Origin of the sequence: Mesorhizobium sp. M1423, assembly GCF_040317575.1 — a bacterium.
In the GTDB taxonomy this organism is placed as follows: Bacteria; Pseudomonadota; Alphaproteobacteria; order Rhizobiales; family Rhizobiaceae; genus Mesorhizobium.
In genome coordinates, this window is sequence record NZ_JAMYKU010000017.1 from 1 (window position 1) to 114,456 (window position 114,456).

The 114,456-nt window shown below is 61.2% G+C and carries 103 protein-coding genes and 13 pseudogenes (1 of these 116 only partly in view); 51 read left to right on the forward strand and 65 right to left on the reverse strand.

The window, feature by feature from the left end:
• Positions 1-35: 35 nt before the first annotated feature.
• The gene (locus tag NKG95_RS20735) at positions 36-650 is read right to left on the reverse strand and encodes a tyrosine-type recombinase/integrase (RefSeq protein ID WP_353042249.1); all 615 of its coding nucleotides are present in this window, start codon (positions 648-650) and stop codon (positions 36-38) included.
• 298 nt (positions 651-948) lie between these two features.
• Here NKG95_RS20735 and NKG95_RS20740 point away from each other — a divergent pair, with 298 nt between their 5' ends.
• From NKG95_RS20740 to NKG95_RS20760, 5 genes are read left to right on the forward strand one after another with little or no spacing between them, the layout of a single operon-like run.
• Positions 949-1,812: a class I SAM-dependent methyltransferase gene (locus NKG95_RS20740; protein ID WP_353042251.1), complete on the forward strand. Its 864-nt coding sequence runs from the start codon at positions 949-951 to the stop codon at positions 1,810-1,812.
• Positions 1,812-3,005, forward strand: a complete 1,194-nt coding sequence (locus NKG95_RS20745; protein WP_353042253.1) for a glycosyltransferase — start codon at positions 1,812-1,814, stop codon at positions 3,003-3,005. The genes NKG95_RS20740 and NKG95_RS20745 overlap by 1 nt, the downstream gene beginning before the upstream one ends.
• Entirely contained in the window at positions 3,002-3,919 is a 918-nt protein-coding gene (locus NKG95_RS20750) for a nucleotidyltransferase family protein (protein ID WP_353042255.1), read from the forward strand. Before NKG95_RS20745 ends, NKG95_RS20750 begins: the two co-directional genes overlap by 4 nt.
• The gene (locus NKG95_RS20755) at positions 3,916-4,794 is read left to right on the forward strand and encodes an NAD-dependent epimerase/dehydratase family protein (protein ID WP_353042257.1); all 879 of its coding nucleotides are present in this window, start codon (positions 3,916-3,918) and stop codon (positions 4,792-4,794) included. The genes NKG95_RS20750 and NKG95_RS20755 overlap by 4 nt, the downstream gene beginning before the upstream one ends.
• Positions 4,791-5,789, forward strand: coding sequence for an NAD-dependent epimerase/dehydratase family protein (locus tag NKG95_RS20760; RefSeq protein WP_353042259.1), 999 nt, complete (start codon positions 4,791-4,793; stop codon positions 5,787-5,789). The genes NKG95_RS20755 and NKG95_RS20760 overlap by 4 nt, the downstream gene beginning before the upstream one ends.
• A gap of 28 nt (positions 5,790-5,817) precedes the next feature.
• Here NKG95_RS20760 and NKG95_RS20765 read toward each other — a convergent pair whose 3' ends face one another.
• From NKG95_RS20765 to NKG95_RS20800, 8 genes are all read right to left on the reverse strand, one after another.
• The gene (locus NKG95_RS20765; RefSeq protein WP_353042261.1) at positions 5,818-6,846 is read right to left on the reverse strand and encodes a hypothetical protein; all 1,029 of its coding nucleotides are present in this window, start codon (positions 6,844-6,846) and stop codon (positions 5,818-5,820) included.
• A 15-nt stretch (positions 6,847-6,861) separates the two neighbouring features.
• Positions 6,862-7,812 (reverse strand): sugar phosphate isomerase/epimerase family protein, encoded by a 951-nt coding sequence (locus NKG95_RS20770; RefSeq protein WP_353042263.1) that lies wholly within the window; start codon positions 7,810-7,812, stop codon positions 6,862-6,864.
• A 2-nt stretch (positions 7,813-7,814) separates the two neighbouring features.
• On the reverse strand, positions 7,815-8,870 hold the full coding sequence (locus NKG95_RS20775; protein WP_353042265.1) for an alcohol dehydrogenase catalytic domain-containing protein: 1,056 nt from the start codon (positions 8,868-8,870) through the stop codon (positions 7,815-7,817).
• The gene (locus NKG95_RS20780; protein ID WP_353042267.1) at positions 8,857-9,933 is read right to left on the reverse strand and encodes an ROK family protein; all 1,077 of its coding nucleotides are present in this window, start codon (positions 9,931-9,933) and stop codon (positions 8,857-8,859) included. Before NKG95_RS20780 ends, NKG95_RS20775 begins: the two co-directional genes overlap by 14 nt.
• On the reverse strand, positions 9,923-11,158 hold the full coding sequence (locus tag NKG95_RS20785; RefSeq protein WP_353042269.1) for a family 4 glycosyl hydrolase: 1,236 nt from the start codon (positions 11,156-11,158) through the stop codon (positions 9,923-9,925). Before NKG95_RS20785 ends, NKG95_RS20780 begins: the two co-directional genes overlap by 11 nt.
• A 283-nt stretch (positions 11,159-11,441) precedes the next feature.
• On the reverse strand, positions 11,442-12,530 hold the full coding sequence (locus tag NKG95_RS20790) for a sedoheptulose 7-phosphate cyclase (protein WP_353042271.1): 1,089 nt from the start codon (positions 12,528-12,530) through the stop codon (positions 11,442-11,444).
• Positions 12,531-13,207: 677 nt separating this feature from the next.
• Positions 13,208-13,756: a dihydrofolate reductase family protein gene (locus tag NKG95_RS20795; RefSeq protein WP_353042273.1), complete on the reverse strand. Its 549-nt coding sequence runs from the start codon at positions 13,754-13,756 to the stop codon at positions 13,208-13,210.
• A 649-nt stretch (positions 13,757-14,405) separates the two neighbouring features.
• Complete coding sequence (locus tag NKG95_RS20800; protein WP_353042275.1) at positions 14,406-15,548, reverse strand: MFS transporter; 1,143 nt, start codon at positions 15,546-15,548, stop codon at positions 14,406-14,408.
• A gap of 329 nt (positions 15,549-15,877) precedes the next feature.
• Between NKG95_RS20800 and NKG95_RS20805 the strand changes: the two are divergent.
• The 10 genes and pseudogenes from NKG95_RS20805 to NKG95_RS20850 all read left to right on the forward strand — a co-directional run.
• Positions 15,878-16,394 (forward strand): annotated as a pseudogene (locus tag NKG95_RS20805) (IS91 family transposase); the annotation flags it as partial.
• A gap of 26 nt (positions 16,395-16,420) precedes the next feature.
• Positions 16,421-16,618 (forward strand): nuclear transport factor 2 family protein, encoded by a 198-nt coding sequence (locus NKG95_RS20810; protein ID WP_502913972.1) that lies wholly within the window; start codon positions 16,421-16,423, stop codon positions 16,616-16,618.
• A gap of 1,146 nt (positions 16,619-17,764) precedes the next feature.
• Positions 17,765-18,376: a cupin domain-containing protein gene (locus NKG95_RS20815; RefSeq protein ID WP_353042279.1), complete on the forward strand. Its 612-nt coding sequence runs from the start codon at positions 17,765-17,767 to the stop codon at positions 18,374-18,376.
• A gap of 116 nt (positions 18,377-18,492) precedes the next feature.
• The gene (locus NKG95_RS20820; protein WP_353042280.1) at positions 18,493-19,431 is read left to right on the forward strand and encodes an ABC transporter substrate-binding protein; all 939 of its coding nucleotides are present in this window, start codon (positions 18,493-18,495) and stop codon (positions 19,429-19,431) included.
• Positions 19,432-19,505: 74 nt separating this feature from the next.
• A complete protein-coding gene (locus NKG95_RS20825) occupies positions 19,506-20,303 on the forward strand; it encodes an ATP-binding cassette domain-containing protein (RefSeq protein ID WP_353042282.1) in 798 nt (265 codons plus the stop codon).
• A complete protein-coding gene (locus NKG95_RS20830) occupies positions 20,300-21,304 on the forward strand; it encodes an ABC transporter permease (RefSeq protein WP_353042284.1) in 1,005 nt (334 codons plus the stop codon). The genes NKG95_RS20825 and NKG95_RS20830 overlap by 4 nt, the downstream gene beginning before the upstream one ends.
• Positions 21,301-22,389 (forward strand): phosphotriesterase family protein, encoded by a 1,089-nt coding sequence (locus tag NKG95_RS20835; protein ID WP_353042285.1) that lies wholly within the window; start codon positions 21,301-21,303, stop codon positions 22,387-22,389. Before NKG95_RS20830 ends, NKG95_RS20835 begins: the two co-directional genes overlap by 4 nt.
• A gap of 28 nt (positions 22,390-22,417) precedes the next feature.
• Positions 22,418-23,188 carry a glutamine amidotransferase gene (locus NKG95_RS20840; RefSeq protein ID WP_353042287.1) on the forward strand — a complete coding sequence of 257 codons (771 nt, stop codon included), beginning with the start codon at positions 22,418-22,420 and terminating at the stop codon, positions 23,186-23,188.
• A 3-nt stretch (positions 23,189-23,191) separates the two neighbouring features.
• The gene (locus NKG95_RS20845; RefSeq protein ID WP_353042289.1) at positions 23,192-24,100 is read left to right on the forward strand and encodes a ribokinase; all 909 of its coding nucleotides are present in this window, start codon (positions 23,192-23,194) and stop codon (positions 24,098-24,100) included.
• Complete coding sequence (locus NKG95_RS20850) at positions 24,097-24,927, forward strand: BtpA/SgcQ family protein (protein WP_352483923.1); 831 nt, start codon at positions 24,097-24,099, stop codon at positions 24,925-24,927. The genes NKG95_RS20845 and NKG95_RS20850 overlap by 4 nt, the downstream gene beginning before the upstream one ends.
• Before the next feature lie 111 nt (positions 24,928-25,038).
• On the opposite strand, the gene NKG95_RS20855 is transcribed toward NKG95_RS20850, so the two are convergent.
• From NKG95_RS20855 to NKG95_RS20885, 7 genes are all read right to left on the reverse strand, one after another.
• Entirely contained in the window at positions 25,039-25,284 is a 246-nt protein-coding gene (locus tag NKG95_RS20855) for a type II toxin-antitoxin system Phd/YefM family antitoxin (RefSeq protein WP_353042290.1), read from the reverse strand.
• A 307-nt stretch (positions 25,285-25,591) separates the two neighbouring features.
• Positions 25,592-25,990 carry a type II toxin-antitoxin system VapC family toxin gene (locus NKG95_RS20860; protein ID WP_353042291.1) on the reverse strand — a complete coding sequence of 133 codons (399 nt, stop codon included), beginning with the start codon at positions 25,988-25,990 and terminating at the stop codon, positions 25,592-25,594.
• On the reverse strand, positions 25,987-26,253 hold the full coding sequence (locus NKG95_RS20865; RefSeq protein WP_352641993.1) for an AbrB/MazE/SpoVT family DNA-binding domain-containing protein: 267 nt from the start codon (positions 26,251-26,253) through the stop codon (positions 25,987-25,989). Before NKG95_RS20865 ends, NKG95_RS20860 begins: the two co-directional genes overlap by 4 nt.
• Positions 26,254-26,653: 400 nt before the next feature.
• Positions 26,654-27,031, reverse strand: coding sequence for a DsbA family protein (locus NKG95_RS20870; protein WP_353042293.1), 378 nt, complete (start codon positions 27,029-27,031; stop codon positions 26,654-26,656).
• Positions 27,032-27,962: 931 nt separating this feature from the next.
• On the reverse strand, positions 27,963-28,988 hold the full coding sequence (locus NKG95_RS20875; RefSeq protein ID WP_353042295.1) for an IS110 family RNA-guided transposase: 1,026 nt from the start codon (positions 28,986-28,988) through the stop codon (positions 27,963-27,965).
• A 390-nt stretch (positions 28,989-29,378) separates the two neighbouring features.
• The gene (locus NKG95_RS20880; RefSeq protein WP_353042297.1) at positions 29,379-30,458 is read right to left on the reverse strand and encodes an S-adenosylmethionine:tRNA ribosyltransferase-isomerase; all 1,080 of its coding nucleotides are present in this window, start codon (positions 30,456-30,458) and stop codon (positions 29,379-29,381) included.
• Positions 30,455-31,177 carry an SDR family NAD(P)-dependent oxidoreductase gene (locus NKG95_RS20885; protein WP_353042299.1) on the reverse strand — a complete coding sequence of 241 codons (723 nt, stop codon included), beginning with the start codon at positions 31,175-31,177 and terminating at the stop codon, positions 30,455-30,457. The genes NKG95_RS20880 and NKG95_RS20885 overlap by 4 nt, the downstream gene beginning before the upstream one ends.
• Positions 31,178-31,484: 307 nt before the next feature.
• On the opposite strand from NKG95_RS20885, the pseudogene NKG95_RS20890 reads away from it, so the two are divergent.
• Positions 31,485-31,694 (forward strand): annotated as a pseudogene (locus tag NKG95_RS20890) (LacI family transcriptional regulator); the annotation flags it as partial.
• Positions 31,695-32,024: 330 nt separating this feature from the next.
• On the forward strand, positions 32,025-32,174 hold the full coding sequence (locus NKG95_RS20895) for a hypothetical protein (RefSeq protein WP_352464145.1): 150 nt from the start codon (positions 32,025-32,027) through the stop codon (positions 32,172-32,174).
• Positions 32,175-32,353: 179 nt separating this feature from the next.
• Here NKG95_RS20895 and NKG95_RS34330 read toward each other — a convergent pair.
• The 10 genes and pseudogenes from NKG95_RS34330 to NKG95_RS20940 all read right to left on the reverse strand — a co-directional run.
• Positions 32,354-32,491 (reverse strand): annotated as a pseudogene (locus tag NKG95_RS34330) (integrase); the annotation flags it as partial.
• Between the two features lie 180 nt (positions 32,492-32,671).
• Positions 32,672-34,417: an adenylate/guanylate cyclase domain-containing protein gene (locus NKG95_RS20900; RefSeq protein WP_352818071.1), complete on the reverse strand. Its 1,746-nt coding sequence runs from the start codon at positions 34,415-34,417 to the stop codon at positions 32,672-32,674.
• A gap of 1,354 nt (positions 34,418-35,771) precedes the next feature.
• Positions 35,772-36,830: an adenylate/guanylate cyclase domain-containing protein gene (locus NKG95_RS20905; RefSeq protein WP_353042302.1), complete on the reverse strand. Its 1,059-nt coding sequence runs from the start codon at positions 36,828-36,830 to the stop codon at positions 35,772-35,774.
• A gap of 203 nt (positions 36,831-37,033) precedes the next feature.
• Entirely contained in the window at positions 37,034-37,489 is a 456-nt protein-coding gene (locus tag NKG95_RS20910; RefSeq protein ID WP_353042304.1) for an SRPBCC family protein, read from the reverse strand.
• A gap of 466 nt (positions 37,490-37,955) precedes the next feature.
• A complete protein-coding gene (locus NKG95_RS20915; RefSeq protein WP_353042306.1) occupies positions 37,956-38,672 on the reverse strand; it encodes an ABC transporter ATP-binding protein in 717 nt (238 codons plus the stop codon).
• Positions 38,669-39,415 (reverse strand): ABC transporter ATP-binding protein, encoded by a 747-nt coding sequence (locus NKG95_RS20920; protein WP_353042308.1) that lies wholly within the window; start codon positions 39,413-39,415, stop codon positions 38,669-38,671. Before NKG95_RS20920 ends, NKG95_RS20915 begins: the two co-directional genes overlap by 4 nt.
• Positions 39,412-40,398, reverse strand: a complete 987-nt coding sequence (locus NKG95_RS20925) for a branched-chain amino acid ABC transporter permease (protein ID WP_352642002.1) — start codon at positions 40,396-40,398, stop codon at positions 39,412-39,414. The genes NKG95_RS20920 and NKG95_RS20925 overlap by 4 nt, the downstream gene beginning before the upstream one ends.
• A gap of 8 nt (positions 40,399-40,406) precedes the next feature.
• Positions 40,407-41,279, reverse strand: a complete 873-nt coding sequence (locus NKG95_RS20930; RefSeq protein ID WP_353042310.1) for a branched-chain amino acid ABC transporter permease — start codon at positions 41,277-41,279, stop codon at positions 40,407-40,409.
• Positions 41,280-41,440: 161 nt separating this feature from the next.
• On the reverse strand, positions 41,441-42,709 hold the full coding sequence (locus NKG95_RS20935) for an amino acid ABC transporter substrate-binding protein (RefSeq protein ID WP_353042312.1): 1,269 nt from the start codon (positions 42,707-42,709) through the stop codon (positions 41,441-41,443).
• Between the two features lie 628 nt (positions 42,710-43,337).
• Positions 43,338-44,147: a class I SAM-dependent methyltransferase gene (locus NKG95_RS20940; RefSeq protein WP_084643179.1), complete on the reverse strand. Its 810-nt coding sequence runs from the start codon at positions 44,145-44,147 to the stop codon at positions 43,338-43,340.
• 270 nt (positions 44,148-44,417) lie between these two features.
• Here NKG95_RS20940 and NKG95_RS20945 point away from each other — a divergent pair.
• Positions 44,418-44,586, forward strand: a pseudogene (locus NKG95_RS20945) (integrase); the annotation flags it as partial.
• A 123-nt stretch (positions 44,587-44,709) separates the two neighbouring features.
• Here the strand turns inward: NKG95_RS20945 and NKG95_RS20950 are convergent.
• Both NKG95_RS20950 and NKG95_RS20955 read right to left on the reverse strand, forming a co-directional pair.
• Entirely contained in the window at positions 44,710-45,228 is a 519-nt protein-coding gene (locus NKG95_RS20950) for an RES family NAD+ phosphorylase (protein WP_352496553.1), read from the reverse strand.
• The gene (locus NKG95_RS20955; RefSeq protein ID WP_031195508.1) at positions 45,225-45,614 is read right to left on the reverse strand and encodes an antitoxin Xre/MbcA/ParS toxin-binding domain-containing protein; all 390 of its coding nucleotides are present in this window, start codon (positions 45,612-45,614) and stop codon (positions 45,225-45,227) included. Before NKG95_RS20955 ends, NKG95_RS20950 begins: the two co-directional genes overlap by 4 nt.
• Before the next feature lie 45 nt (positions 45,615-45,659).
• Between NKG95_RS20955 and NKG95_RS20960 the strand changes: the two genes are divergently transcribed.
• On the forward strand, positions 45,660-45,899 hold the full coding sequence (locus tag NKG95_RS20960; RefSeq protein WP_353042314.1) for a hypothetical protein: 240 nt from the start codon (positions 45,660-45,662) through the stop codon (positions 45,897-45,899).
• A 130-nt stretch (positions 45,900-46,029) separates the two neighbouring features.
• Here NKG95_RS20960 and NKG95_RS20965 read toward each other — a convergent pair whose 3' ends face one another.
• Positions 46,030-46,926 (reverse strand): aminoglycoside phosphotransferase family protein, encoded by an 897-nt coding sequence (locus NKG95_RS20965; RefSeq protein ID WP_353012879.1) that lies wholly within the window; start codon positions 46,924-46,926, stop codon positions 46,030-46,032.
• A 167-nt stretch (positions 46,927-47,093) separates the two neighbouring features.
• Here NKG95_RS20965 and NKG95_RS20970 point away from each other — a divergent pair, with 167 nt between their 5' ends.
• Positions 47,094-47,273 (forward strand): hypothetical protein, encoded by a 180-nt coding sequence (locus NKG95_RS20970; RefSeq protein WP_353042316.1) that lies wholly within the window; start codon positions 47,094-47,096, stop codon positions 47,271-47,273.
• Between the two features lie 87 nt (positions 47,274-47,360).
• On the opposite strand, the gene NKG95_RS20975 is transcribed toward NKG95_RS20970, so the two are convergent.
• Positions 47,361-47,927 (reverse strand): type II toxin-antitoxin system VapC family toxin, encoded by a 567-nt coding sequence (locus NKG95_RS20975; protein ID WP_352496462.1) that lies wholly within the window; start codon positions 47,925-47,927, stop codon positions 47,361-47,363.
• A 1-nt stretch (position 47,928) separates the two neighbouring features.
• Positions 47,929-48,348, reverse strand: a complete 420-nt coding sequence (locus NKG95_RS20980; protein ID WP_352484302.1) for a hypothetical protein — start codon at positions 48,346-48,348, stop codon at positions 47,929-47,931.
• Between the two features lie 728 nt (positions 48,349-49,076).
• Between NKG95_RS20980 and NKG95_RS20985 the strand changes: the two genes are divergently transcribed.
• On the forward strand, positions 49,077-50,123 hold the full coding sequence (locus NKG95_RS20985; RefSeq protein ID WP_023723149.1) for an NAD(P)-dependent alcohol dehydrogenase: 1,047 nt from the start codon (positions 49,077-49,079) through the stop codon (positions 50,121-50,123).
• 243 nt (positions 50,124-50,366) lie between these two features.
• Here the strand turns inward: NKG95_RS20985 and NKG95_RS20990 are convergent, their stop codons facing one another.
• From NKG95_RS20990 to NKG95_RS21005, 4 genes are all read right to left on the reverse strand, one after another.
• Complete coding sequence (locus NKG95_RS20990; protein ID WP_353042318.1) at positions 50,367-52,130, reverse strand: alpha/beta fold hydrolase; 1,764 nt, start codon at positions 52,128-52,130, stop codon at positions 50,367-50,369.
• A gap of 50 nt (positions 52,131-52,180) precedes the next feature.
• Positions 52,181-52,861 carry a hypothetical protein gene (locus NKG95_RS20995; protein ID WP_352817321.1) on the reverse strand — a complete coding sequence of 227 codons (681 nt, stop codon included), beginning with the start codon at positions 52,859-52,861 and terminating at the stop codon, positions 52,181-52,183.
• A gap of 202 nt (positions 52,862-53,063) precedes the next feature.
• Positions 53,064-54,737 carry a LuxR C-terminal-related transcriptional regulator gene (locus tag NKG95_RS21000; protein WP_353042320.1) on the reverse strand — a complete coding sequence of 558 codons (1,674 nt, stop codon included), beginning with the start codon at positions 54,735-54,737 and terminating at the stop codon, positions 53,064-53,066.
• 802 nt (positions 54,738-55,539) lie between these two features.
• Positions 55,540-56,610, reverse strand: coding sequence for an NAD/NADP octopine/nopaline dehydrogenase family protein (locus NKG95_RS21005; RefSeq protein ID WP_353042321.1), 1,071 nt, complete (start codon positions 56,608-56,610; stop codon positions 55,540-55,542).
• A gap of 230 nt (positions 56,611-56,840) precedes the next feature.
• Here NKG95_RS21005 and NKG95_RS21010 point away from each other — a divergent pair, with 230 nt between their 5' ends.
• The 16 genes from NKG95_RS21010 (at position 56,841) to NKG95_RS21085 (ending at position 73,875) form a co-directional block, all read left to right on the forward strand.
• A complete protein-coding gene (locus NKG95_RS21010; RefSeq protein ID WP_353042323.1) occupies positions 56,841-57,824 on the forward strand; it encodes a LysR family transcriptional regulator in 984 nt (327 codons plus the stop codon).
• Positions 57,821-59,290, forward strand: coding sequence for an NAD(P)-binding domain-containing protein (locus NKG95_RS21015; protein WP_353042325.1), 1,470 nt, complete (start codon positions 57,821-57,823; stop codon positions 59,288-59,290). The genes NKG95_RS21010 and NKG95_RS21015 overlap by 4 nt, the downstream gene beginning before the upstream one ends.
• The gene (locus NKG95_RS21020; protein ID WP_023723195.1) at positions 59,287-59,769 is read left to right on the forward strand and encodes a CMD domain-containing protein; all 483 of its coding nucleotides are present in this window, start codon (positions 59,287-59,289) and stop codon (positions 59,767-59,769) included. Before NKG95_RS21015 ends, NKG95_RS21020 begins: the two co-directional genes overlap by 4 nt.
• On the forward strand, positions 59,766-60,329 hold the full coding sequence (locus NKG95_RS21025; RefSeq protein WP_352817334.1) for a peroxidase-related enzyme: 564 nt from the start codon (positions 59,766-59,768) through the stop codon (positions 60,327-60,329). Before NKG95_RS21020 ends, NKG95_RS21025 begins: the two co-directional genes overlap by 4 nt.
• Positions 60,330-60,384: 55 nt before the next feature.
• Positions 60,385-61,125: an amino acid ABC transporter ATP-binding protein gene (locus NKG95_RS21030; RefSeq protein WP_031212966.1), complete on the forward strand. Its 741-nt coding sequence runs from the start codon at positions 60,385-60,387 to the stop codon at positions 61,123-61,125.
• A 24-nt stretch (positions 61,126-61,149) separates the two neighbouring features.
• On the forward strand, positions 61,150-61,977 hold the full coding sequence (locus NKG95_RS21035) for a transporter substrate-binding domain-containing protein (protein WP_353042327.1): 828 nt from the start codon (positions 61,150-61,152) through the stop codon (positions 61,975-61,977).
• Positions 61,978-62,046: 69 nt separating this feature from the next.
• Positions 62,047-62,763 (forward strand): amino acid ABC transporter permease, encoded by a 717-nt coding sequence (locus NKG95_RS21040; protein WP_352484294.1) that lies wholly within the window; start codon positions 62,047-62,049, stop codon positions 62,761-62,763.
• 19 nt (positions 62,764-62,782) lie between these two features.
• Positions 62,783-63,475 (forward strand): amino acid ABC transporter permease, encoded by a 693-nt coding sequence (locus NKG95_RS21045; RefSeq protein WP_352484293.1) that lies wholly within the window; start codon positions 62,783-62,785, stop codon positions 63,473-63,475.
• 786 nt (positions 63,476-64,261) lie between these two features.
• The gene (locus NKG95_RS21050) at positions 64,262-65,173 is read left to right on the forward strand and encodes a carbohydrate ABC transporter permease (protein WP_352484292.1); all 912 of its coding nucleotides are present in this window, start codon (positions 64,262-64,264) and stop codon (positions 65,171-65,173) included.
• Positions 65,173-66,072 (forward strand): carbohydrate ABC transporter permease, encoded by a 900-nt coding sequence (locus NKG95_RS21055; protein ID WP_352548604.1) that lies wholly within the window; start codon positions 65,173-65,175, stop codon positions 66,070-66,072. The genes NKG95_RS21050 and NKG95_RS21055 overlap by 1 nt, the downstream gene beginning before the upstream one ends.
• 47 nt (positions 66,073-66,119) lie before the next feature.
• Positions 66,120-67,649, forward strand: a complete 1,530-nt coding sequence (locus NKG95_RS21060) for an ABC transporter substrate-binding protein (RefSeq protein WP_023722150.1) — start codon at positions 66,120-66,122, stop codon at positions 67,647-67,649.
• Between the two features lie 65 nt (positions 67,650-67,714).
• On the forward strand, positions 67,715-69,244 hold the full coding sequence (locus NKG95_RS21065) for an FGGY-family carbohydrate kinase (RefSeq protein ID WP_353042329.1): 1,530 nt from the start codon (positions 67,715-67,717) through the stop codon (positions 69,242-69,244).
• The gene (locus tag NKG95_RS21070; protein WP_353042331.1) at positions 69,237-70,562 is read left to right on the forward strand and encodes an iron-containing alcohol dehydrogenase; all 1,326 of its coding nucleotides are present in this window, start codon (positions 69,237-69,239) and stop codon (positions 70,560-70,562) included. Before NKG95_RS21065 ends, NKG95_RS21070 begins: the two co-directional genes overlap by 8 nt.
• Positions 70,563-70,638: 76 nt before the next feature.
• Positions 70,639-71,721, forward strand: coding sequence for an ABC transporter ATP-binding protein (locus tag NKG95_RS21075; RefSeq protein ID WP_353042333.1), 1,083 nt, complete (start codon positions 70,639-70,641; stop codon positions 71,719-71,721).
• Positions 71,722-72,777 carry an NAD(P)H-dependent glycerol-3-phosphate dehydrogenase gene (locus NKG95_RS21080; protein ID WP_353042335.1) on the forward strand — a complete coding sequence of 352 codons (1,056 nt, stop codon included), beginning with the start codon at positions 71,722-71,724 and terminating at the stop codon, positions 72,775-72,777.
• A gap of 183 nt (positions 72,778-72,960) precedes the next feature.
• Entirely contained in the window at positions 72,961-73,875 is a 915-nt protein-coding gene (locus NKG95_RS21085) for a sugar-binding transcriptional regulator (protein WP_352484287.1), read from the forward strand.
• A 52-nt stretch (positions 73,876-73,927) separates the two neighbouring features.
• On the opposite strand, the gene NKG95_RS21090 is transcribed toward NKG95_RS21085, so the two are convergent.
• The 5 genes from NKG95_RS21090 to NKG95_RS21110 all read right to left on the reverse strand — a co-directional run bounded on the left by NKG95_RS21090 (position 73,928) and on the right by NKG95_RS21110 (position 78,807).
• A complete protein-coding gene (locus NKG95_RS21090; protein WP_352484286.1) occupies positions 73,928-74,659 on the reverse strand; it encodes an ATP-binding cassette domain-containing protein in 732 nt (243 codons plus the stop codon).
• A gap of 2 nt (positions 74,660-74,661) precedes the next feature.
• Positions 74,662-75,642: an ABC transporter permease gene (locus NKG95_RS21095; protein ID WP_031194994.1), complete on the reverse strand. Its 981-nt coding sequence runs from the start codon at positions 75,640-75,642 to the stop codon at positions 74,662-74,664.
• Positions 75,643-75,846: 204 nt separating this feature from the next.
• Entirely contained in the window at positions 75,847-76,827 is a 981-nt protein-coding gene (locus tag NKG95_RS21100) for a sugar ABC transporter substrate-binding protein (protein WP_353042337.1), read from the reverse strand.
• A gap of 39 nt (positions 76,828-76,866) precedes the next feature.
• The gene (locus NKG95_RS21105; protein ID WP_353042339.1) at positions 76,867-78,072 is read right to left on the reverse strand and encodes a mandelate racemase/muconate lactonizing enzyme family protein; all 1,206 of its coding nucleotides are present in this window, start codon (positions 78,070-78,072) and stop codon (positions 76,867-76,869) included.
• 15 nt (positions 78,073-78,087) lie between these two features.
• On the reverse strand, positions 78,088-78,807 hold the full coding sequence (locus NKG95_RS21110; RefSeq protein ID WP_353042341.1) for a FadR/GntR family transcriptional regulator: 720 nt from the start codon (positions 78,805-78,807) through the stop codon (positions 78,088-78,090).
• Between the two features lie 350 nt (positions 78,808-79,157).
• Between NKG95_RS21110 and NKG95_RS21115 the strand changes: the two genes are divergently transcribed.
• Positions 79,158-80,147: a Tim44 domain-containing protein gene (locus NKG95_RS21115; RefSeq protein ID WP_352496464.1), complete on the forward strand. Its 990-nt coding sequence runs from the start codon at positions 79,158-79,160 to the stop codon at positions 80,145-80,147.
• Positions 80,148-80,423: 276 nt separating this feature from the next.
• Here the strand turns inward: NKG95_RS21115 and NKG95_RS21120 are convergent, their stop codons facing one another.
• A complete protein-coding gene (locus NKG95_RS21120) occupies positions 80,424-81,563 on the reverse strand; it encodes a Fic family protein (RefSeq protein ID WP_353042343.1) in 1,140 nt (379 codons plus the stop codon).
• A gap of 215 nt (positions 81,564-81,778) precedes the next feature.
• A pseudogene (locus tag NKG95_RS21125) lies at positions 81,779-82,048 on the reverse strand (MarR family winged helix-turn-helix transcriptional regulator); the annotation flags it as partial.
• Between the two features lie 143 nt (positions 82,049-82,191).
• Between NKG95_RS21125 and NKG95_RS21130 the strand changes: the two are divergent.
• A pseudogene (locus NKG95_RS21130) lies at positions 82,192-82,646 on the forward strand (RES family NAD+ phosphorylase).
• A gap of 414 nt (positions 82,647-83,060) precedes the next feature.
• Here NKG95_RS21130 and istA read toward each other — a convergent pair.
• From istA to NKG95_RS34335, 6 genes and pseudogenes are all read right to left on the reverse strand, one after another.
• Positions 83,061-84,113 (reverse strand): annotated as a pseudogene (istA, locus tag NKG95_RS21135) (IS21 family transposase); the annotation flags it as partial.
• A 108-nt stretch (positions 84,114-84,221) separates the two neighbouring features.
• Positions 84,222-84,461: pseudogene (locus tag NKG95_RS21140) on the reverse strand (integrase); the annotation flags it as partial.
• A 621-nt stretch (positions 84,462-85,082) separates the two neighbouring features.
• On the reverse strand, positions 85,083-85,328 hold the full coding sequence (locus tag NKG95_RS21150; protein WP_352496211.1) for a DUF982 domain-containing protein: 246 nt from the start codon (positions 85,326-85,328) through the stop codon (positions 85,083-85,085).
• Positions 85,329-85,336: 8 nt separating this feature from the next.
• Positions 85,337-85,582 (reverse strand): DUF982 domain-containing protein, encoded by a 246-nt coding sequence (locus NKG95_RS21155; RefSeq protein WP_352496234.1) that lies wholly within the window; start codon positions 85,580-85,582, stop codon positions 85,337-85,339.
• 198 nt (positions 85,583-85,780) lie between these two features.
• Positions 85,781-86,032 carry a DUF982 domain-containing protein gene (locus tag NKG95_RS21160; protein WP_353042345.1) on the reverse strand — a complete coding sequence of 84 codons (252 nt, stop codon included), beginning with the start codon at positions 86,030-86,032 and terminating at the stop codon, positions 85,781-85,783.
• 349 nt (positions 86,033-86,381) lie between these two features.
• Positions 86,382-86,588: pseudogene (locus tag NKG95_RS34335) on the reverse strand (hypothetical protein); the annotation flags it as partial.
• A 66-nt stretch (positions 86,589-86,654) separates the two neighbouring features.
• Here NKG95_RS34335 and NKG95_RS21170 point away from each other — a divergent pair.
• Positions 86,655-86,903: pseudogene (locus NKG95_RS21170) on the forward strand (class I SAM-dependent methyltransferase); the annotation flags it as partial.
• A 124-nt stretch (positions 86,904-87,027) separates the two neighbouring features.
• Here the strand turns inward: NKG95_RS21170 and NKG95_RS21175 are convergent.
• The 12 genes and pseudogenes from NKG95_RS21175 to NKG95_RS21230 form a co-directional block, all read right to left on the reverse strand.
• Positions 87,028-87,528 (reverse strand): cupin domain-containing protein, encoded by a 501-nt coding sequence (locus tag NKG95_RS21175; RefSeq protein WP_353042348.1) that lies wholly within the window; start codon positions 87,526-87,528, stop codon positions 87,028-87,030.
• 496 nt (positions 87,529-88,024) lie between these two features.
• The gene (locus tag NKG95_RS21180; RefSeq protein ID WP_353042350.1) at positions 88,025-88,159 is read right to left on the reverse strand and encodes a YHYH domain-containing protein; all 135 of its coding nucleotides are present in this window, start codon (positions 88,157-88,159) and stop codon (positions 88,025-88,027) included.
• 124 nt (positions 88,160-88,283) lie between these two features.
• A complete protein-coding gene (locus NKG95_RS21185; RefSeq protein WP_023722175.1) occupies positions 88,284-88,511 on the reverse strand; it encodes a hypothetical protein in 228 nt (75 codons plus the stop codon).
• A gap of 444 nt (positions 88,512-88,955) precedes the next feature.
• A pseudogene (locus NKG95_RS21190) lies at positions 88,956-89,232 on the reverse strand (hypothetical protein); the annotation flags it as partial.
• Between the two features lie 4 nt (positions 89,233-89,236).
• Positions 89,237-89,518: a hypothetical protein gene (locus tag NKG95_RS21195; protein WP_353042351.1), complete on the reverse strand. Its 282-nt coding sequence runs from the start codon at positions 89,516-89,518 to the stop codon at positions 89,237-89,239.
• Between the two features lie 1,003 nt (positions 89,519-90,521).
• Positions 90,522-90,731: a hypothetical protein gene (locus NKG95_RS21200; protein ID WP_353019709.1), complete on the reverse strand. Its 210-nt coding sequence runs from the start codon at positions 90,729-90,731 to the stop codon at positions 90,522-90,524.
• A 271-nt stretch (positions 90,732-91,002) separates the two neighbouring features.
• A complete protein-coding gene (nadE, locus tag NKG95_RS21205; protein ID WP_353019708.1) occupies positions 91,003-91,851 on the reverse strand; it encodes an NAD(+) synthase in 849 nt (282 codons plus the stop codon).
• Between the two features lie 20 nt (positions 91,852-91,871).
• Positions 91,872-92,495, reverse strand: coding sequence for a cysteine hydrolase family protein (locus NKG95_RS21210; protein ID WP_352895999.1), 624 nt, complete (start codon positions 92,493-92,495; stop codon positions 91,872-91,874).
• On the reverse strand, positions 92,492-92,806 hold the full coding sequence (locus NKG95_RS21215; RefSeq protein ID WP_352496216.1) for a hypothetical protein: 315 nt from the start codon (positions 92,804-92,806) through the stop codon (positions 92,492-92,494). Before NKG95_RS21215 ends, NKG95_RS21210 begins: the two co-directional genes overlap by 4 nt.
• Complete coding sequence (locus NKG95_RS21220) at positions 92,803-93,033, reverse strand: hypothetical protein (RefSeq protein WP_353042353.1); 231 nt, start codon at positions 93,031-93,033, stop codon at positions 92,803-92,805. The genes NKG95_RS21215 and NKG95_RS21220 overlap by 4 nt, the downstream gene beginning before the upstream one ends.
• Before the next feature lie 16 nt (positions 93,034-93,049).
• Positions 93,050-93,826: an exodeoxyribonuclease III gene (gene xth / locus NKG95_RS21225; RefSeq protein ID WP_352717661.1), complete on the reverse strand. Its 777-nt coding sequence runs from the start codon at positions 93,824-93,826 to the stop codon at positions 93,050-93,052.
• A gap of 123 nt (positions 93,827-93,949) precedes the next feature.
• Positions 93,950-94,132, reverse strand: a complete 183-nt coding sequence (locus NKG95_RS21230) for a DUF3606 domain-containing protein (RefSeq protein ID WP_353042355.1) — start codon at positions 94,130-94,132, stop codon at positions 93,950-93,952.
• A gap of 365 nt (positions 94,133-94,497) precedes the next feature.
• On the opposite strand from NKG95_RS21230, the gene NKG95_RS21235 reads away from it, so the two are divergent.
• Positions 94,498-95,013, forward strand: a complete 516-nt coding sequence (locus NKG95_RS21235) for a hypothetical protein (RefSeq protein WP_352592161.1) — start codon at positions 94,498-94,500, stop codon at positions 95,011-95,013.
• 757 nt (positions 95,014-95,770) lie between these two features.
• Here NKG95_RS21235 and NKG95_RS21240 read toward each other — a convergent pair.
• Positions 95,771-96,654 (reverse strand): annotated as a pseudogene (locus tag NKG95_RS21240) (hypothetical protein).
• A 634-nt stretch (positions 96,655-97,288) separates the two neighbouring features.
• Positions 97,289-99,067, reverse strand: coding sequence for a DNA ligase D (gene ligD / locus NKG95_RS21245; protein ID WP_353042358.1), 1,779 nt, complete (start codon positions 99,065-99,067; stop codon positions 97,289-97,291).
• A gap of 157 nt (positions 99,068-99,224) precedes the next feature.
• Here ligD and NKG95_RS21250 point away from each other — a divergent pair, with 157 nt between their 5' ends.
• From NKG95_RS21250 to NKG95_RS21280, 7 genes are all read left to right on the forward strand, one after another.
• Complete coding sequence (locus tag NKG95_RS21250; RefSeq protein ID WP_352484268.1) at positions 99,225-99,467, forward strand: DUF982 domain-containing protein; 243 nt, start codon at positions 99,225-99,227, stop codon at positions 99,465-99,467.
• Positions 99,468-99,831: 364 nt separating this feature from the next.
• Positions 99,832-100,074, forward strand: coding sequence for a type II toxin-antitoxin system Phd/YefM family antitoxin (locus tag NKG95_RS21255; RefSeq protein WP_031195006.1), 243 nt, complete (start codon positions 99,832-99,834; stop codon positions 100,072-100,074).
• Positions 100,074-100,490 carry a type II toxin-antitoxin system VapC family toxin gene (locus NKG95_RS21260; RefSeq protein ID WP_353042360.1) on the forward strand — a complete coding sequence of 139 codons (417 nt, stop codon included), beginning with the start codon at positions 100,074-100,076 and terminating at the stop codon, positions 100,488-100,490. Before NKG95_RS21255 ends, NKG95_RS21260 begins: the two co-directional genes overlap by 1 nt.
• Positions 100,480-101,652 (forward strand): site-specific integrase, encoded by a 1,173-nt coding sequence (locus NKG95_RS21265; protein ID WP_352496221.1) that lies wholly within the window; start codon positions 100,480-100,482, stop codon positions 101,650-101,652. The genes NKG95_RS21260 and NKG95_RS21265 overlap by 11 nt, the downstream gene beginning before the upstream one ends.
• Before the next feature lie 192 nt (positions 101,653-101,844).
• On the forward strand, positions 101,845-102,519 hold the full coding sequence (locus tag NKG95_RS21270) for a protein-L-isoaspartate(D-aspartate) O-methyltransferase (protein ID WP_353042362.1): 675 nt from the start codon (positions 101,845-101,847) through the stop codon (positions 102,517-102,519).
• A gap of 591 nt (positions 102,520-103,110) precedes the next feature.
• Entirely contained in the window at positions 103,111-103,815 is a 705-nt protein-coding gene (locus tag NKG95_RS21275) for a Crp/Fnr family transcriptional regulator (protein ID WP_352496223.1), read from the forward strand.
• 927 nt (positions 103,816-104,742) lie between these two features.
• The gene (locus NKG95_RS21280) at positions 104,743-105,510 is read left to right on the forward strand and encodes a LuxR C-terminal-related transcriptional regulator (RefSeq protein ID WP_502913973.1); all 768 of its coding nucleotides are present in this window, start codon (positions 104,743-104,745) and stop codon (positions 105,508-105,510) included.
• A 648-nt stretch (positions 105,511-106,158) separates the two neighbouring features.
• Here the strand turns inward: NKG95_RS21280 and NKG95_RS21285 are convergent.
• From NKG95_RS21285 to NKG95_RS21295, 3 genes and pseudogenes are all read right to left on the reverse strand, one after another.
• Complete coding sequence (locus tag NKG95_RS21285) at positions 106,159-106,593, reverse strand: hypothetical protein (protein ID WP_353042364.1); 435 nt, start codon at positions 106,591-106,593, stop codon at positions 106,159-106,161.
• Between the two features lie 62 nt (positions 106,594-106,655).
• Positions 106,656-107,079 (reverse strand): annotated as a pseudogene (locus NKG95_RS21290) (PIG-L deacetylase family protein); the annotation flags it as partial.
• Positions 107,080-107,423: 344 nt separating this feature from the next.
• Positions 107,424-108,245, reverse strand: a complete 822-nt coding sequence (locus NKG95_RS21295) for a LuxR C-terminal-related transcriptional regulator (protein ID WP_352849045.1) — start codon at positions 108,243-108,245, stop codon at positions 107,424-107,426.
• A 1,231-nt stretch (positions 108,246-109,476) separates the two neighbouring features.
• Here NKG95_RS21295 and NKG95_RS21305 point away from each other — a divergent pair.
• The 3 genes from NKG95_RS21305 to NKG95_RS21315 all read left to right on the forward strand — a co-directional run.
• On the forward strand, positions 109,477-111,507 hold the full coding sequence (locus tag NKG95_RS21305) for a polysaccharide biosynthesis/export family protein (RefSeq protein ID WP_353042366.1): 2,031 nt from the start codon (positions 109,477-109,479) through the stop codon (positions 111,505-111,507).
• A 341-nt stretch (positions 111,508-111,848) separates the two neighbouring features.
• A complete protein-coding gene (locus NKG95_RS21310; protein ID WP_353042368.1) occupies positions 111,849-113,138 on the forward strand; it encodes a GNAT family N-acetyltransferase in 1,290 nt (429 codons plus the stop codon).
• A gap of 54 nt (positions 113,139-113,192) precedes the next feature.
• On the forward strand, positions 113,193-114,456 hold the 5' portion of the coding sequence (locus NKG95_RS21315) for an NAD(P)-binding domain-containing protein (RefSeq protein WP_353042370.1). It continues 11 nt past the right edge of the window; only the first 1,264 of its 1,275 coding nucleotides appear in the window; it begins with the start codon at positions 113,193-113,195; its stop codon lies beyond the right edge, outside the window.

The window sequence follows — 114,456 nt, forward strand, 5'->3', positions numbered from 1 at the left end:
CCGAACAGCCAGATCGACGACCTGCTGCCTTGGGCCTACATCCGGGCGCCCGAGCTAAAGGCCGTGGCCTGAGAACAGCGCTTACTCTCAATCTTGGTGTGGCCGAGCAGAATTTGAATTGCGCGGAGATTCCCGGTGGCCTTATAAATGATGGAGGCCTTCGTACGACGAAGCGAATGGGTGCCATAATCCTCAGAGCGAAGGCCTATCGCCGAAACCCATTCTTCGACCAGGCGCGCATACTGCCTTGTACTCAAATGGCCGGCATGATCGACCCGGCTGGGAAAGGCAAAATCGTCGACCGTTCCACCTCTACGTTCGAGCCATGCAAGTAGGCTTGCTCGAGTGTCTGCCATCAGTTCGAATTGGACTGGCCTGCCAGTCTTTTGTTGCACAACCATGGCCCGGGTCCGAATCTCAGGGCCACTCACCAACGTGCCGATCTTAAGCTTCACTAGGTCGCAACCACGCAACTTGCTATCGATCGCAAGATCGAACAGCGCTCGGTCCCGTGATCGGCCTTCGCGGTCAAGAAAGAACCGGATTTCCCAAATCTGACGAACCTTCAGAGGCCGTTTGACGCCCACTCTCGTGCCTGCGTTCCAAGCGGAACGACCCCGTCCGGTGAGGTCATACTGCGAATGTCCCATATCGTTTCTCCTCTGGCCACTGTTGGCCAGAGCACGAACGTTCAGGAGAACAGGTAGGGGCCATCAGCGGAACGACGGCTTGCAGCTTCAAATCCAAGATACCGGACTCAATCTGGCGGGAGATTTTGCGCGGGTTGTCGGTTACGGATCAGAGGATGGTGGCAGCGACGGGTGCCGGCGCCGCATCGCGGGTGGAACGTCGCCTTAAAGAGACGACGTGTAGGCCCCATCATCCAGATAGATGTCAGAGAAGCGTTCCGCTGCGCGTATGATGGGTCCGGTATGGAGGGCATGAGACGTGCAACAAGCGGGCGCCTGTCCAATCTGCCGGACCAATGCCGGTCCGGTTGCACTGCGCGAAGGAGCATATAGCGGACGGCAGTGCGCGTGCGGGGTCATCTATATCGATCCGCTGCCGGCTCGTCTGGCGGACGCAACGATCGATCATCATCACCGCGTTTATTATTCCGCGCCGGCGCGTGCGCGGGTCGGCTGGGTGAAGGCATTTACGAGGCGTGGACGGCTGCTTGAGATTGGCTGCGGTGACGGCGAGTTCACGGCGGCGGCGATCCGGGCCGGTTTCACGGTCGAGGCGGTCGAGCCGTCCGACGAACGCGCCACGCGCGTTGAACGCACCCTCGGTATCAAAGTGGAGCGTGCGCTGATCGAGGACAGCCGTCTACCCGAAGGGCACTACGACACCACCTTCCATGTCGATCTGTTAAGCCACTTTCCCGATCCGGTCGCAGCGTTAAGGGCGATTGCGGCGAAGGTGGCGCCGGGAGGCACGGTGTGCTTCGAAGTCGGGCTGTTTTCCAATCTGTCGCCCTTCTGGCAGCGGCTTGTCGGGCGGCCGAACATGCCGACGCATATGTGGTTCTTCGATGCGCCGGCCATCGAACGTTTGCTGGACGCAGCCGGGCTGAGGCTGATCGCGATGCGACGCTATCCGGTAGGGCTTTCGACTGCGCTCAGTACAGTGCTGGGCAGCCGACGGGTCGCGGCCGCACCTGAGAGCAATGCTCCTCTCGCGCAGGGCTGGGCCGCCGCCCCCTACTACCGGCTGCACATGTTCCTGCGCTATGGGATAGGCCGGTGGCTCCCGATGGGAGGCCCGCAGACCGCGTTCGTGGCCGCACGGCACAAGACCGACGGCGCGTGATGCGCAAGGGACGCCGCATCATCGTCATCGTCACGGCGCTACCGCGCTGGATTTCCGATTTCAACCATGTCAGCACCGCCTTGGCCGAGGCTGGCCACGCCGTGGAAGTGTGGTCGCCGGACGACAACGGGCTCACCAGCGCCGGTTGGGATTCGAGGCCGGCGATCGATGCCGCACGCGATGCGTTGGCGCCTGGCGTCGCGACGCGGACCATGCCGTTCTCGCGCAATCGCGGGCGGCCGAGCCTCTTGCGGCTGGCGCGCACGAGCTTGATGGCGGCGCGCGCGGCGCTGTTCAGTCCGGGTAGTGTGTTCATCTTGTGGTCGGCGCTGTCGATCATGCTGGCCGGACCGTGGGTTCGACTGAGCAACCGGCATGCCATCTATCTGGTCACCGGACTTGGCGCGTGCTTCTCAGTGGCGCAGCGTGACAGCCTGACGACGCGGCTGATCTGTGTTGTCTATCGCGTCGTCTTCGCTAGCCGGCGCGCGATCGTTATCGTCCACAATCGCGAGGACAAGGCCGAACTGATCAAGCGCACCGGCGTCGCACCGGACCGCGTGATTGTCACCGGCGGCTGCGGCGTCATGCCGGAGGACTTCCCCTACAAGGAAGCGCGCGCGGTCGGCGCGCGGCCGACGATACTCGTCCCCGGGCGACTGTTGCGCGACAAGGGGGTGCTCGACGCGGCCGCCGCCTCAGGCATCCTGTCCGAGCGGGGCGTGGCGCATCGCATGGTGTTCACCTCGAACCCGATGAGCGGCCGCGCCGACGCGCTGACGGGTGCGGAACTGGCGCGTGCACGCTCCTATCCCGATGTGGCGTTTATTGGGTACCAGCCGAGCATAACCGCGCTATATGCCGGGGCGGACATCGCCTGCATCCCATCTTGGTATCGCGAGGGATTGCAGACCGCCTTGCTCGAGTCCGCGTCCTCGGGGTGCCCAATCGTCGCGTGCGACAATGTCGGGGTGCGCGACTTCCTGCGGCCCGAAATCGACGGACTGCTCGTGCCGCCGCACGCGCCAGCATCGCTCGCCGATGCGTTGGAGCGGATGATCCGCAACCCCAGCCTCGCTGACCGACTGCGGACCGCAGCATATGCGCGATTCTTGTCCGGCTTCACGCGTCAGCACATGGTGGAGACGACGCTGGCAGCGATGCGCCGCACTGGCATCGAGACAACTCGATGAGCGGGAGCGCATGGACCGGCCTGATCATGGCCGGCGGACAGGGCGAGCGCATGGCGCGCTCCGGCGTAGCCGGGCGCAAGCCTCTGGTCGAGGTCGGGGGCGTCAGCCTGCTCGAACGCAACATCTGGATGATGGCGCGCGGCGGATGCCGCCGCATTTTGATCGCACTGACCCGTGCCGATGCAGTGCGTGAGGCGGACAGGATCGCCGATTTCGCTGCGCGCGCGGCCGGCATCGGTGTGGTGTTAGCGCCCTTGATCGAGGAGGTGCCGCTGGGCAATTTCGGCGCAGCAACGATGCTGTTGGGCGATGCGAGTGACGTGCTTGTGGTCTATGCCGACAATCTTACCACGCTCGATCTGGCGGCGCTGGCCACAGCGCATCGAGCGTCCGGCGCGGCAATGACGCTGGCGGCACATGACGAGCCATTCCGCATGCCCTATGGTGCGCTCGAGGTGGATGCGAATAATCCCGACCTGCTTACCGCCTATCGCGAGAAGCCAGTCTATCCGATCCTGGTCGGCAGCGGGCTGGCAGTGGTGAGCGCTTCCGCATTGAGCAGCCTTCCGCAGGGCACGCCGCTCGGCCTGGTCGATGCCGCCAACTTGCTGATAGCTGATGGCGGGGTGGTGCGGCTGTATCGCCACCAAGCCTTATGGATCGACGTCAATGACGCCACAAAACTGGTCGACGCCGAAGCCTTGCTCATGCGCGATACCGCCTTCGAAGCATGGTGGCCGGGGGAGGTCACGCGCGAGATCCGCGTCGCGGGTGGCAATGCAAGCTATGTCTGCGACGCGATGACGGAAGCCGGCGTGCTGCGTGTCCATGTCGACCCTGCGTGTGCGCTCAGCGGTGACGAGTTGCCGGAGCCGATGCGTCGCCGCCTCGCCGCACGAGGGCACCGGGTGTGATCGGCATTACCGGCGCGAACGGCTTCATCGGCCGGGCGGTGCTGCGCCGGATTGGCGAGAATCCCTGCGTTGGGCATGTCGGTCCGATCGAAGGGGAAGCGGGAGCGATCGACATTTGCGACCAGCCAGCCCTGGAGGCGTTGTTCTCTGGGATCGACACTATTGTTCATCTTGCCGGGCCAAGTTCCGTTGCAGCTTCGTTCGATGCGCCCGCGGCATTCGCCCGTGCACATGTATTGGGCACTGCGACGTTGCTTGCCGCTGCAGAGCGTATCGGCGTGCAGCACTTCGTCTACGTGTCGTCGGCCGAGGTATACGGTCGCGTCGACCCAGCGTACGTATCAGAGAGCGCTCCGCTCCTGCCACTCTCGCCCTATGGCGCGGCAAAGGCGGCGGCAGAGCAACTCGTCTCGGGTGCGGTGCGTCGAGGAGCCTTGAGGTCGGCAGTCATTGTTCGGCCTTTCTCCGTCTACGGCCCGGGGATGGGCGCGAACGGGCTGGTCGGCCGGCTGGCGGCACTGGCGTATCTGCGACAGCCTATGCGCGTCTTCTCGGCCGATACGACGCGCGACTACGTGCATGTTGACGATCTGGCGCGGGGATTGCTGATGGCCGCAGCACGCGATGAGCCGGGCGCCCTCACGCTTAACCTGGCCTCCGGCACCGGGACCGACGTCGCCGCGCTCGCCGCCACCTTCGCCAGGATCAGCGGCGGGCCGGACACGTTGATCGTAGAGGAACAGGGCGACCGATCGCGCGCGCTCGACATCGCGCATCTCGTCGCCGACGTGTCGCTGGCGCGCGAGACGCTTGGCTGGCGGGCGGAGATCGCCCTGGCCGATGGGGTGCGCGATTGCCTGGGTGATATGGCGTGACGCGGACGATATTGGTCACCGGCGCGCAAGGGTTCATAGGCCGCTATCTAGTGCGCGCCTTGTGCGATTACGGCAATTGCCGGGTGGTCGGCGTTGGGCGCTCGCCGGACAATGCGACACACTTCACGCATAACATCCATCCCGGCGGTGCCGAGCGCGCCGCGCCGCTGCCAAACGCTCTGCTGCCCGACGGGCCGAACTATTCATATGTCGCAACCGACCTGTCGGATGCGGCCGCAACGGCGCGGCTGATCGCGGAAACGGCGCCGGACATCGTCTTCCATCTTGCCGGATCGCTGCGCGACGAACCGTTCGAACGCCTGGTGACCAACAACATTGTCGTTACGCGTCATCTCTGCGATGCGCTGGCGGCGCATCACGCGGTGCTGGTTCTAGGATCCTCCGGCTCGATCTATGGCGAACTCGGCGGTGGGGGCATGCCATTGGTCGAAACTGGCGCGACAGAGCCGATCGACCTATACGCCGCGACCAAGCGCACCAGCGAGGATATCGTGCGGATCGCAACGCGCGCGGGAAAGATCGATGGCCGCGTGGCGCGCATCTTCAACGTCGTCGGTCCGGGCCAGGAGGAGCGCCATATAGCCGGTCGCATCGCCAGCCAACTCACCGAGCTCAGGATGGGGCGCCGGGATGGCATCGCCCTAGGCCCGCTAACCGCATGGCGCGACTTTATCGATGTGCGCGACGTGGCCGATGCGCTGGTCGCGATCGGCCTCGCGGGGGCCGGAGAAATTTTCTACAACGTCGCCTCAGGGTCCGAGACGCAGATCGCCACAGTCTACGACGTGCTCGTCGCAGCGGCTGGGATTGCCTGTCCGGCGCTGACGCAATTGCCGGGACGGGCCGTGGATATCGGGCGGCAAGTCGTCGATGTCAGCCGGCTGCGCTCGCTCGGCTGGCAGCCTCGTGTCGATCTTGCGCAGAGTCTCGGCAACGTGATGCAGTATTATCTCGAACTGGCGACCAATGCGTGACTGTGGACACGGTCAACGGAAATGGGGCCTACTGCGAAGGCTGCGCCGTGTTGTGTGCCTTGAACACCGCGCGAAGGCTTAGTGCCTCTGGGCTGGTACTGCCCAGCTTGGTGTCCCCGTTCTGCGATCCCCACGCATAGGCAAAGTCGAATACAGGAGCGGGAGAGTAAGTGGCCCAGCGCGCGAATATCTGGTTCGCCTGGTCTGGTGTTGGCAGTCTATAAACGTCCATGGCAGCGCCGGTATAGGTCTTCCAGTTGCCGCCGCCGAAGGCCTGGAACACAGGCACAACTCTGTTAAGCGGGATGCCAGCGGCAACGGCCGCCTTGACCGTCCTGTCGATGAAATCCAGATCGAACGCTTTGCCGCGCACAGGATATGGATCGAGGCCGAAGAAATCGATCCCGGTGTTGGCGGGATTGAAGGTGTTCATGAAGCTGGGGGCTTCAAAAGACCCCATGTCCATCAGCGTAACAAACGTCACCGCCCCTGGGACATTGGCCTTGATCCAGTCGGCTTCGGCCTTGAGAGCCGCCGGGCTAACTGCCGGTGAATGATACTTGCCGGTGATGTCCGGCTCATCACAGAGGCGAAAACCGAACAGCTTCGGGTTGCCGATAAATCGCTTCACCTTGGCAATGAAGCGCGGCGTCACTCCGCCAGATTCGTCCAGCCATATCAGTCCCTTCATCCCGGGAGGGAGCGCATTGAGTTGCTCCACAGATTGTACGTCAGCGAGGTTGAAGCCCGCGGCCGCGATCGCAGCACCCGAGCCGCCAGAGGTGTAATGAAGGGTCTTGCCGCCCTCCTCAGCCGACAGTGCGGACTGGCCGTCAATCAAGATGATGAGCAATGCCGATACGCACAGTTTGCGCATGCCGACAATCCTTGAGCCATCAAAACAAGGACCAAGACTTTTGAGCGGCAGTCCTGAGCTTGTCAGCGCGACGCCAGTTCGCGGCTCGATGATCTGCGCCGCAGCGACCGGCTCAGAGACGATCCGCGTGACGAGACAGGCGGTTGCAAGCCGGTAGGCATTCGCGATGGTAAATTTCATTGTACAGCCGCCCATCTATCGCACGGAAGCAGAGACCGTGCCCTCCATCCCGGGGACACCGCTTTCACCTTCGCGACCAGCACCATCGGCGCAATCCCGGTCACCCGGTAACATCGACCTTATGATCAACGTCTTCAGTCGAGCGAGGTCGCGACGGATGCGAAATTCTGGCTCGACGCTATAGTCGCCCTCGAGTGTAAAGGATCTTGGCCTGCGTTGGCGCGCGAAGGCAGCAAACGTAAGTTCCAGCTCAGCCACACCGTCGCCTGGCGGAACACTCTTCTCGACCGACACCCCTACGGCATCCTTAATGTGGACATCCGGCGCGGCGACGTCAGCAAGTCGCGCCCACAGGGAGGCTGCGCAATGCCCATAGATAGCGGGATTTCCGGTGTCAAACTGTACGCTCACTCCCGGCTGGCCAACTGCCTGAAGAATCTGCAGTGTCCCTTCGGCGTCAAGCCCGCTTTCGTATGCCAAACTAATCCCCGCGGCCCGGGCGGGACCAGCTGCGAAACGCAGCACTTCGGCTGTTGTTGCCGCATCCTGTGGCGTACGAACGAGGCTCTGGCGAAAGCCGGGAATGATGATCTTGGGCACTCGCAGACGGCCTGCCACTCTAATCGCCTGCAAGATGCTTCGCCGGACCTCCAGCGCTTCCTCGCTACCCTTTGGCGACGTGAGGCCAAGATCGTTGAGCCGATTGATGGCGAGGGCGTTGATTGGAAGCGCAAAGCGGCGTGACGTTGTGTTGAAGGCCGCCAGGACTGCGACATCCGTGAGATCAGGCCCGCGGTTCGGGCCACCCAAGTCGACTTGAACGTGATCGAGACCCGCGGCGGCGGCGGTGCCAAAGCCGGCCAAGCCCCGATCCCCCACCTTCCACAACGCGACCCCGATTTGAGATCGATAGGCGCTCTGCGCGACAGTCAAATGCGCGTGGCTCGTCAAGGGATGTTCGCTCACGTTCACCACCTCCGGAAGTCGATCCCAAGCTTGGTCCAGGATCTAACTGGCGGATTGCCGACAGCGTCGCGCAGGGTGCGGATAGCTTCTTCCGGGTCTGCCATGATCGTAAGAAGGGGTCGATAGGTATCAGGGCGAGCGCTGAGGTCGAGCATGGCCCGGGTCACCGTCGCGTTGGAACAACCGCGGTGCCCCGTAATCGAGACCCGCTTTTGGCCGATGGTCTGGCACTGCTCGGTCAGCGGCCAACCGACGCGTCCGCCGGTGTTTCGTGCGCGGATTTCGCTGAGATTGACCCCCGGCAGACGCGGGTCTCGAAACTCAGATGGGAGACCTCCGAAGAGATGAAGGATGCCACCATTGCACAAGGCGTCGAGCCCGATAGTGAGGGCGGCCGCAACATCCTGCCGCGAGGAACATAAGATCACAGTGTCGAATGCTCCGTGCTCAATACCGGCCGTCCCTTTCGTCCCGGTGACGACGACGTCCCGAACCGAAGCGCAGACAGTGCCGAGCGCAATGCGAAGCAGTTGGCCGATCGTACCTTGCCCTACCGCCAACACACGGATCGGTTCCGCGACCTGCTTGAGAATGCCTCCGCAAGTCAGGACGGATGCGAGTGGCTCAGCGAGAATAGCGAGATCGGCAGCCAATTCTGTGGGCGATGGAACCACCTGGGACCTCCACCGAGCAGGCACAAGGAAGCGTTGCTGCATCATCCCATCGAGAGTGTGGCCGAGTTCGACGGGGCCGCAGCCTGGCGTCGGATTCACTGCGATCGTCGCACCCAACCAGTGCTGGTCCGCTTTCGCAGCCACTTCTTCAACAACCGCTACGCCCTCATGGCCAAGGACCCGCGCTGGATCTTCGCGCACGCCACGCAGAATCTGCAGGTCGGTCCCGCAGACGCCGGCAATGAGGGTCCGGCACACAAAATCGCCTGGTAGCGCTGCGAGTTTCCCGACCCGCTCCAGTCTTGGGGCTCCCTTGCCCGGCGGCCGCACCAGAGCGAGATGCGAATTCGATCCGGTCAAGCTGATCCGATCACCGGAAAACATGGATGCTTTGCCCTCCCTGCGCCATTTCGGCGAGATGGCCGGCACCGATAAGTCCAGACAGGTCCCCCGGAGCGACGATACGGAGCCGGCGGGCGAGGTAGGACGGATCGCATTCAGTGACCTGGAACAATCCGTGGTCGCGGAATTGCCGATCAAGGCTAGCCGAATAGGCTGGCTCGAGTGCATCCACCACACCCCCGGTCAGAACAATTGCATCAAGTAGCGGATCGTGCGTCAGCAGCACCGAGAAGATAAGTGCCAGCGGCCGAGTGATTGTAGCGAGAACCTCTAAGGCGAGAACATCACCTGCCGCCACTCCACGCGAGAACGCCGACAGTATCGCATCGTCGTCCCCGTCCCGTGCCGCGGCCATCGTCGAGGCCGCTAGGTCGTCAGGATAGTGGGGTGATAACTCCCGCAGCAGTTTCAACACGCCGCGTCCTGACGAATAGGCGTTCAGATGGTCGCATCCTCCGCAATCACAGGTAAATTTAAGACGCGTGCCGCGGAAGAAAGCTTCTACTTTGATATGGCCAATCTCGCCCTGTAGCCCATGTACGGGATCGACCGGCACACCGCCTCGTGCGAAATCGTAGAGCCTCGACCCGATTCCGGTGCTCACCGTGACGAACAGGATACGCGAATGCCTCTCGGGATCGCAGGTCCGTATGTAGGAGGCCAGTCCGGCCGTCACGTCATTCGCGATCATCCAGCCGATGTCCGGTCGAAGACGCGTCAACGCGCCCTGAAGTTCGAAGGATCCTGACCTTGGACCCCAGAGTGGGCCAGATTGCAGCACACGACCGTTTGAAGCGTTCACAGGTGCTCCCAGTGAGATCCCTGCATGCTTGATAACGGTTTTGCACTCCAGCTGCAGGCGGTTGGTCTCGGCCACCAGATAGGCTGCCAACGCTTCTTGAAGCTCGACGGGACTGTCGTGAGCAGTGTTGAGGTAGTTGATTGCACATCGTCGCGTCACTGGACCCAGCTGTCCATTTGTCCAAACGGCCGAACGAAAATGTGTGCCGCCGATATCAAAGACAGCAACTTCCCTATTGGACATTGCCGGTCTCGCATGGTTGGCCGTTGTTGGCAGCATTGCGCCAGGTCCGGAAAATTCGTGCAGCAGCATTCCGAACATTGTCGCAAGGCGTAATTTGATCGGCTTCGAGCGCTGCACCGATCGTGTACGGAGTTGGATCGTCGAGCGCTGCCAGGCACAATCGTTCGTGATGTTCGAACGCCGCGAGCCAGTCGCGGAATGGACCGTCCGCTGGTGCGGGATCAAGAATATCGATGCGGTCACCGAAGACGCGGGCTCGCCGCTCGTGAACGAGCGGGCCATCCACTGCAACGTTTATGGTAGCATCGTAGCGCTGCGCTCCGACGCGGGCGGCGACGAGCGGAACGACAGCTTGCGCATACCAAGGCATGTCGCGGTTTGCTATTTGCGCCGGGCATTGTGTAGGATTCGCGATCAGATCCCTGGCAATAGCATCTCGCAGAGACATGAGTGCGACCGCCCGACCCTTGCCGTGCGAAGATCTGCCGTCGAAAACAGCGAAGTATTTCGTCGGTATTGCACCAAGGCGCAGGACATCGTCCCGGTACATCTGCGTCGCGGCATCTGGGGCCGACCGGACGACACGCTGCAGGAGATCTTCCCCGTCACGGGTCCGGGCGACGGGGATAAAGCCTCTGTGATTGAGGCCTTCATAACTCCAGTAAAGTTCGCTCGGATCGATGCGCAGCGCCCCTGCGAAAGCCTGGAGTGTGGCGTGGGGAAGCTCGCAGATGCCGACCGCCGTCACGCCGCGTCGGAGCATCATGGCCGTCGTCAGGCTCAGCGGGTTGATCATGTTCACGACGAAAGCCCCGGGGCAGATTGTCTTCACGCGGATCGCGAGATCATCCACCGGCCGCATTTGGCGGAAGGCAGATAGCAGGCCGCAGGGTCCCAAAGTTTCGTCAGCGATGCATCCCAGTTCGCTTGCGAAGAGTTCGTCACTGGCCCTCGCCTCAAGCCCGCCGAAGCGCGTCTGGACAATCACGATCTCGGCATCGGTCAGGGCCGCATCGAGGTCCGTAGTAGATTTGACCGAGGTTCCAAATCCTCCGAGGCGGTGGCGGGCATAGTGTGCGACCGCATCGAGGTTTTGCACGTGGCGCCCTTGGAGGACTATCTCCCACTTGTGCAATTGGTGACTTAGCGCCTCGCTTGCCTCAATCGCATCGACGAGCGCCACCGTGAAGGGCGAACTGCCGCCGAGGACGCTGACCCGCGTCATCAGGACTGCCGGGGCGAGCCGACGGCCGCAGCGACGTTAGCGGCCTCCTCTTGGGGTATTGACCACCTGACCGCCAATTCCGGTCGTTCGCCGCCAAGAGCCTCACCAGTGGGGAACCGCCCCGCGTCAGGTCCGAGGTCGGCGAAGTCGAGGTGGAGATGTATGAGAGGCGAACGGCGCGATACTGTTGGTCCGTCCGCCCACAGCCGACCGAGAGGTGGACCGCCGTCGCTATAAGCTGAAATTCGCCCCGGACTAGGCCTTGAAATGAGGTACCCTGCGCTCATTGCACGCCAATCCTGACCAGATTTGCGTCGGCAGGAAGTTCCACCCCGTATCGAGCCGAGCCGCTGTTGGAAACAACGTCCTGCCAGCTCCGAGCGCGCAAGTAGGTCAGAACCTCAAGTATGAGCCCTGGCGGACACTGATCTTCCTGCTTGAGGAAGCGATAGCGGCCAATGTCGGTCGGCACCACCATATTGATATTGCCGCCTCGATGCTTGGCAGCGGCCCGGAACGATTTCGAGACCAAGTCTTCGTTCAGATGCTCGTGCCACACCGGCAAACCAACGGCGACCAGCAGGTCCACTATGCGCAAGGCCGTTTCCTCCTTGAGCCAACCAAGGTGCCAGCCGAGCACACTGGAAAAGGCGAGGTCGATCGCGACGGCAAAGCCGTGGTGGAGCTCGTAGTGGGTCGAAGCTTCAAGCGGGTGAGCGATCGTGTGACCCAAATCTACCGCCCTCTCGTACGATGTAGTCTCGAAGGGGTTTTTCGAAAGCTCTCCTAGCATGGCGGCGATGGCGCGCTCGATGGGCTCGTGAGCCAACACGTCGCCGTCAAGGAACCAGGACTCCAACCTATCTCCGCGAGCCTCTTCAATCATATGGAAGAGCTCAGTGTCGGAGGTGCAGGCAACCTTGATCATCTCGGCAACCCCCTGTCTGACGGTGTCAACGCCCAGGGTCTTAAGCAATGACGGGATCACCGCGACAGCTTCTGGTGGGTGGAAACAACCGAGGTAGTTCTTGCTTTCTCCGAAATTGACGCCACCTTTCAATCCGATTCCAGCATCGACCTGCCCAATCAAGGTCGTGGGGATGCGAAGGTGAGACAAACTCCGACGAAGCATCGAGGCCGCCAGCGTCACGATGTCTGAGCAGACGCCGCCCCCGATCGACACCAACGCACCCCGGCGATCGATCTCGACGTCAGAGGCTGCGCGACAAACGGTCAACACGGACTTCATGGTCTTCGTCCGCTCGGAGCAATTCAACACGAGCCACGACGGCTTCAGATCGACGCTTGCGAACGCTGCACGGATCGCGTTGCCGTACAGCCTGTCGACAGTCGGGGTGGTGACCGCCAGCAAGGTTCGATCGCGGGCATGAACGCCAATCCACTTGCAGAAATTTGATGAGTGCACACTCTCGAAAAGAGTGACATCGAAGGTGTGGTCACGGGAAGACCTAAGGGACATTTGCTCTTGGGTCGGTATCCACATGATCGAGCCCGAGGTTTATGCAGAACACCTAACCGGCATGCTTGAGAGCAAAGTCGTTCCGCGCCCTCTATCATGTACTGTCTATGAATCTATTCGGCTTCATCTGTTCGACCGATGCGCTGTCTGGTTGTAGATGAAAGTCACGATTGGCAGTCACTTCACCGGCCTGAGCGTTTGGGAGAATACAGACAACACTGGTCTGGAGGCCCCTGCTTTCGCCACTGGGCATCTGGAGGATCCACGATATCCATTGGAAGGTTAGGCGCGAACTCTGTACGGATCGCCGCGGTGTCCAAGCAGGGCTGTCGCCATCATCCGACAGCTGCTCCGGTGGAAATGTCTGCCTCCAGGCAGCGGCAAAAACGCCTGAATGACGACTATGCGGCGCATTGCAGACTGGCGGCTCTGGGCCGACAGCAGACCGTCCGCTGCTAGGGTACCCAGCACGCAAGCGGACATCTGAGACCTCGGTGCGAAGGTCCGGGATCAGGCCCATTGCGAACGTACAGGTTGGTTCCCATGTTGGCGCTGAAGCGCCTTACAGTTCAGTCTCGCGGCACATAGATCATGTGAACCGTATCGTCATCGATCAATGTACTCGACACCAGTTGCAGCGGAGGCCTTGCCTCGTGGAAGAAAGGCTTGCCCCTGCCGAGCACGAACGGCCTCACGTGCAGGTGATATTCCTCGATCAGGCCCAGCCTGGTCATAAGGCTGGCCAGTTCCGGACCGGAAACGCTCAGGGTACCGTCCGTGCGGGCCGCGATCTCGCGAATCTGCGTTTCAATATCGCCGGAGATGAGCGTGGCCTTCGGGCCGACCCCTGAAAGCGTGCGCGAAACGACCCATTTCGGCAGCTTGCGCCAGAGTGTCGCGAACTGGCGAAGCGAAGCATCCCATTCCGCGTGATCATCGTCCCAGTAGCGCATGACCTCGTACATCCGGCGGCCATACACAGCGCCGGCATGGTTGCGAATCGTCTCGATCCAGTAATCGAAGTGCTTCTGGCTTGGTGCGCCCATGACCAGATTTCCGGCAAGGTCATCGACATAGCCATCGATGGAGACGTTCATTCCCAAGATAAGTTTGCCCATGACCAGCCCCTTCTCATAGTGGGTTCACAGATTAAACTGCTTGTAGTTTGCAAGCGGTCAAACGCTATCGCAACTGTTTGCAAATCGCAAGCGGTATGGAAGGAAGCGTTCATGCCGCAAACGAGCCCTGCGTTGTCCCATCAACCTTACACTTGAACAGCTGGGTGACTGGTGGCCTATCCGCTGACAGGAAGAGCTGGCGAGTACAAGACATCCGCTACCGGCGCACAGATGCCGTCACGCAGAAAGCAATGTGGTGTCTGCTTTCGGGCAGAGGCAACGGCTGACTCTAAGACCGACATGCGGCGCATTGCTGACCGGGATTCTATGGGCCGACAGTGGACTGGCAGCTTCAGGCTGCGGATCTTCACGAGCGGACATTCAGGTCGGCGTGGGCATCGTCGTGAGCTGACCCGATGCGGACCTTCTGCAGCGGCTTTTCCACGCTCGATAGCAGACGTTCGACGGAACGGGTGATCCTGCCCCGGCAAACACCGATGATGTCAGATAAAGTGCGGCAGACAATGTCATGAGGAAGCGAGGCGACATTTCGCGCTCGGCGACAGCCGGAAGTGATCGACAACCTTTCCAACGTTTTCCTTCGCCATTGACCCATCCTGGTCAAACACCCCAAACCAGTGCGGCTGCATCACCGTTCCTCCGGCGGCTTGAGGTGCCGAAACTGCATCAGCAGCAGCAGATCGTAAGCGATCTTCAGTGCACCGCAGATGAGGAGGGGCCAAGCCCGGAACGAGGCAGCGAACAGAGCGCCCGCCAGCGCGGGACTGGCTGCGGCGGCCAGGCTGCGCGGGACCGATGTGAAGCTCGCGGCGGCTGCCCTCTCCACCTCGGTGACAACCGCCATCACGTAGGAAGAGCGCGTGGGCACATCCATCTGCGAAAGTGCGGCGCGAATCAGCAGCAAAGCGAGCGCCAGAGGGAGCGTCGGCGCAAGCGCCGCCAGCATCAGGGCCAGGCTGGACGGAATATGTGTGAACACCATTGTGTTGATGAGCCCGATGTGCCGAGACAGCCAAGCTGCAACGGGGAATGAGAACGCCGAAAGTACGCCCGACCAGAAGAAGAAAAAGCCCGCTTCCGAGAGCGACAGGTCGAATTTTTCGAAAAGCCATAGGGCAAGCAGCGACTGGACGACAAAGCCGCCGGCGAAAGCATCAAGGCTAAAAAGTGCCGCAAGCTTGAAAACAATATTGCGCGAGGGGCCGAGCGCGGACGCGGTGCCGGCGTCCGACGTCGGACGGCGCCGCGGGATCCGCTCATAAAGGAGGCCCCCGAACAGGCCGAGCAATGCATAGAGCACGAACATCGCCTTGATACCGGTGAGTTGGTCGAGGCCGACTGGAGCCAGAAGATCAGGGGTTGCCGAAGCGAGCGCGCCAACGGCGCCTGCGAGCGCACCCACAAGGCTGTAACGCGCGAACATCTTGGTCCGCGCGGCGTCAGTGACCTCACGTGTGAGCACGGCATGCTCCAAGGGCACGAAGACGCTGACGCTGCCGGCCGATGGGTTGATTGTGCCTGCGAACGCGATCAACAAAAGCAGGGCGTAGTCGTGGACCACAGCAAAGGCCGCACCCGTGGCGACCATCAGACTTGCGGCGGCAAGCAGGAGTTGGCGGTGATCGTACCGGGCGCCAAGGAGTCCGAAACCGATGGTCAAGAGCGCTGAACCGAGAAGCGACGCGGTCGCGATGACGCCGACCTGCAGAGGTGCAAAGCCTAATGCGAGGAGATAGACCGGCAACAGAACGGCCACGAAGCCGTCACCCATGTCGCGCAAGGCTCGAGCCGCAAAAAGGAAAGTCGCCGGGTGAATCCGCTGCACTGATCTAGCCTGCCCTCATCGCCTGCGTCGGCACCACGGGCTTGGGGCAGCGTCGCTCGACAGGGCTGGGAGATCATGACGGAGTCGCGTTAGACATTCCAGCGAGGCGAAGGCCATGAAGTTCGGGAAGTGGGTCAGAATTCCCCATGATCTTGCTTTGGTAATGTCCAGGAAGGGGCCACTGTCCGCCAGCCTTTCGGGGCCGTAGAATGAACCCGCTGCGCGGGAGGGCGCGCCCGCGGTTGAGGTAGAGATCAAGAACCGGCCGTTGCTTCGTGTTCACGCTGCCCGCCGAGGTCGCCGACATCGCCTTCCACAACAAGGCGGCGGTCTACGACCTGCTGTTCCGTGCGGCATCGGAGACGATGCTAACGATCGCGGCGGATCCGAAGCATCTCGGCGCGCATCAGCATCACCGCAGTGCTCCATACCTGGGGCTCGGCGATGATACACCATCCGCACGTGCACATGATCGTGCCGGGCGGTGGCATCTCGCCGGACGGAAGCCGGTGGATATCGTCGCGTCCGGGCTTCCTGCTGCCGGTGCGCGTGCTCGGCAAGCTGTTCCGCCGCCTGTTCCTCTCTCGGTTGGTCGCGCTGCACGACGCTGGCCGGCTCGCCTTCTTCGGCGCAATTGCTCATCTCGCTGAACGGCGGGCATTCCTGCGCCACCTGTCGCCGGTCCGGAAGAAGCGCTGGGTGGTCTACGCCAAGGCGCCCTTCGCCGGCCCGGAAGCGGTGCTCGCCTACCTGTCGCGCTACACGCACCGGGTCGCGATCTCGAACACCCGCAGCTCATAATCGACGGCGATCTTGCAGTGGCCTTCGGGCTGTCGCGCATGACTGGCATTAAGACCGATGGCACAAAGGTCGACTCCTGGAGCCGGCGAACCATCGTGCTAAGGCGCATCGCCGGTTCTTGGAAAATCATCCACGAACATGCCAGCTTCCCTATGGCTATGGACGGAAGTGGGCGCGCTGTGACGGATCTCTTGCCGCAGTTCCGGAACGCCTAATGTCCTCAATAGGGATGTCGGCTTTCACGCGGCAGGGGTTCGTAGGTGAACGGTCGATTTGTGAGGCGCAGAGCAGAAGGTCGGCTTTCAAACCCGGAGCGACAAGAGCGGACCTTTGGTCGGTGCAAGTGTGTCATGACGTGACCCAATGCGGTCGTTCAATTGCGACCGTCGCTTGCTGGAGCTGCGTTAAGTCGGTCGGAGGCCAATGGCATTTTCAATGGAACGCTAATATACATGGAAACCCGAACGAGCAGCGCCTGCCAGATACTTGAGGAATGCCATGCGAAGGCTCATCTTCACGGCAATGTGTATCGCCGCCGCAACAGCCGCTAACGCCCATGATTGGTACGAAGACAAGATTGACCCGCAGACCAAATTCAAGTGCTGCGGTGGTTCTGATTGCCGCGCCGTACCTCGGTCTTCGGTGCGGTCCAGGGTAGACGGTGGTTACACTTATTTGCCGCATAATTTCACCATCCCACGGGACCGTGTACAGGAATCCCCGGACGGGCAATACCATATCTGCGAAAATAAATATGTCGTAACCAATCAGCTGTATTGGCGTTGCTTCTTCGCACCTCGTGTCGATGTGTCTATACTTCTAAAGCATTAACCGCGCATCGCTTCCGCAATTCACATCCGCAAGGTGCTAGTCCATTAATTCTGTTGAACTTTCTTCAAAATTGTCGAAGCTCAAGCCGTGCGCGACTGCCCCAGGGATTTCATTGAGTACGTCGCCGCTACCGAGAGCCTGCGCGCCCCGGGGCGGTAACTCCATGGGGCGCTGCCGCGGGTGATTTCTGGCGGACTCCGCAAATTCGGTGACAGTCCCGATTTTATCGTGTCGGCGCGGCCGTGGTTGTGTAGATTGGCTGTGTGGCCCGCCTTGCCCGCATTGTCCAAGTCCACTCGCCACGTGACGCAACACGGTAACGGCTGGCGATTTCGACCACGATGGACAGCCAAGCGATAGGGGATAACTGGCGCGGGATCATCGGCACGGTTCATGCGGGAGCAGCATTCGCCAGATGCCGGAGCTACGGCTGCAGTCTCGAATTTGACGCATCAGCACTTGCAAATCGTCGGCCGAGGTCTTTTGCTCGCGCGATAGTTGCCCTTGACCGTTGAATGGTTGGCGAACAGATGAACAAAATCGATCGACGGCGGCCAGAGTCAGAAACGGACGCCACCGTAAATGCCGCGAGACTTGGAACTCGGCTGCGCCTCGCCCGCCAGACACGCGGCATGACGCTGAAGAGCCTGGCCGCGGCTGCGAATTGCTCGGAAAGCCTGCTGTCCAAGATCGAGAACGGCAAGGCTTCGCCGTCCCTGCCCATGCTTCACCGTCTGGTCGAGGTTCTCGACACCAACATCGGCTGGATGTTCGAGCAAGTCGATGACGACGAGGCGATCGTATTCCGCGCGGGCGCAAGGCCTTTGATTGCGCTCGACGCGCTACGGCGTGGCGAGGGCATTTCGCTCGAACGCATCATTCCGTATTCGCCTGGCCACCTCTTACAATGCAACATCCATCACATCGAGGCAGACGGCGAGAGCGAAGGTCCGATCCAGCATGCCGGCGAGGAAGTCGGCTACGTCCTCGCCGGCCGGATCGAGTTGATCGTCGACGGCAAGAGCCATGCTCTCGCCATGGGCGATGCCTTCGTGTTCAGGTCGGAGCTGCCGCATCATTACCGCAACATCGGCGAGGAACGCGCTAGCATTTTCTGGGTCAACACGCCGGCGACTTTCTGAGCAACGCTCGGCGTTCATTTGGATTGACAAATATTCAAGTCTCTTGAATGCTTGCCTCGTGCCTGTAGCACCAACGGGAACCAGCCGGTCTGGTCCGCAAGCAAGGGGAACCGAAAATGCGTCTGTTCAAACTTCTCGCCGGCTGTGCCGCCGCCATTGCCATGGGCTCGGCAGCCATGGGATCGGCGCTTGCCGATACGTTCGCACTCGTCAACATCAACCAGCAGGCCCTGTTCTTCAACCAGATCAACGAGGGCGCGCAAGAGGCAGCCGACGCCGCCGGCGCCAAGCTGGTCATTTTCAACGCCAACAATGTGCCGAGCGCGCAGAACGACGCGATCGAGAACTACATCACGCAGAAAGTCGACGGCATCATTCTGGTCGCCATCGACGTCAACGGGGTCAAGCCTGCGATCACCGCGGCTAAGGCGGCCGGCATTCCCGTCATAGCCATCGACGCGCAGATCCCCGACGGCGACAATATCTCGTTCATCGGCGTCGACAACACCAAGGCCGGCGAGGACATCGGCAAATTCTACGCTGACTATGTGAAGACCGAGATGGGCGGCAAGGCCAAGATCGGTATCGTCGGCGCACTCAATTCATTCATCCAGAACCAGCGGCTCGACGGTTTCAAGAAGGCGGTGACCGAAAGCGGCCAGGCCGTCACCTTCCTCGACACGGTCGACGGCCAGAACGTTCAGGAGACTGCCTTGAGCGCTTCGGAAAACCTTATGACCGCCAATCCGGACATGAACTCGCTCTATGCGACCGGCGAACCGGCCTTGCTCGGCGCCGTTTCGGCTGTGACCAGCCAGGGCCGCACCGGCGACGTCAAGGTGTTCGGCTGGGATCTGACCAAGCAGGCCGTTCAGGGCATCGACGACGGCTGGGTGGTCGCGGTCGTGCAGCAGGATCCGGCCGGCGAAGGCAAGGCCGCGGTCGAAGCGCTGGGCAAGCTCAAGAAGGGCGAGAAAATCGATCCGATCATCAATATCCCGGTGACGATCGTGACCAAGAAGAATGTCGACCAATACCGCGCGATGTTCAAGTAAACTGCGTCGGCGACCGAGCCGCGGCGCCGCCTGAAGCTGCGCCGCGGATACCTGGCAATCGCGTGGAATCCCAGATGAGCAGTGGCCAGACCTATCGGGTGCGGATGAGCGGCATCTCAAAGCGTTACAACGCCATCCAGACGCTCGATGACGTGTCGCTGACGCTGAAGCCGGGCGAGGTGCTGGGGCTGGTCGGCGACAATGGCGCCGGCAAGTCGACATTGAGCAAGGTGCTGTCGGGGGCTGTGGTTCCCGACGCCGGCACCATCGAGATCGACGGCAAGCCGGTGATCTTCAGCTCGCCGGCGGACGCACGTGCGGCGCGCGTCGAGATGGTCTACCAGGACCTGTCGCTCTGCGACACGGTCGATGTCGCCGGCAATCTGTTTCTCGGCCGCGAGCCGCGCCGCCGCATCGCCGGCATTTCCTTTCTCGACAAGAAGCGTATGCACGACGAGACGCGCCAGATGCTCGATCGGCTCGGTATCGTCATTGCCGACACGCGGCTCAAGGTCGAAAACCTCTCCGGCGGGCAGCGCCAGTCGATTGCCATCGGCCGCGCCGCCTCGTTCGAGCCGGCCGTGCTGATCATGGACGAGCCGACTGCAGCGCTTGCGGTGGCCGAGGTCGAGGCGGTGCTCGAGCTGATCCGCGCGGTCAGCGCGCGCGGTGTCAGCGTCATCCTGATCACCCATCGGTTGCAGGATCTGTTCCTCGTCTGCGATCGCATCCAGGTCATGTATGAAGGGCGCAATGTCGCCGAGCGGCTGATCGGCGAGACCAATATCGAAGACGTGGTCAACCTGATCGTTGGCCGCAAGTTCAGTGCGCGTTCCGCCACCAATGGCCATCGCGGTGGAGCGCCGCCATGAGCGACACGATCCACGCCGCCCAGCCCTCACGAGTGCACAAGGGCACCTGGCGCGATGCGCTGCTCGCCAATGGCAGTGTCGTCTCGATCGCGCTGTTCTTTCTGGTCGTCTGCATCATCTTCTCGGTTGCGACCGACGCCTTTCTGACGTCGCCCAATCTGTTGAACATCCTGCGGCAGTCGGCGCCGCTGCTGATCGTCGCCGCGGCAATGACTTTCGTCATCACCACTGGCGGCATCGATCTTTCGGTCGGCTCGGTACTGGCGCTGGTGGCGACGCTGTCGGCGACGCTTTTGCAGTTCGGCCTGCCATGGCCAGTCGCTATCCTCGCCATGTTGGCGCTCGGTGCCCTGCTTGGCGCGGTGCAAGGCTATTTCATCGCCTATGAGGGCATCCCGTCCTTCATCGTCACGCTTGCCGGGCTTTCGGTGATCCGTGGCGTGGCGCTGCTGATCACCGGCGGCTATTCGATCCCGATCGAGCCCGGAAGCGCTTTCACCGTGCTGGGCCGTGCCTGGTTCCTTGGCGTGCCGGTGCCGGCGCTGATCGCGCTGTCGATCCTGGCCATCGCCTATCTCGCCTTCAACGAGACGCCGTTCGGCCGCTATGTCACCGGCATCGGCGCCAACGCTGAGGCGGTGCGGCGCGCCGGCGTCAACACGCGGCAGACGACGCTCTTCGTCTATGTGATTTCCGCCGCCGCGGCAGCCCTTGCCGGAATCATCATTGCTGCCCGGCTTGGATCGGGATCCTCGAATGCCGGACAGGGTTTCGAACTGGAAGTCATCGCCGCCGTCGTGCTCGGCGGCACCAGCCTGTTCGGCGGCCGTGGAACGATCATCGGCACCGTGCTCGGCGCGCTGACCGTGGCCGTCATCGGCAACGGCCTGATCCTGGCCCATCTGTCGCCATTCCTGACGCCGATCGTCACCGGAACGATCATCCTGGTCGCCATCTGGCTGAACTTCCGCCTGTTCCGTGGCGCGGTGCGAAGCCGATGAGTGATCTCTTCGATGACGCAGCGCCCGGGCAACCGCTGGCGATTGGGGTCGAAACCGGCCATGTGATGACCGTGCTCGGCCCGCTTCCGGTCGAGGAGATGGGCGTCACGCTGATGCACGAGCACATCTTGCTCGACGGCGCGCGCAGCTGGAAATGCCCCTGCCATCCCGATGACATGGCGATCGCCGAGCAGCCGGTGAACATCGAGATCATCGGCGAGTTGCGCATGAACCCTTACGTCAACCGCGACAACGTTTCGCTCGACGACGCCGACCTGGCGCTGTCGGAGCTGCAGCGCTATCGCGCGCTGGGCGGCCACACCGTCGTCGATGCCACCAATATCGGCATCGGCCGCAATCCCGAAAAGCTCGCCCGCATCAGCCGCATGTCCGGCCTGAAGATCGTCATGGGCACCGGCTTCTATCTCGAGCACACCCATCCCGAATGGCTGAAGGCCATGGATGTGGACGCGGTGACCGAATTCATCGTCAACGATGTCGGCGGCGGCGAGACGCAGCCGCCGATCATGGCCGGGCTGATCGGCGAGGTCGGCGTCAGCAAGGATTTCACCGCCGAGGAGCGCAAGTCGCTGACAGCTTCGGCGCGCGCCTCGCGCATCACCGGCGTGCCGCTGTCGATCCATCTGCCGGGCTGGGAGCGGCTGGCGCACGAGGTGCTCGATATCGTCGAGGCCGAGGGCGCCGATCTTCGTCACACGGTGCTCTGTCACATGAACCCGAGCCACGACGACCCCGACTACCAGACAAGCCTCGCCCGGCGCGGCGCGTTCCTCGAATACGACATGATCGGCATGGACTATTACTATGCCGACCAGGACGCGCAATCGCCCTCCGACGAGGAGAATGCACGGGCTATCGCGAACCTTGTCGAGGCCGGTTTCGGCGACCGCCTTCTGTTGTCGCAGGACGTCTTCCTCAAGATCATGCTGACGCGCTTCGGCGGCTTCGGCTATGGCTATATCCTGAAGCATTTCATACCGCGCCTGAAACGTCACGGCGTCGAGCAGGCGGCCATCGACCGCATGCTGATCGCCAATCCGAAGAGCGTGTTCGCGCAGCTCTAAGCGGCCGAGAGTTACGACGGGAGTTCAAATGTCCAAGAAAAAGATCCTGCTTGCCGGCGAATCCTGGGTGTCGACCGCGACCCACATCAAGGGCTTCGACCAGTTTCCGACCGTTACCTACCACACCGGCGCCGACGAATTGCTGGGCGCGCTGCAGGCGACCGATTTCGACGTCACCTTCATGCCGGCGCATGAGGCGCAGCGCGGCTTTCCGCAGACGATGGAGGCGCTGTCGGCCTATGACGCGGTCGTGCTATCCGACATCGGCGCCAACACGCTGCTGCTGCATCCCGACACCTGGGTCCACTCGAAGCCGACACCGAACCGCCTGCGCCTGCTGCGCGATTATGTCAGCGGCGGCGGCGGTCTGTTGATGTTCGGCGGCTACTATAGTTTCCAGGGCATCAACGGCGGGGCGCGCTACCGCAAGACGCCGGTCGAGGACGTGCTGCCTGTGAACTGCCTGGCCTATGACGACCGCGTCGAGGTTCCGGAAGGTTTTGCGCCCGTACCGAAACCAGGGTCGACACATCCCATCCTCAGGGGCCTTGGTTCGGACTGGCCGATCCTGCTCGGCTTCAACGAGGTGAGGCTGAAGGACGGTGCGGAAGTTCTGGCTACCGTGTCGTCGGACTATGGCTCGCTGCCGCTGCTCGTCACCGGCCACTATGGCAAGGGCCGCACCGTGGCCTGGACATCCGATGTCGGGCCGCATTGGCTGCCGCCGCAGTTCATCGCCTGGCCAGGCTACAAGACCCTGTTCGAACAGATGCTGGGCTGGGCGACCGGTGAGAGCTGAGCCATGCGCGTCCACGTCGTCGGCAATGCCTGCGTCGACACCATGTTTCGCGTCGGCCGCTTCCCGGCCGCGGGCGAGACTTTGAATGCCGTGAGCTATGCCGACGGGCTCGGCGGCAAGGGCGCCAACCAGGCAGTCGCAGCAGCACGGACTGGTGCAGAGGTGACGTTCTGGACGGCGCTCGGCAAGGACCCAGCTGGCGCATGGATCAGGAGCCGCCTCGACAACGAGCTGTCCGACCTTGAGGTCAGCCAATTCGAGCTGCCGAGTGACCGCTCGACCATCGTCGTCGATCGAGGCGGAGAGAATTTCATCGTCAGCGGCGTCGGCTGCGTCGAAGCCTTCGACCCGGTGGCGCAGACAGCACTTGTCCGCTGGATCGCTCCCGGCGACATCCTCGTCTGCCAGGGAAATCTACGGACTGCCGTGACCAATGCCTGCCTCAGAGCAGCAAAGGGAAACGGTGCGCGCACCGTTCTCAACGCCAGCCCGATCGATGCGATTTCGCTGCCCGATCTCGGCCTGGCGGAGGTTCTGGTGGTCAACCAGTCCGAAGCGCAAATCCTGACCGGCCGGGATGACATAACAGCAGCAGCCGGCGCGCTGGTGGCCAAAGGCGCAGGCGCCGTCGTCATCACCCTCGGTGCCGCAGGCTGTATCGTGCTTGGCACGGACCGGACGGAACCGCTTCGCTTGCCGGCGCCGAAGGTCGAAGCGCTCGACACCAGCGGCGCGGGCGATGTGTTCTGCGGCTGCCTCGCCGGCGGGCTTGCGCGGGGCATGCCGGTCATCTCGGCGCTGAAGCTGGCGCTCGCCGCCGCCGCAATCGCCGTGACACGGCCGGGCACGCTGGCATCCTGTCCTTCCGCCTCCGAGATGGCGGCGCTCATCGATCAAATGGAGCTCTCATGACCCAGATCGGCCAATCCGGCGGCGACGCGCTCGTGGACCTTTTCGGCCGCACCAAGGTGGTGATCGGCGTCGTTCACCTGGCGCCGCTGCCCGGCGCGCCGCGCTATGATGGCGAGGCGATCGAGGCGATTTACCAGCGCGGGCTCGACGATGCCCGGGCCTATCTCGATGGCGGCTGCGACGGCGTCATCGTCGAGAACCATGGCGACATCCCCTTCGCCAAGCCTGACGATATCGGACCGGAGACGGCGGCCTATATGGCTGTCGTCTCAGACCGCATCCGCCGCGAGCTCGGCAAGCCGATCGGCATCAATGTGCTGGCCAATGCCGCCATCCCGGCCTTGGCGATCGCTAGCGCCGCCGGCGCCGGCTTCGTCCGCGTCAATCAGTGGGCGAATGCCTATGTCGCCAATGAGGGCTTTGTCGAAGGCGAATCGGGCCGTGCGGCACGCTACCGCGCCAGGCTGCGCGCCAACGGCATCCGCATTTTCGCCGATGCCCATGTCAAGCATGGCGCACACGCCATCGTCGCCGACCGCCCAGTGGAGGAACTGGTCAAAGACCTGGTCTTCTTCGACGCCGACGCCATCATCGCCACCGGCCAGCGCACCGGCCACGCCGCCGATTTGGGCTACATAAGCATGATCAAGCAGGCCGCCGGCCTGCCGACGTTGGTCGGCAGCGGCGTGACGCCGGACAACGCCAACGATATCCTCGCCATTGTCGACGGGGTCATCATCGCCAGCGCGCTGAAGCACGACGGCGTCTGGTGGAACCAAGTCGACTCTGCTCGAGTAAAGGCGTTCATGGGTGGTCTGAGGCGATAGCTGACTTCAACCCCCCACCGCACCGAAGGGCCGCAGTCACCCGCGCGAGGGGCGGGAGCTCTTCGGGCTCGCCCGCCGCCCAGAGCAAAAGATGGGCATCGAGCAGAAGTTTCATGCGTCGCCGCCAAACAGCTTCCCGATTTCCTCATCGGCCATGCGATCAACATCGTCTGGAACTGAAAACTGCCCGGCCATAAACCCAACGCGACGCATTTCACCGGCCGCAGGTGTGTCTATGGCAATGACCTTCACTATCGGCTTGCCGGATTTCGCAATCATGAAGGATTGACCTTTGGCCGCCCTATCGACAAGACGAGACAGATGCGTCTTGGCCTCGTGAATATTGACGGAGTACATTGCGGGCCTCACGACTTAGTCCATGCAACTTAGTCTACTCGGGTCAATCTTCAACTAGTGAGCGACTTCCTCGCGCCTAGCCGGCTCCTAGTCTAGGAGTCGTGCTTCCGGGCCTATGCTTGACAGCGCATGACGGCGCTCGGCTCACTATGGAAACCTGCACTCCCGGCACGGTCAATCAAACTTGGCACCTGCCTCTCCCGCCTGCCGCGCCTCGATAATTGTGGCGCGCGACAAACAGAATCCGATTGCTCGCGGCAGCTCTAACAGACGCGACAGCACAGTGCGAAAGACCACCGCGGAAAACTTAGGAAAGAAGCTGTACGGATTGTCCCTGCGCCGAAAGCAGTTTGACGGCCTTCCGGTCAAACGAGACGAACGTCTCCCCGCCAAGCCAGCCGCCGTCAAAAGCGATCACGCCGTCCGCGAAATCGCCGCCGGCATCGAGGACTGACAGCCCTGCCTCAACTGCCGGCCGGTTGATGACAACATTCGCGGTGTTCAGCAACGCCCGGATCGCAGCGGCAACATTTTCGCGCTCTGTCTGGTATTGCCTGGCCAGAACCCAGGCGAACTCGCACAGGGCCTGCAAGCTCACGGCCACGATGTCCGCTTTGGCCAGCAGGTCGACGGCAACGGCCGCCTGCCCCTCATCATCGGCGACATAGGCGCGCAGCAGCACATTCGTGTCGGCCGTAACCCTCATTCCTTTCCGGACCCGGCCGCGGCGCCCGCTTCCGCTATCGCCTCGTTGATCTCCTCGATGCTGAGCACCCGGCCGTTCGTCTTGCCTCTGAGGAAGCCGTGGAGGTCCCGGAACGACCCTTTCGCCCGTGCCGCCTTCAATTCCGCCCGACCGTCGGGCAGCAGATCAAGCTCGATCTTCTCGCCCGGCTTGATGCCCAGATGTTGCAGCACGTCCTTGCGGAACGTCACCTGTCCCCTTGTCGTCACTGTCAACGTTGTCATATTAAACATTTCCTGTTCATCGCAATAAGATAATGCAAATCTGCATTATTATCAATGCAGATCGTCGGGGCCAAGCTTGGCGTCCATGCGGCGACAGAATCGCATTCCTGCCGTTTAGAAAGCCGCCAGGCACTGTGGATTCGCTCTCGCCCCCTCGTTCGGCAGATTCGTTGATTTCCCAACGTCGAGTGGATCACGAACGGTCGCTTCGAATATCTCGAGATAGCTTTTTCGACGTTGCGGCCGGTCTGGACCACTGGCCTCCATCTGCTCTGCGATCATCTTCAGATTTTCCGCCGCCGGCCAGAAACGACCATCACCTTGGCGAATTCGCTCATAGCGGACAAACAGGGCAGGTCAGCAACGATTAGCGGATCCAAAGGGCTCGCGCACTTCCGTGCTAATGGACGTCTTGCAACCGATGCCGACCGGTTGCCCAAGAAAGCGCTTCTTCGAGCCTGTCGTCTCCCCAAAAAGTTTCGCCATTTACCACGAAGGCAGGCGAACCGAAAATTCCGTATCCGCGCGCCGCATCGGTTTCCATCTTGAGCCGCTCGTGGGCGGCGGGTGCGTTGGCCTGAGCGATCACCGCATCCACGTCTTTGCCGAGTGGCCGAAGCACGTGTTCAAGGTGGGCTCTGTCGCCAAGGGCCACGCCTTCCAAATACCAAGCCTTGAAGCTCTCGATTGTATAGGCCCCACACCAGCCGCCTTCCGCGGCGACCATAGCAACCCTGTTGGCCAGAAGGTCGGGGTCGGTTGGCCAGATGGGGTGCATTTACGAAGGGTAGCGCGTGAGTTCGCGCCCTGCGCTGCACGTCACGCCACATATATTTGACCTTGGCGGTCTGCGAGCGAAGCGCAATGTTGTTTTCCGCCATGACGGTGCGGACATTGAATGGACGCCATCTGACGGTAATGCCAGCGTCCCTCGCCAAAGGCCGATACGCATGACGGAGAGGTATGCATAACCACTCCCAAGGAAATAGAAAAATTCGAGTTGCCTCATCCGCTGTCTCCTCGACACTGTCTGGAGCCCGGGCGTTCACGCGATCGTCGACGCCACCACTACGCTGCCAGCTGCCCTTACCAAGACTTCACGCGTCGCCTCCCAGTTTCCTGGGCGTCATGGCGCATCGAAGGCATCCTGCCCAAACATCAGGGTAATTGCTGAGTTCCTGTATTGCGCAAGCGAGATCCCTGTCTTCGTTCTGTGAATAGGCTTGCCGAATTGCTTGCCAACCACGCAACGTTACAGTGGAAGAGACGATCCACCTGGCATCTTCCGCCTACGCTGAAGCACAAGCTGCTGCCTTGAGCCGGTTCACGAGCTGCAAGGTTTTCTCTCGTGATTTGGGCAAGGTCTAAGCCAAAGCCAACTATGGCCTCCTAGCCTCTCGGCGCACACTTTCGCCCAACGTTGGAGCGTAGGCAATATTGTATTAGCATCAGTCGTCTAATCGCGGACCGAAATGCAAGCCCAAATTTGTATTGAGGTGTCGTTTGCCGGGAAGCACGGTCGTCTTCGCGGTCGACATGAAGCCGCCGCATGATGGGCTTCGCGAGGGATGGAGCCTTCCAGGGTTTGAAACGCAATCGCGAGCGTTGTGACGCCAACGATGCAACTGACACAGCGGAATGGCTCGGCCCACGTCCTGGCAGGGACGTCTCGTTACGGCTCGGGTAGGCGCATTCGAACTTCCTTATGGTCAGGCCACGATGGCTTCTTCCCGGTTGAACAACTCACCGGATTTTAGCATCGCATGCATGATGACAGCGAGCTTGCGGGCGACAGCGACAGTTGCCCGCTTGAAGCCGATCTTCTCACGCAGCTTCAGCCCCCATGTGCGCAGACTGCTGTCAGCCCGGCTGCGCGTCAGGATCACGACTGCGGCCTCATAGAGAAGTCCTCTCAGATGAGGATCCCCACGCCGCGAGATATGACCATCATAATCGACTTCGCCGGATTGATAGCGTCGGGTTGTCAAACCCAGCCACGCGCCGACAGCGCGCGATGTCTTGAAGTTCGATGGATCCTCGATGGCGCCGATGAATGAAGTCGCAGTGATGGTGCCGACGCCGGGGATCGACATCAACAGCTGGCATGCGTCATTGTGCCGGGCCTTGGCGACGAGCTGCTGTCCAAGTTCAGCAGCGCGGGCGCGCATGCTGAGCCAAGCCTCGAGAAGGGGCAGGACAATCCGGGCAAGCTCTTCCTGATCGGCCAGCAGGCGCCGGACGTCGGCTTCGAACTTGCCGCCCTTGCTTCGCGGAATGATCAGCCCGAACGTCTTCATGAGCCCGCGGATCTGGTTGGAGAGCTCGGTCGTGATCTTGACCAGCCGGCTCCGCGCGGCCACCAGCGTGCGGCTCAGCATGCTGTCATAGCCCTTCACCCGCACCTCGCGATAGAAGCCGACCTCGGCCAGATGCGCCAAGCCGTCGGCATCGTTTGCGTCCGTTTTGTTCGGCGCCATGTCCAGCGCGGCCTTGGCATGCCGGGCGTCGATGCAGATCGCCGGAAGTCCTTCGGCGCTCAAGGCATGATAGAACCACACCGACAAGGGTCCGGTCTCGAACACTACCCGCTTGGCCGCTGGCGCCCGCTTGCGGAGAACGTCCGCGACCAAGCTCGGATCAGAGGGACATTTGCCGCGCCAGATCCTTTTGCCGCCACGCCGCACAGAAATCGCCGTCTCTTTCAAAGACACGTCGAGACCGATATATTCGCTCATGGTTGTTCTCCGTTCGATGCTTGGGCCCGGCGTCCAGTCGTGAGCCCGTACTTCCATCCTATCGGGGAACAACCACCCGCTCTTCAATATGTGACCGTTTCCGGCTTCAGGGCGACTCGCTCCGCGATTACCCCATGTTTGAATACCGCCATCGTCGCTCCCGGCTCAGCCCCTGGCGCGGCGAATAGGCAGTGGTGGCCATCACCGCCGGGCGGCGCAGGGCGCGGGCCTATCCGCGTCTCAGCCGCAGCTCGCGCGTGACTCCCGGCGACAAGATTCGAACTCTGACCCTAGAGTCGTAGTTACTAATGTCAAATAGTTGTTTTGAACCAATTGCTTAATCAAAACATCGTTTTCGAAAGCCTTGGAAATCCAAGATCATCGGATCGCCTAGAGTAGAGGCTTCGTCTCGCGCACTTCCCGGTTCTGTCCGCGCGGTCTATCCAGCCGTTGGCGATTGAGCAGCATGGAATCGCCGAATTCATGGATGCGATATCGGTGCTCGGCGAAGGCTGCGGAGGCCTTGGCGAGCAGAGCATCGTCGGCAAAGGCGCGCAGCAGCTCGAAATGGCTTTCGCCGGGCTGGTGGACGCCTGTCAGAATTGTATCGACCAGGCGAAGTGGCGTGCCCAGCGCGATGCGCCCTGTCGCAATGCCATTTCCGGCACGCACATTGCCGTCGGGGTTGGCAGCTGCCTCAAGCGCGCGCACCACGCTCGTGCCGATTGCGATGATACGGCTTCCGCGGAGCTTCGCCCGCGCGACCTGCGCCGCGGTGCGCCCGGGAATGAGGTACGGTTCGTCGAAAGGGAGGCGCAAGTCGAGCGCGGGGTCGCCGGTGGAAGACACGCCCGCGGCATGAGTGAGTGTTGCGAAGCCCACGTCGCGCCGACGCCAGGCCTGGAGCGTGCGCCAGTCGAGTGCGAAGCCTGCCGATGGCGCCTCGAACGCCACCGGCCCGGCGGCAATCTTCGTCCAAACATTCCAAAGGGCCAACGGTTCGCGAACATGGGCATATTGGATCGGCCGGCCGTGCCGCGCCAGTCCTGCAAGCACCGCTGCGCGGTTGCCCGGGAAGCGCAACTCGAGAAGGCGAGGATGGTCGAGAAGGCACTCTATGACGGCTTCAAGCCGGCCGAGCCGGAGGTGATCGCCTGGTGATACCGGGGGCGGAGGCAGCCGATTTTCCGTGCGCATGCGGTGATTGCCCGCGCCGAAGGCAATCGCTACGAAGCGGGTTGGGTCGGGAAATGTCAGCCAGCCTGCCAGGCGGATCTCGATCGCCTCGTCGCTGGGAAGATGCGTGCCGCGCAAGCTGGCAGGCAAGGTGGCGGCGTCATTGGCTACGACCAGATCGCCGGCATCGAACAGTGTCGCGAGTTCAGTGCGCGGCAGGTCGCGCGTCGCGCCGTCTGCCTCGACGACGAGCAGCCTGGCGGCGCGCCGATGCGGACGGTCGGCGGCAATCATCCGCGTGTCTCGGCAAGAAGTGTTGCGCCGGCCGGCAACGCATCGAGCATCTTTTCGATGATCTCGGCAGCAGCCAGGTCGGGACGCTTCAATGTCGACGGATCGGCGTCAGGAAGCGCCAGCGCGTGCAGCGGGGTGTCCATATCGCCAGGGTCGAGCGCGAGGTGCCGGATGCCGTCGGCCTTCGCCTCCTCGTCCCAAATCGCCGTCAGTTGAGCAAGAGCGGCCTTGCTCGCACCATACGCGCCCCAGCCGGGATAGGCGTTCACCGCCGCGTCGCTGGAGATGTTGATCACCAGCGCGCCACGGTCCTCGCGCGCGGACGCGGCAAGTGCACCGAACAGTGCTTTCGTCAGCCGAAACGCGCCGATGAGGTTGACCGCAAGCGCTTTTTCCAGCTCCTCGCACTCGGTATCGGCAAGGAGCGCCAGTGGAACGGGCCCGAGGCTCGACGCATTGTTGATCAGAACGTCGAGCCCGCCTAGGCTCGCGGTGACCTGCAACGCGATCGGGTAGATGTCGTCCTTTTTGCCGACGTCGCCGACAATGCCATGTGCGCCCGTCTCGTCGGCGATGCGTTCGACATTCGCGGCCGTGCGGGCGACGAAGGCGACGCACGCACCCTGTGCGGCAAGCTGCCGCACAAGCGCCAGTCCGAGGCCGGACGTGCCGCCCGTGACTGCTACACGAAGTCCCTGAAGATCAATGTTGGTCAGCATTGACGATACTCCTTCAATCGGTACAACTCATTGGTACAAGCTGAAGTTAACTTGAGGTCAAGCATTCATTCCGTGGATCGATCTCACGTATCGCGGCGCACCTTCGCCTTGTCGGCCAGCGGGCTGATCGCATGCGAGCGGGCCGGAACGGGCGCAAGCGCAGCCGCGATCATGCCGAGCCGGATTGCCTTATCGGTCTTGACGCCGCGTATTGGCTGTCGATCGAGGCGATTGGCTCCGAGTTCGCCGTGATTATCAGGCCGGTGAAGGAAGCGTATCGCCGTGCAAGCGCCATCAGGTCGCGGCGGCGGAAACAATTCTCAGCCTCGCCGAACGCCACCAGTACACTACCAATCTGCAGGCGCGGGGCTTGGGAGGCTCGCGATCGAATCTGGTCGGACTGATGCTGCCCATCCACGACAATCGTTACTTCTCCGCCACGGCGCAGACTTTTGAGGGACATGTGCGCAGCCGGGGCCAATGCCCGGTCGTGGTCAGTGCCAGCCGCGACCAGGAGAGGAACGGCGGACGCGGAGACGTTTTCCCGATGACGGCGGCTTCGCCGGCTGACCAAGGCCCACCGGCTTCACTCAACCAAAGAAATATGATCATGATCTGGACCGAGACGATCGGCTTCCTCGGAAGCTTCTCCACCGTTCTCACCTACTCAATGAAAGCCATGCTGTGGCTGCACATCAGTGCTGAGCTGTTTGTGCTTTTGCCTATGGCGCCCTCATTGGCAGCCTATCCCTGAGCCTGTTGGAACTGATGCTGCTGCCGATCAATGCCTGGCGCCTGTTCGAACTTTTCCATCAAACTTAGCCGGGCCGAATTCAGGGGCCTGAAAATGCCAACACCGCATCTCTGGCTGCTGCTCCGGTCGGCGCTTTCCTTCTGGGTGCTCGGCCGGATCTGGCTTGTGATCGCCGTTAGCGTGCGCTTTCAGGAAGTGGCAGAGCTCGTCGCAACGGCCGAGACGAGGCGCAAACTCGCCTAGCGCCTCAACGCCGCATAGTTCCGCTTTTGATGGGCGACAGTGGACCGGCGGCTTTCGGGATCACCATCTTCCCTGCCGAACAGCTGTGATGCGGCGCACTGCTGAAATCCAGCCCCGTAACTGAGCGGTGGCTTTTCAGAACACGATGGCCTCTCGGCGAAGTCGAGAGGCCATCGTGATCAGATCTCGGTTCCCTCGGCGAGTGTGAGCGCGTCCCCGACCTCGACATCCGGATGGCGAACGGTATTCTCGATCTTGGTGTGCCCAAGCAGGATCTGAACCACCCGGAGGTTGCCTGTTGCCTTATAAGAAGCGGATCGAAACCGGAAGTTCGACGCGAATTCAACAGAGAGCTCGCCGGCTGTTCACGGCTGCTCTACGCGCTCAGTCCTAAGACAAGCCGCCAGAGAACTGGCCTTCCAGAAGCGACGCGGGATCAAGGGCGTCGCCTGGCCGGACGTGACGCGCAGGACAGGGCATCCTTGCAACTGCGACGATCACTCTGGCACGCCGGAGATGCCCAGCGCCTCGACATAACGCTCGGCGAACACCTCGTCCAGCCAAGGGTTGATCTGTCTCTGCAGGGTGAGCGTGTAGGTCGGGAACGCCTTCATAAGACGCCGCGCCGCCGCCTGCGCCTCGTCCAGCCGGTTGAGCTTGACCAGCGCCATGATCACCACCCGGTGCGAGGAGCCGTAGTTCGGCATCTCGTGCAGCGCGCGTTCTCCCCATGCCAGCGCTTCCTCGTAGCGCTCGAGCATCAGGTAGCTCATCCCGATGCCGGAGAGCGCGATGCCCTTCTCGGGGTCGATCGGGCTCAGCCGCATTGCCCTGTGAAAGTGCTCGATGGCGACGAGCGGGCGGCTGGAATGTGCGTTCACCCAGCCGCTGCCCGTATGGCCCTGCGCCGAATTGGGGTTGAGCAGCAGGGATCGCTCGATCGTGCGCAACGCCATCTCGTAGTCCTTCGCGCTGTAGGCGATCACCTGCGCGGCGAAGCGTAGGCTCGTGGGATCGTCGCGCGCTTCCGCCAGTACCTCTCGCGCCATGCGCGCGGCGACTCGGATATCGTCGGGCTCGTGCCAGCACTGGCTCACGGATAGGCTGCGGATATAGGCGCCGAGTGCCTTCGCCAAGTTGAAGCCAGGGTCGATGCTGAGCGCCTCGTTGGTGAGCCGGCGCACGTCGGCAAAGCCTTCGCGCGTCATGCTGTAGAAGCGCGGCAGCGCGCGAAGGTAGAGGTCGTAGGCGCTGATGTACTCGGTCGGTTTCATGCGCGCCTGCTTGATCTCCTGCAGCCGGATGCTCGGTTCGACCGCACCGACGACGCTCTCGGTCACCTTGTCCTGCAGGTCGAAGATGTCGCTCACATCGCCCTCGAAGCGGTCAGTCCAGACATGGTGCCCACTGATCGCGTCCACCAGCTGCCCGCTGATACGCACCCGCGATCCTGCTTTGCGGATGCTCCCTTCTAGCACGTAGCGGACGCCCAGCTCGCGCCCGACCTGGCGCAGGTCTACCGCCCGGCCCTTGTAGGTGAAGGACGAGTTGCGGGCGATCACGAAGAAGGAGTTCACCCGGCTCAATCCCGTGATGATGTCCTCCACCAGCCCGTCGGCGAAGTATTCCTGGTCGGGGTCGCCGCTCATGTTGGTGAAAGGCAGAACCGCGATCGAGGGTTTCTCGGGCAGCGGAGGCGGTGCAGCCAGCGAGGCGCTGGCGTCGGTCTCGACGCGGTAGGCGCGCACAGGCCGCTCGATGTTCTTGAGGCGCAGGTTGCCGAGCGGCGTGAAGCCGCAATCGAGCTTGCCCTGAAGGTGGTCGTAGGCGGTGCCCGAGACGACCACGGTGCCGGGATCGGCGATGCTTTCGAGTCGGGCGGCGATGTTGACCCCGTCACCGTAGAGGTCGCCGTCCTCCTCGCAGACCACGTCGCCGAGATTGACACCGATGCGCAAGCGAATCCGCTCTTCCTCGGGCATCTCCGCCTCATGTTCTGCCAGGGCCTGCTGGATCGCCATCGCCGAGGTCACCGCGTTAACGACGCTCGCGAACTCGCACAGCATGCCGTCGCCGGTGAGCTTGACGATCCGACCCTGGTGCACAGAGACCAGCGGTTCGAGGAGGTCCTTGCGGTACATCTTCAGCCGCTCGAGCGTGCCGCGCTCGTCGCGCTCCGTCAGGCGCGAATAGCCGACCACGTCGCAAGCCATGATCGCTGCGAGGTGGCGCTGCGTGGTCATTGCACCGGCAACCCAAGCGCCTGCACGGGGGCCGCCCCACGTCCGGGTCCTGGCAACTTCCTGACGCCCCATGTGCATCGTATCCATCTTTCCCAGTCGCAGGCCGTTGCCGATACAGAACGGAGAACGCAGCCTGACCTTGCCTTCACGAGATTTCGCTATCCGGCTTGCGAGGCGTGGAGCGTTCCAGTCGCCGTGCCCACGCAGCCTCTGGAGACGCTGACACGTCACTCCCAGAAGGCCGGAGATATTTCCTGTCCTGTGTAACCGGTTGACGCCACCGTGGCGGTGCTTTTGTCACGGCGATGTAACAGCGAGATGCCCTACGAGCGCGCGCATCAGCCATTACACCAGACGTTTGCGCTTAGAGGTGCTGAGGTCGGCAGGTGGCGCGAGCGCGACCTTCAGCATGGTAAGCTGCGATGTCTTCTGTGGATGGCTCCCGCGATGCAAGAGGCGGCTTCATGTCGACCGCGAAGACGACCGTGCTTCCGGCGAACGACACCTCAATACAAATTTGGGCTTGCATTTCGGTCCGCGATTAGACGACTGACGCACTACCGGCAGCGGAGGAATTGCGACATCCAATGTGGGATCCTGTTACGATCCCCGATGGCCATCCGAATAGTGGTTATCCTGGCGCTTCTTTCCGCCTTCGCCTACGGATTCGCAAAACTCGTTGAACGTTATGGCGGCGTTGGCGATCAGCCTTCTCCATGTGAGGAAGGCTCAACCCTTGATTGCCCAGACCGCAATGCGCCGCCACCTTAAACCTGAGCCTAAGCATTCGAGCGCGCTTGGAATAGGAAGTCGCGTTCGCGCCAATCAAGCGGAAGACCAAAGTCTGCACGGCAGAAGCGCGAATTGATGGCTATCATCGTGACATGATAGCGTTGCCGCACCTTGCCCGAGGACGGTGTCTTCGCGCCATTCCATGCACATGCCATGCGTCGCAGTTGCGCCACAAATGCTCAGGGCGCCAGTCCGGCCTTCCCCCCAAGTGACGATCATGGCGTCAGGCGCCGCAGGCTGATGGATGTTGTCTGGTCGGTCATCTTTGATGAAACGTACCGGATGAAGACGCCGAAGGGGGGCGGAAGCCGACTAAGAGCCCGCCAATTTCGTCTAAGTTCATGTCCGCCGTTTGCAAGTAAAAATGCGAAAAGCCACTACGATGCAAGGACTTAGCTTGCTTCTTGAGGCTTCGACCTTTTCTAGCACGCGGTAGTAGTCCGGAGCAGTGGGTCTGAGTGCCCCTATTCTGCTCCTAGTTTTTGACGTTCGGAGACGACTAGATGGCCAAAATCAAGCTAACCAAATCTGCGGTTGACGCCGCCGCCCCGCAGGACCGCGATTACGCATCCGGCAGGGTGAAGACGGTGCAGGGCGCCGCGATGCCGCGCAGCACGTGTTCGCCCAGCGGCACCAGCGGTGTGGTGGTCTCGGCGGCGACCGCGCCCGAGATCAGCACCGAGCGGCCGAGCGGCCGGCATAGCCCCTCCAGCCGGCTGACCAGGTTGACCGCGGGGCCGATGGCGGTGAAATCCAGCCGGTCGACCGCGCCGATATTGCCCCACAGCATCTCGCCGAGATGCAGCGCCGCGCCGAACGGCAGCCGGGGCAGGCCCTGCGCCTGCCGCCCCGCATCGAGATGGGCCATGCCGGCGCGGGCGGCGACGACGGCGCGCAGCGCCGCCTCGCAGGCCTCGGCCGGCGCAGCGGTGACCGGGAAAATCGCCAGCATGCCGTCGCCGATGAATTTCAGCACTTCGCCCCCAAAGGCGTGCACCGCGCCGGCGACGCGGTCGAACCAGGCGTCGAGCGCGGCGATCACCGTCGTGGGCTCGGTTGCCTCGGACAGGGCGGTAAAGCCGCGCAGGTCGGCATAGAGCAGCGCGGCGCGAATGGTTTCTCCGGTGCCGCGGCGCAGGGAGCCGCCCTGCACCCGGGCGGCACTGCGCCGGCCGAGATAAGCCTCGAGCAGCGCTGTCAGCGCCGCCCGCGCCGCAAGTGCGGCAAGGGGCGCCGCGGCGAAGCGCGCGGCCTGGCGCAGCCGGGCAGCCTCGGCGAGGCCGAACGGCCGGGTTCCAGCCCAGCCCAGCACCGGACTATCCGGCGCCCGGCCAACCGGGCCCTCCTGCACCGGGCCGAGCTCCGCCAGCCAGTCGTGCCCGGCCTGGCCGAGCGGACCGCCGGCGAAGCTCAGCGCCTCGATCACCGCCCCGGTCTCCGCCCGCCAAAGCCAGGTGCGGCGGGTGATGATGGGATGCGGCACCGCGAGCGTCAGCGCGCCGCCGGCCAGCGGCAGGCCGTCAGCCAGAAGTCGGCCGCCGAGCTCGGCCAGAAACCGGTCGGGGGCGGCCGAGGCGCCGGCCTCGTCCACCAGCCAGGCGAGAGGCGCGGGCAGATCCATGACGCGATTATGCGGCCACCGCGCCGGCCTGTCATCCGCGCCGTAACGATGCGCAGCCGGCCCGCCGATCTATCCTCCCCCCGCCCCCCGGCGCTTGTACGGTCCGATCCTCGATGGCGCCCGGGTCGACACGCCCTGCGAGCTGGCGTCCGCCGTCAAATTGCAACGGGCTCACGGGCGGCGATATCGCGCGCGGAAGGCCGTCACCCCCTGCCCGTGTGGCCGCATTTGGGATCCGGGCCGGGATCACGCCCGGCTGCAACCTCGCCCAGCCTGCCGAGGTAATGAGCCCAGCCCTCCGCATGGCCGGCGCATTGCTCGGCATTGGGCAGGCCGGTGTGGGTCAGGCGCAGCAGCGTTCCGTCCGGCTGCTCGATCAGATCGATCTCGACCAGGCTCGATCCCGGCGGCACCTCATCGCTCTCTTCCCAGCCGAAGCTGTATGCCAGACGGTGCACCGGCACCACCTCCCGGAAGGAGCCGCGAGCGACGCGAGCCCCGGTAACATTGACGAGATAGAGCCCGCCGGGCTGCGGCTCGAGCTGCGCCTCCGTTCCCATCCAGCGCAGGATCTTCTCCGGATCGGTCAGAAGGGCAAACAGCGCAGCGGGGGGCGCCGGGATGTGTGTCTCGCGGCGGACGACGAGGGCCTCTTGCATCGGCTTCCTCCATAGTTGCGACAGTTGGAGCAATTGTAAACCAGTTGGCTGCTCGTGCGATAGAATAGGATCGGACATCGACTCTGGAGTGACAAGTGTGGCGAGATTCCGATGGGCACTCGCCGATCACAGCCGCGGCGCATGCGCTCCGCTTCGGGAGGCGTTCGAAGCGTTGGGTGCCGCATCCGGGCCGGTGATCTGAACATTCCCCTTCGCGGCGAGATCTTCGGCAAACGAACGGCGGGAGTTGGATATGAGACCGGAAATGTTGCTCGACACAAAGGGTCTCGCCAAGTCGGCCATAGGCGAGTGTTCAGGTTCTGAGCAGCAGGCTTGAACTTCTGTACGACAACCGATCTCGCCTGATCATTCTCCCAATTGACTGCCGAAAATCACCGCCTTCTTACAATTAACTGCCAGCGAGATTTGGCACTTGCAACTCGCGCTGGGGTGTCGACCGCTTCTCTCACGCTCCCCCCATATAGATTTCCATGATCTGCCGGTCGTCGCGCACGTCCCGACGCGTCCCCTCGAAGCGCTTTTCGCCGGCCGCCAGGATGTAAAGCTTGTCCGCAATCGGCATCGCCTCGCGGATGTTCTGCTCCACCATCACAATGCCGATGCCGTGCGCGGTGAGGGTGGTAATGCGTTCGAGCGTCTCGATGACCATGGCCGGCGACAATCCGGCGGAAGGCTCGTCCAGCAGAATGAAGCGCGGTTCCGAAACCAGTGCCCGCGCCAGCGCAAGCATTGCCTGCTCGCCGCCCGAAAGCGAACCGGCCGGGGTACGCCGCCGCCGTGCTAAAGAGGGATATTGCTCGATCAGCGCTTCGATGCGCTGCTCGACTATCTGCCGGTCCGCGATGGCGTAGCCACCCATGCGCAAATTCTCCATCACTGTCAGGCGCGGAAACACACCGCCGCCCTGCGGCATCAACACTAGCCCCTGGCGCACCACTTCATGGACGGCAAGGTTGGAGAGTGTTGATTCACCCAGGCGCGCCGTACCGCTCCACACCGGCAGCGCGCCGACAATGGCCTTGAGCAGGGTCGACTTGCCACTGCCGTTCGGCCCGAAGATGCAGGTAATCTTGCCAGCTTCCGCGCTCAGCGAGACGCCATGGACGATCTCCTGCTTGCCGTAGCCGGTAACGATGTTGTCGGCGGTGAGCGTGGTGCTCATTGCGGCCGCCCCAGATAGGTCTGCATAACCTCCGAATTGCGAACGATGTCGTTGAAACGCCCGGTGGCCACGACACGGCCTGCATCCATGACGATGATGCGGTCGCACACGTTCCGCACCATTTCCATGTCGTGCTCGATGACGAGGACGGTGGTGCCGCGCTCGCGCAGCCGCGCGATGGCCTCCACGATGATCTTGCGGATGCTGGGATGCACGCCCGCTGTCACCTCGTCGAGCAGAATGAGCGAGGCCTGGCGCATCACAACGCGCCCGAACTCCAGCAGTTTCTGCTGGCCTCCCGAAAGATCGGATGCGCGGTTGTCTGCGACATGCTCCAGCTTGAGCAGCGCCAGCGTATCGGCCGCCCGTTCGCGCGCGCCCCGCCAGTGGCCCTCGGCCGCAGCCGCCAGCAGGTTTTCGGTGACGCTCATATTGTCGAACATGGCCGGAATCTGGAAGGTGCGAGCAAGCCCCAGCCGCGCGATCGCGTGAGCCTTTCGGCCGCCGATTTCGTGACCGTCGAAGCGGATCTGGCCACGATCCGGCGTCACCGTGCCCGATATCAGGTTGAACAGAGTCGACTTGCCAGACCCGTTAGGCCCGATCAGGCCGGCGATCTCGCGCCGACCTACGTCCAGGGAGACACCGTTGACGGCCTTGATGCCGCCGAAATGGCAGTGGAGTTCGCGCACGACGAGAATAGGTTCGCCGGTGCCAGCCGTTTTGCCCTCGGCGGCGCTCAACTGGGCCGTCCCGGGCCGCCGCCGACAAGATTGCCGACCGCCTTGTCCAGCACGGCGCCAGACTTGGCCACGCGCCTCGAAAACATGCCGGCGATGCCGTTCGGCAGGAACAGCACCACCAGCACGATGGCCGCGCCCAATATGGCGATATAGAAGGCGGTGTCACCCCAGTACATCCAGATGATGCGGTTTACGACAAAGAGCGCCACACCGCCCAATGCCGGCCCCCACAGGCTGCCCAGCCCGCCCAGCAGCACCATCACCACCATCTGATCGGTGATGTCGCCGCCGAAGACGCTTTTCGGATTGATGAACGTGACCCAGTAGGCGAAGATCGCGCCGAATACCGAGGCGGTGACGGCACTGAGCACGAAGGTCTGCAGCTTGACCAGCGAAGTATTGATACCGATAGCCTCGGCCGCCGGCTCATGATCGCGCAGTGCCTTGACCTTCAGCCCGAAACGCGAGCGCTCGAACAGCGCCCACGTAATGAGATAGGTGAGCGCAGCCGCGCCGAACATGGCGAAGTAGAAGAAGCGCTCGTCAAGAAAGGGCGGCAGCCCAATACCGCCGATGCCGCCGGTGAAGTCCATCACCGAGGCGAACTGTATGAGCACCTCGGCGAAGGCCCAGGTGGCTATGGCGAAATAGGCGCCGCGCAGGCGCAGCGTCGGCGCGCCGATGATGATGGCAAACAGCGCCGTCACCACGATACCGGCCGGGAGGGTGGCGAAGAAGGGCCAGGCGAGCCTGTCGCCCATCAGCAGCGCCGTAACATAGGCGCCGAGCCCGAAGAAGGCCGAATGGCCGAAATTGATGTAGCCGGCATAGCCGCCGAGCATGTTCCAGGAGCAGGCCAGCCCCGCCCACATCAGCGCGCCGGTGGCAATGCGCAGCCAGTAGTTGTTGACCAGCATCGGCAGCAGCGCCAGCACAACGATTACGGCGATCAGCAGGAGGAGGACGGCCCAGCGTGGCTTCATGTCCCGCCTCACAACCCGTGCCGCAGGATCCCGCGCGGAGACACGAGAAGGACGAGGAATAGGGTGCCAAAGATCGCCAGCAGCGAATAGCTCGACCCGACATAGGTCGCGACGAAGGCTTCGATGACGCCGAGCAGCAGCGCGGCGACGAGGGCACCGCCGACGGAGCCCAAGCCGGCAAGCACAGCCACGAAAAATGCGAATAGAGTATAGCGCAGGCCGACTTCCGGGTTCACTGAAAAGATTGCACCCATTAGTACGCCGGCCATGGCAGTGATGCCTGCGTAGAGCCCGTAAACAGTGGCGCTGAGGCGGCGGATGTTGACGCCCATCAGTGCGGCGTTCTGCCGGTTTTCAGCCGTCGCTCTGATCGCCAACCCATAGCGGGTGTGGTAGAGGAACAGGAACAGTCCGCCGGCGATGGCGATCGCGAAGACCGCCGCGGCCACGCGGATCAGTGGCACCGTCACGGGCCCGACGGCGAGGCTCTCGCCGCTCAACACGGTCGGCACGCTGTGGGTATTGAAGCCCCACGCGGTCAGCATGCCGCCGCGCACCAGCGTGAACAGGCCGAAGGTCAACGCCAGCGCCATCAATTCCGGCCGCGCCGTGCGGCTGTTGCGGACATTGTAGAGGATCGGCCCAATCAGATAGCCGATGGCGCCGAACAGCATGAAGGCCACGGGGATCGCCAGGAATCCGTCGACACCCAGTCCGGCACCCATATAGTAGCCGAGATAGCCGCCCAGCACGACCCAGCCGCCCACCGCGAAATCGATGACATGCAGCACGCCGAAAGCTAGCTGGAAACCGATCGTAAAAGTGGCGATGACGCCACCGATCAGAAGGCCGTTCAGCAAGGTCTGTAGGAATAGATCCAACGCGGGAACCGTCCGTCAGCCAACGAAAGAGCGGAGTGCCGCGGCAAAGCGGCCGTACACACGATAGCATGGTCCGTCATTTTCCGAGCACGCGCAACCACCGTCATTGCGCCGGGCAAGGGTGATGGCGACGAGGCCGCCCCCACCCTGTCCAGAACCGGCTATTTCCAAGCTGGCAGCGGGTAGGTGAGGTCCGCTGCCGCGGCCTCTTTCGGCCCCACCGCTACGGTCTTGCCGCCCTGAATCTGAATCAGCACCGGCACCGGCTGGACGTTGTCGTGGTAGTGGTTGCCTTCCTTCTCGAACTTGATCGGTCCATAGAAGGTCTGGATGTCGGTCGCGGCTATCGCGTCCTTAAGAGCCACCCTGTCTTCAGGCGTGAGCCCCGGCTTCTTGCCAAGCCGCTTGACGGCATCGCCGAAAACGAGACCGCTGGCCGCGCAGGCCGCTTCGGTATAGTCGGGCTCGTGCCCGGACTTCTTTTGCGCCATCTCGGCAAACTCCTTTGCGGTGCCGAAGAGGTCGTCCTTATATGGAACTGACGGCAGCCACACGGAGACGCCGCAGGTGCCGTCGGCGTCCGCGGCGAGCGCCTGGGCGAAGGCCGGGTCGGTGACGCCATAGTGCATTATCAGCGCCTTGGGCCGGAAGTTCAGCGACTTGGAGGTCTTGACGACATTGATCAGCGGCTCCTCATGGCCGCCGACGGCGACGATATCGGGATTGAGCGCTGCGATCTTAGAGATGACGGGGGTAAGGTCGCCAGAGGCCGGCACCAATTCGTAGGCGACGACTTCCAATCCGGCCTCCTTGGCCCCGTCGCGAAAACCTTCGCCGGTTTCCTTCGAGAAGGGTTCGTTGACGCCGATCACAGCAATCGTCTTGGCCATGGGGTTAGACAGTTTCGCCAGCACGGCCAGCGATTTACCCGCAGTGGTGTCCACGGCCGGGATGATGCCGAAGTTGAATTCCGGCTTGGCCTTCCAGACGTTTGGGGATTCCGCGGAGCCGGAAATCATCGGCACCTGGTACTTCTGGCAAATCGGCTGCACGGCGATAGTCGAGCCGCTGGTGTAAGGGCCGAATAGCACGTCGACCTCATTCTGGACGATCAGGCGCTCGGCGGCATCGGCGCCGGTCGCCGGGTTGCTTTGGTCGTCACCGTAGAACATGTCGACCTTGAAACGCTCGCCGGCGACTTCAACCCCGCCCTTGGCGTTGACGGCCTCCGCCCATAGGTCGTAACCGCGTTTGGTCAGGTTGCCGCCGAGGATGTTCTCGCCCGACAGCGAGGTGATAACGCCGGCCTTGAATGTCGTCACCTGCGCGCATGCCGCTCGCACAAACGGGCCCAACGGGCCGGCTGCGAAGGCGCCGGCGCTGACGCCGAGGAACCGACGGCGCGAAAAACGTTTGCTGTTCGTGAACATCACTCAACTCCCTTCATCCGTTATCAGATTGGAAACCGACGATATCTCCTGTTTATACCACTGTATGCCTTTTGTGCGGACAGAGAAGATATGCCTGGGTCAACAGGCAATGCGTAAGGCGGCTTCGGGTCATCAACGCGTAGAGGCGCCGCAGGCTGTGGATGCTCAATGCCTCGTCGTGCACCAGCTTCGTCGACGTATGCCTTTTGGGCGCCATTGGCGCCGCGAGCAGTTGTAGACGCGGCTCCTATTCTGCACCTAGACAAGTTTGCGAGGCATCAAGGAACGAAGGTCTAGTCATTAAGACATTGATTTTTCTATTGATTTATGTTCCTCGCGACGCTCCGTCGCATGGTAGACAAACCACTTTTTGAGAGGCAAGGCGCGAGATAGCCCTCGGATCATGGTCGCGGAGGGGTGGGATTCGCCGATCATGGCCTCGTCGCCAAGATGACGCCTTCGGCAGCCTTTTGATTTCTTTAAAACGGTCGCCGCAGTTTCGAAGATGGAGCCCCACGGAACCAAATCTGTCCGCTCGCGTCCGGGTTGGCTGGGCAAAGCCGGCCCGGCGCCCGAAGGCAGGCCCAAGCGGACAAGCGTGGCAACAATGCTTTCATTCCAAATTGGGTTACTCGGGCCGTTCTGCCACAAAGAGAGTATCGGAGAGAAGCCCAAGCCGGTCGCGATCCGCGGCGGGTATACGATCTGAATTTATTCGGGTGACCGTAAAGCCGGCGTCCTCGATACGCTCCTTGATATCCGGTCCGTAGGCTCGCACGTGATCCGATCCACCAAAGCGCTCGTCGCGCTCGCTCAGTGACATAGATGGCGTCGCTTCGATCGTTTGGCGATAAATAAGCGGCACCTGGATCCAGACCTGCCCTCGGGGCTTAAGAGATGACCAAAGTTGCCGAAACACATGCCGATCATCAGGTACGTGTTCCATGACATGACTTAAGACGACGATATCGAGATCGCTGGTGCGACGCATGTCCATCAGGTCAATTTTCACGGTATCGGGCCCGTACCGTCCCGGCTCGAAATCGGCTTTGATTAGATTGCCCGCTTGAGAGAGTCTCTTTGAAAGACCCTTCTCGCTCGGCGCAATCTGGAGAATTTCAAGCTGCCCCGCCGGCAACTTGATAAGCCTACGGTCTAGAGCACAAATCAAAAACCGCTCACGATCCACGGCATGACAAAGCGGGCAGATAAGAGTGTACGCTCCGAAACGGTAAAAAGCCGCTACATCGCGATCGCAGGCATTGCAGTGATGAGCCTTGCTCGTCGGGAGGTGCGTCAGGGCAAAGGCTCTGAGCCAATCTCGGTACGAATGAAGTTTGCGTGTGACCCGCCGTACTGTGATACGATCACCATAGCTGCGAAAAAGAGATAGAAGTCGGCTCTCTCGAACATTGTTCTTCCTTGATGGTTTCAGCATGTCGCCTCTAAGGTTTTTTCACCCAGGGGACGATAATTAGCGCCAGCTGATATGAAGTCGAGTCTGCGGAGCAGCCAGTGCTCCCGATCGGTCGCTGACGATGCAGGGCGTGGGAGCCAGGCCCTCGCGCTAACGCTGGGACAGCGGCCAGCAGGAACACGCGCTGGCGGGGCTGCTAGTCCTAGTTGTCCTATTCGAACCCCGCCTTTGAAGAGAAAAATTCGATCATCGTCATTGCTGCGCCTTGCCCGCTGCTCCTCGACAATGGCCCGCATCGTCAAATTCGCCGGCCACTCGCTGCGCGTTGACCTCGTCGGCCGAGGTCGACGATCGCTATGTGCAAAAACAGCTCGGCCATAACTCCTCGGAGATGACCCGCCGCTATCAGCGCCGCAGAGATCGCTTCCGCATCAACCTGACCAGGGCTTCCGACCTCTAACGAGGCAAAAAACCCCTCCTCTGCCGTTATTCCGCCGCTCAGGTTCGCGCGAACGGCCTCACCCTGAGCGCCAAAAGACTGGTTTTCGGCCATTCGGGCTGCCCCGGAGCCTCCGGGCCTGTTTCATCGCCAGGACAGCTGGTCTTTCGGCAGCCGACCGCTCGGATCGAACACGTTCACTTTGTGCGGAAGATCGGGACCCCAGTCCCATAGCACCAGATTGCGGTCTTCCGTCTCCGCGCCCGGAGCAAAACTCGGCACCAGAATTCCAGCGATGCCTTCAGGCCGCAGCCGGTCATAGATGGACCAGGATGCAGGTCGCTCTCCGTTGCTGAGAGCCGTGGCCCAGGCGCTCCCCATGTCCGCAAGCGTGACAGAAGATTCTCCCCTCCCCTGCTCGGTTGTCAGATCAGTGATGTCCTCGCAGTCCACCTCATAAGAGCACAGCACGCAGGGGTCGATGCGATGCGCGAAGCCCTGGTTGGCTTCCTTGACAGCCGTCATGACGGTCAGCGCCAGATATAGCGCGGGCACACCTTTGGGATTGAATCGAGCGCCCCTGATCGCCGCTCCATCACCGGAACTCGGCTTGAATGCCCAACGTGGATCATGCGCCCTGTAGCAGGTTCCGACAAACCTCAAGCAAAGCCACCCAGGGCCATGTGATCGAGGTAGTCGCGAATAGCAGCGGCCTTGCCGTCCTTCACGAGGGCTTCGGCGGTGCGTCCACCGAATGCCGGCAGCGGCTGGGCTCGGTACCAGGCCATGGCCTGTTCCTTGCCTCCCGCCCAATCCGTCACGCGGCTGATGATTTCGAGCATCTCGCGCAGACGCCCCTGCGTCTTTGCCGTGCGGCTGCGCTCCAGCCGATAGAGGGTTTCGCGGGCAAGCCCGGCCGTCTGAGCCAACTGACCCTTGGACATTCCAAAGCTGTCGGCCACCTGGTCAACGGCAATTTTCCCGGCACGGTCCATATAGGACAAAACCAGGGGTTCATTCTGCATGGATTTCTTGAGGGCTTGCCCCATGGAGTTCCTTGTCATATTAGCAGCCGTATTTACTGTGCAAAACATATGGCGCTTTTCGACTGGTTTCAAGCCCCCGAGCGCATGGCGTTGTTTGGCGGCTTCTGGACGCGTGCCCCGGGCGACAGCACCCGCCAGATCTCGTTCAGCGGGCATGTCACCTTCGTCCTCCAGGGAATTCGTTTTCGCAAGGACGGCACACTCGGCAAATTGCACGAAACGCTGACGTTGTCTTTCAAAGACGAAGGCAAGCGGAGGGAGGAGGTTGGTGGCCGATCAAAAGTTTGAGCGATATCCTCGTGATGTGCGCGATTGGCGCCGCGAGCAGTTGGGTTCGGTGTCTCGCGACACTCCGGCGCATGGTAGACAAACCCCGTTTAGGAAACGAACGTCCGTCCCGACGGAGGGACTGCGCGATTCAGATGTCCGGATCGTCGAGAATGCGAGAGATCGTGCTGCGCCCCAGCGCACTCATGGCGGGGTTGGTGCGATGGTAATACCAGACGAGACCCATTGCCTGCTGGAATGCCCAAGCAACACCACGCTTCCACCAAAGATCTTCAACCTGAAGGCCGCACCGAAAGGTCGCTCTTCGCTCGCGGTCTAGAAGATGCCACGCGACTACCAAATCTAGCGACGGGTCGGCTGGTCCGAAACTGCCGCCATCAAGCACTCCGACAAGACGCCCGCCCTGCACGAGAAGGTTTGCTGGGATAAGGTCCCTATGAGTCATCACGACAGGCCCAGCGGATGGCAACTCCCGGAAGCGAGTCCACAAATCGCGCAGTCGAGCCACATCAAGAAGGCCCTCGCTGTTTTCAAAGCAAACACTCATCCAATCGTCATGATCGGAGAGATGTCCACCACGTCCTTGCCCGTCGAAGCGTCGGCCCCGTGTGTCCGCTTGGCGCAACGATGCCACGAGGTGTACAAGGTCTAGGGCGAACGTCGTCGATCCACTTAGCCCGTGCGGCGTGGCAACCTCGCCTTCGATCCAAGTTTGTAACGCCCATGGCATTGGGTAGTGAGGACCTGGCTCGCCGAGCCCAATCGGTTGAGGCGTCGGAAATAAGCAATGTTCCCCAATCTCGACCATGGCAGCGGCCTCTGACCGAAGCATATTGGCGCATTCGGTCGGATTCATCGCCCTCAGTGGGAACCGCGCCGTGCTCTTCGAGCCAATGCGGAAGATGACATTGACGGTTCCCGACGATCTAACTGAGGTGATGTCTTCATGACGATACTGGGGAAACTGGTCGCGGATCATCTGGCGGGCGATATCGATGTCGATATCCACCTGGTCGTCATGCATCATGAGTTCTCGTCCTGCCGAGCTCGAATATGCGCAGCACCCGAGGCATTCCACACTCTTGTCCTACCTCCACCGATGCCATCAAAATCTCCCTTGCGGCGCTTCGCTTGGCATAGATGCCGACGCCCAGAAATTTTCGCCACGATACCTCAGCCCGCCGATCGCGGTCTATGAGCATCAGGCAGAGGTCCCCCTATTCCCAGGGAGTAAACCGTGGCGACGCGCAGATCGCCGGCGGCCTCGGCAGCATGATGGATGCGTCGATGTCGGGCCACGTCGGCAATGTCGACAATCGCGAGCGCGATGGTGAGTGTCTTTGCTTCAGCACGCCGCGAATGACCGGACGGTAGATCCCAGATCAGGAACCGATTGATAGGGTTCTTGTGCTCCGGGACGCTAAGCAGAGCTTGCAAATGATGGTGTCCCGGGCGTGACGATCAGGCTTGCCGGTAAAACAGCGCCCGTCCGGTCGGAATTAGCTGAAGAAGATAATCGAAGTCGCTGATGTTCGCTGTGAGTACCGTGAACCCTAGCTTCTGCGCCTGCAGGAACAAGACACAATCCTGAAGCGCGCGGAGGCGAGCATCTTTCTGGTAGCCCTGAAGGCGGCACATGATGCCGGACAGCAGCGCAGCTTTTCCAAGCACGTCCGTATCCGGTGCGAAGACACGATGCGGGTGCATGCCGCGAACGGTAGCGCCAATCTGTTTGATTGCAGTCTTTGTACCGGGATGCTTGGGGTCCAGCACGCCGACGGTGTGCATGAGTTTCTGGATGGCAACCGTCGAATGATTACTCAGTCTGAGATCGAGCAGATCGGCGACAACATCCGGGGCGTGGCTCTGCAAACCATCAATGTAGACACAGGTATCCAGCATCAGCTCTTGCCCCGCCTCGGCAGTATCACCGAGGAACGGAAGGTCGTCGTCCTTGCGGCGAGACAGCCTTTCCTGAGGATCGAATCGTGCCCAGCGGACAGAACTGGCAAAATCAAAGTCAGTCAACTCAGAACCCGAGCTTAAGCGTCGGATCGACGGTGCCTCTGGTCTTTCTGAACGTCTGTCCGAAATTGTCGTCGAGGGCGACATTGGCGAGGGCGAATTCGATCAAGTCGGTGTCAGTCTTGATCCCGGTCTGCTTCTTGGCTTTTTCGATCAGCGCCGGACTGATACGACCACCGATCCGCGTGCTCTTCTCACCCAGCAGACCAGAACGTTCCGCCGCCTTCATGACGGCCTCAACACGGGTTCTGCTGACCGCGACAGACTTGCCGGTCTTTGTTGCCCGACCAGTCTTCGGAAGTGGCTCGCCGGCCTTCCTCGTCATTTCGATTATATCGGCCATACCGGCGCGCTTCTGAATGGCAAATCTCCCTTGCCGTTCCGCGCCACCACCCGTGTGTTTCTTCCTCGCTGCCTTCGCCATGACGCAGCCTCCAATGTCTGACATTTCACGATTTCGTCCAACATAACATGATTGAGACAATTTTCAAGGAGCCACCGAAATGCGGCGACGGCTGGCGGTCTCGGAAGCCCGGCAGGGCGAACGCCTGGATGCGATGCTTCTCGCCGACGCCGTGCGGCGCGCCTATGCGAGCGCGGCCACAGTCGGTTCCTCAGCGAGCGCGCCGCTGCCCTCTATGAGGGAAACGGCTTCGTGCGGCTGCCGGACTCCCTCCGGCTGGTCCTACCGATGCACGCAATCCAGCAACTGGTGGAGCCATGATCGACGCAGCACCTACATCGCCTAACGTCAGGCGCTCTGTCGCTCGGGCGGCCAAAGCCGGGCGACAATGCCGCAAAATCGCGTCACCGCATCCCTTGTTGCGCCGCTTCGCCAAAACAGAACCGAAAAATGGGCGACTTTTGTGTGCACCGAGCGTGCACGTCGCCCTCTAAACACTGGGTTCCTGTCCTGTTGCCAACCCATCACTGGATACCTCAGAGCACGCTGGATGATCCAAACGCTAATTCCGCAGCGTCATGGTCGGCCTTCAAAGCCCTTGGCCGGGAAGTTGGTACGCATAGTCGGAATCAAGCAACACCCTTCCGAACTGGATTTTGAAGCCGCGGATAAGCGGCTATGATGAGCGTGCCGAATGCAAGTAAGGTCGAGGAGCCCTCGAACAATCGGCATTAGAGGAGATTACGTCGATGACGAACGTTCGCGCCCTTGTCCTTGAACGCCAGCACGAACTCAAGCTGCGCGACATCGACTTGCCGCAGACGGTTGGCCCGGGCGAAGTGCGCATCAAGATCCATACGGTGGGCATCTGCGGTTCCGACGTGCATTACTACACGCATGGCCGCATCGGCCCGTTCGTGGTCGAGGCGCCGATGGTCTTGGGTCACGAAGCCGCTGGCACCGTCGTCGAAACAGGCGAAGGCGTCGAGCATCTGAAGGTCGGCGACCGCGTCTGTATGGAGCCGGGCATCCCCGACCCGAATTCGCGAGCGAGCCGGCTCGGCCTCTACAACATCGACCCGGCTGTCAGATTCTGGGCAACGCCGCCGATCCACGGCGTGTTGACACCCTATGTCGTTCACCCCGCCAACTACACTTTTAAACTGCCCGATAATGTCAGCTTCGCCGAAGGCGCCATGGTGGAGCCTTTCGCTGTCGGGTTGCAGGCGGCTGCCAAAGCAAAGATCGCGCCGGGCGACACGGCGGTGGTGATTGGCGCAGGGCCGATCGGCACGATGGTGGCGATCGCTGCGCTCGCCGGCGGCTGTGCCCGCGCCATTGTTGCAGATCTCGCCCAACCCAAGCTCGACATCGCCGGCGGCTATCAAGGTGTGATCCCGGTCAACATCCGCGACAAGAGCCTGGCGGCGGAGGTAAAGCGCCTGACCGACGGCTGGGGCGCCGACGTCGTCTTCGAATGCTCGGGCTCGTCCAAGGCATGGGAGACCCTGCTCGATCTGCCGCGGCCCGGTGGCGCGGCGGTGGTGGTCGGCCTGCCCGTGGCGCCTGTGGCGCTCGACATTGCCACGGCCTCGACCAAGGAAGTCCGTATCGAGACCGTTTTCCGCTATGCCCACCAATATGAGCGGGCAATCGCGCTGATGGGGTCGGGCCGGGTCGACCTGAAGCCACTCATTTCGGCGACCTTCCCCTTCGAAGATTCCATCACCGCCTTCGACCGCGCAGTGGAAGCCCGCCCGGCGGACGTAAAGCTTCAGATCCGATTGCCGGATTAAGGGGACGCTGTTTTCTACAGCTCGCCGACTAGGAAGCGATCCATAACGGCAGCCATGACAGCCGCGGCTGGTTCGCCAACCCATATGTCTCGTATTATCTCGTATGGTCCGGCGAACCCTAGGAGAAAACCCAGAAACGACTTCGTCGCACCTTGCGCTCCTCCAGGCCCCGGGGCAGGAGTTCGAATCTGTTCGGGCGCGCCACCTTCTCGGCCACCATCCTCCGGTCCATCGCCCGCGCGGTCATTTGGTCCCGATGCCAATATTGACGGGGTTTCTCAGAATGGCCGAAGCGTCATCGCCGGCCCGTTCGCGCACCATGCGATCGAGCGTCTGGCGAATGACCGCGCGCTCGCCTTCGCTCAACGCGAGGCTGCCAAGCACTTCCTCGACAATCGGATTGCTCCATACGATCCAATCCCATAGCTCAGCACCTGACTTGAACGCCGTGCTCTCGGTGATCATCTCGACATTGACGCCGTTCAGTCCAGCCTTTGCCAGTTCGCGGGCAAGCCGCTCCGGATCGCTGAGCTGAAACGGCAGTGGCGGCGGATCCATTGGCGGACCATTAAACTCCGGGCGTACCGATTGAACGGCCCCAACCAAGAAAGTGAGGAAGTCAATTCGATGCGGGTCGCCATAGGCAATGACCAGCACCCGCCCTCCAGGTTTGACAACCCGCGTCATCTCCCGAATGCCCATCGGCATGTCGGGAAAGAGCATGACCCCAAACTGAGATCCCGCCACGTCGAAGCTGTCGTCGACAAAGGCAAGCGCATGCCCGTCCATTACGCGGGCGTCAATTTCCAGGCTTTCGCGGCTGGCGCGCTCTCGCAGCAGGCGGAGCATGACGGGCGACTGGTCGACGGCGACTACCTCGGCACCGATCCGAGCTGCCGGGATACTGAGCGCGCCGCTGCCGGATGCAATGTCAAGAAGGCACATACCTGGGCGGAGCCCTGCCCTGGCCAGACTCTCATTGCCAAGCCACATCTGTGTTTCGGTATTCGTCCGATCGTAACCCGAGGCAATTCGGTCCCAAGCCTCACGTGTGTCCGGCAGCGCCTGAGGAGTCGCGGATCCGGCTGCGGCAAGCGCAGCCCGCAGCACCTTTACAAATTCGGCAGGCTGCTCGATCGGCGGATCATCGGCGGCGCCGTCGATAATGTGGAGCGGCCACCCATATCGGACGCTCGCCGCTTCCGCTACAGGCAATGGGGTGGCAAGATCGTGCCGCCCCCAGATCAGGAAGGTCGGGATTCTGATGCGCGCTAGTTCCTCTGATGGGATTGCGGGAAATCCGAACTGCTCCATCAGACCTTGCTGGGTCGGCTTCAACGCCGGCGCCTGCGCGCGATCGAGATTGTAGGCTCGCAGCCGCTCCCAGTTCTCGCCCATATGATCACGCAGCGTGTCGAGGTCGAAGGCGCATTGCTGCCAGAGGCGGTCATGGCTTTCCGGACTTGGCTCCGTGATGAACGCGGCGAGGGCCGCACCGAATTCAGGCGCCGGCTGAAACGGCGCAAGGCCGAGCGCGTCCGACAGCACCAAGCAGCGGAGCTGGCTACCGTGCTTGGCGGCAAAGCGAGCAGCAATTGCGGCGCCGAGAATTTGGCCGACAAGAATGGGCGGTGTTGGGCAGGTGCGTTCGATGAGTTCGCCAAGCCACGCGAGAACACGATCGGGATGAATCGGACCCTCGACGGTCCCCGACGTGCCGTGGCCCGGCAGATCGGGCGCGATTACGTGATGCGTTCTCACAAGCTCCGGAAGAATTCTCAGCCACTTTGCTGCATGTTCTCCTGGGCCATGCAACAGCACGATCGGTGATCCCGCGCCCCCGTCCAGTAGCACGGTCGAGATGCCGGCCAATTCGAGCCGCCGTTCGGCGATCGACAGCCCGGTGAGCAGGCGCTTGCGCGCAGCTTCTCCGGATATGCGGTTCGATTCAATTGCCGCCGGGGTGGCGGTGTAGTCTTCAACGTGAGTCATCATGGCCTCCCTCATGTTGATAGGGCGATTTCGTCTTGCACATGCCGCCTGGCCTCTTGGGTTGCTCACGTGCTAGAGCGCGAGCTGCGAGCGGTTGACACGCTGATCTCGGTTCGCGCGAGCCCCAATCCGAACCACAACGTCCAAAGGGCCATCACGAAAGACGACGCAACCCAGACGAGGCTGCCCAGCCAGATGCCGAACCACATGCCCAACGGCCAGCCGGCAAAGGCAGCAAGCCCAGCCACAACTCCGACCAGTGACGCCCAGGTCGGCGTTATCTGTTGCCGGCTCAGCGCCTCATTGCCGGCGATCACGACAACCGCCAGACACAGGAACATGAATCCGTTGGCCTTGCCTTCGGCGAACGCCCACCAGGCCGTGAAGCGCGCCATATCGTTGGCGGCGGCGGCATCGGCGACGGTGGTGGCCTCGGCCACGGCGGTGGTCATCGTCCAGAGGGCGCCGACCGGCACCACCGCCCAGGCGGATAGGGTCCACCAGTGTTCGGTCAGGCGAGAGCCCGCGGTCAACACGATCAGGCTCGCGACGACGAACAGCGACAGTGCTGCCGCGGCGGCCCAATGCACGACCACCCACAGGGTGACGTTGTTGGCGATGATGTGCATTTGAAGGGCGAGGTCGGGATGAATCGGCCCGTGACCGACCAGGACGAAACCTAAGAGTACAGAAGCAATCGCAAGCCAGGCGCCCGCGACCCGCATCCTGGTATCGGTACGTGACATCGCTTCCTCCTTTCATTGTGGCCGGATGTTTGCAGCGCGATCACCGAGTCCGTCCTGCAGTCTGCAGGCGAGTTGCGCCGAGGCGCCGCGCATCCATAGCCGACAGGTGCAAGCTTAGGCCGGAAGGGAAGGCGGCGCTTCGGGCGAACTACCCAATCGGCGCCGACGATGCATGGGTGATTCCACCCATTGCCGGGCACGCTCAGACTAGGCGGTGCTCGTAGGCCCAAGCGGTGGCGGCGGTGCGAGTGGGGACGTCGAGCTTGTTGAAGATATTGCTTGCGTGCCTGTCCACTGTCTTTCCGCTCAAATGCAGTTGGTTGGCGATTTCCTTGTTGGTTTTGCCAGAAGCGATCAGGCGGAGGACTTGCAACTTGCGGGCAGAGAGACCGCTGGCTTCCTCCGACCGCATGTCAAGCAGAGCATCGATGCGAGAAACGTCGGGCGTGGCACCAAGCTGCTGAAATACTGTCCGTGCTGCCTGCAGCTCCAGTGTCGCGCCGTCCTCGTCACCGAGGGCGCGGCATGCCAGGCCCATGATGACCCGTACGCGCGCTGCTTCGTATGGCGCGTCGACTTGCTGCCACTCCTCTATTGCCCGGCGCAGACAAATCGCCGCGGCCTGCGCTTCGCCTTCTGCCAGTTCCACCGCTCCCCGCGCGTGGGCGGCAAGGGCGCGCAACGGTTCGGTCCCGTAGCTTTCTGCAACGTCCGCCAGTTCGTGGCAGGCACGCCGTGCTTCCTCGATGTCGTCAGCCGCCAGCATGATCTCGACGTGAGCTGGCAGCAGCCGAATGCGCTTCACTTGGTCGGTCGTCGCGGCCATGACGCGCCGGATTGCGGCCACAGCCGCATCGATGTGCCTTTCGGCCAACCGCAACAGGGCAAGGCCCGGCTGCGGTTCGAAGCCATATTGGCTTGCACTCCGATATGCCTGTTCGGCCGCTTCAAAGTCTCCACGGAGGCGGTGTACTTCCGCCAACTGGTACCACGCCCCAGCCGTATCTTTTCGATTATTTGACTGCGTCAAACGCTCCACGGCATGCTGCGCTTCGTCGATTGCGTCCTGCCATGCGCCGCTGAGCCGTTTAATTTCAGCGCGATGCATCAGGCAGGGGCCGCTAAAACTGATCAGCTGGGGCTGTTCCGAGCACCATCGCCCCAGAGCGGAAGTCCATTCGCGTGCGCGACCCAGAGCATGGACTTGCTGACACGCTTCGATCACGCTGCAGTAGATCAGGCCGGTAAGCAGCGGCGACAATTCGCCGGCCGTGACCGAAACCATCGCCTCATCGAGAAGCGCGAAACCTTCTGTGGTCCGCCGCTGACGTAACAGAACACGGCCCTGCAGGTGCCGCGCACAGGCAACGAGATCCGCGTCCGCAAAGCGCTCGCCAATCTCGACTGCGCCGCTGGCCGCAGCGTAGGCTGCCTCAAGGTTGCCCGCAGCAAGATTCTGTTCGACGTGGGGCAGCATCAGGTAACCCTGTTCGACACAATCATGTGGCTCGCGTTCGAGCAGTCGATGGGCCCGTCCAAACCAGCCGGTCGCCGGAGCCATCGCCCCACGAAAGACAAGACGCAGGCCCAGCCAGAAGGCGCAGCGGGCGGCGCGATGGTATTCGCCAGCGTCGAGATATGCATGATGGGTTCGCTCCAAGGCCCGCAGGTACTCCTCGTCGCGCCCAGTCAAATAGGCCGACATCGCCAGCCGTTCGAGATCATCCACAGCAAGCGGAGCCGTCTCATCGGCGTGCGAGAGGAACCTATAGGCGTCGCCCCACGCCCTTTCTTCGTAAGCCTCACGACCGAGAGCGAGCTGATCCGTCTCTTCCAGGGAGCCGCTGTTGCATTGCTGTCGATCTGAGCTGCCCATCCCATTGGCTCCGCAGACGAACAGAAATCCTAGCCATCAATGGCTACTTTCCGAGGCGGAGTATAGCATGCTCGAAAATGAATGAACGGAATGCACTTAAGCGCTCCGAATGAGAGCGTTCCGGACGACAGCAAACGGGTCGGATCGCGACGCTCGTCGCACAAGATGCAAATGTCGTCTCATGACGCGACCAAGCCGTCCGACGACCTGCCGCGCAACGGGCCGACCTTATCCTCCCTCCTGACCTTACCATCTGCGGCCGGTGATCTGGCGCGATCTCATGCAGCAAGTGCTCGCTATGTTATCGGAGTAGGCTAGGCGCAACCAAAAGCTGCTACTTGCGAAACCTCGACGAGTGGTAGACCACCATCTCCTCACCCGCCTCTTCCGATTGTCAGTAGCCCACAACAAGTCAATGAAATCAAAAGCGATGCGTGCAGGTTCGCCATCTTGGACTTGGCTAACCGAGGGCACAAATAACCTCTAACACGTTGATAAATAACGACAATGGTGGGCCCGGAGCGACGTGGTCTTTTCAACAAAAACAACTACTTTGCGGGTGGTTAGCCCAACCATATCCTTCGTATGTTCTCGCATTTGGTGGCGAAACTAGTGACGACAACTCCGAATGAGGACCGGCTCAACAACAATGGAGAGAGGCCTAAGTCCGGCGGCTCAGTGTCAGAGGCGCGGACGAAACGTTTCAAGGAATGCCGAAACCATGTCCTGCTCGCCGGCGCATTGCCGGCTTATCGGGTATATTGGCTATGCTGACTTCCACTGTTTCCATTGTGAAGAGTTGTTAGAATCCCTTACGGCAAAGGTTTTCAAGATCGGCTTTTGCCATTCCCTCGATGCCGACCGCAGGAAGAATATCATTATCTGCCTTGAGATCGCGACCACAAGCTGCCGATAATATCGAAACTCCGGACTCGTGGAGTATCGCCGGTTTCCCCGTTAGCTTCCCCAGTAGTACGGTCGGCAGCAGTCCGAACGGAACATCCTCTAGAATATAGCGGCTTTCGATGGTTGTTGGGCCAAAGCCGCCACGGCCTTGGCGCTCCATCTCCTGGTTCATCTCCGAAACGGTTCCCATCGGAACATGGAACGACAGTGAAAAATGCTCTCTGACGGTGCGAACGGCGATGCTGAAATGGGCCGCGATGGCCAGCCGTTCGGCATCCAGAGCCTCGATAAGACGGCCGACGGCGGGAGTGACGTTTCCCCCCTGGCTCCATTGCTCGGCCTTCTCCATGCGTGTCAGGTTAAGAAGCGCAATACCTAGATGGTTTTGCGGGTTGAGGTTGCTGAGCGCGATCGCAAGCATCCCTTCGCGCTGGACGAAACGATCGCCGAACAAGGTCGTGCAAAGTTCGTGTCCTTGATCCTGGTAACTGAAAGGCAGCGTCGCCACGTCAAGCTTCTGGCGAATGGTGGTGACATGGACTTCGGTTGGTCCGAGCTGGCGGCCAGTCAATAGTGTTGTGCCCCAAACGACGATCGGCAACGAGACCTTGCGTTCGGCCAACCGCTTGGAGAGATAAAGCGCCGAGAACGAACAATGCGAACTGATGATGACCGGGATTCCATCAATCAGATGGGGGGCGGCGGCATCCATCACCATCTTGTGGCCGTAGGCCGGAAGCGCAATCACCACCACGTCCGCGTTGGCGACGGCATCCGTGCAATCCTTGGCAATGCGCACCGGCACCGTCGCGTCTATATCCCCTGTGGCTTTCAATAATTCACCCGCAGCCAACGCCCTGGTGCGCTGTCCCGACGGTGACCAAAGCGTTGGCGAATGTCCCGATCCTGCCAAATACGCGGCAAGGCCATAAGCAATTGCTCCGGCGCCCAGAATACTCACGCGCATAATATTCCTCCTGTTGCTGGCTTTGTGGTTCGAGAATCCTTGCCGTCGTCACACATGAAAGTTTTCATCAGCAGGTTCCGCAAGCCGGAGTCGCGTCTGCCGTCCTCGCCCGCCTCCGCCAGGGATTCCGGCTCTGAAGCCCGCCAAATGCACAAAGCCGCAACGAACATTAGTTTCCGCTTGACATATATCAAAAACGAATGAGACGATGTCAATCATACGGATAGCGCATGAAGGAGACCATGGAAACCCGGGACCTTCAGACTTTTCTTGCGGTTGCTGCCAGCGGCAGCATCACCAAGGCGGCTGACATGCTCGGGCGCTCCCAACCTGCGGTGACACGCACGATTCAGGATCTCGAGGCCGAGCTTGGCTTCGAATTGCTGCACCGGATCGGCCGACGGGTGCAGTTGTCTGAAGAGGGAGTCGCCTTTGAAGAGGAAGCGCGGCGCCTGCTGATGTCCTTCACCGAACTCGCAGCGCGAGCCAAAATGATCGCCGCCGGCAGGGGACGGATCCTGCAGATTGTCACAACATCTGCGATCGGGACCGGCTTGATCCCGACGGCCCTGGCTGAGCTCAAGGGTGTCGAGCTTCCGCACGAGACGCATCTCGGGCAGTTTCTTCCCTCGATCGTAGCCCAGGAGGTGCGCAGCGGACGCGCCGAGATCGGGTTTTCAAGCCTGCCGCTCGATACGCCCGGTCTGGATGTTCTACGGCTGTACTCGGCGCCTGACGTCGCTGCCGTGCGGGAGGACGATCCGCTGGCTGAACTTGATGTCGTGCCGCTTTCGGGTTTTGCCGGCCGCCGCGTCGCCACGCTGCTCAATCCACTGCGTTTTCAGTTGCACGTCGCCAAAGCGCTGGCGGCTCGCGGCATCGACACCGGCCCAGTGATCCGGACCAATACTGCCTATGGCGCGTTGCAGATCGTGCGTCAGACTGGGGTCGCGGCTGTCATCGATCCCCTCACGGCATACGGCGTGCCCCTGCCCGGTGTCGTCATTCGCCCTCTCGACGTAACCGTTCTCTTTTATTGGGGTGTTGTGGCTGCCGCAAACCGTCCCCTTCGTCCAGTTGCGCAGGCGCTGATGGATGCGGTCGAAGCGGTGGCTGAACGGTCGATCGCCGGTTTCAGGAAACTCGATCCAGCTTTGGCCGGCCAATTGGTCACCGATCCCGCCTCGGGCACAAATAACGGGACGGGAATATGAAGCATATTCCCACCCCGGCAGCATCGAGCGGCCTTGCCGCGCTGGAAGCCCAGCTCGCGCAGGATCTCGACTTTCTCGAGCTGCCCGCCAAGCCTTGGGTCCCCAAGCGCACGCACGATAGCGCCCCGGTCCGTGACGTCGTTGTCATTGGCGCCGGCATGTGCGGACTTGCTGCTACGGCAAAGCTTGTGCTGACCGGGATAACCAATGTCGTTGCCTACGATGCGGCTCCGGCCGGGCTCGAAGGACCATGGGTAACTTTTGCGCGTATGCAGACGCTGCGCTCGCCGAAAACCCTCCACGGTCCGTCGCTCGGGCTGCCGCAGCTCACGTTCCGCGCCTGGTTTACGGCACAATGGGGACCTGAGGCCTGGCAGTCGCTGGACAAAATCCCCAAGGGCCAGTGGATGGACTACCTGGTCTGGTACCGGAAGGTTCTTGGTCTGCCGGTGCGCAACAGCGTGCGCATGACCGGCGTCGCAGCCGTTGGTGATCTGATTGCAATCGATATCGAGGGCGCGGAAGCCGGCCGGGTTCTCACCCGTCGCCTGGTTCTGGCCACCGGTCGGTCCGGTCTCGGCGGTTTTGCCGTGCCCGATTTCCTCAGGGGCATCGATCGCGCCTATTGGGCCCATTCTGCCGACGACATCGATTTCGACCCACTGAAAGGTAAGCGTGTGGCGGTTATCGGCGCCGGTGCCTCTTCGATGGACAATGCCGCGACGGCGCTCGAGGCCGGAGCCGGCTCGGTCGACATGTTGATCCGGCGCAAGGAAATGCCGCGCATCAACAAGCTGACCGGCATAGGCAGCCAGGGCGTTGTACATGGCATTTATCACCTGCCCGATGCCTGGAAGTGGAAATTCTTCGACTATACCGCCTCGACCCAAACACCGCCGCCGCGTTCATCGACGCTTCGGGTGTCTCGTCGTGCGAATGCCCGGTTCTTTCTCGACTGCGGCATAGTCGCGGTAAAGGAAGATGCCGAAGGCCTTCTGGTCGAAACCACACAAGGGCCGATGCGCTACGATTTCATGATCGCGGCAACCGGCTTTTCAAACGATTTCAGCGACCGCCCGGAATTTGCAGCACTCGCCCCACACATCCGCACCTGGTCGGATGGCCGATATACACCGGATATGGGGCCGGCTCGTACAGGCATGTCGGAGGCGCCAGATCTCGGTCCCGCCTTCGAATTTCGCGAACGCGTTCCCGGCTCCTGCCCGGTGCTAGCACATATCCACTGCTTCAACGACGCCGCCATGCTGACCCACGGCAAGGTCTCCGGCGATATCCCGGCCGTCAGTGCCGGTGCCGACCGTCTGGTCCGCGGCATTGCCGCGTCGCTGTTTGCCGAAGATGTCGAAACCCACTTCGCCAATCTGATCGCCTACGACACGCCCGAGCTTCTGGGCGACGAATGGGTCGATTCAACACCCTTGCTGCATAAGGAGGCCGCGCTGTGATCGACGCAATGGACAAGGCCGCCGGTATTTCGCCGAACGATGCACTTTTCGCTGCGCGGCGGTTTCGGCCCGAATTTGTGCAAGGGGCGGAGGAATGTCGCCTCTCCGTCCTGCAGCCGGCAAACGATCAGGGGCTGGCGCCGAATTTGAGGGTTGCTCTGGCCCGTCGCATGGCCGCTCTGAATGCCGATCCCGTCCTGATGGCCGAATATGATGTGCAACTGGCCCAACTTGGTCCGACAGAGCAGCTCAGAGCATTGGCTCGGGGCGAAACGGATCTCGATGAGCCATTGGCGACCATCGCCCGTCACGTCGACCTGATCACGCTGATGCCGAAAAAGGCGGAGGCGAGCCACATCGCCCTCCTCGCTGCGGCCGGACTGAACAATCCTCAGATCGTCGCACTCTCCGAACTGATTGCGTTCGTCAATTTTCAGACCCGAGTGGCGACCGGTCTGCGATTGTTGAGGTTGGCATGATTTCCTCTGTTCGCCTGAAGCCGCTCAATTGGCATCCCCACATCGCACCGGTCGAGCTCTCCGAGGCCACGCCGGAACAGCTCGAAGCGATGAAGGTCACGCCATCGGCCAAGAAAGTTTCGGAGTATGTGCGCACCCTTGTGCATGATCCCGAGAGCTATCTTGCCCGCACCGTCTTGTTCAACGCGATCATGTATGTCGAAGGCGGGCTTGCCCGTCCCGACCGCGAACTTGGCGCATTGGGTGCCTCGATCGTCAATGGCTGCAAATTCTGCGCCGTTGTTCACGCCCGCCGCCATGCAGAGCTGACCAAGAGCGATGATGTGGTCACCGCGCTTTATCTCGACAAACCCGAGGCGCTCGGGCCGCGCGATGCGGCAATCTACAGCTTTGCCCGCCGTCTGTCGGCGGCGCCGTCGGAAGCAACGGTAGACGACATCGCCTCGCTGCGTGCCGTCGGGATGAATGATGCCGAGATCATCGACCTTGTCCACGCCATAGCGATCTTCGGCTGGGCAAACAGGCTGATGCACGTTCTCGGCCACGCGGAGAGCGGATGATGACGTCGCATACGGTCAAAGCAGTCCGTCCCCCACTCTGAAGGACCAACCAGAAATGCTTGAACTCAAAGATGTAAAGCTGTCTTACGGAAGCACGCAGGTCCTGAACGGCGTCAATCTCTCGGTAAAGCGGGGTGACGTGGTGTCGATCATCGGCCCCAGCGGCACCGGCAAGACCACGCTGCTGAAATGCATCAACTACCTGGCCAAGCCGTCGTCAGGAACCATCGCGTTCGACCAGATTCGGATGGACTACCAGCGCGCCGACAAGACCGCTGTCCAGGCGATCCGGCTTCGCACAGCGATGGTCTTTCAGCAGTTCAATGTCTTCAAGAACATGACCGTCCTCCAGAACGTGATGGATCCGCTGGTCGTCGTGCAGCGCAAGTCAACGGACGAGGCGCGTGAAATCGCGCTGCGAGAGCTTGACCGGGTCGGTCTCTCAGCGAAGCGGGACAGCTATCCGTCCCAGCTGTCGGGCGGCCAGCTCCAGCGCACCGGCATCGCGCGTGCGCTGGCGGTTCGTCCCAACGTGATGCTCTTCGATGAGCCTACGTCATCGCTGGATCCTGAACTCGTCGGTGAAGTTCTGAAGGTGATCAAGGATGTCACGTCGTCAGGGATCACTTCGCTGCTCGTGACCCACGAGATGCAATTCGCAAAGAACATCTCGAACCGGATCGTCTTCATGGATCGTGGCGTGGTTGCCGCCGATGGCAGTCCAGCTGAGATCTTCGATGCACCATCCAGCCCACGACTTGCTCAATTCCTGCAGTCAGAACTCGCTTTTCAATAGCTCAACAAGAAGGGAACCTAAGAAATGTCTGCAATCACATCCAGTTTTTCCCGTCGCGCTGCCCTGGCTGTTGCCGGCGGCATCGCAATTGCTCTTGCAACCGCGGGGATCAGCAATGGTCAGACCGTTCGCACGATCAAGATCGCGACGTCTGCCGAATCCAAGCCGCTGGCATGGGGCGCGATCGGCGTAGAGCCGCAAGGCTATGAACCCGATCTTCTGAGAGCGATCAACGCAAAGCTGCCGCAGTATAAGTTCGAAATGGAAGGTGTTTCGGATATCGCGCAGGAAACCGGCCTCGCCACGGGCAAGTACGACATCGCCGTCGGTGGCTACTACAAATCCCCTGAGCGCGCCAAGCAGTTCTTCATTCCGGAAAACCCCATGGGCGCCAGCCTGATGAAGATCTACAGCAAAAAAGGCAGCGGCATCAAGGAATTGAAGGACCTGGTCGGCAAGAGGATCGTTCCGACCACGGCCGGCGGCGGCACCTACAAGTTCATCATGAACTGGCAAAAAGAAAATCCACAATACAAGCTTGATGTTACGGCATCGAGCGCCGGTATTCCCTATCCCAACCGACTGGACGAAGTTCAGAACGGCAAATTCGACGCGCTTGTTCTGCCTTCGAATCTCGGTGAGCAGACCGTCATCGAGGAAAAGAAGCTCGATATCGTGGCGTCCGATCCGGTCTTCAGCAACAACACCTACATGCTGATTCATAGGTCGGACGAAAACAAGGTTTTAGCCGACGATGTGAACAAGGTTCTCAAGGAATTAAAAGACGATGGCACGATCGAAAAGCTCTCGCAGAAATGGTTCGGCGAGGACATCGTCAAATACATGAAGTAACAGGACCTTTTCCCAACCATGTAGCGATAGCCAGCGGTAAGGCTGAATTGCAAGAAGGAGCGTTTCAAAGTGGATGTTTCTGCTATGATTCCCGAGTTGGTCTCGGCGTTGCCGCTGACTCTCGCCATCACCGTTACGGCCATGGTCGTCGGCTTTTGCTTGGCTCTCGTCGCGACAACACTCCGAGTTCAGAGGATACCGGTGATCAGTCACCTGACTGACCTCTACGTGTCCTATGCCCGGAGTGTTCCCGTCGTCCTGCAGTTATTCGTCGCGTTCTACGGGCTGCCCTTGTTGGTGATCCTGTTCGGCGCCGAGGATTTTATTTCTGCAACGATCGCTGCGATGGTGGGGCTGAGCCTCTATCATGGAGGGTATCTGTCGGAAGTCATGCGACCTGCATACCTGGCCGTCGATCGCGGCCAGCATGATGCGGCCGACAGTCTGGGATATACCTTCCGACAGAAGATCACCCGCGTAGTCGGCCCGCAAGCGGTGCACTTCGCATTGCCGGGCTATGGAAACGCCATCATCTACCTGATCCATAACGTTGCGCTGGTCATGTACATCGGGGCAGCGGATGTGATGGCGACCGCGCACTTGATCATGGAGCGCGACTATAACCAGTACCAGTTCGAAACGTACCTCGTGCTGGCGGTTATCTATTCGCTGATGTGCCTCGTCGCGTGGCTCATCGTGCGCTTCTTCGAGCTTCGCTCGCCAATGCAAGCGCCAGAGGCGACGACAACAGCTCAGCTCAAGAACGCGGCCGTCGCGAGCGTGTGACGTAAGGGGTAATCCGACCATGTTTGATACCGATATTCTGCTCCAGGACTCGCAGGAAATTCTGGGCGCCGTACCCGTGACGCTCGGCATGGCTTTCACGATTTTCATCCTGTCCACGATCGTCGGCAGCCTTTTTGCGCTCGTCGAACATAGGCGGATCCCCGTGCTGCGACAGCTCATCATGGCCTATAAGGTCGTCTTCAAAGGCGTTCCGATGGTGATCGTGATTTTCCTCGCCTATTTCGGTCTGCCCCCGGCATTCCAGTTCCTGCTCTCGTTGCTCGCGATCAACTTCAACGCCCACGAAACGCCCAACTGGGTAATCCTTGTCATTGCAGTCACCGGCTGCGTTGCGGCGTTCCAAGCGGAAATCATCAAAGGAGCCCTGAACGCCTTCGACACCGGTCAGTCGGACGCCGCCCATTCGCTCGGCTATACAAGCGGCCAACTGTTCCGACGGATCCTATTTCCCCAGGTGGCCCTCACCGCAATTCCCGACCTGACGACCTCGATGATGGTCATCATGAAGGCGCTTTCCCTCGGGTTCGCCATCGAGGTTGTCGATATCTTCGCCCAGTCCCAATTGACCGCCGCGCTGAACTACTACTACCTAGAAGCCTTCGTGATTGCCGTCGTGATCTACATGGTGATTGCCTATATCGTCACCCAGATTGCCGACAGGCTGGAGCAGGCGCTGAGGGTGCGGACGTGATAAGGATGCGGGATAGAATCGCCAAGCTTCGGATATCGAGCCGCACCTGGGAGACAATTCTTTCGGAGATGAAAAGCTTGAGGAGAAACCCGAGTAGCCGATGTATGTACAGATGATTTTGGTGCGATTTGATTGACCGCATTGTTTGCGCTGCTGGCTGGCTTCATGCCGACTGGAGCCACTGATCGCCCCGACGCAACGTTGCGCATGTACCGACGATAGCGGCAACCCGTAGGAAGATCAGCTTCTCCTCAACTGAAACGCGCGTTCGATTCCGTTTATGTCTCCCATTTGCGCAGCAAATCGACCGGCGGTCCTCGGAAGCCCACCATAAATCAACAATATCAATGCGCTACTCGAAGGTTCGCCAGCTATGACTTGGCTAACTGAGCCAAAATATAGCGCTAAACCATTGATAAATAACGACAATGATGGGCCCGGAGGGAGTTCCAAAAGCCCCGGGCTGTCCTCCCGATCTCCTCGATACGTTCTGTAGCTTTCCTTGGGCTGCCAAAGTTGGCGGCGGCCCTGAGCGCTTTCGATGCTGCTACACGGCATTTACTGCCGCGTTCCCTTCAAAAACAACTCCATGCCCGTCCATGACCGTATCCTCGGGGACCACGAGCAAATCCCTTAAGCGCTGATGGAACCGACACTTGACAAATTGGCGGTCGTCCGACACGTTCTTAACAAAAGGCACAACAAACTTACAAAAGTTCAAGTTGGCACAATCTGGCCGATAGGGAGAAGGCCGATGCATCTCGGTCACCGAGCGGAGACTTGCGCGTGAGCAGCGCAGCCCTCACGCGGCCGACCTCCAGGTGGGCGCTACCCCGGTTCATGACGGCCGAGCATCCTTTCCCCTGGCTCGCGCCGATCACGGTGATGCTTCTCGTTTTCGGCATCTATCCCCTCGCCTATTCGGTCTGGCTGTCGTTTCACAAACGCAATGTCGTTTCCCGGCAGCTCGACTTTGCCGGGCTCCACCAATGGACGCGCGCATTCTCGGACGCGCGTATGTGGCATTCGCTGGAAACCACGCTGATCTACACCTTCGTCGCGCTTGCAGTTCAGCTTGCGCTCGGCATCCTCATCGCGCTTCTGCTTGACACCGATCGCAAAGGTTACGGGGTGCTGCGGGCGCTGATGACACTGCCGCTGGTGGTGCCGCCTGCGGTGACCGGAATGATGTTCCTGCTGATGCAGGACGGCTCTTTCGGCGTCCTGTCGTTCTACCTCTATGCCGTCGACCTGATCTCGCCGGCGCAGCCGATCCTGACGCAGCCCGGAACCGCATTGGCGGCGATCCTGCTGGCAGACATATGGCAATGGACGCCGTTCATGGTGCTCATCATCCTGGCAGGGCTCAGGGCGCTGCCGAAGGAACCTTTCGAAGCCGCGGCGATCGACGGCGCCAGCGGCATCCAGACGTTCTTGCGGCTCACATTGCCGATGCTGCGCAAGGTGATAGCGGTCGCGGTGCTGATCCGCGGCGTCGATCTCTTTCGCATCTACGACTACGTCTACATCATCACCGCCGGCGGGCCTGGCACGGCCACCGAGACGCTTTCATTCTACGCTGGCCGTATCTATTTCACCGGAGACTTTCCCTACGCCGCGACCCTGTCGCTGATCGTGCTCGTCGTCTTGATCGTCGTGTCGAACCTGTTCGTCAGGCTGTTCAAGGTGAGGTTCTGATGGAGTCGTCGCGCGCCCAAACCATCGCCCGTGACGTGCTCGCCGTCCTTGTGGTGGCGATCTTCATGTTCCCGATCGCGTGGTGGGCGCTGTCGTCCATCAAACCCTATTCGGCGATCTTCGACCGCAGCGGACCGGTCTACGTCGATTTCACGCCGACGCCGGACAATTACCGTGTGACGTTGCTTGGCGTTTCGCGCGTCGACATCGGCATGGAACAGGGCGGCGAGGCGGCCGGGGTGATCAAGGGTGGCGCCAGCTCCTACGATTCCCGCCAGTCGTTGCTCGACAGCGCCATCATAGCCGTTGGATCGACGGCGCTGACGCTGCTGCTGGCCACTCTGGCCGCCTATTGCCTGTCACGAATGCAGTTCAGTGGACAGCAGTCCTTCCTGTTCTGGATTCTCTCGCAGCGCTTCATGCCGCCAATCGCGATCGTCATTCCGATCGTTTTCATGTTCCGGGATCTCGGCTTGCGCGATACCTATACGGGGCTCATCCTTGTTCACAGTTTGATCAACCTGCCGCTGGCGGTTTTGCTTTTGAAGTCGTTCTTCGACGATGTTCCGCGCGAGGTTGATGAAGCGGCGCTGATTGACGGCGCGACGCGCTGGCAGACGTTCCGACGCGTGGTCCTTCCCATGGTCAAGGGCGGCATCGCTGCGACGGCCGTGCTGTGTTTCATCTTTTCGTGGACCGAGTTCCTGCTCTCACTGTTCCTGACAACGTCGATCCGCACTGTGCCGGTGAAGATCTCGACCTTTGTCACCTCGACCGCGACCGAGTGGGGCTACATCACAGCGCTCGGCACGTCCGCGATCATACCCAGCTTCATCTTTATCCTGCTGGTTCAACGGCATCTGGTCCGCGGCCTCACCCTCGGATCCCTGAAGGAGTGAGGCGCAGACGAGAACAACGACGACAAAAACGCAACGGAGGAACGATCATGAGCTTCAGAGAACACGACAAGAAGACATTCGTCGCCGATACCTGCAATGACTTTACGGCGCGCCGAATAACCAAACGCGACTTCATGAGGAAGATGGCGCTCGCTGGTGTCGGCTTTTCCGCCTTCGGATCGGCCATGCTAGGTGGCGGCCGCACCAATCGGGGGATGCTGGGGCTCGGGGTTGAAGAAGCCCGTGCCCAGGACGCCGATATGCTGAAGTGGCTGGCCGATGTCGGCAAACCATATGCCGGCACCAAAATCCGCTACACTTCGGAAGCGACGCCGCCAACGATCGTGGCCAACCAGCTTGTCGCGGGTGAATTCACCAAGGCAACCGGCATTGAGGTGGAAGTCGAGATCGTGCCGCTGGAGCAGGTTCTCGCCAAGGCCACGCAAGACGTGCAGGGCCAGCTTGGCACCTACGACGTCTACTATCTCGACCAGTCCTGGATGGCGACATTTGCACAGGATGTCGTCGATCCGCGCGAGTATTATGACCAGAACAAAGAACTGGCGATGCCCAACTTCGACTGGGACGATTTCTCCAAGCCGCTGGTCGACGGCATCGCCATGTACAACGGCAAACAGTGCGGAATTCCATTCGATATTCCGATCTTCATCCTGATGTACCGCAAGGATCTTTTCGACAAACACAATATTGCGCTGCCGACAGATCTCGACGCCTACCTCAAGGCCGTGCAGGCGCTCACAGAGGCAGAAAAAAGCAACGGCATCTTCGGCACAGCGTGCCAGGCGAAGTCCGGCCACTATTCGCTGGAATGCGACTGGACCTTCGCATTGTGGGGCCATGGCGGTTCGATCTTCAACAAGGACAAGAAGTTTGTCGGCAATGACGAGCGCGGCGTGGCCGGACTGCAATTCTATCAGGAGCTGGTCAAAAACTCGCCGCCCTCGGCGACGACTTGGACCTGGGACGGTCAGGGACAGGCGTTGACACAGGGTCAGGCCGCCATGGCAATCACCTGGGGCGAGGATTTCCCCGGCTTCGACGCCAACGATTCCAAGGTCAAAGGCCTGTTCGAGGCCCTGCCCGCGCCCAAGGAGGTTCCTGGCCGCCGCGCCGCCGCCGATTGCGGCTTCAACGAAATCCCGGCCGTCGGCCACCAAGGTGGCTCGACGATCTCGCTGTCGCAATATTCCAAGAACAAGGAAGCAGCATGGCTGTTCATGCAGTGGGTCTGCTCGAAGGATGTGATGGCGCGGGTATCGACGCTCGGCGGCGGCGCCTCGCCGATGCGCAATTCCTCTTTTACAGATCCTCGGGTCAAGGCGAAGGCCGTTGTCGGGCCCGGAACGACACGCCATTTCGAGGCGATCAAATACACTATCGACAACCAGATGGGATCGGAGCCGGACATGCCGATCTGGGCGGATCTGTCGAACAACGACATCCCGGTTGAACTCGGCAAATTGCTTACGGGCCAAGACTATGGCGGCGACGCCAAGGCATGCCTGGATGCCATTGCCGGCATTGTCGACGGCAAAGTCAAGGATGCCGGTCTTTAGCGGCTAGTCGGTGATTTGGGCGAAGGCGGCTTCGACCGCCCTCGCCCTTTGGCAATGTGGCGGCAATGGTTCCGGATCTCGTCATCGGCATCGATTCCTCGACCTCGGCAACCAAGGCGATCGCCTGGGACCGCAATGGTCTGGCCGTGGCTGAAGGTCGTGCGCCGCTTGCAATGTCGAACCCGCGTTCGGGCTATTTCGAGCAGGATCCGGCCGAGTGGTGGACCTCGACGGTCGCAGCGCTGCGGGTCGTGGCGTCGACGGTTCCGCCGGCACGCATTGCCGCCCTTGCCATTGCCAACCAGCGCGAAAGCTTCGGACTTTTCGATGAGCAGGGCCAGGCAGTCGGGCCCGCAACGCTCTGGCTCGATGAGCGCGCCCGTGGGAAAGCACGGCGCTTCGGAGAGAGCTTCGGCGCGGCACGCGTCCACGCAATATCCGGCAAGCCGCTGGACGTCATTCCTTGCCTTTACCGCATGATCTGGTTTCGCGAGGAACAACCCGAGATTTTTGCCCGCGTGGAGCGAATGGCCGAAGTCCACGGCTATCTGGTCTTTCGCTTGAGCGGCCGGTGGGTGACGTCCACCGCATCCGCCGACCCGATGGGCATACTCGATATGCGAGCTATGGACTGGTCGAACGATATACTGAACGCGGCAGGCGTCCCCCGGCGCATGATGCTGGATCTGGCAAGGCCCGGCACCGTTCTGGGCCAACTAACGTCGGAGGCCGCCATTTCGACGGGCTTGCGGGAGGGCACGCCGATCGTCGCCGGCGGTGGCGACGGTCAATGCGCCGGCACGGGCGCGGGTGTGTTGCAGCCGCGAAGCGCTTACATCAACCTCGGTACGGCGGTCGTCTCCGGCAGCTTCGGCATCGACTACGTGCATGATTTGGCCTTCCGCACCGAAACGGCGGTCGCCGATGATGGCTATATCTACGAGACGTGCCTTCGCGCCGGTACTTTTCTCGTCGACTGGATGGCGCGCGAAATGCTTGGCGTCGATCTGCATGGCGCAAGCGATGCTCTGGAGGCGCTCGAGGCCGAAGCCGCTGCCAGCCCGATCGGCGCAGGCGGCATAATGCTCCTGCCCTACTGGCAGGGCGTCATGGATCCGCACTGGGATAGCGCGGCCCGTGGTGTGATTGCCGGGCTTTCCGGCTCCAGCCGCCGCGGCGACATCTATCGCGCCGTGCTGGAAGGCATAGCGCTGCATCAGGCCGCGACAAGTCAGCGGGCCGCTGCGGCTGCCGCCCAGACCATCGACCAGTTCATAGCCATCGGTGGAGGAGCGAAGTCCGACCTGTGGATGCAAATTCTGGCGGATGCACTCGATCGTCCCATAAAGCGTTCGACGACGGTGGAAGCCTCCTCGCTTGGCGCGGCGATGGCGGCGGCAAAGGGCGTGGGCTGGTTTTCCACCATCGCCGAAGCGTCGACCGCAATGGCCAGCGAGCCGGCCAAAACCTTCGAACCGGACGCGAAACGGGCCGAGCTCTACACCCAACTTCTTGCGATCCATGCCGATCTTTGGCCAACGCTTTCAGCCTGGAACCAGCGACTCGCGGCCTTCATGGAGACCAATCATGGCTGAAACGACCAACTGGAACGCGTTGATCGAGGACGTTGTCGCGGGACGCTGGACAGATCCCAAGACCGGCGCGGCCGCGGTCCTGCCGTTCCAGACGATCGAATTGCTGGAGACGACGGAGGGCCGCGAGGCGGATCTCGTTGCGCCCCTGGCGCTAGGCAGCCGCATCGCAGTTGTGTCCGATATCAACACCGTCGATGTGATGGGCCGGCGCGTCGCGAAGGCGCTGCGTGCCATCGCCAACATCGACGAAATCGTGCTGCCTGACGGACTCGACTGCGATGAGGCAACGATCCAGATGGTCAGGGAAAAGACGCGTCATGCCGACGGGGTCGTGGCCGTCGGATCGGGCGTTCTCAACGACAGCTGCAAGCATGCAACCTTCCTCGACGAGCGGCCCTATGCCGTCATCGGCACGGCCGCCTCGATGAATGGCTACGGCGCCTCGACAGCATCGGTGACCTTGGCCTCCGGGCTCAAGATCTCGCTGCCCTCGCACGCGCCGCGGGGCATCTTCCTGGACCTTGGCGTGTCGGCTGCAGCACCCGCCTGGCTCAGCGCCGCCGGGCTTGGCGACAGCCTCTGCCGCTCAACCGCTCAGATCGACTGGTGGGCTTCGCATCGGCTGTTCGACACTTACTATTCCGAGGTGCCTTACCTGCTGCAGGCGGGCGATGAGGAGCCGATGCTGGCCAATGCGCCTGGCCTTGCCAGGCACGACATCACCGCCGTCGGGCATCTCCAGCGCGTCCTGACGCTGTGCTCGATGGGTGTGTGCTTCGCCGGCGTTTCCCATCCCGGGTCCATGGGAGAGCACCAGATCTCCCATTGGATCGACATGTTTGCGGGAGAGCGTCATCCCGGCACCACGCACGGCCAGCAGGTCGGGGTTGCCTCGCTGGTCATGGCGCGTCTGCAAGCGCGGCTGCTCGACATGGACGAACCGCCGCAGGTGAAGCCGACCGCCATCGACGAGGCGGCGATGCTGGCCCGCTATGGCGCGCAGCTCGGACCACTTTGCATTGCCGAGATGAGGAAGACGGCACTCGACACCAGCCAGACGGAAATCTTCAACCGCAGGCTTGCGGAAATCTGGCCGGCGCTGCGCCAGGAGGTTCGGCCCATGGCAATGCCGGTCGCCCGCATGGAAGCAGCACTCAAGGCTGCGGGGGGGCCGGTCACGGGCGCGGAACTAGGCCTGCCGCGCCCGCTTTGGCACGATGCCATTCGCTATTCGCGGGAAATCCGCGGCCGATGGTCCTTCATCAATCTGGCCGCCGATGCGGGACTCTTGGAAGAGTTTCTGGAGAGCGAATGGTGAGAGCGCATCCGATCGCCAATAGCTCGCATGGCGAAGTGGAATCCCACAGGCAAGGGCAATCGAAGGGTAGCAATTTATGGCGTCTGTCACCATCAGCAACATAAAGAAGGACTATGGCGCCCTCTCGATTATCGATGGACTCGATCTCTCGATCGACGATGGCCAGTTCGTCGTTCTGTTGGGGCCGTCCGGCTGCGGCAAGTCGACGTTGTTGCGCATGATAGCCGGTCTCGAGCCCATCACGTCCGGCGAGATCGCCATAGGCGACAGGGTCGTCAACACGCTCCATCCCAAAGACCGCAACATCGCAATGGTCTTCCAGAATTACGCGCTTTACGCGCACATGACCGTCTTCGACAACATGGCGTTTTCCATGCAGTTGAAGAAACGCCCCAACGAAGAAATCAAACAGAAGGTCGGATGGGCGGCATCGATCCTCAATCTGACCCCTTATCTGGAACGGTATCCCCGCCAGCTTTCGGGCGGCCAGCGGCAACGCGTCGCCATGGGTCGCGCTATCGTGCGAGACCCAACTGTCTTCCTGTTCGACGAGCCGCTGTCCAACCTCGACGCCAAGCTGCGCGTGCAAATGCGCACCGAAATCAAGGAGCTCCACCAGCGCCTGAGGACCACCACCGTGTATGTCACGCATGACCAGATCGAGGCCATGACAATGGCCGATATCATCGTCATCATGCGCGACGGCCATATCGAGCAGATCGGGCGCCCGCTCGATGTCTACGATCGCCCGGCAAACCTCTTCGTCGCCTCTTTCATCGGCTCGCCCGCAATGAACATGTTCCATGGCGAGGTGGCTTCCGAGCGCGACGCCTGGGTGGTGCGGACCGACGAACTATCCCTCCCGCTTCCGCCACAGGCTGCGGTCCGGCCCGGCCAAAAGGTGATCTATGGCATTCGTCCAGAACATCTTCGACCAGTGGCCGACGGGCGCGGCATCCCGGCGAGGGTTACGGTTGTCGAGCCGACCGGTCCCGAAATCCATATCTTTGCCAGCATGGGCAGCATCGCGATCTGCTCGGTGCTGCATGACCGCATGGAGCTCTCTCCTGGAGCTGTGATCCACCTGGAGCCGGCGCCTGAGCGAATCCACCTGTTCGACGAAGATAGCGGCGAGCGGCTGGACAAGGAAAGAAGCTGAATGGCGCGGATCATCATCCTCGGCGCCGGCGTCATGGGCTCTGCCATGACGCTTCCGGCCGCTCACGCGGGTAACCGCATCACTCTTGTCGGCACCCATCTCGACGAGGAGATCGTCAGCTCTGTGGCCGACACAGGTCATCACCCTCGCCTCAACATCACTCTGCCTGACGCGGTAGCCGCCTGTTCCTGGACCGAATTCGGGACGGCGATGAACGATGGAGCCGACCTGCTTGTACTCGGCGTCTCGTCGGCCGGCGTTCCTTGGGCGATCGACCGCATTGCTGAAAGCATCAAGTCGCCCATGCCGATACTTATGATTACGAAAGGACTCGCCGCGAGCGACGAAGGCATCGAAATCCTGCCGCATCTGCTTGCCCGCGAGATTGAGCAACGTACTGGCTTGTCGATCCCGGTGATGGCCGTCGGCGGACCTTGCATTGCCGGCGAACTGGCCGCACAGCGCGATACCTCCGTGATCGTGGCCGGACACGATCCCGACCAGCTGGCCGCGGCGTCACGCATCCTGCGCGCGCCTTTCTATCATGCGCGACCATCATCCGATCTCATTGGCGTCGAGATCTGCGCCGCTTTCAAGAACTTCTATACACTCGCCGTTGGGGCTCCCGTCGGGCTGCTTGAGCGAGACGGCAAGGCGCCCAACGGTGCGCTCATGCACAACCTTGCCTCGTCGCTTTTCTCGCAGTCCCTCGCCGAGATGGCGATTCTGGTCGAAGCTCTGGGTGGAAAAATCGAAACAGTGCTGGGGCTGGCCGGCTCCGGCGATCTTTATGTGACCTGCCAGGCGGGCCGTAACGGTCGCATGGGACGCCTGCTCGGCCGCGGCCTGCCCTATTCCGTGGCGAAGCGCGAACATATGAGTTCGGACACGGTCGAGGGGGCGCAACTGGCGCTGGACCTTGGTCAGGCTTTGAAGAATATGATGGGCCGGGGTGTACTTCCCGATGATCGCCTGCCGCTGACGACTGCCATCATCGACGCGATTTGCCATGATGCTCCGCTGGTTTTGTCCTTCGACCGCTATCATCGAGGCTAGCGGAGCCGGGGAAACTCGATTGGTGCCTCATATCGATGAGCACATGGCTCGGCCGAGCCCGCTCTGAACCCGCTGCCGCGGAGTGGACAGGATGATCTGATGGAGAAACCAGCACGAAAGAAACGCGACGGCCGCCAAGCCGTAACGAGTTCCGTCACGGCCGATCGCGAGGAAGGGCTGCTCGTGCGCGCCGCCTGGCTTGCTTATGTCGGTGACCTCACCCAGGCGCAAATCGCCAAGTCTCTTGGCCTGACCCGCCTTCGCGTCAACCGGATGCTGGCGCATGCGCGCCAGCGGGGGATCGTTCAGATTCGCATCAATTCCAAGGTGGCGAACTGCATCGAGTTGGAGAACCGGCTGCGGGACGCCTATGGTGTCTCGGATCCAATCGTGGTCCCGACACCGCCGGATCCTGCTCTGGTGCCACAGGTCATCGCAGCCGCCGCCGGCGAAGCCCTGTCGCTTAGAATCCGTGACGGGATATCGGTGGGCGTGGGATGGGGGCGGACGCTCCAGCTCAGTCTGCGGTCGGTGACCGTGCGCCCGGTCAAAGGAATGTCGATCGTTTCCCTGCTTGGCGGGCTCACACGTGGATCGGCGATCAACATCTACGAGATCGCTTCCCGGCTCGCGGCGCTCTTCGACGCGGAATGCTTCTACATCGCAGCACCGGTGTTCACGGATACCGAGGCCACACGCGATCTGCTTATGCGCCAGTCTATTCTGGAAGACGCCTTCACTCATGCCCGCGACGTTGACGCCGCTTTCGTTTCGGTGGGCGCGGTGCACAAGGACGCCACCATCTTTCGGATCGGACTGGTAGGAGACGATGATCTCAGATCACTCCGCGAAGCCGGAGCGGTCGGCGATATTTGCGGCCACTGGATCGGCGCCGACGGACAACTGGTCGATCACCCGCTAAACAGCCGCGTCATCGGCCTCGCCCCCGAACATCTGCGCGACGTCGACACTGTGATCCTGCCCTCCGGCGGCCTCGACAAGGTTCCGGTGCTGCGCGCCGTGTTGCGTCTGGGAGTCGTCGATGTGCTGATCACCGACGAGAAAACCGCTGAGGCTATTCTTGCGGAAAAGTCGTAGCGCAGACTGATCTCCACCAGCAGAGTGGCTCGCGAGTGATTGCTTCTTCACGTCACAGCACCTCGTGGATTTCCTCGATCGAAGTCTCGCCGATCGGCTTGTCCAGAACGATCTCTCCGCGCGCCATCGCCACGACCCGGTCACAGCATTCGAAAACATGATGCATGTTGTGGCTGATGAAGACGCTAGTGATGTTCTGGGCCTTGAGGCCACGAACGAAGCCGATCACCTTTCGCGTTTCCTTCACCGAGAGATGGTTGGTTGGCTCGTCGAGAATCATGACTTTCGACTTGAAGTGCATGGCCCGGGCGATCGCCACGCCTTGGCGCTGGCCGCCCGACAGTTCGCCGACCAGCGCGTCGGGCGACCGCAGATGCAGGTCGACGTCGGCGATCGCCTTGACGCTTTCGTCACGCATGCGCTTCTGGTCCAGGATGCCGATACCGAAAACCGAACCCTTCACCGGCTCGCGTCCGATGAAAACGTTGCGGGCGATGGTCATAGTCGGGACCATGGAATTGTACTGGTAGATCGTCTCGATGCCGCGTCCCATGGCGTCGCGCGGGTTAGAGAAGCGGACCGGTTCACCTTCGATCCTGATCTCGCCGCCATCGGGCTTTTGGGTGCCTGAGAGGATGTTGATCAGCGTCGATTTGCCGGCGCCATTGTCGCCGACGAGGCCCAGTGCCTCGTCGGGATAGATATCCAGCGTAACGTTTTTCAAGGCGTGGACGCCGGAATACCATTTCTGGAGTCCCTTGATCGCGATGATGGGCGCCGCCATGATCAGGTCTCCACCTTCATTGCCCTGCCCCGCTTTCGAAGCCATGCGTTCATGACGACCGCGAAGATAGTCAGAAAGCCGATCGCCATCTTGAACCAGTTGGCGTCAACCTGGCTCAGCACCAGTCCGTTGTCGATGACGCGGATAAGGGCAGCCCCGATGATGCCGCCGAAGATGGTGCCGATGCCACCAGCCAACGAGGCGCCACCGATGACGGCAGCCGACACGGCCTGCAGCTCCAGCCCCTCGCCGATCGACGGCAGCGGGGCGCCGAGCCGCATCACCTGAATGGTACCGGCAAAGCCGGCGAGCACCGAACAGATCATGAAGCAGGCGACCTTCACCCGGGCCGTCGGGATACCCATCGATTGCGCGGCGGGCAGAAAGCCGCCGGTGGCGCGCACCCAGTTGCCGAAATTCGTGTGCGACAGGAGCACGGTCACCAGGATTGCCACGGCGAGAAACCAGAAGAACGACATGCGAAAGAGGTCGCCCGGTCCCACATAGACCGTAAACAGCCATTTGGGCAGAGCGTTAGCTGGTATGACAGGAGGGAAGCCGCCGGAGATTACCACCGTCAGCGAACGCGCGATGAACAGCATACCAAGCGTGGTGATGAAGCTTGGTATCGCGAAACGAATCGTTATGAACCCGTTGAAAAAGCCGATGAGGGCAGCGATCGCGAGGCCGGCGGCAAAGGCCGGCGCGAACGGAACGCCTGCCGCGAGCATCACCGCCATGGTCATCGGGGTCAGCGCAAAGACCGAGCCCACCGAAAGATCAAACTCACCGCATATCATCAGCAGGGTCACGCCGATCGCGACCAGCCCCATTTCGGGCAGCAGCCCAAGCATTCCGCGAAGGTTCTGTGTGTTCAAAAATACGCCGTTCGAGCGAATCTGAAAGACGATGAGGAGCAGGAGCAGGAACACGACCGCCGCAAGCTCCGGCTTCTCCAGATAAATCTTCATCAAACGCTTCATCATTCGCTCCGGCTCGGGATCGTTTCCGCTGGTTATCGCATCGGCAAAGGGGATGGCGGCAGTCTGTCTTCTACCGCCCTTGACGGGGAAGATGCCGCTGGAGGATGGGGACGGAGCCAACGCCCAAGACCGTGTTGCCTGGCCCTCCCCCTTGTCCAGCCGACCTCTCCCCGTAAGAACGAGGAGAGGACGCCGGCTTCGTGCCTACCGCACGCCCTTTGCGGCCAGTTCCTTGAGCTTTGGCACGTCTTCCTTGACGATGATGCCCTTGCCGGTGTCGATGTCTGCCGGCAGCAGACCGACGTTCTTGGCGAGATAGGCTTCCATCACCGGCATGAAGCCCTGCATGTAGGGCTGCTGGTCGACCTGGACCTGGATATAACCCGCTTCCATCTGTTGCAGGACTTCCGAGACGATATCAAAGCCGCCCATCAGCACCTTGCCCGGCTCGATGCCGCGATCGATCAGTACCTGGGCGACGTAGGCATGCCAAAGGCCGGTGTCGAAATACACCGTGGTGTCCGGGTGGGCAGACAGATAGGCGCCAACACGATCGGCGACGACGGCGCCATCTGTGCCGGTGTCGAGCCGTTCAATGACCACGCGTCCGCCATTCGCGGCCTTGTATTCCTCAAGGAACTTCATGACGCCGGCAGCGCGCTGTTCCGACCAGTTCTGACCGGGCGCGGAGACGCCGACGAGGGCCCTGATCTTGCCTTCCTTGGGGAAGAACTCGGACATCTTCTTGCCGAGCTCGTAGCCGGCGGGAATGAAGCCCTGGCCGATGAAAGCCTGGCGGGCATTGCCGGCTGCTCCCTCGGTGTCGTCGACATTGGATGCGATGACCGTGACGCCGGCAGCGCGGGCGTCGGCGATGATCTGGTCGAAGGCATTGTTGTCGACGATCGAGGTGATCAGCGCGTCCGGGTTTGCCGCGAGCGCCGCCTGCATGTTGGCCGATTGTTGCTCGATCGAGCCTTCGGTCTGCGTGAAGACCATCTGGCAATTGGCCTGGATCTTGGCGCAGGCGTCGTCAAACCCCTTCTTCACAGCTTGCCAGAACGGGTTTGACGCCGACGAATGATGTGTGAAGACGATTTTCATCGGCTCCTGCGCGCGTGAGCCGATTGCCGAGCCTCCAGCCAGTACTGCTCCCAAGGCTGCCGAGATAAGTAGCTTCTTCATGGTTCTCCTCCTCCGTAGAAAGCTGCTTCAGGTTCATTTTCAGAGAGTCGATGCGTCGGTCACCCGTCGAAGCGCCGTGAAGGCGCGATCGATCTCCGGGTTCAGTTCCATGCCGAGGCCCGGTCCGGAAGGCACGGTGATCATGCCGTTCTTCACCTGCGGCAAAGCGGTCACAAGGTCGCGGTACCAGGTCTTGTAGAAGGCCCTGACACTCTCCTGGACGAGCGCGTTCGGCGCATTGAGCGCCAGGTGGGTCGATGCGCCGAGCACAACTGGACCGGTGCAGTCGTGTGGCGCGACCGGCAGGTGCCATGCTTCAGCCATGGCAGCGATCTTGCGCGCCTCCGAGAGCCCGCCGCACCAGCTGATATCGAGCATAATGACGCCGGCCGCCCCCGTCTCGAGAAGGTCACGGAAGGCCCACCGGGAACCGAGCGTCTCCGAAGCCGATATCGGCGCCAGCGAAGCCTCGGCATAGCGTTTCAGGCTGGACAGGCTGTCCATCCTGATCGGATCTTCGTGCCAGAAGGTCTTGTAGGGGACAAGCTCGCGGGCGATCTGCATGGCCGGCAGCAGCTGCCACATTGAATGGAATTCAACCATGATGTCCATCTTGTCGCCGACCGCATTGCGGATTTTCTCGAATGGCGCCAGCGCGGAATTCAAATCAGGCTGCGAAATATACAAGCCGCGCGTTTTCTCGGCGGCCATGTCGAAGGGCCAGATCTTCATGGCCGTGATGCCTTCCTCCAACAACGAATGCGCCAGTTCGTCGGCGCGGTGAAGGAAGCCGTTCAGATCATCATAGGCGTCGCCGGGCTTATCGAGCCCGTAATTGGCCGTCGTCTGGCCGGTGGTCTTCTTGATGTATTCGGTACCGGCACAGGTGTTGTAGGTCCTGATCTCGTGCCGGGTGAAACCGCCGAGGAGTTGTGCGATCGGCTGACCCGTCGCCTTTCCGAACAGATCCCACAGTGCGATATCGAAAGCGGAGTTGCCCCTGACTTCCGCGCCCGTCGATCGGAAACCGAGATAGCCGACGAGATCGGCGGCAAGCAGGTCGATCTGCAAGGGGTTGCGCCCGATCACGCACGGCGCGACATATTCGTGCAGATAGGTCTCGACGGTTTCGGCCATGAAGAAGGTCTCGCCCAGCCCAACGAGGCCTTCGTCCGTGTGAACCAGGACCCAGAGAAGGTTCGGCCGCTCCTTGATCCGCAGCGTTTCCAGTTTCGTGATCTTCATCGCGCACCCCGCTCCTCAGGCGATGCCAGCCGCCAGCAGGGCCTTGACGCTCTCGTCAAAATGCCTCGCCATCAGGTCGCGAGCGGACTGAGGATCACCGGTCTCGATTGCTTCGGCGAGATCGATATGGATTTGGATCATCTCCAACTGCTCGGCATCCGAAGGGCGGCTCCGCCAGCCGATCGGCCAGGTCTGGCGCGATACGCGCTCGAACGCGCCGACGATGAGGCTGAAAACCGGATTCTTTGCAGCCTTGGCGATTTCGAGGTGAAAGGCGAGATCGTGCTCCATGACCTGTTCCGGCCGCTGGAAATTCTCGCGCATGGCGAGCGCATGCGTCCTGATCCTTTCCACTTCGTCGGCTGTTCTGCGCAAGGCCGCCAGCATGGCGGTGCGGGTCTCAATCGTGCGGCGCACGTCGTAGATTTGCTGCACCGTGATCTGCTCGGTGTGGACGCCATGCTCGATCACCAGCGACATGGCGCCATAATCCAGCTCGGCGACGGTAGCCCGTCTGCCTGCCCTCAGGTCGATAAGCCGCATGGCGGCGAGCGAGCTGAAGGCCTCGCGAACCACGGTGCGCGAGACGCTCAATTGTCTCGAAAGCGCGGCCTCGCTGGGCAGCCGGTCGCCGGGCCCGAGTTCATGCGCGCGAATATGGTGCGTGATCTCGCCGATCGTATTGCTGACCAGGCTCGCTGCGTCGGAATGTTTTGCGGATACCGCCGTGCTCACGCAATCTCCAGTTCAGGGGGCCAGCCTGTATGGCAGGTTTGCCTGAGGTGTTGATAGTATGCAAGAAAGATGTATGTCAAGATCAGGCGGGCCGGCGTCGTCGCCAAGAGACCGATGGCAAGAGGCTTGCACGAAAGATGCTCTTGACGCGACCGTCGCCGGGTGGCCGGGTGCAGGAGCCCGCGCGGTCGAGCAGGCGATTGTCTGCTTGGTGCGCTCGACATTCTCGTCGTGAACAGCGGCGTGCCGCCGACCATGTCGTTCGAATTTTCTTGGCGGATGATTCACTGATATTTCGATCGACGCACCCCATATGAGCGGAAAGAGTGTCACTTGAGGACTTGCCTATGCTGATTTCGCGTTCAGGACGGTTTGCAATTTTGTTTGCGGGATTGTTCCTGGCATTTTCCATGGTCGCTGTGGATCACGCCGATGCGCGCCGTGGCGGCAGCTTCGGCAGTCGCGGCATGCGCACTTTCCAGCCGGTCCCGCCGACCAGGACGGCGCCACAGCCTTCCGCACCGGTCGAGCGCTCGATGACGCCCAATGCGGCAACGAACAATGCGGCCCGCCAGCCGCAGGCATTCCAGCGCCCAGGCTTCTTCAACGGCCTCGGTGGATCGATGATGCGGGGGCTGCTGCTCGGCGGCTTGATCGGCGTTCTTTTGGGCCATGGGTTCGGCGGCTTGGCCGGCATGTTCGGCCTTCTCCTTCAAGTGCTGCTGATCGGCGGCGTGGTCATGCTGGCCATTCGCTTTTTCCGCTCGCAATCGGCGCAAAACCCAGAGCCCGCTATGGCCGGTGCCTCGCGAGGTGCTGGGAGCTTTGGGCGAAGCGCAGCAGCCCGGCCCGAGCCGAGCAACGTCCAAGCATTCCCCATTCCAGGCATCGGGTCGGGATTTGGCGGAACGAGCCAGGCCAGCCCTTCCGATGAGATCACGCTCACTAAAACCGACCTCGACACGTTCCAGCAACGGCTGACGGAAGTTCAAGAAGCATTCGGGCGCGAGGACCATGCTGCCTTGCGCCGGTTGGTGACGCCCGAGATGGTTTCCTATCTGTCCGAGGAACTTGCCGATAATGCCAAAAAGGGCGTCCGGAATGACGTGTCGGATGTCAGCCTGTTGGAGGCCGATATTGCGGAAAGCTGGCGGGAGGATGACCGCGACTACGCGACCGCTGCTTTGCGCTACGAGTCTCGCGACGTGACCCGCGATCGCATCAGTGACAAGATTGTCGAGGGCCAGGCCGATCAGCCGACAGAGACAACCGAACTGTGGACCTTTACGCGGCAGAACGGCGGTGACTGGAAGCTTGCCGCAATACAGCAGCCGAGCTGATGTGCCCGGCCTTGATGTCTGCCAAGAGTTTTGTTCAGGTTTCTCGCTACCACTCGAAGGCCAGCGCGCCCCTTCCGCGCGCTTCTTTCCCCCAACGCGCGTTGAGGTAACACTATACCACCGGCTTCAACCGGGACCGGACAATCAGCATCGCACCGCGCGACTTTTTGCGTTTCCGGTCTCGTGTAACCCAATCGACGACCTCCTGCCGGGTTGCAGCCCGCCACCCCTCGATGCTCAGGCAGGCAGGCTCTTTGACAGCCTGCCTCTTCTGGTTTACGTGCGGCCATCAAGAATGTTCAACGCGTAACGTGTGTGTCGCCGTTCGCCGGTTCTTATCAGTGCACCGTTGGCAACGAGGTCCTGCAAATCTCTTGTTGCCGTCGCGCGCGATGCCTGCGTGATGGCGATATAATTCTCGGCGCTGAGCCCCCCTTTGAACCCGTCGATGCCCGCGCGGAACATCCGGGCGATGACCTTTTCCTGGCGCTCGTTGAAGTGATCCCGGTAGCGTTCGTGAAACTTGGCCTTGACGACGGAGAATTCGACACGAGCGAGCGTTACGCGCTGCGCTTCGAGGATCGTGTTGGCGAAGTAGAGCAGCCAATCTGTTACCGCGTTGCTCGTGTTGCTGGCCTCCAGATGGTCGTAGTAGGCCTTGCGGCGGCGCTCTATCGTATAGGCCAACGCGATGAGGCTGGGCTCACCCAGATTTTGCGCCAGCGCCTTTTCGCAGAGGGCACGGCCTATGCGACCGTTGCCATCCTCGAACGGGTGAATGCTCTCGAAATAAAGGTGCGCGATAGCGGCACGCGTCAACGCTGGGAGCGGTGTCTTGCCTTTGGGTGAGGTATCGTTGAACCAAGTAGTGAAGGCATCCATTTCGGGTTTCACCCGCGCGGAGGGCGGCGTTTCGAAATGAACTTTGGGCTTATCCAGCCAATTGGAAACGATCTGCATGGCATCGGCATGCTGGCGGTAGTTGCCGATGGTCTCGATACGACGCTCACCCGACATCACCATCGTATGCCAAGCGTAAAGAGTGCGATGCGTCAGCGCATCGGCAAAATGCAAGTAGACATCGGCCATCATTTCAGCGATGCCCCGCTCGGCAGGCGGAATGCGCCTGGTCTCGCCGCCCAGACCAAGTTGCTGGCGCAGGGATGATTGCAGGCTCTCGCGGTCGAGGTACTCCCCCTCAATCGCGGATGTCTTCAAGGCCTCTTCGCTGATAAGATCGATGCGGATCTGGTCGCGATCGTCGGAACCGACATGACGAAAGACGCCTAGGAACTCGCCCGATCGCAACAGGAACTCGCTTTCCAGCGGTTCCAACGCCTTCTTATCGTAGGTAAAATGCGGCCAGTCCGCTTGCTGTCCATACCATGAGTTATAGGGCACCTTGCTATAACTCACGATAGCAACAATTGTGAGCTATAGCAATCTTCTCTATGCCTCAGAAGTCGCGGCTTTGCCCCGGCGCGATCCAACGGCTAACCATCCAGATCAATTTAATCATGCTTGTAGGGCCGCCGCATTGCGGGCCGCGCTCAATCGTTGCTCGAACGTTTCGGTTTTTTCTCCCAGCTCAATGAGCGGCTTAAGTTCTTCATACCCCGCACGTGCAGCGACACGCGACGTGGTGCGACGGGATGACAACGGCGTGTGACCAGGCCGCATGCTTCCAGCCGCTTGAGCAACGGCGTCAGCGTCGCCGAATCAAGCCCAAGCACTTCGCCAAGCTCGCCCACCGTGCTTGGCGCTCGCTCCCATAGCGCGAGCATCGCCAGATATTGCGGGTAGGTCAGCCCCAGCGGATCGAGCAGCGGCCGGTAAAGCCGGGTCATCAGCCCGCTTGCCGAATAGAGCGCAAAGCAGAGCTGCTGATCAAGCCGCCGAATCCCGCCGGAAGCCGCCGGGAGGTCCTCGGGTCTGGTGTGATCTCTAGGGCATGCTGCCTTTGCCGGAAGTAGCACCGCCGAAAGCGCCACTTCGACATTGCCCCTGATGGCATTGGAATAAGGGCACATCCGATGCGCCGCCGATACAAGCGATCTATGCGCGACATCCGCTGTCGGGCCGCGGCGCAGAGGACGATTCGATCCAAAGGGCGTACCAGCGCTCTATTCTTCGCTATCGGGGGTGACGGCGCTGAGGGAAGCCAATCAGGCGGCAGCCTTCAGCCGACCACCCTGCTTGCCTATGACGCCGAGATTGAGGGCATATTTGATAGCCGGGATGAGGACGCCCTGAAAGCTGAAGGGATGGATCCCGCCGCCCTTGCCCACATGACATGGCGACCAGATGAAAGTTTCTGGAGAGGCGAGAACCCAGGCCATTGCCCGGCGCCTGACGGCCAGTGGGTTCAATGCGCTGTTGGTCAAAAGTTTCGCGCCCGGCGCGCCCGACAGCGACTTAAATCTCGCGCTCTGGCGTTGGAGCGACAAAGCCCCCTCGCGCCTCACCTTGATTGATGATGAAAATCGGCTTTCGCGCTGACGCGGTTTTGATAAGCGCGCCAACAGGTGCACTGGAAATTCGCGCCGACGAGCCTAAAAACGCCTACGAAAAGACGAACAGGGGATTGGAGTTATTTACCCGTCGGTGAGACATCAGGGCAGCGGCGTTCTATCCCGATCTCGTCCAAAATCTCAGACAAGGCGGCACCTGGCGCCTTGAATGGCAGGGATCCCGCTTCCCACAGTTATCAACCTATCACTCGCGACGCAGGCACCATCCAAAAGTGTGCCTGCTTTAGGTCCGGTCGGTCGTTGTCTCCCTCAGCGCTCATGCCGTCGACGTCGGTCGCTGCGACTTCCGCTGAGACCACGCCCTCGATTCTGTGGCAAATCTCCTTGATAACGCCTGATCGGTCGGCCGGTCTTCGCGCCTTCGAGATGGACGACTGCGGCTGTCGGCATAGGCATGGATCTCGACCGGGCGGCCGACGGCTGTCGACAGGACCGAGTATTTGTTGGTGTCGAAGCGAACCGTCCAGGTCTTCGACACCGAAGCCGGCACCGTGTGGAATCCGTCGAAGGGGCCGCGATACTCGACCAGTTTGCCGCGCTCTTCCTCGAACACGTTCCAGATCGTTCGTTCCGGTTGCTCGACGTGACGGTGCGCCTTGGCGTAGGCGACGCACTTGTCCTGCAGCCAGGCGTTCAGCTCCTCATAGGTCTTGAAGCGCAGCCTGGGCGTGAAGAAGCGCTCACGCACCAGCCCGACCTGGTTCTCGACCTGACCCTTCTCCCAGCCCGACGCTGGCGTGCAGGCGACCGGCTGCACCAGATAATGGCTACACATCTGCAGGAGGCGGCGATTGTATTGGCGGTCCTTGCCAACAAAGATCGTTTCCACCGCCGTCTTCATGTTGTCGTAGATGCCGCGCGTGCAGGCGCCGCCGAAGAAGGCAAAGGCCCTGTCATGGGCGTCGAACACCATCTCCTGCGTGTCGCGCGGATAGGCCCTGACGAACATCATGCGGCTGTGGCAGAGCCGGACATGGGCGACCTTCACGGTCACCGTCACGCCGTTGATCAGGACGATCTCGTGGCTCCAGTCGAACTGGTAGGCCTCGCCCGGCGCGAAGAACAGCGGCACATAGGCGTCCGCCGTCGCCGACCCCTGCGCCTTCGCCCAGCTCTTCGCGTAGCGGCGGACGGCGTCATAGCCACCCTCGTAGCCGAGACTGCAAAGCTCTTCGTAAATCCGGATCAGTGTCAGTTGCTCGCGCGCCGCCTTGCCACGGTTGCCATTCAAAAACCCGTCAAGCTGATCCTGCCACGGACCGATCTTCGGCTTGGGCTGCCGCTCGCGTTCGTAGGAGAACGATGTCTCATTGGATCTGAGAATCTTGCGGACGGTGTTCCGCGACACATGCAGCTCGCGGCAAATCCGCTTGAGCGACCATCCCTGCACATGGAAGGCGCGCCGAACCCGGGCAATCGTATCCACCGACTTCATCCCCACACCATCCGCTCGCCACGACGAGCCGATGGTCGCAAATCAAAGCATCAGGGGGGGGCAAAATTGGACGCCGATTCCCCGGCTTATGGGGTCAATTTTGCACGCCGATTCACAGCTAAAGTCTTCGACTGTCCCCCCATGCCGCTCAAGCCCTGCGAGCAGGCTCGCTCGGGCGTCAGCCATCAACTCAAATTGAACGGGACGACCTGTCTTCTGCTGAAACACTATCGCGCGAGTCCGAATTTCGGGACCTGCGACTAACGTGCCGATCCTAAGCTTCACAAGATCACAGCCACGCAGCTTGCTGTCGATGGCTAGATCAAAAAGTGCGCGATCACGCAGCCGAGGGGCACAGGGACACGGGAGACCCCTTCCTGATGCTTAGCCAGTATGACGGATAAAGTCGCGTTGCCGTGAGCGCATCTCAGCGAGCAAGGCCGCTTCGTCAGTCATTCCGTCTTGGAACAATTGCAATAGCGTAGACGCGATTATCTCAGCGTCGCCCGAGCTTGCATCGTGGTTGCCGTCTGCGCATATCTCGTCGAACACTCGTTGGAGTAGCGCAAGATCGTTCGGATAAAATGCGCTTGTACCGACGTAACGCTTAAACATCTCACCTCACGAGGCGAGAGTACGACACCATCTCAATCGCCGGCTGCCTAACAGTTGGCTGGCGACTTCATGACTGTAGGCTAACGCACCGAGATAGCGAATCTATTCGCCAACGTTTCGCACGAACATCCCCTCCTCCTTAGCAGCAGCCCCGAAGGCCTTACGGGCCTCCTCCGGGGTCGCCCGATCCTCGACGGCGCGTCGATGTATAGTTGTGCAGCCTTCCGCCACTTAGGTCCCATCTTGGTCCACTTCAGGAGTTCCTCGGCGGCACCCTCGACATTGTTAGACCCGTAGGTCGGTCGGTCTTGACGTACACTGGAGGGCAGAACCAATGGGTTGCCACGACACCTCCTACTCAGGGGAGAGATACATCTTGGCCTCCTTTGCGGCAGCCTCAAAGGCCTTTCGCACCACCTGAGGGTCAATCGAATCGCCCTCCAGATCTGACAGGCACAGCGTCACCGCCTTATGCCAGCAGGGTCCTCTCCGGGTCCACGTTTTGAGCTGCTCAAGGGCTGCCCTCGCATTGTTGCAGCCATGCCTGACACCGGTTTCAGTCTTCACGAACACCGGAGGGACGAACCAATGGGTTGCCATGATACCTCCTACTCAGGGGAGAGATACACGTTGGCCTCCTTGGCAGCCGCCTCGAAGGCTTCACGGACCTCTTGGGGGGAGGATTTGCCCTCGAATGCATCGACGCAGGATTGGACAGCCTTGGTCCACCTCGGGCCCTTTGTGTCCCACGCCATGAGTTCCTCGGCGGCTCCCTCGACGTGGCTGACCCCATGGCGAATGCCTGGACGTTTCGTCTTCACGTAGACCGGTGGAGAGAACCAGAAGGGACCCATGAGGATGAACTTAGAGCGGCAAGAGGCTGCTGACCAACCCAGTTGCAGCCTCCGCTGATAAGGGAACAACGCAGGCCCTCGCGGGTTTAGAACTCGCAGCGGTCGATTCTTCGTGGATGCACCCGCTGTCGGGTCCGTCGCTTTTCTCACGGGCGGCGGGCCCTCGTGGCTAGAGACTGACTTTGCAATCGAATTTAGCTATTTGCCGTTCGGGGGAAGTAACGTCCCCTCCTCCTTAGCGGCAGCCAGGAATGCCTTACGGGCCTCCTCAGCTCCCATCTCGTCGAATATCACGGCCATGCAAATGCGCACCGCGAGGTCCCAGCAAGGCCCACGCTTGGTCCACTTCATCAACTCCTCGCCGGCTTTCTCGGCGTTGTTGACGTTGCGGATGATCCCGGGACGCTCGGTCCTGACAGGGACCGGAGGGTTGAACCAGTGGAGAGCCATACGTCACTCTTTGTCGGCCCTATCAAGTTCCTCCAGCAAATACCTTTGCTCAGCCGGCAGCTCCCGTTCTACAGGCAGATTTAGCATGTTGCGAAGGTAATTGCGGATTACCTCTGAGGTGATCCACCGCCGCACAACTTCGGCAATAACCTTCTGTTTGGCTTTATCGATTTCAACCAGTTTCGGGCCTACATCTTAAAAGGACCGAACTGCACCTCGAGCGGAATTGTTCCTTAAGGGGGCCAGAATGTTTGATACAAAAATCTGAGCGGGTGATCGGATAACTGGCTCGCGCGAGGCCCCCCCGCGCGCCCTGCGTTTCCCACTGGCGAGGCCCTAACAATCCCCGTCAGAGAAGTTGGAACCGCCAAGCTGCTGCCGTTTCGCCCGCGACGCCATCCACCATTACATGACCGATGCCCCGCGAGCAGCGCTCGATCCGCGCCTCGACGCGGTACACATCACGCAAGAGCGCCGGCGCGACGACATCTTCCGGCGTGCCGCAGGCGAACATCCGGCCCTCGGCGATACCGATGCATTTGTCGGCGAACCGGAGGTGTAATCAAGAATTGTCTTTTAGAGCAATTCCAATGTACCGCTTTGGGGGAGAGCATTTCGGGTGATGACGGCTCACGCAAACTATTCGCTGGGCGACGAAATTTCGGGACTATTGGTCCGATCGCGCCGAGACCTTCGACCTGCAGGTCGGTCACGAGATTTTTTCCGAGCAGGAGCGCGCCGCATGGGATGCGCTCATAAGCAAACACCTCGGACCCGGCGCCGGACGGGTGGGACGGGCGTGATTTCGCATCTGATTCACGATCTGGGGTTTGTGGTGACGGGCCTCGACCTGCTCAGAAGCCTGCGGGACGCGCAGTTGGCCTCAAGCCGTTTCGTGAGCATTACGATGCCATCGGCCAACTGCATCTTGACGTAAAGCGGGCGCTGAACCTGCTCAACGAACGAACATTCGCGCCACCCCGCGAAATTTCGCCTCAGTCGAACTTGGCCGGCGACGAGAACGGCCGATCGGCGTCTAGCACGAAGATGGCCAGCTCATCGAGATCGGTGCCGGCGCTGAACACTTCTATCGGCGTGTCGGCCCCGTGTCCGGTCATGGTTGTGCCGGCTTCGGCATAGGTCACGCCGTAGGGCGTTCTCTGGCCGAGCTTGCCGGCCAGCACGTAGAAGGCCTCCGGTCCCGGATGTGTATGGATTTGCGACTTGGCGCCGGGCGCTCCACCGGCGCGGTTGACGCGCAGCAAATGCTCGCTCGCGCTGATCGGCGGAAGGGGCCCGATCTCGACGACCTTGGTTCCGTCGGGCGTGGAGCCATCCTTCGGTCCGAGCGTGAACAGCCAGACCTTGCCTGCGACCTCCGCCGCAAGCGAGGTCGGGCTTGCAGCGCCCTGGGCCTGCGCAAGCGTCGGGAAACTCTCCAGCCGCCAGTCATTGGCCGTGTGAAGCATCTGCGCGGCGAGGACGACTTGCGGCACGCGTCGTTGCAGGATTTCAGGGACGAAGGAACGACGGAATGAGCACTCGCGGTACGAACTTCTTGCACAAAAGGCTGAGCACGGCCTGCCTGAGAGCCATCTGCCTGCACAAAAGGTAGCATTGTCTTAGCTCCAGATGAGCGTGAGGAAGAAACCGCCAATAGCAATTGCCGAGATGACATTGGGCCACCATACGGCATCGTGGGCCGGTTTGGCTGGCTTGTACCTGTGCCCCGTGCGGGGCAGCAGGTCCGGATCGTAGCGCACGTGGCGCTTGGGGTCGTATTTGATTGGCCGTTTCATCGCGGGCCTTGACCACCAGCAAGCTTAAGAGGAGGCGCTGTGCTGGCTGACCAAAAACTTGCGCTCAAGGCAACGGGATAGCATCATTCGAACGAACACTGTTCGTCATGACGAGGAGGGAAGTGAATGCGGTCGGCGGCGCTTTCAAAGCTCTTCCGCAACAAATAGGCGGGTCATTCAGAGGGCCGCATAGTCAGTGGCAGTGGTAGTCGCCTGTCTTGTGGTTCTTGTGACAACCATTGCTGTCGGCGCTGCCGCTGTGTGCATAGGCGCTGGTCGCAAAAGCCAAGGTCAAAGCCGCCAATACGGCCAGAATTGCACATTTCATTTTAGCCCTCCCTCAATTAATCTGCACCAAAGTATCTTTGCAGGAGAGGTCCAAGCAACTTGCCGGAGGCGCGCTAGATAGGGGCCGGCGCCAAGATCGAAGAGATCACGCCGAAGGTGAAGGGCTAGCCGGTCAGCTTAGTGAAGTCGTGGCGGCGCGCGCGAACATGTGCCAGCAAATTCGTTTCATTGACGACCCCGGATTGAAAGAGAGTCAGCGTCGTCGAGGCCAGAATCTGACCGTCTATCGAGGTGCTGTACCATTTAGCGTCGGCGGTTATTTGGTCGACCACCCGCTGGCAGATCGCCCGATCTTCAGGTCTCAGGAACTGGCTTTGCGGTGCTCGTAGCATCTCGACGCCTTTAAAAGGGGAGTTACTGTGCCTCCCACGCGACACCCATGCTGGTCGCAGACAATGGACCGTAAACGCATTCAGACGGAAAATTGCCATTCATTTGAGCGGTGCAAGCAAGGTCTTAGCGCTTCGCCCTAACGGGGACGGCCCAGCGGCTTGGTTGCGGGGGGACTGGCAGCTGGAGGCCGCTGGGCCTGACCAGCGAACCTTCGGGGGTGCTCGCCTGGCTGGCGAATACATGCGCTCAAGCTAATAGAATCGAAACATGCGAACGAAGTACGTGGTGGAAATTCCGCTGTGTAGAAGCCATAAGGTGCGCCGGAATGGGTCAATGCGTCTGGCACCGCACTTGCAAGGTCAGGTATGGGGGAATGGGGCGGAGGCCCGTCGCTTCGCAAATGTAGCGGCGGGTCTTCTGCATAGAGGTCCCGTACCAGCCTGCGCGCTGCCGTCCGTCTCGCTTTCCTCATCGATCGCCCGGACCGGCAGATAGGCGTTGGTTTCCAGCCATTCGCGCAGCACGATCTGAATGCGGTCGGATCTACTGATTTTCATTTCAGCCGCGATGGAGTTGAGAGCGTCCTCCGTTGCGGGCGCCGGAGACGTTTCTAAGCATTAATGCGGCGCGACGCAGGATGACCTGCAGATCCGCGCGTGAGATGTCCGCGATGCGGTCGGCGGCGCTTTCAAGCTCTTCAGCGATAGATTGGCGGGGCATTCGACTAGCGCTGTTCAAGTTCGCTGACTCTAATCTCCAACGCTGCAATCTGCTGCGCCAACTCGCGGAGCAATTCCTGCTGACTATTATGGTTCTCGACCTCTCTGTCGTTAATGTAGTGGACACAGGCGACCAAGCGCTCGCTGACGCCATTGATATGGTCAGCTAAATCGCGCGCGATTCTGCTCGCACCTTGCATGCATGTGCTCTTGTCAAAGAGGCTGCTTCCTGCCGGAACTGCGGACAGAACCAGAATTGCCAATGAGAATATCACCCGACTGCGCATCCCAAATCTCCCGCCTTCATTTCGCGCGAGACTTTCCCTTCCGAAAGAAAAACGCAAGCTCCGCCCGTCGGTGACCTGAGGCCAGCTTAAAGGCGACCACCCGCTGCCGGCCCTCTCCCGGGCCTTCAAAGGGGTGAGGCATGGTCAGCATCGTAGCTATACGCCCACTCGCATTTCCGGCAATTCCCGCTTCTTGAAATGGCAAAAGGACTTCGCTCCTTTCGACAAACCTGTGCTTCGCTACAAAGTATCGCGCATAGGCGAAGCGCGTCATGGATCGCGGTGTGCACGTTGCGGCTAGCAGCAGCGTCGCCGACCCCATCAGGGCCAGCAGCTTCAAATGGCTGCATGAACAGGCACCCAAGCAATGCGCCAGAACATCGAATTGCCTCTTTCAATACGGGAGCCATCCACAGAACACATCGCCAGTGAGCACGCTATAGGTCGCGGTTGCCAACGGCCTTATGGCTCGCATTGGTTGATTGGACCAGACGCCAACAGGTTGCCGGACCCTTCAAGCGCCATGCCTGATCTGACCGAACCCGCAAGTGTCAGGATGCTGTGAGCCAATCGCGGAGAGTGGTGGCACTTGCCGTAAGCTTCCTCTTCTGAATGAGAGTACACGCTGCTGACATGACCGGCGATGCAGTGTCAGAAACCCGCAAACTCGGCTGCCTTCCTTCTGACGGCGGCCGGCGCCTCTGGGGGCGTGGGGTAAGAACGCTTGGCGGCGCCGGCCTGGCGGGTTGGGGTCCGCCACGTGAATAGTAGCGAGCTTGGCGTTTCAGGTAATTCCGCGATCGCGGAAGACGCGTCTACGCGTCCCATCCGTTTTCGTCGATCTCCCGCCTTGGCAGCTAGGCGTTAGTTTCCAGCCACTCGCGCAGCACGATCGTAATGAGACCCGATCCGCCGATTTCCATTTCGGCCGCTATGCACTGCAAAGCGCCGCCCCCCGCAGGGGCGCGCTTGACGATAGCAGGACGAAGTGACTGGCGTTGATTCAATAACCGCGCGGTTTGGCCTTCGGCCCTGGCGAGCTTTCCCACGGGTTTGCAGCCAATTTTGCAGATCGCCGATCTTTTACCCACAGCGACTTTCTTCTTGCCAGTAAATCGTGGCGATCGCCTTCAGCGGTCGCTCGGCTATGCGTCGCAGCAATGGCATAGTCGGCTCTGTTGGTTCGATAGTCCTCTTCTTTTTGCACAGTCATCGTTTGCTCCCAGTTCGTGGCCCCTCTTTTGCCCTACCGGGGAGATTAACTGCCGGTGCATTCCGCGAGTCAATCGATTAAATAATGCACTCTGCAGTCGCGCCTACATCTCATTGTTTTCGATGATGCCGGCTTAGCCGTCGGGCAGTTTGGGCGCGGGCGAAGGGGACGTCTTGAGCCTCGCGCAGGCCCTACCATTCTCGCGTGGAATGGCTCTGGCTCGGCTTCGCGGTGGCTGCGGCGAGCACGTCGGCCGTGTATCGTGAGGCAGTTATTGGCGATGCGGCAATGGCGAATTAGTCATGGCAATGGCTGTGACCGGAAGCGCTCGCTTATGCGCTGTGCTGGAATGCACATGAAGTATGCGCGTGCGCGCCGCTTCGTCGATCTCTCGGCCTTCGAGGAAGTCGTCGATCTGATCGTACGAGACACCATATGCATCTTCGTCCGGCCGAAGCGGAACGAGGTTCTCCAGATCGGCGGTCGGGATCTTGTCAACAAGTTCACACGGAGCGCCCAGATGCGCTGCCAAGGCGCGAACCCTGCGCTTGTTCAACCCGGAAAGCGGAAGAATGTCGGCGGCACCATCGCCGAACTTGGTGAAGAAGCCCATCAATGCCTCAGCCGCATGGTCGGTGCCGATGACCAGCCCTCGGGTGGCGCCGGCGAGCGCGAACTGGGCGATCATGCGCTGACGCGCCTTAATGTTGCCAAGCAAGAAATCCTCGCGGCCGGCATCGCCGAGCTCGACACTGGCCACCTTGATCGAATCCAGCATCGCATCGGCAGCCGGCTTGATGTCGACCCGGTGCACTTCATCCGCTCCTATGGTGTCCAAAGCTCGCTGGGCGTCCTTCTCGTCCGCCTGAGTGCCGTACGGGAGACGAACCGCCACGAATCTTGCCTCGTATCCCGCCTTTCGCAGTTCCTCGACGGCCCGTTGAGCCAGAAGGGCCGCGGCGAGTGAATCCACTCCGCCGCTGATCCCCAGCACATACGCACTGAGGCCCGATGCACGAAGATAGGTGACGAGAAAGTCCACGCGCCGGCGCGCTTCCAGCGCGACATCGAAACTCGGAGTGACGCCCAACCCGTCGATGATCATTTCCTGTTCCGTCATGCGCAGTGGTGCTCCTGATGTCACAACATTCCGTCCAGCCGCGCGGCCAGGAGGTCGGCGGTGGTCACCGTCTCGACCTGCATGCCGTAGCGGCTCTCATAGATCGCGAGCATGGCATCGTGGGTCGAGTCAGCTCCGGAACATACCGCATCAGCCACGATGACCACCCGGTAGCCGAGATCGATCGCCCCCATCACAGTGGCGAGCACGCAAACCTCCGTCTCCGCGCCTGACACGATGAGTGAATCAATGCCCGCAGACCGCAGGCGAGCATGCAGTGACCCGTGCCAAGCGGACATGACGGGTTTGTCCTCCAGCAAAGCGGGCGGCACGAACCGCGCCAGTTCCGGAACAAGATCAATCAGCTGAGGATCGAGCCGATCGCGGGTCATCGTCCCCCACTTGTAATAGTACCGCCGCCAGGCGCCGACTGCGTCGTCGGGAGATTGAGGGGGAATAAACCGGGTGAAGATCGTCCGCGCCGGATCAAGTTCGACGAGGGCGACGACATTGGGCAATACACGCTCCATCCACGGCGTGTGCCATTCAGTCGCCTCGGCAAACATCCGTTGCATGTCGACGCAGAGGTGAACCCAGCGCTCACGAAGCGGTCCAAACCGCAGGGCTTGGTCCAATTTCGTCAAGGCCCGACCGCCTCCCTGACAATGCTCTGCGCCTCGGACTTGTCCTGATGACCCACGATCTTCGCTTCCTTGCCTTCGGCGACTTGGCAGCCGACGAAGTAGTCCTCGATATTCTTGAGCTTGTTCAGTGGCATGTAGGCGAACTCATATGGTGGATGATCCTGGTGCAGCAGGAGCGGTGCCGCCAGTAGGCGGTTGTTGCGTTTGGCGGTTCCCCGCTCGACACATCCGCCGCGATTCCTCCGAGGACGCGGCACCGCAGCAGTGAGCCCATCGGAAGATTGGGATCCGTAAGCAGCGACATTTTTCATTGGATCACCTTCTTCAGCTTGCGTCGAACCGAGAAGCCGAACGAAAAAGGCAACGCGAAACCCAAAGTGAGCAGTTTCTTGGCTCGCAACATTCTGGTCTCAGCATCGTGGGCGTTCTGCGTCCGGCCTTCTTGGGGCGTCTCAACCGCAAAGCTGTAGCCGCCGGCCGCGTAGAGAGAGATATTGTCGATTGACTCGTTCATTTCGGGATAATCCGGTTCGACCATCCGTGTTCCTCGTGGTTCAATTGAGCTCGATCCAGGCCGGCGCATGGTCGCTTGGCTTCTCCCACCCGCGAAGCTCGACATCCACGCCGGCATTACGCAGCCGGTCGGAAAGAGAGGGGCTCACCAGGAGATGGTCCATGCGCAGGCCGGAACTCCGATCGAAGCCGCCCCGGTAGGAGAAATTCCAATAGGTGTAGATGCCCTTCTCCGGATGGATGCGCCGGACGGCATCGATCCAGCCACCTTTGAGCATTTTGGCATAGGCCTGCCGGCTCTCCGGGAAATAGACCGCATCGCCCAGCCATCGCCTCGGCACCACGGCGTCGATTGGGGTTGGAACGACATTATAGTCGCCGCAGAGAACGCTTGGTGCCCCGTCGTCGAGCAAATGCTGGCCGTAGCTGATGAGACGATCGAACCAGCGCAGCTTGTAGTCGAACTTTGGGCCAGGCGCTGGATTGCCATTGGGCAGGTAGAGGCAGCCTACGACTATCCCATCTACCTCGGCCTCGATATAGCGGCTGTGGGTATCGTCTGGATCGCCCGGTAGGCCGCGTCGACGTTCCACCGGCTCGATTCGGCGAGCGAGGATTGCCACACCGTTATAGGATTTCTGGCCGTGCCAGATGGCGCCGTAACCCGCCTCTCTGATCGCATCGACAGGGAACTTGTCGTCCGACGTCTTCAATTCCTGCAGGCAAATGATGTCGTAGTCGGTTTCGCCCAACCACTTCAGGAGCACAGGCAGCCGGCCGTTGACGCCGTTCACATTGAAGGTGGCGATGCGGGTCATGTGCATGCCCCCTCATGAGATACTGGCGGCAACCGGCGCGCAGGGGGGCGTGGCCTGTCCCGTTGCGCTGAACCCCCAGCTCTTGGTATCGCCAACTTCGCCGGCATCCTGTGCGGCCGAGGTTCACTTCTTGCCCAGCTCGTCTTCGACCTTCTTGCGACTGTTGCCGAGCGACTTCACCGCCGATTTGACCTCAGCTTTGCTGGCGCCGGTTTTGCCCGCCTCGTACTTCATTTCATGATCCTGCCCACCAGCGACCCTGGCACGGTCCTGATTGCGTCCACGTGTTGTTCCAGTGCTTGCCATTTCTTCCTCCGAGGATTGCCGTTCCAGTCCCAACAACGCAGCCGGACTCTTCCGGTTCAATCCTTCGACGCGCGGGCCGTGGAACCGAATCCAGGCCGGGTTTGTTGAATCAGCCCATGTATTCGAGGCCCTCAGTCGACCAGGCGCTCACCGACGACGCCCCCGAGCTCGCCGCCAGCCTGCACGACTTGGCCGACCAGCTGCACACCCCCTGCCCGCCAGCCTGAGCGACCGCGTCGCGCGGCGCAGGCTACCGACCTCGGCCGGGTCGCCAGGGATACCTGGCACGGCGCCGCCACCGGCGACGCGACAACCCCCGCTGCCTGGCTGGCGCCCTGGTCACCGATGCATCCGGCATCGGCGACGTGCGCGACCTGATCCACGAGGGCTGCGCCTATCTCGACGGCGCCGCCTATGACCCGGTCATCCTCGGCCTCGCCGCCGTCGGGCTCACCATCGCGGTCGTCACGGTGACCATCCTCGGCGCCACCACGCCGGCACGCGTCGGGGCCACGGTTCTCAAGGCCGCCAGCAAGGGCGGCCGGCTGTCGAAGCCGCTGCGTGGCGAATTGGTGCGGCTCGCCGGCGACGCCGTCGATGGCGAGGCGCTGCGCGCCACGGTGACTCTCGCCAGGGCCGGCGATCTCGCCGCCGCCTGCGCCACGCTTACGGGCGTGCTGCGCCCTGCCCCGTTGGCCACCCTGCGCACAGCCGCCGCCGACCTCCTCGGCATCGTCGCCAAGGCGCAAGGCTACCGCGCCACGGCGGATGTTCTGAAGCTGTGGACATCCGCGGCGGACATGGGCCGGTTCACGCGCCTGTCGGCGCGGTTCGGCAGGGGTTCCGGGGCCTCCTCGCCGTGCTCGGCGCCTCGGCGCTGACGCTCGCCGGCCTGACCGTCACGCTCACCAGTTAGCTGGCTGGCCTCGGCCGTGCTGTAGGCCCTGCTCTACTTCAGCTGGCGGCTCCTGCGCCGACTGGGGCGGTGAGCTACCCCGTGGGGGCTGTCTGCCTGGCTGTCTGCCCCCACACCCCCGAGGATATTGTAGGACGGTTAGGATCCTGTTTTCGGAGGTGTCATGGCGCGGAGACGGGCTGGCAGGCGGGCGATCAGCTCGCCGATCGGCACGCCCGGCCGGGGGTCGCTAAGACTGGCACGCTGCATGGCCTCAAGGACGGGTGTGGGTCTCCGCATCGTCGACGCTCGAGCCGCCTTCAGCGGCCGGCACCTGACCAGGCGCGCTGTCAGTCGGCTTCGCCGGCATGGAACAGGGCTGCACCAGGCGTACCCCAAGCCCCCGCCCAGCCTGGCGCGACGCGTGACCGCCCGCCGCGCCTCGCGCTCGGCGGGTTTGTCATTTCCGCCGCGGTGCCCTTTTCCGCCTTGTAAGGGGCGGTATCCAGCGACGAACATTTTCTCCACGCTGCTAAGGAGCGATATGACAATTCTTGCGGTTAACTTCCAAGCGATACCCGACTCCCCTCTCTGATTTGGGAATCACTTTACCAAATCAATGCGTTTCCACGAGGCTGGACCCAAGGCGGTCGCCATCAGTCAGCAGTAGACCTGCCCAAGCTCCGCCCGACCGAAGAATCCGTGTGTTGCGGCCGCCTTAACGCCGGATGTGAGCGCCGCATCTACCGCTCGCGACTTCGCCTACTACGCTCACTGCCGCGGGCTTTTCGACGGGCAACTCTAAGTTCGGCGAGCGTTGGCCTCCACCAGCCTCTGAAGCGTTCGGTCGGCCCGGCGGATAGCCGAGCGGGCCATGTGCTCACAAGTTCGGCCAGCGTAGCCGAACGCCACCTGCCCCAAACGAAGTCGCCGTTCGCAGGCATTGCGCGGGGGTAGAAGGCGGCTGCGTCGGATAGCTCAACCAGTTCACCGGAAATTTCAGTGAAGACGACAATCCCGTACTGCTCGGTTGCGACAGCGCGGCCCAGAGTAGGTAGATCTTGAGCTGGCAGCGGATAGCGATGGCGCCGGCGTTCAGCAGCCCGCTTTTGTGCGGCTTTATATGCTTCGGTGTTCCTGGCGGCTGCTCGTCGCCGTTTCCTCTCCTCCGGTTCGGCATGCTGCGCAGCTTTTTCGATGCTTGGCCATCGGCGCCGTAGCTCTTCATATGAGCGGAACGGAACTCTCCAAGCCCGCAACTCATCGTCCCAACTCGCCCACGGAACAGCGCGCAATTCTTCAAGCACGGTCCTCGAATAGGAGGTGCGAATGCGGAGGTCGTCCGCGATCTCCAGATACTGGCTCGATATTGGGTCGAAGGCGAAGGCATCGCGTCCCTTGCTATCGTCATGGGGCGCCCGTAGCGCTGCCTCTTGCGCAGCCAGCGGTCGATCCGCCGGGCCGCCGTCTTGCCGGGTACGAACCAGCTGCTGCGCTCGTCGCTCCATCTGGCACGCGGAAAGGTTTGCTGAAACCGCTCGATCGCCATTCGATCGAACGAAAAGCGGGCTTCGGCACCACGTGCATCCTTTTTCTGCGGCGCGGGACGAGCGTTGGATTCCGTCATTGTGCATCAACCGAGTTCGCTGCACGGAACGCAGCGCCGGCCCTAAAAGTTCACCAGCCTGACGGACTCCGCGGAATATGGCGCCTGAAGTGATCCCCGATGCTCCAGACCGGCGAAGTGAATCTTTTCCCACGCTCGGCGGTTAGGGAGAGCCGAGAGGATGACCAATGTCTAAACCAGATGGGAGAGCGGCTTGCGGCCGCGCGGCCGATAAAAGCTCGTTCGTGGCAACCGTGGTGCCGAGACGTTGGCTAGGCGGACGCTGTCACCTTTCCGGAGAGCCGGCAAGCCTACGCCGAAATGCTGGGTAACGGATGGATTGATGCCGTCCGCCGCATCCATCCACAGAAAGGCATCTACACGTATTGGAACTTCTCCTACCGGGGCGGTTATGATCGGAGTCCCGGCCTCCGGATGGATCATCTCCTCGTGAGCCCATCACTTTCGAACAGGTTACGTGATGCCGGCGTGGACGCTGATTTGCGAGGTTGGGAAAAGCCGAGTGATCATGCGCTCGCCTGGATAGAGCTCGACCTCTGCGGCAAATAGTTGAGTGATCCATTGTTCGGCTAGGCGTCTTCGCCGACTGCTGACAAAAATCCCTGCCGGGAATTTCGTTTCCTGCCCTTGATCCTCACGCTGCCTTTCTGACGGCCGCCCTGAACGGACGGTCGATGGTGAAGGCATCTGGACGGATGGCTGCCTCAACCTGGCTCCAGGTCACGGGATGAGCGATTGGGAAGCCAGGTCGCGCTCGTGGGGAGAAGGCGCCGACCGCCGTGTTGCCGCGCCCATTGCGGAGGTAATCAATGAAGATGCGGCCCTTTCGGGCTGCCGGTGCGGCGGAGAGCAGATAGCGATCAGGATGAGCTTCAGCGAGGCGCTTGGCGAACGACCGGGCAAGGAGCCGGGCATTGTCGTGCGTGATCTTCGTCGCAAGTGGGGCCATCAGGTGAATTCCCTTGCCGCCCGTCACCTTCGGCCAGCTCTCCAGACCTTCTGGTTCCATGATGTCGCGGAGCGCTAGCGCGGTCCGGATGACCTCATCCCACTCGACCCCCTCACCCGGGTCGAGGTCCAGAACGATGCGGTCGGCATGCTCGATGTCATCAACGGTGGCATTCCAAGGATGCAGCTCTACAGCATCCATCTCGACCAGCCCTAGCAGGCCGGCAAGGTCGTCCACCCACACGCGCACACCTTCGCCACCCTCGCGCTTCTGAACGCGCAACTGATGCACTGCTGGCGGGATCTTCGGCAGCGCGCCCTTGTGGTAAAAGGTTGCGCCGAGAGCATGGCGGACCAGCTTCAGCGGTCGGTGGCCGAGATGGACGAGTGCGTGATCGGCAACCCTCTGCCAATAGCGCGCAAGCTCTTCTTTGGACGGCGAGACCGCCTCGGGCAGCAGTTGCAGGATGTTCTCGCTGGGAACGCCATATTCCCGGGCTGGCCCACGTCGCTTTGATGGCGCAGGAGGCTTGGCCGGGATCGCCACGAGGTCTTCTCGCAGACCCTTGAACACGGCTTCACGCAGCACGCCGCGATCTGTTACACCACTGAATTGCACCTCGGCCAGCACGTCTGGTCTGACCCATGTCGCCTTCGGTTTCACAATGGGCTCTGACAGAGGCGACTTGCTGATGATCAGCGGGTCAAGCCGCTCTCGAACCAGTCGCGCAGCGCTCAAGGTGTAGCCGCTGCGAGCCTTCCCGGCATAGAGCAGTCGGTCGCCCTCGCGACGGCCTATGTAGAGCGATGCGATCCGGCGCGGGTGAGCGCCGAGCTTTTCCACGAAAGCGACAATGGGGAAGGTGTCGCTCTTGATGCACTTCACTTTGAGCCAACTCGTCTGGATACCCGAGCGGTACGTGGCATCGGTGCGCTTGGAGACAATCCCCTCCAAGCCCATTCGGCAGGCATGTTCAAACACGTCCGTGCCGCTCACCTCCAGATGCTCGGCATAGGTCAGTGTCGGCGCTGAGTTCTTAAGCAGCTTCTCTAGGGCTGCCTTGCGCCTCACCAGCGGCTGCTGTCGTAGATCGCGCCCGTTGAGGTGCAGCAGGTCGAACGCGTAAAAGATGAGCCTCGCCGAATCTGGATTGCCCAACTCCCTTTCCAGGGCTTGGTAATCCGGAAGGCCGGTGTCGCCGAGAACGACAGCCTCCCCATCCATGATCGCGGTCTTCACCGGCAACCCCGCAGCTGCTTGAACTATCCGTCGGTATCGATGCGACCAGTCGTAGCCACGACGCGTGAAGGCCCGCGCTTTACCGCCCTCAATGATCAGCTCGGTGCGGTAGCCGTCGTATTTGATCTCGTGAAGCCATTCGCCGCCCTCGGGCGCATTCTCGACCAGCGTCGGCGACTGGAACTCAATGAAAGAGAGCTGGCCATCCCCAGCTTTGGAACTCATGGCACACTCCTGACCTTCCACCCAAACCTTGCGGCCAGTGAATAGGTTCCGCAACAGGGCTGGCCGGAGGAGTAAGGCCCCGAGCCGGTTTACCCGATCCTTGCTCGAACCGGGCGTGGTTGAGGGAACTCTTAGTTAAGCCGTCGCTTATGTACGAATGTCGCTCCATTGGTTCTCTCCGCCGGTCTCCGTAAGGACCACCCGTCCTGGCATTGCTTATCAGTGCAACAACGTCGAGGGAGCCGCCGAGCAACTGTTGCAGTGGACCAAGCGTGGCCCCAAGTGGCACAGCGCAGTGCAGCTCTGCATGGATGCCATGATCGATCAGGTGAAACCCGAAGTGGTCCGCAGGGCGTTTCTCGAAGCGGCCAAGGAAGAGGGAAACCTAGTGCCTCCTTAGCATCTGCGACCGAAAGCCCTACTCTTGGTCGGGCACGAACCTGACAAAGAGCATCGTCGGCTCTGCAGCGAGGCGGCGGTCGTAGAACTGGCAAGCGAAAACCATTGACTTGCCGACTACCGCTGCGCCTTCAGCGATAGTCAAGCTATCCGGCATTTAAGCTGACTTGCAGGGGATTTTCTCTGGCGTCTTTCTCACTATCGATAATTACCTCTTATCGATAGCGATCAGACCAAGGCTTGACCAATCTGCGGAATCGGCGCTATCGTGGTGCAGAACCGTGTTTGTCGTGCATGGCTGGGCTCAGCGCGACGCGAGTCGCATAGCGCGCTACAGCACAGCAAGCTCCTACGAGGACAAAACAATGACCATCACGGTGAAAATTGGCGAGGCCAAAACCCACCTTTCGGAACTGCTCGCTAAGGTCGAGGCCGGTGAGGAGGTGATCATTTCGCGCGGCAACGATCCCATTGCCAAGCTGTCCCGCCTTCCCCAAAACCAGGATCTGGGCGCCTTGATCGAAGAGGTCCGCGCCGCGCGGGCCCACGCAAAACCTGTCACCACCGAGGAAATTCTGGCCTGGAAGCATGAAGGCCACCGTTACTGATGCGTCTCGTCCTGGACGCGTCCATAGCCGCGGCCTGGCTGCTGCCGGAGGAGCACAGCGCGGTCGCCGAGACCCTGGTTGCCGGCCTGACGGGGCGATCGCCGGTGCCGTCGCTGTTCTGGCACGAGGCGCGCAGTGTCGTGCTGATGGCCGAGCGGCGTAGCCGCATCGCCGCAGGCGAAGCGGCCACCGCCATGGCATGGCTGCGCCGATTGCCGCTGGAGGACGCCGGCGGCGGGTCGGACGGCGCGGTGCTGGCGCTAGCGGCCGCGCACGGTCTCAGTGCCTATGACGCCGCCTACCTTGCGCTGGCCATCGAAACCGAGTTGCCGCTGGCGACCCTCGATCGCAAGCTCGCCGTTGCCGCGCGCGGCAAGGGAGTCCGCATTTTCGGACCGCTCGCCAATGGCAACTGACCTCGTCGCTCGGCCACCTGGCAATGGTGTTCGACGCGCCGAGGCGCTCGACGCATTGGATTCGGTGCTGCCCTTCGACCGGCGCGATCTTTTGGCCGAAATCCTGACCGACGACGATGTCGCAACGCTGCGCCACCTGGCCAAAGAAGGCATCGGCGCAAACTCTCTCCGCGCGCTGGCCTCCGACCTTGGCTATCTCGAGGCATGGTCTTTTGCCGCCACCGGTTCTCCGCTGCCCTGGCCGGCGCCGGAAACGCTTTTGATCAAATTCGTCGCCCACCACCTGTGGGATTCTTCCCGGCGCGAGAGTGATCCGACCCATGGCATGCCGGCTGACATAGCGGCGTCGCTGGTAGCCCAGGGCCTGTTACGGGTGACAAAAAGACCGCATGCGCCGTCCACCGTGCGCCGGCGCCTGTCGAGCTGGTCCACCTTGACCAGATGGCGCGGACTTGTCGGAAACTTCAACGCGCCGGGGCTGCAGAGCGCCATCAGACTGGCGGTGCGCGCCGGCGCCCGGCCGCGGAACCGCAAGAGCAAGAAAGCGGTGACCGCTGACATTTTGACCGCCCTCCTGAAGGCCTGCGCCGGCGACCGCCTCGTCGACATGCGCGATCGCGCGCTGCTCATCACCGCCTTCGCCTCGGGCGGTCGCCGCCGCAGCGAGGTTTCTGACCTCCGCGTCGAACAGCTCATCGAAGAAGAGCCGGTGCCCGCGGATCCCAAGGATTCAGAGGGGCAAAAAATTCCCTGCCTAAAAATCCGGCTCGGCCGGACCAAGACGACACAGGCCGATGGCGACGCTTTCGTGCTGCTCGTCGGCCGGCCGGTGACGGTGCTGCGAGCGTGGCTCGAGCGCGCCGGCGTCACTGAAGGCGCCGTGTTTCGCGGCATCGACCGCTGGGGCAATCTCGAAGCGCGCGCCCTGACGCCGCAGGCCGTCAATCTGATCCTGAAGCGCCGCATCGCCGAAGCCGGGTTCGATCCGCAAGCCTTCTCCGCCCACGGCCTGCGCTCCGGCTATCTCACCGAAACCGCACGCCGCGGCATTCCGTTGCCCGAAGCCATGCAGCAGTCGCAGCATCGCTCTGTGCAGCAGGCCTCGAACTACTACAATGACGCGGAACGCACGCTCGGGCGGGCGGCGCGGATAATCGTCTGAGTCGCAGATCGATCCGACCCTTGCGGCGCGCCCAGAATCTCAAGAGTCGCCGCCGGCGATAGCCTGCCAAGACTGTGACTGTCACCCACGCTTGCCCTGGGCACCCGTAATGGAAATGATCGCGGGCGCTACCGTGACGAACAGGATATAAGGCTCTCTGGCAGCAAGCTGGTTGAGGGAAGCCCCACCGTCATGAAGCCAATGAACGAAGAGCACCTCGCGGTCCTACGCAGGCACATGGTCGAGATGATTGCAATCCGTACCGACCTTGCAAGCGAAGAACTCGGCAAGGCGGCGCTCGATGAGCAGGTGATGGCAGCGATGGGGCGAGTGCCGCGGCATCTCTTCGTGCCAGCCTCGGTTGCACCTTATGCCTACCAAGACATGCCGCTGCCGATCGGCTTCGATAAAACCGTCTCGCAGCCTTTCATCGTCGCTCTCATGACCGATCTCCTCGCGCTGCAACGGCATGAGGCGGTGCTCGAGATCGGCACCGGCCTGGGCTATCAAACCGCAATTCTCGCGGAGCTCGCCGGGCAAGTTTGGAGCGTCGAAATCATCGAGGAATTCGCAAGCCATGCCGAGGCTCTGCTGCAGGGCCTCGGCTTATCCAATGTCGGCATTCGTGTCGGAGACGGGTCGCGCGGCTGGCCTGAGCACGCCCCATACGACAAGATCCTGGTCACCGTGGCGGCTGGGCGGGCGCCGCCGGCCTTGCTTGAGCAGCTCAAGCCGGGGGGACGCCTGGTTCTGCCTGTGGGACCTGAAGATGTGCAGTTGCTGACGGTCATCGACAAGGATTCGGCAGGGCAACTGAAGACTCGCAAACTCATCCCGGTTCGGTTCAGCCGGCTCGAAACGGTCTAATGAGGTGCGACAACTGGCGCGACCGCGCGTTTCCGACCGTCAATCAGATGCCAGCCTTCCGCGTTTCTTCGCCCTTGGTGAACGCGAAGAAACGGTAGAGTCGAGGTGTGGCGCAATGGCGGTAGGTTGAACATATCTGTTTGCCGCCCCTCGTCTTGTCCTGCCTTATTGATTCAACCTTGGCTCCGTTTCCACACCCCGCTCATCGAACCGGACCTGCAGATCTCCCGCATCCGGCTCTCGGACAAGTACTCACGCCTTCAGCCACGACACGCCACGTCCAAGTCGGGTCAGACGTACGAGCCCGAAGTGCTCGTAAAGATGCGAGTCTGGATAGGCTCCGCGCTTGCTTCGTGCAGGCTAGCTGCTGCTGAGCAATGATCTCACCACACTTCTGCAGGGCTTGGCGTAGATCGTCTCGCCGAAGCCGGAAGACTTGACCGCCTGATGCTTGCAACCCCTTGATCTAAACGCAGTCTACCTCATTCGAACAGACGAGGACAGTAGGCCATGCTGCCTCTACCGTGGGTGGTCCTTCTGTCAAACTCGTGCGGGAGAAATTATTGTAGGTTGTGCGGAAATTGAAGCAACATGCAAACACTGTTGCAGTTCATACACTCGCATCCCGTAGGGGGGACATTCTCGAAGGACGATTGGGGTAACAACGATTTTCTCGGTGTTACCGCAAGAATTTACAAACCCCATTCGGTGATATCCCGCCAGGATGACAACAACGATGGGATATTCATCGTAAAATCGGGTTGGGCCCTCCTTTACCGCGGACTACTGGACGGAGAACGGCAGATCATCGACACTCCTCTGCGGGGGGACATTGTCGGTTTCCGTTCCGTGGACGGACCCCGTTTAGCGTCCCTGGCGTCTATAACCGAACTAGCTGTTTATGAAATTTCCAGCAAGAAACTGATAGAGGCCATCTTGTCGGAAGGCCGCCTTGGGAAGACCATCGCCTGCTCCCTAGCCCGCCTGAACGCCATCCTTGCCGAACATCTCATGAATGCCGGGCGGCGGAACGCGATGAGCCGCACCGCCCATTTCCTGCTCGAGTTGGAGGAGAGGCTCTCGATCGTTGGCCTGTCGGCCCATGGAAGATATGAGTGTCCCCTTACCCAGCACGAATTGGCCGACATCCTCGGAATGACCACCGTTCACCTCAATCGGACGTTGAGGGAACTCCGCAAGGCCGATCTCGTCGCTTTCAAGGCAGGCCATGTAGAGGTGATCAACCGCAAGAAGCTGGTCAAGACAGCCGGATTCGACAGCGAGTACCTCAGGTAAAGGTTATTCCCTCTAGCTCGGGTTCAACCGTCTCGCGAACTTTCGCGTCGCCGCCTGCGGCGCGGTGCTGGGCGCCAGCGCATAGGCCATCAGCAAAATTTCTGCTGGAAGACGACAGTGCGCCGTCGCTTGAGCAGTTCCAGACGATGCTTAGTGCGCGGCTTACCTGGCGGGCCCGCAATCTATCTTGACGAGGGCAGCCGCAAAGGCCCGATTATCATGACCGACGGCACCATGGCCTATCGCATGAGGAGAACGTGCTGCCGAAATCCGTGTAAGCTGCCCATAAACTGCGGCAGATACAGCTAGGTGGTCTCGGACCTAAAGCGCTTGGCCACGGATGCCACGAACTGCGCCCTGGTCATGCCAATATCCACCTTCAGGATTTCTCGTCCACAATCGCGAGGAATTACCGATCCTCCCTCGAATGGCTGCTGGGCTTGGGGTTTGGCTGAGCGGTCCCATCCTGAGAATGGCATCATCGCCTACCCGGTTAGTCAACCTCGCAGAGCTATCCCACTCCTTGGCATTCCTTAAGCGGTCGGGAATCATTCCAACGGTTGGCACATGGCCAAAGAGATTGAACCTGACCGGACCCGCGCGTCACGATCGAACTCGCGGGAGCTTCAAGGCGGGGTGACGCGGTCTCAACACATGCCTCAGGCGACCGTCGACGCGAAATTTTCTAAAAATTAACTTATGTTAGAGAACGCTTATAAATAGACGATAGGCTGCACAAGCTGTTCTCGGCTAGGGGCGAAGAACTGCTGAAGACTGCTGGGTGAGCCTCACGCTTTCACAAGGGCTGGGTGTTCGATCACAAGCGCATTCAAACACAGGGCAGCGTATTCAAGCTTTCAGATTGCGAAGAATGAGGGGTGTTTTGGCAGCCGCAACGCGGCTTGTGCGAAAAGATTGGGGATTGACATGGGTTCCACAGCAGGACGGCGTAAACACACGGCCAATCGGTCAGGAGTGCTGTCCAGCGGAACGGAAAGTCTCCACGGCCAAGGAGGCAGGGGATGCCTCCTCATCCTGGACGGAAGGGCTCTAGGCCGCGAGTGTCTCGCATCGGCTCTCGCGGACCACGAACTCGGCATGGAGATCGCCGCCATGGGTTCGATCGAGGAATGGCGCGTGAAGAAGGGCTCGGCACCTCCCCTTGCAGCCATACTCTTCAACCTTGGCGGCCGGAAGGTCACCGATCATGGCATCGCAGACGAGATTAGGCATATTTCGTCCGAATTCAAATCAGTCCCTGTGGTTATCCTGGCCGACACCGAAGACCTTGCACACATACTGACCGCTCTCGAATGCGGCGCACGCGGCTACATTCCGACCTCGGTCGAAATCGATGTCTGTGTCGAGGCTATCAACCTTGCGGCAGCGGGAGGCATCTTCGTCCCGGCGAGCAGTGTCCTTTGCATGCGCCACCTGATAGGTTCGGGCAGCCGCGACACGCAGCCTTTGACAGGCATGTTCACGCTCAGGCAGGCCGAGGTCGCCCAAGCGCTCCGGCGCGGAAAGGCGAACAAGATCATCGCCTACGAACTGAACCTGCGCGAAAGCACCGTGAAGGTCCACATCCGAAATATCATGAAGAAGCTGAAGGCGACCAACCGCACGGAAGTCGCCTACAAAGTCAATGATCTCTTCGCGGAAGGAACTCTTGCCGAAGCGTATCCCAAGCAATGAGACGGCCAGCATCGGGTGAATCCCGGCGGGCCGTCTTAGTGGAAGTCGGGGGATCTCCGTTGCAGTGAATGGCATCCGGGAGCCGCCCGAGATCCAGCGGCCCCCCGCCCCGGTGGGTTCGTTGCCCCGAGCTTTCTGATAATATGCTGTAGGGGATTTTGGCGGGGTGCTCCGAAGCGCCCGGCTTCGTCGCGATGATCTTGTTCTGCAGTTCTGGAAAGCTGTTCCAAGGGGGCAGTGTCAGAGGCAATGGTCCGCATGCGGCCGCAGAAGCTCTCGGCGCTCGACCCGACGGCAAGCCGGCGTAGACATACCGTCCCGTGTTCCTGCAGGACATTCAGGCGTGGAGTGCTCATCCCGCTCTCGTCGTCAGCTACACCCGCGACGAGGCGGCTGTCATGAAGATGATAGCGGCCGCCGACGGTGACTGGCGGTGATGAGCACGACCTCACTTCGGTTGCGGACCAATAAGGTGACGGCCGTCTGACAAACGGGTCTAGGTGTCGCCGAAGGGCTTCGCTGGGACCCGCACAGGGCGGCACGCAAAGCCAAGAAGATTCCAGCCGACAGGAAACTGGCCTGGAGGACGACCGCTTGAAAAGGGAAATGCGCGACTTCCGTCAGCTCGGAAGCTGACCGCGATTCGGGTTAACTTCCTGCCGCTGAATCCGCCGATCCATCTGCAGTGTCAGGGAAAGTGTGTCTGGCCACCCATCTTATGGCTTCTTCGATCGTATCGAAATTCTTGTGCTGCCCGCTCAGCAGCCCGAAGCCTGTTTCGAGGAACCATTTGCCTTTCGTGGAGTAGGCTTCCTCGTCGATCTGAGTAAGGACCGCGACCAGTTGGTCCCATTTCCACACCAGAACCCCGGATTCTCCGCCCTCGACCGTTCCGATCCGGGCTTTCTTGAACGAAAATCCAGGAGCAATTTTTGCCTTGCCCACTTTGATGAATCCCTCAACTTCAAAATGGATAGTAAAACGGTCGGCTTGAATGGCTAGTTCTGTACTGTCTTTCCTTGTAGATGTCTTTTTGCCGGACCGCTGTAGACGAATAGTTAGCAGATCGCCCGATGAGTTCAAGGCCCACTTCATTTTTCGATGGTCGGCCCGCAAGTTTTTTGCGAGAGAATGTGTGCAAACTGCTAAAGAATTTTGGCCTTCCGGAGCGTGAAAGCCCCGGCGAAATGCTCGGGTGCCCGGCATTCCATCCCGCGCAATCTCGGAAGCCCAGCGAGTGGTTGGCGGTCGAACCAGTCCTTGGAGCGCTGCGTTCCGAAGTGCTTGTCGAGGAGCTCGATCTTGCGTTCCAGCACGTCGGCCGTGAGCGGCACGTAGGCATTGGGCTGGCAAAGGTCGCCGTCCCATTTCGGGGCGGCATTCGAGCACCAGATGATCGCGGAAGACGTTCCAGGTCAGTTGGTTGACCTCCCGGTGGTCCTGATGGGCGTCGAACCTGGCCTGGGTTAACACCACGTCGAGATGAACCCGTGATCTTACATCCGTCAGCCACAATCGGCTGTGGGCGGGGAAGTAGCTGTCTGGGAAATCCGCGACGGCAATCACAAAGGCCGGGTCGTGATGCCGTTGGCGGGGCCCCACCTCAGCGCCCATTGCGATCCCGTCTCCACTGCACCCTCCTTACGCTACCATCGCCGGGGTGACCGGGGTGATTTGAACCTACGCGTTTTGTTCGCCGGAACCTCGTATCAGGGCGTAGCTTTGGAAAGTGCATCGTGGAAAGGTGTGGTTGCGGGGACCTGAGACCATCTCCAAATTGCAGTTTTCAGCATCGGGAACTAATGTGCTGGGTAGCAGGTCGCATCGGTCGACCGGGGTCTCCTTCGTGCGGCAGCATAATGCAGCGTACAGGTCACCAGCCCGAAGGACGATATGTCAAGACGCGGAGGCGGTCACATCGGATGAGTGTTCTTGAGAAGGTGGTACTCCTTTTGTGCTTCAAGTAGCTCTTGCGGATGGGGAGAAGGCTGAGTTGCCGTCTTTTCGGTCCCTGACGGAGCGGAAGTGAGCATACCATGGTTCATCGCCCAAACTGCAGCCTGGGTACGGTTGCCGACCCGAATCTTTCGAAGGATGGCCTTCACGTGCACCTTCACTGTCGCTTCGGCGATGTTAATCTTGCGCGCGATTGTTTTGTTAGACTCCCCTCCGATCAAGCAACGTATAATACAATCTTCCCGAGTTGACAACATTGATGGTTCTCGATCAGCGTTCTCCATTGTAACAGCCACATTTGTAAACTCGTGTACCGCATCATGTTTCAGACCATGTCTTATGTCCTGAATAAACGTCGAAGTTTCTGCAGGTAGCACCGTCTGACCTAGCATAACCAATTCGAGAGCTTTGATGAAGGTGTCGTGAGCGGCAACTTTTGTCAAATACGCGTCAGCCCCCGCACGAAGGGCTGAAACTATATCGTTCGGTCGACAGTGATCGGCTAGCGCAACGACATGGCTGGTCGGATAAATCCCTTTAAAATCTGCAATTTGTGCGAATCCAGCATCCGCATCAGTACCGTCGACATCCATGATGAGCAAGATGGACCGGTGCTTGGGTAGCGGCTTCTGCAGAAGGTCGTGAACACAAGCCGCAGAGAAAAGAATGCGAAACTTTGCTGCATCCAGAATTAGAACAAGGCCCTCTCGGAGTAACTCGCTTGGGCTGACAAGCACTGTTATAAAAGACTTTGTGGTCATCAAGGATTTCGTTGTCATCGTAGCCTCCCCTGACGCGATTGAGGTACGCACGTCTCGCAAGGCGCTCCTCGCATAGTTTCTTTTTTGAACGTGTTACCTTACGCCAGGAAAACCCTAGACAAGAACACCCTCTTTAGGCGTAGGGTAGCTTCGTCGAGGGCTACCCCGGATTCTCGAGCTTGAGGCTTTGGTGAGGGGTGCGAGCCCTGGCTTTCAGCCGCTCCGGGCTGCGGGCCAGCACCATCGTGGCGCCGGATGCGCGGGCCGCGAGAGTTGCCGGGCTTGTCTCCCGTGGGGCGCGGGTGGTGCCGCCGGTCTGGCGCGGGGCGGCGCGGCATGTCAGGCGGGAGAACCGCGGGCCCAGGGGGCCGCGCCGCGACCAGCCGCCATTTTGGGATGACGGCGCAGGCCGAGGAAAAGGCGATCTTGACGCGGCGCGCGCTGATCCTGACCAGCGCCCGAGCTTCACCAACTTGAGGAGCAACGTGCCGCATCTGGCATCGCGACTGGATGTGGGCCAAGGCGATGAGGCGCAGCGCGCACAACAGCACGGATACCTTCCGGGCATCGAAAATAGGCGATGGTCTGCCGAGCCGCTCCTTGCGTTGCGCCTGCGGTGGGCAATAGAGGAGTTGCCTGGCGCGGCCCCTGGGGCGGCCCATATCGGGGCAGCGCTGCCGGGGAAGTTCTGTGGCAGGGGCCGGAATTCGAGCCTGGTGAGATCCGGCGAGAGAAATGAGTCAGGCGGGCCAGTTCTGCTATTGCTATCTCGATAGATGCCAAGATTGACGGCTTCGTCGAGATCGCCTCTTCATTCATCAGGCGAGTCAAGCCGTCGATCAGGTCATCGACGTAGCAGAATGATCGGCCTTGCGACTAGGAGCCGGAGATCGTGATCGGCTCGTTCTCCGGGGCCTGGATGACGAAGTTGGAGACGGCCCAGCCATTCTGCGAATGCATGTTGGGGCCGCAGGCGGTTCGAGATGCTGCGTCGGACCACTATTTCCGGCTCTTCGTTGCGTTCGATCGCCTTTGTCCGGTTTTGCCATCAAAGAGGTTCTCCTTCAGCGCAGCAATCTGCTCATTGGACGAGTTCGCCGGAGGGGGTGTTTATCCGGAAGGAGTGCCTACAAAGGGATAGTTGTGCCGCTGGCGGTGAAGGGTCACGATAAGGCAGAGCCTTCCTCGTCGACCGATGCTCGCCAGTTCGGGACGGGCTGGCCACCATTGAAAGTGAAAGCCACGCGCCATGGCCATGGATGCAAAATACAATTCCGAGCCCGTCACTCCCTCGTCACAGGCGGCTCGCCGCAGGGGAATGAAGGCCGTCCTGCTTGTCTTGGGGGTCTCCGGGGTCGCCGTCCTGGGAGCGGGAGCGGTCAGAAATTGGGAGCCCATCGAGGTTGTTTCCAGAGCCGTGGCGCAGAAGGTCGAGGCTGCCTCCGGAGCCGTGGCGCAGAAGGTCGAGGATGTCTCCGGAACCGTGATGCAGAAGGTCGAGGATGCCTCCGGAACCGTGATACAGAAGGTCGAAGATACCTCCGGAGCCGTAATGGAGAAGGTCGAAGATGCCTCCGCAGCCGTGGGGCAGAAGGTCAAGGACGCCTCCGCAGCCGTGGTGCAGAAGGTCGAGGATGTCTCCGGAACCGTGGTGCAGAAGGTCGAGGATTTCTCCGGAACCATGGCGCACGAGGTCCAGGATGTCTCCGGAGCCGTGGTGCAGAAGGTGTCCGCTGCTATCGATAGCTGGCAAGAACAACCGGTCGACGCCACGGCCGAACCCTCCCGCGCGATCGTGTCGGGTCCGGATACGTCGGCGGTGGCGGCGGTCGAACGGAGCGCAGTTCCTGCGGTCCCCGCTAGTGCCGAGCCCCCAAAAACCCTCAGCACGCGACCGGATGCATCGGTCGCCGCATTGGCCGAGCGGACTGTCGTCCCCGCCGTCCCCACCAGTGCCGGGCGCCCCAAAACCCTCAGCAAGCCGCCAGGCATGGCAGCCGGAGCCCTGTTCGGCGTCGGCGACCGCCTCAAGATCGCGTTCTACGAGCGCGTCGACGTCGAGGAAGACAAGTGGGGGGGAGCGTCCTCCGCCTCGGCCCTGCGCGGCATCCTGCAGCGTCCGGAACTGAGCGGCGAATATATTGTCCAGGAGGACGGCACGATCTCCCTGCCCTTGCTTGGCTCCATTCCGGTCGCCAACCGGTCGACGCAACAGGTCCAGGCCGACCTGGCGGAAATCTTCAATCAACTGCTGGGCCACAAGGGGCTGGTTAACATCCTGCCGCTGGAGCGCCCGCCCATTTACGTGCTGGGGCCGGTCAAGAATCCAGGCTCGTTCAAGTACGCGCCCGGCATGACGATCCTGCACGCGATCGCGCTGGCCGGCGGACTCGACCGAGCCGAGAGCGAGCCGTGGCAGAAGATCGAAGCCGTTCGTGAGACCCAGAAGCGGAGCGGGGCGATCGATGCCTTGTTGAAGTTGCTCGCGCGCGAGGCGGTGCTGAAGGCCGAGCGCGACGGTACAGCACCCACTATCCCGCGCCAGTTGCTGGAACTGGCCGGCGCGAGCGAAGCGGCTAACCTCATCAACGAGCAGAGCGACCGGCGCAAGGCCGTCGCAACGGCCCGCAAGGATCGCGAGCGCGCAAACCTGCGTGCGCTGGAGGCGGCCAGGCATGATGTTGTCGCTTATGGGCGCATGGAGTCGCTCGACAAACTGGTCAAGCTGCGCCAGGAGCGCGTCAACAGCATGCGCACGCTCGTGGACCGCAAAGTTCTCAGCATGACGGTGATGGATCAGATCCAGAGTGAGTTGTCCGACGCGGAACAGCGCCGGCAGGACGCCCTCAACCAATACGCGAGCGCCAACCAGCGCCTCGCTTCGCTGGAGTCTGAGGTGTTGCGGACCCGGGCCGAGCTCAGGACCGATCTGGAGGTCGAGATCGAGACCACGGAGAGCCAGACCGCGGCCAATGTGCGCGAGTTGAACGCCAGCGAAGGCGTCCTGTACACGTTGCCGGTGACCCGCGTCCAGTTTGCTAAGGACGCGAACAGCGCAACTTATCAAATCGTGCGGCAATCGGCAGCCGGGCCGGTTAGCATCGAGTCCGTTGGGATGACCCTGTTGCAGCCAGGCGACCTCGTCAACATCATCGTGGGCGAAAGCGAGCCAAGAGAGCCGACCGGTTCGCCGGTCCCGACCTCGTCGCCGACCGGCGAGAGCTTCCCGGCCGCGCGCAGCCCTAGCGATGTCGAGCCTGCCCGCGTGGTGAGGGAGTAGAGGATCGGTCCGAATTGATGCCCGGCAAGGACATTGGTCTGCGTGGTCTGGGTGGATGGACGAAGTGGGAAGCGCGAAACGACCACTCGCCGACAGCTTGAACCGCTTCAAGAACGAGCATGTCCGCCTCCGCTCAGGAGTTCGGATCATTGGCAAAGGTGAAGTGAGATGAACGGGACACAGGTCCCTATCAAGCGGGATTGGTCAAAGATTTGCCACGACGGCGCGCACGCTCGATCGAATATTTGCGCTAGCGTCTACAGTTCCGTCGCTCGCAAGTCTTCACTTCCAGCGCTCGCGACATGAAGTCTTCGCCGAACAGGAAAAACCCCGAGGGCTCCATGGACGAACAGCAGCTCGCAGCGAGGATACTCCTGGCATTCCCGCCGCAATGCGCAAAGTATCAGGAAGATGGCTGTATGTCAGGACCTCTTGATGTCTTAGCCATCGGCGCGGAACCCTATCGTGTGGCTTCAGTAGAACAAGCCATGCGCCAGGATACCGTCATCGAGGTCACCGTGGAGGCCTTGCCGGACATCGCGAGACTCGAGACCGTTTGGAAGGAGCTCGAAGCGCGAGCAACTCACTCATTCTATCTATCCTGGCTCTGGATCGGAACTTGGCTGCGGCATCTGCCGGGGGGCGCGCAACCACATGTTCTAGTCGCTCGGACGTCAAGCAGGATCGTTGGGTTGGCGATTATTTGCCGGCGGACGGCGTGGAGTTTCGGGCGGCATGCGCGGGCGCGTTGGCTGCTCAATGAAACTGGAGATGTTCGTTTCGATCGATTGTTCATCGAGTACAACGATATTCTTGCGGAGCAATCCCTGGCCGATGCCACTCGAGTGGCATGCGTCGAAGCCTTGGCGCATCACTTGCGCCACTCTGACCAACTGGTGCTCTCCGGAATTGAACCGGACTTCGAGTTGGCCGCTTGTCGCACCGCGGGCCGGGCCGGGCTCCTTACCGAGGTGAAAGCAGAAGATACGGCACGGTGGATCGATTTCGCCAAAGTCCGCCAGAAAGGCGGAGATTACCGCGCCACGTTGGGCCGCAATACTCGGCAGGCGGTAAGCCGTGCTACGCGGTTATATGCAGAACGCGGTCCCATTGCGTTTCGGACTATGGAAATGACATCGGAGGCGCTCGCCGCGTTTGATTTGCTCGCCGGGCTTCATCAGGCGCGGTGGGGACGCAAGGGAGCCTTTGCCAATCCGAGCTTCCGTCGATTTCACGAGGAGCTCATTGCACGCGGAACTCCCACCGGGACCGTCCGCATCTCACGGACGTTGGCTGGGGACCAGACAATTGGGGTCCTGTACAATTTCGTGCATGACGGCCGTGTTTACAACTACCAAAGCGGCTTTCTGTATGAGCGCGACGGCCGGCTCAAGCCCGGGCTTATTAGCCATGTTTTGGCTATTGAGGACAGCATCGGACGCGGCGAGTGCGGCTACGATTTTCTGGCAGGCTTCTCCGGGCACAAGTCCCACCTGGCTAATGCGGAGCATCCCATGAAGTGGATCGCAATAGGCAGAGACAATCCAGAGCGCCGCATCGAGGCCAAGCTGCGCGGCGCCAAGCGGCTGCTAGGGAGCATTGTTGCTCACATGAAACAGGCCGCGGCTTGACGGGGTGCGGCTCTTCGGCAGGCGAGGATCAACGGGAGGTGCGCTTTGTATAGGATGTGCGATGTGACCATTGTCGGTGCTGGCCCCTATGGACTGTCTGTAGCCGCACATTTGCGCGGACTGGGCATTGACTGCCGGATAATCGGCAGCCCGATGGAGAGCTGGAAAAGCAAGATGCCGAAAGGCATGCTGCTCAAGTCAGCTGGCTTCGCATCAAACCTTTCTGATCCCGAGCATGCTTTTACTCTTCGGCAATTCTGCATCGAGCACGGCAGTCCTTATGACCATTTGGATCTTCCAATTCCGCTGGAAACGTTCTCCGCCTACGGTTTGGCGTTCCAAAAACGCTGCGTGCCGGACGTGGAAGACGAGGAACTCGTTTCCTTGGTTCCGGCTCCAGAAGGATTCGATCTTCGCATGAAGAGCGGACTATCCTTCAGGACGCGCAAGGTGGTGATCGCAACAGGCCTGACCTATTTCCGCCATATCCCCGAGTTGCTTTCCGGACTGCCCAGCGACAAGCTTTCGCATGCCGCTGACGTTCACGACCTCCAAAGATTCCGGGCGCAGCGTGTCGCGGTGCTCGGAAGCGGGGCATCCGCAATAGATATAGCGGTGCTCTTAAGCGAAGCGCGGGTAAACGTTCAGCTTATCGCGCGCAAGCCGGCCATCATTTACAGTGGCCGGTGGGGAGGCTCAGGCTCGCACCCGGTGCTACGCCGCCTGGTACGTCCCGTTTCTGGAATCGGCCCGGGTTGGAAACATCGACTGTTCGCGGACTTGCCTTGGCTCTTTCGGTATTTCCCCGAGTACTATCGACTTGAAATGGCAGAAAAGTTTCCCTCTCCGTCGGGAGGGGAACCAATGAAAGATCGGGCAGCAGCTGTTCCTTTACTTGTGGGACGCTTGCCGCAGGAGGTGAGAATATCAGAGCATGGAGTACAATTAAACTTGGTTTCCATGGACGGCAACACTCAAGTCGTCGAGGCAGATCATGTAATCGCGGCTACCGGATATAGGGCCGACGTGCATCGTTTACCTTTTCTAAACCCCTCAATTATCGAGATGCTGCGTCTTATCGGAAAAACTCCGAGGCTGTCCACAAATTTCGAGTCGTCCATCCCAGGGTTGTATTTCGTGGGGCATGTCTCGACTACCACGTTTGGACCCGTCATGCGTTTCGTGTTTGGCACCGACTTCACCTCTCGCACGATATCAAGGCATCTAGCAAGTCGTATGCTGCCTAGGCCTTGGCGAGAATCCCCTCGTACGAGTACGGGGCAGCACCGCCCCTCTGTGTCGACATCTTCAGCCCGGA

Bases quoted from the DNA above. Each gene is read 5' to 3' on its own strand.
- NKG95_RS21230 (WP_353042355.1), bottom strand. From the start codon at position 94,132: ATGGCAAGCACTGGAACAACACGTGGACGCAATCAGGACCGTGCCAGG.
- NKG95_RS21200 (WP_353019709.1), bottom strand. From the start codon at position 90,731: ATGACTGTGCAAAAAGAAGAGGACTATCGAACCAACAGAGCCGACTAT.
- NKG95_RS21215 (WP_352496216.1), bottom strand. From the start codon at position 92,806: ATGAAAAATGTCGCTGCTTACGGATCCCAATCTTCCGATGGGCTCACT.
- NKG95_RS20960 (WP_353042314.1), top strand. From the start codon at position 45,660: ATGGCGCTTTTCGACTGGTTTCAAGCCCCCGAGCGCATGGCGTTGTTT.
- NKG95_RS20815 (WP_353042279.1), top strand. From the start codon at position 17,765: ATGAACAAAATCGATCGACGGCGGCCAGAGTCAGAAACGGACGCCACC.
- NKG95_RS20885 (WP_353042299.1), bottom strand. From the start codon at position 31,177: ATGCTGACCAACATTGATCTTCAGGGACTTCGTGTAGCAGTCACGGGC.
- NKG95_RS21310 (WP_353042368.1), top strand. From the start codon at position 111,849: ATGGACGAACAGCAGCTCGCAGCGAGGATACTCCTGGCATTCCCGCCG.
- NKG95_RS20780 (WP_353042267.1), bottom strand. From the start codon at position 9,933: ATGTCCAATAGGGAAGTTGCTGTCTTTGATATCGGCGGCACACATTTT.
- NKG95_RS21010 (WP_353042323.1), top strand. From the start codon at position 56,841: ATGAAGGAGACCATGGAAACCCGGGACCTTCAGACTTTTCTTGCGGTT.
- NKG95_RS20845 (WP_353042289.1), top strand. From the start codon at position 23,192: ATGCGCGTCCACGTCGTCGGCAATGCCTGCGTCGACACCATGTTTCGC.
- NKG95_RS20785 (WP_353042269.1), bottom strand. From the start codon at position 11,158: ATGACGCGGGTCAGCGTCCTCGGCGGCAGTTCGCCCTTCACGGTGGCG.
- NKG95_RS20905 (WP_353042302.1), bottom strand. From the start codon at position 36,830: ATGGATCTGCCCGCGCCTCTCGCCTGGCTGGTGGACGAGGCCGGCGCC.
- NKG95_RS20935 (WP_353042312.1), bottom strand. From the start codon at position 42,709: ATGTTCACGAACAGCAAACGTTTTTCGCGCCGTCGGTTCCTCGGCGTC.
- nadE (WP_353019708.1), bottom strand. From the start codon at position 91,851: ATGACGGAACAGGAAATGATCATCGACGGGTTGGGCGTCACTCCGAGT.
- NKG95_RS21275 (WP_352496223.1), top strand. From the start codon at position 103,111: ATGCAAACACTGTTGCAGTTCATACACTCGCATCCCGTAGGGGGGACA.
- ligD (WP_353042358.1), bottom strand. From the start codon at position 99,067: ATGAGTTCCAAAGCTGGGGATGGCCAGCTCTCTTTCATTGAGTTCCAG.
- NKG95_RS20990 (WP_353042318.1), bottom strand. From the start codon at position 52,130: ATGAGGGAGGCCATGATGACTCACGTTGAAGACTACACCGCCACCCCG.
- NKG95_RS21295 (WP_352849045.1), bottom strand. From the start codon at position 108,245: ATGACAACGAAATCCTTGATGACCACAAAGTCTTTTATAACAGTGCTT.
- NKG95_RS21280 (WP_502913973.1), top strand. From the start codon at position 104,743: ATGGGTTCCACAGCAGGACGGCGTAAACACACGGCCAATCGGTCAGGA.
- NKG95_RS20940 (WP_084643179.1), bottom strand. From the start codon at position 44,147: ATGCTGAAACCATCAAGGAAGAACAATGTTCGAGAGAGCCGACTTCTA.
- NKG95_RS20765 (WP_353042261.1), bottom strand. From the start codon at position 6,846: ATGAAATTTACCATCGCGAATGCCTACCGGCTTGCAACCGCCTGTCTC.
- NKG95_RS20925 (WP_352642002.1), bottom strand. From the start codon at position 40,398: ATGAAGCCACGCTGGGCCGTCCTCCTCCTGCTGATCGCCGTAATCGTT.
- NKG95_RS20875 (WP_353042295.1), bottom strand. From the start codon at position 28,988: ATGAGCGAATATATCGGTCTCGACGTGTCTTTGAAAGAGACGGCGATT.
- NKG95_RS20965 (WP_353012879.1), bottom strand. From the start codon at position 46,926: ATGATGCATGACGACCAGGTGGATATCGACATCGATATCGCCCGCCAG.
- NKG95_RS21265 (WP_352496221.1), top strand. From the start codon at position 100,480: ATGGCAACTGACCTCGTCGCTCGGCCACCTGGCAATGGTGTTCGACGC.
- NKG95_RS20750 (WP_353042255.1), top strand. From the start codon at position 3,002: ATGAGCGGGAGCGCATGGACCGGCCTGATCATGGCCGGCGGACAGGGC.
- NKG95_RS21075 (WP_353042333.1), top strand. From the start codon at position 70,639: ATGGCGTCTGTCACCATCAGCAACATAAAGAAGGACTATGGCGCCCTC.
- NKG95_RS21090 (WP_352484286.1), bottom strand. From the start codon at position 74,659: ATGGCGGCGCCCATCATCGCGATCAAGGGACTCCAGAAATGGTATTCC.
- NKG95_RS21155 (WP_352496234.1), bottom strand. From the start codon at position 85,582: ATGGGTCCCTTCTGGTTCTCTCCACCGGTCTACGTGAAGACGAAACGT.
- NKG95_RS21255 (WP_031195006.1), top strand. From the start codon at position 99,832: ATGACCATCACGGTGAAAATTGGCGAGGCCAAAACCCACCTTTCGGAA.
- NKG95_RS21000 (WP_353042320.1), bottom strand. From the start codon at position 54,737: ATGGGCAGCTCAGATCGACAGCAATGCAACAGCGGCTCCCTGGAAGAG.
- NKG95_RS21080 (WP_353042335.1), top strand. From the start codon at position 71,722: ATGGCGCGGATCATCATCCTCGGCGCCGGCGTCATGGGCTCTGCCATG.
- NKG95_RS20970 (WP_353042316.1), top strand. From the start codon at position 47,094: ATGAGCATCAGGCAGAGGTCCCCCTATTCCCAGGGAGTAAACCGTGGC.
- NKG95_RS21060 (WP_023722150.1), top strand. From the start codon at position 66,120: ATGAGCTTCAGAGAACACGACAAGAAGACATTCGTCGCCGATACCTGC.
- NKG95_RS21195 (WP_353042351.1), bottom strand. From the start codon at position 89,518: ATGCGCAGTCGGGTGATATTCTCATTGGCAATTCTGGTTCTGTCCGCA.
- NKG95_RS21250 (WP_352484268.1), top strand. From the start codon at position 99,225: ATGTCGCTCCATTGGTTCTCTCCGCCGGTCTCCGTAAGGACCACCCGT.
- NKG95_RS20795 (WP_353042273.1), bottom strand. From the start codon at position 13,756: ATGGGCAAACTTATCTTGGGAATGAACGTCTCCATCGATGGCTATGTC.
- NKG95_RS20830 (WP_353042284.1), top strand. From the start codon at position 20,300: ATGAGCGACACGATCCACGCCGCCCAGCCCTCACGAGTGCACAAGGGC.
- NKG95_RS21305 (WP_353042366.1), top strand. From the start codon at position 109,477: ATGGCCATGGATGCAAAATACAATTCCGAGCCCGTCACTCCCTCGTCA.
- xth (WP_352717661.1), bottom strand. From the start codon at position 93,826: ATGACCCGCATCGCCACCTTCAATGTGAACGGCGTCAACGGCCGGCTG.
- NKG95_RS20870 (WP_353042293.1), bottom strand. From the start codon at position 27,031: ATGCACCCCATCTGGCCAACCGACCCCGACCTTCTGGCCAACAGGGTT.
- NKG95_RS21220 (WP_353042353.1), bottom strand. From the start codon at position 93,033: ATGGTCGAACCGGATTATCCCGAAATGAACGAGTCAATCGACAATATC.
- NKG95_RS21260 (WP_353042360.1), top strand. From the start codon at position 100,074: ATGCGTCTCGTCCTGGACGCGTCCATAGCCGCGGCCTGGCTGCTGCCG.
- NKG95_RS20775 (WP_353042265.1), bottom strand. From the start codon at position 8,870: ATGTTTTCCGGTGATCGGATCAGCTTGACCGGATCGAATTCGCATCTC.
- NKG95_RS20820 (WP_353042280.1), top strand. From the start codon at position 18,493: ATGCGTCTGTTCAAACTTCTCGCCGGCTGTGCCGCCGCCATTGCCATG.
- NKG95_RS20745 (WP_353042253.1), top strand. From the start codon at position 1,812: ATGCGCAAGGGACGCCGCATCATCGTCATCGTCACGGCGCTACCGCGC.
- NKG95_RS21015 (WP_353042325.1), top strand. From the start codon at position 57,821: ATGAAGCATATTCCCACCCCGGCAGCATCGAGCGGCCTTGCCGCGCTG.
- NKG95_RS20910 (WP_353042304.1), bottom strand. From the start codon at position 37,489: ATGCAAGAGGCCCTCGTCGTCCGCCGCGAGACACACATCCCGGCGCCC.
- NKG95_RS20865 (WP_352641993.1), bottom strand. From the start codon at position 26,253: ATGACAACGTTGACAGTGACGACAAGGGGACAGGTGACGTTCCGCAAG.
- NKG95_RS21270 (WP_353042362.1), top strand. From the start codon at position 101,845: ATGAAGCCAATGAACGAAGAGCACCTCGCGGTCCTACGCAGGCACATG.
- NKG95_RS20840 (WP_353042287.1), top strand. From the start codon at position 22,418: ATGTCCAAGAAAAAGATCCTGCTTGCCGGCGAATCCTGGGTGTCGACC.
- NKG95_RS21180 (WP_353042350.1), bottom strand. From the start codon at position 88,159: ATGAAATGTGCAATTCTGGCCGTATTGGCGGCTTTGACCTTGGCTTTT.
- NKG95_RS21150 (WP_352496211.1), bottom strand. From the start codon at position 85,328: ATGGCAACCCATTGGTTCGTCCCTCCGGTGTTCGTGAAGACTGAAACC.
- NKG95_RS21030 (WP_031212966.1), top strand. From the start codon at position 60,385: ATGCTTGAACTCAAAGATGTAAAGCTGTCTTACGGAAGCACGCAGGTC.
- NKG95_RS21070 (WP_353042331.1), top strand. From the start codon at position 69,237: ATGGCTGAAACGACCAACTGGAACGCGTTGATCGAGGACGTTGTCGCG.
- NKG95_RS20995 (WP_352817321.1), bottom strand. From the start codon at position 52,861: ATGTCACGTACCGATACCAGGATGCGGGTCGCGGGCGCCTGGCTTGCG.
- NKG95_RS20800 (WP_353042275.1), bottom strand. From the start codon at position 15,548: ATGGGTGACGGCTTCGTGGCCGTTCTGTTGCCGGTCTATCTCCTCGCA.
- NKG95_RS20850 (WP_352483923.1), top strand. From the start codon at position 24,097: ATGACCCAGATCGGCCAATCCGGCGGCGACGCGCTCGTGGACCTTTTC.
- NKG95_RS20860 (WP_353042291.1), bottom strand. From the start codon at position 25,990: ATGAGGGTTACGGCCGACACGAATGTGCTGCTGCGCGCCTATGTCGCC.
- NKG95_RS21045 (WP_352484293.1), top strand. From the start codon at position 62,783: ATGTTTGATACCGATATTCTGCTCCAGGACTCGCAGGAAATTCTGGGC.
- NKG95_RS20880 (WP_353042297.1), bottom strand. From the start codon at position 30,458: ATGATTGCCGCCGACCGTCCGCATCGGCGCGCCGCCAGGCTGCTCGTC.
- NKG95_RS20985 (WP_023723149.1), top strand. From the start codon at position 49,077: ATGACGAACGTTCGCGCCCTTGTCCTTGAACGCCAGCACGAACTCAAG.
- NKG95_RS21160 (WP_353042345.1), bottom strand. From the start codon at position 86,032: ATGGCTCTCCACTGGTTCAACCCTCCGGTCCCTGTCAGGACCGAGCGT.
- NKG95_RS21035 (WP_353042327.1), top strand. From the start codon at position 61,150: ATGTCTGCAATCACATCCAGTTTTTCCCGTCGCGCTGCCCTGGCTGTT.
- NKG95_RS20825 (WP_353042282.1), top strand. From the start codon at position 19,506: ATGAGCAGTGGCCAGACCTATCGGGTGCGGATGAGCGGCATCTCAAAG.
- NKG95_RS21105 (WP_353042339.1), bottom strand. From the start codon at position 78,072: ATGAAGATCACGAAACTGGAAACGCTGCGGATCAAGGAGCGGCCGAAC.
- NKG95_RS20855 (WP_353042290.1), bottom strand. From the start codon at position 25,284: ATGTACTCCGTCAATATTCACGAGGCCAAGACGCATCTGTCTCGTCTT.
- NKG95_RS21065 (WP_353042329.1), top strand. From the start codon at position 67,715: ATGGTTCCGGATCTCGTCATCGGCATCGATTCCTCGACCTCGGCAACC.
- NKG95_RS20900 (WP_352818071.1), bottom strand. From the start codon at position 34,417: ATGACCACGCAGCGCCACCTCGCAGCGATCATGGCTTGCGACGTGGTC.
- NKG95_RS20915 (WP_353042306.1), bottom strand. From the start codon at position 38,672: ATGAGCACCACGCTCACCGCCGACAACATCGTTACCGGCTACGGCAAG.
- NKG95_RS21095 (WP_031194994.1), bottom strand. From the start codon at position 75,642: ATGAAGCGTTTGATGAAGATTTATCTGGAGAAGCCGGAGCTTGCGGCG.
- NKG95_RS20980 (WP_352484302.1), bottom strand. From the start codon at position 48,348: ATGGCGAAGGCAGCGAGGAAGAAACACACGGGTGGTGGCGCGGAACGG.
- NKG95_RS21005 (WP_353042321.1), bottom strand. From the start codon at position 56,610: ATGCGCGTGAGTATTCTGGGCGCCGGAGCAATTGCTTATGGCCTTGCC.
- NKG95_RS20735 (WP_353042249.1), bottom strand. From the start codon at position 650: ATGGGACATTCGCAGTATGACCTCACCGGACGGGGTCGTTCCGCTTGG.
- NKG95_RS21025 (WP_352817334.1), top strand. From the start codon at position 59,766: ATGATTTCCTCTGTTCGCCTGAAGCCGCTCAATTGGCATCCCCACATC.
- NKG95_RS21055 (WP_352548604.1), top strand. From the start codon at position 65,173: ATGGAGTCGTCGCGCGCCCAAACCATCGCCCGTGACGTGCTCGCCGTC.
- NKG95_RS20895 (WP_352464145.1), top strand. From the start codon at position 32,025: ATGCCAACACCGCATCTCTGGCTGCTGCTCCGGTCGGCGCTTTCCTTC.
- NKG95_RS21100 (WP_353042337.1), bottom strand. From the start codon at position 76,827: ATGAAGAAGCTACTTATCTCGGCAGCCTTGGGAGCAGTACTGGCTGGA.
- NKG95_RS20835 (WP_353042285.1), top strand. From the start codon at position 21,301: ATGAGTGATCTCTTCGATGACGCAGCGCCCGGGCAACCGCTGGCGATT.
- NKG95_RS20955 (WP_031195508.1), bottom strand. From the start codon at position 45,614: ATGGGGCAAGCCCTCAAGAAATCCATGCAGAATGAACCCCTGGTTTTG.
- NKG95_RS21185 (WP_023722175.1), bottom strand. From the start codon at position 88,511: ATGCTACGAGCACCGCAAAGCCAGTTCCTGAGACCTGAAGATCGGGCG.